Raw genomic sequence first — 115343 nt, 5'->3', positions numbered from 1 at the left:
AGGTCGCTTGCGGATGTTCGATACCTAGTTTTTGCATCGCTACCAAAATGGCATCCATGTGGCCTGGACTATTGACTGCTGGGATCAAACCAATGCCTTTAGAAGTCGCGTAAGCTAGCAATTCATCCATTTCTGCTTGGGTCAAGGCTTGACCATTTGGATCGTCATAATAGGCCTTGGTTCCTTCAAGGAGAGCAGCTTTCACATCGTCGCTAGTGTAGGTTTTGCCATTTGCCTCCAGGGTCATATCATCGAGGACAAAGCGCATACCATCATTTCCGACAAGGAGGTGCAAGTCAGAGTACCCTAGCTCACTGGCCTTGTCCACGATTCGTTTCAACTGATCCAGTGAGAAGTATTTGCGCCCTGCGTCAATGGAAATCACTTTGCTCTTAGCTAGTTTTTCAGCAGCTTCCTTGTCCGCCAACTCTTTGGCATAGCTTTCTGTATGGACCAAGGCCTCTTGAGCGGCTTTGAGAGAAGCAATCAGTTCTTTCGCTTCTGCTCGAGTCGTGTCTGCTCCTACCCCTTCCAAAGCTTTTTTAGCTTCTGTAAAGGCTACTAGAGACTCTGGTGTATAGTGATCCAAATCAGTTGGAGCTTCTGCAAGAGCTTTTTCAACCACTTCAGGATCCGCTACAAAGTAGTCCGCGTTCTTGTCCGCAAAAGCGTGCATGAGCTTAAAGAGAAGGTCTTTTTTGTAGGTTGCGGATGGCGTATCTGCCCAGGCAGCTACCATTCCACCGATGAAGGGAACCTTAGCCCCATCATTTTTCTGAACGGAATCGATCGCTGATTTAGAAATTCCTTCAAGACCTTGATCAAGATTGTACCAACCTGATCCAGCTTTGTCACGACCGAGGACATAGTACCAAGCATCATTGGTATTCAGAATTTGATGGCCTAGTTCAGACAAAAGCTTGGATGAAGCAACATCATAGCCATTCCAACCACCTGTCCAGTAGGATACGATGATATCCTTATCAAAAGTTCCATAGGAAGTATCACCATTGTAGTAGATACCATCGTTGAAGGCCATTGGTTTCATCTTGTGTTTTTTCACAATAGCCGCTAGATCATTGGCATATTGGATAAATTTTTCGTATCCTTTGTCTGGATAACCTTCATCTGGCCAATGCTTGCTGGCTTGAAGGACTTGCCAACCATGGGCATCTGTTGCATCATTGGCATATTCGTCCAAGCCAATGTTAAAGATTTCTGTCTTGCCACTGAAATAAGCTGCATACTTGTCCACCAAAGCTTTGGTGAAATCTAGGGCTTTTTGGTTGTCTAAATCAACGGTCCGTTCTGATTTTTTCGTACCAAAGTAATTGAAGTGAGGGTTTTCGATCCCCAATTGCTCCATAGCTGTCAGAATGGCATCCATGTGCCCTGGGCTGTTAATTGTTGGAATCACGCCTATATTCTTGGATTTGGCATAAGCCAAAATGTCATCCATTTGAGCCTGAGTCAAGGCTGTTCCATTTGGATCGTCATAATAAGCCTTAGTTCCTTTTTCGACTGCTTCCTTCACTGCCTGGCTAGAGTAGGACGTATCTCCTACTTGCAAGAACATATCATCAAGGACAAAGCGCAAACCATCATTTCCAACTAATAGGTGTAAATCGGTATAGCCTGTCTTACTAGCTTCATCAATGATTTCCTTGATTTGATCAGGTGAGAAGTATTTGCGACCGGCATCGATCGAGATGACCTTTTTCTTGGCCAATTTTTCTTCTTGCTCTGGATCTTTAGCTGGTGTTTCAGTCGCTGCTGTCACAGGTTGAGCTGCCACATCAGCTTCTGTGACAGAGACCGCATCTTCGCGAATCAAGCGATCAAGATCGGATGCACGTAGTTCTCGATCAGGTAGGGTCGGTTGACTTTGATCAACGATTGGAGCAGGAATGATTGGTTTTTCTACTGCCGGCTGACTAGCTTCCTCAATAGCAGAGGGAGGCAAGTCTCCTTCACTTGGTTGCGTCGGAAGAGCCGTTGCAGGACTTTCTGTAACGCTCGGCGTATCTGCTGCCACGACTTGACCGCTGGCAAAAAAGCCAACCAATACCGAAGCAACTCCTACAGCATACTTGCGAATAGCATAACGTGGTTGATGTGATTTCATCAGGACCTCCTAAAATTTGTTGTGTGTAAACGCTTACTTTCAGTCTATCTAGAAAGTAGGCCCTCGTCAAGCCTTCTTTGCAAGGTTCTTTAATTAAGAGAAGAAGCTATAAAATTTTATCCCTATATTTCATTAAAACTAGTGGACACAAGAAAAAGAGCTTGGCTGTTAAAACCAAACTCTTTATTTTTATTCTCAAAAAACAACCGCTCTGAGTGCCTGATTTTTATTTCTTGGCGCAGTGGTTGATTGCTCAAAACACTGTTTTGAGGTGGCAGATAGGGATTGCGAAGCAAGGCTCTTCCTAAGCAACTGGACGGGGGTACTAAAAAGGTCCGGTGGACCTTTTTTGCCCGAGCCTTAAATCCAAAAAAGCGAGGAAGAAATCAAACTCTTCGAGTTACTGATTTCTGTCTCTCGGCGCAGTGGTTGATTGGAACTACTCCTACCTGCGGTACTCGTACTTCCTAATCAACTGTGCGGGGGCAAAACTACGAAATCGAGACTGCGTCTACCGATTTCTGTCTCTCGGCGCAGTGGTTGATTGGAACTACTCCTACCTACGGTACTCGTACTTCCTAATCAACTGTGCGGGGGCAGGACTACGAAATCGAGACTGCGTCTACCGATTTCTGTCCTGCTCCCTATATTGCCCAATCTCCGTTGCGGAATACTGGGACGCGGGTGCCGTCTTCTCGGATGCCGTCGATATCCATTTGGCTTGAGCCGATCATAAAGTCGACGTGGACGTCTGAGCGGTTAAGTCCTGCTGCTTCGAGTTCTTCTTCTGTAAACTCTGCGCCACCTTCTACACTAGTTGCATAGGCTGCCCCGATGGCTAAGTGGTTAGAGGCATTTTCATCGAAAAGAGTGTTAAAGAAAGTAATGCCTGATTGAGAAATTGGGCTTGGGTCTGGTACGAGTGCACATTCACCCAAAGCACGCGCTCCCTTGTTTTTGAAGACCAAATCTTTCATGACTTGATCGCCTTTTTCAGCTGTAATATCTACAATTTCTCCATTTTCAAAGGTCACTTTGATCCCTTCGATGATATTCCCATTGTAGCTAAGCGGTTTTGTAGAAGTGACATAACCTTCTGCGCGACGGAAATCAGGAGCTGTGAAGACCTCTTCTGTCGGCATATTTGGCAAGAATCCTTCGCCTTGGGCATTAATAGCTCCGGCTGATTCCCAAACGTGGTTTTTCGGTAAACCAAGGGTCAAATCTATTCCAGGCGCTGTGTAATGAAGGGCTGAGAATTGCTCTTTGTTAAGTGTATCTGCCTTGCTCTTGAGAATAGCAGCATGCTCTTCCCAAGCCTTGACTGGATCTTCTTCGTAAACCCGGCAGGTCTTGAAGATTTGATCCCACAGGAGATCCACTGCTTCTTCATCGCTAGCCGCATTTGGGAAGACCTTCTTCGCCCATTCTAACCCTGCTGCAGCAGCAACTGTCCAGCTGACCTTATTAGACTGAGTGGCGATGCGCATGGGTTTCATGGCCATGCCCAAAGCCTTAGCAGAGGCAGAAAGCTTCTCTGCATCGACACCATTTAAAGCACCTGGGTCAGACGAGCGCACACCCAAGCGACTCGCCTTGTGTTCCAAGAGGTAGTTCATCTCTGCAATCTTGTAGTCAGGTACATTGTCCAAGCGATCCATCGGGGCATGGAGGAATTTTTCCCGGTTAGTGAAGTCGTCGGCCCATTGGACAATGACTTCGTGCGCCCCCAAGGCATAGGCTTCCTTCACAATCAAGTGGGCTAATTCTCTTTGCTCAACATCGATGTTCAAAGCCAAGGTATGGCCAGGCTGCACGTTAACTCCGTTCGCAACCAACAATTTAGCGTATTTTCTAAGTTTTCTTTAAAATTTGGTAAAACCATTTTCAATCCTTTTCTATATTAATCCTTTAAGAGTGACAAGAGGTTTGCTAACACGACAGTGGAGCAGACCAAGGCAGTGACTTTTAAAATTGTATCGGTATCTAGCTCTAATTGATAGCTAAATGTTTTTTGAGCAGGTTTGTCTTCTGCAAAAATTTTCACCCTCATCGTTCCATTCCTTTCTTAGTCATCCTCCTCACCTAGATAGAGGCGTCGTGCCTCTGGGCTGTTGGTAAGAATATCGATATAGGTTTCATAATCATCGGGCAGGGGCTTTCCCAAAGAGATATCTAGCTCTGGATTCACATTTTTCCCATGGAGAAAGCAGAGATAAAGACGTTCATTGAGCGTCGGAAAGACTTCAATCGACATGAGCTCAGCCTGACCTACCCGCTCCCATTCTTGCTCTTTGATATCTGGTAGGATATAGGCTTGGAAGAGTCCCATCAGAGGATTATCCTCTGGTAGGCCACTTTCCTTATCCGCCTGAACTAAGGAAAGCCGTTGGCCAAAACCAGCTACTTGGCGCTCCCGTCCCTTCACCGAAACCGTAATCGGATGCCCTCCCATATGGCTGTAAATCCATTCTTTAGGTAGCCGATAATCTAACAGAGGCTCAAGATCTTTGACAATCGTTACAGGACTATAGCGTAGAAACTGACGAGTGACTGCTTTACAAAAGAGAATATTCTCCTCTTTCAAGGTCACTCCCTTCCAACTATTTTCCTCCTTAAAATGGTTAAAAAATACCAGATAGGGCTCTCGGACCATTTGCGCTAAGACATAGACGCCATTCCGTAGGCGAATGGAAATGACTTTCCCTGACTTCCAGGGTGTTGCTCTTTTTTTCTTTTCTATCATTAGCCAACCTCAAAACGAGCGAGGATCCTTGAATCCATCAAAACAAATCACTATGACTTCCTGTCCTCAGCAAGTTTAAAATCAATTCATCCTTGTCCACTTTATACACCAAAAGCCAATCCGGCTGGATATGACACTCACGAACACCTTGAAAATGCTTGGAGTTGGTCAGTTGATGGTCACGATATCTGACAGGAAGTTCTTTTTCTTGAATCAGAAAATGCAAGACTTCTTCTAACAAATCTGCTTTCAATCCACGCCTCATTGCCAACTTAAAATCTTTTTTAAACTGTTTATGATAGCGAATCTTAAGCACGCAAGTCCTCCATCAAGTCTGAGACAGATTCAAAAGACCGACTCATATTCCGATTTTGATCTACATCCGTTACTACTTGAAGCAATTTCCGATTATCGTCTATTCTAACATCAAAAGGTAAGCCCTGATATTGAATAGCCTGACGGAGAAAAATGTTGATGGCTGTTGTCATATCCATCCCTAAATGATTAAAAACCTGTTGAGCCTGTTCCTTAACCTCACTATCCAAACGAATACTCATACTCGTCTTAGACATATTCTCACCTTCTTTCTATTGATTATTATAACAAAAAAATAAGGCTAATGTAAACTCATTGGATATACAATGGATAGCTGTTAGCTAAAATATAGTAAAGAAATAAAATTAATGTCCCAAATATGGGAGATCTCAGCCTGAGTTTTAGTTTTAGAATATAATGTTGCTATCATAGATTAAGAGGTGAAAAATATGAACCAGATTATGAAACAATATAAATTACTATATTTCTTGATTATTTTATTAAGTTTGACAAGTGCTCTTTTAATGACATTCTTCTCTCTTCAATTAGGAAGAATACTTGATAGTATAACTAATTCAAATAGTGGATTACTCTTTCATATCACTATTTGTGTAAGTTTAATTTTACTGTGGTTCTTTATCTCTTGTTCTTATTCCTATCTTAAAAATCAATATGTAAAAAAAGTTATTATAGATCTAAAAAAGGGTCTCTTATTACATTATTTATCGCGTGAATTTAACCAAATTGACAACCGTAACCATTCAGATTTCTTAAATAATATCACCAAAAATAGTGACCTTATTCAAGAAAATTTATTGATTCCTAGAATCTCTCTAATTGCAAATTTAGGGACCCTTATCATGAGTGTTGTTGCCATTATCTATATAGAATGGCGATTAGCATTAGTCTTTCTTTTATTGTCGAGTATAACGATTTTTCTATCTCAAATTCCTGGAAAGTTAATGACTAAAGCAACTAATAATTATTCCCTACAAAATAGTCACTATTTGTCAAAAATGACAAACTTTATTAATGGTTTTGAACAAATTAAGTTATTAAATATTCAAAGCTGGACCCAAGAAAAAATTCAGGGAATCAGTTTAGAATTTGAAGAGTCCAGAAAGACATATCAATTCTTAAAAGACTTAGCTTCAACTACTGGAATTTTACTAAGTTTTGGCTCTCAACTATCCTGTATGGTCGCTGGTATCTTTTTTGTAAGAAATAACTTACTGACTATTGGACTACTAGTAGCAAGTATTCAATTATTAAACGGTGTTTTTGCTCCATTACAATCTATTCTTTACAATAAAAATTTAATCAGCAGTAGCAAGTCCATTATTGATAATATCCAAGAAAATCTATATGAGACAAATCATGGAACTTTCCATAAAACAAGTACAATTGATTGTGATAACATTTCGACTATTTCTATTAGCCAATTATATTATGAAATTGAAAATAGAATATTATTTGATCATTTTTCCTATGAATTTAAAAAAGGCAAGCGCTATGCGATTATCGGTGCTTCAGGAACTGGGAAAACAACTTTAGTAAAATTAATACTAAATTATTATCCAAAAAATCTTTATGATGGAGAAATAAAAATCAACGGAAAACAGAATATTGATATGCCCTCAGAGGAGTTATATAAAGATATTGCGTTTGTGCAAAAAAATGACTTTCTAATTGAAGGCAATATTCTAGAGAATATCAAATTGGCTAGAAACCTTCATTTAACTGAAAAATTAAGAAAATCCTTAGGTTTTAATGAAGACTTCCTTCGTAAAAACCTAGCTCAATCAAACAAAATCATTTCAGAAGGAGAAAAGCAACGAATTGATTTAGCTAGGTTTTTAGTCAAAACATATTCAGTTTATATATTTGACGAACCTACAAGTAACCTTGATCCAATAAAAGCAAAAGAAATAATGGACTACATTCTATCCATTAAAGATGCAATTGTTATTGTCATTACTCATGATCAAAATCCAGAAATATTGGAAGAGTTTGATCACGTTATTACCTTATAGATAAATGGCCTAGTCTACTAAATGAATGATGTGTTTCTCAAAGTATTGTTTGTAATTTTTGTAGATTGTTTTATTGAAGAGTTCGAAAATTTTTAAAGCTTCTTTGATTTTTAAAAGTGATTTTTGATTATGATAGAATTTCAGTTCCAAATATCCATCTAAATATAGCAAAATAGTTTGTTCAAAAAAATCTGTGGAATCCGCTAATATATTCTTCGTAGCCTGTTTTAAAAATAAAGATTCCTCATATAAGTCGTTCTCAATCATTATAATCAAAGAATTGAGAAGTAGTTGAATGAGAGATTGTCTATTTCTAGGTATAGGACTATACAACTTCCCTTTTTTGAGCGCCTCTTTGGCATATCTAAATAATAAATCTGGAGATAGAACACGACAGCAATTTCCAAGGATGAGCGTTTCGTAATAACCCCAGTTTTCAACGGAAAATAAATAGTTTGTAAGATAAGAGGCATCTTGACGACTCAATTGATGATTCTTATCCATTCCCGAAACAATACTTTCGATGAAAATAGCATTTAATTTATGGTAATGAGAATTTGTCTCATGAAAAAGTTCTATTTCTTTCTCTACCATATCTAGTAATGCTTGAGCATCTTCATTATATGCGGCCTGTTTAACAGAAGCTATTAAGGTATTAAAATCCGAAGGTTGATAATGATTACAGATAAGCAGAAATTCTTCTAGTGTTACTCCTATTCTTTCAAGAAGATACAATAACTTAAAGACAGAAATCTCTGTTTCTCCTAATTCAAATCTAGATATTTGAGATTTTGAAATTTCAGCACCTGCTAATGAAGAAATAGAAATCCCCTTTTCTTCTCTTATTTTCCTATAAGTTTCACCTAAAATCATACTTATCTCCATTCCATATCGAAAAGTTATTAAGGTATAGCAAACACTACTTCCATTAAGCTTACTCTTGTTTGAGAGTATCATTATTAGTAATTTATAGCAATCATTTTTGATAATTTCAATATATAACTTCCTAAAGTTTTAGTCTTTGGATAAAAACTTACTTATATTCTATCATATCTAAAAACCAGTAGAAATGAAAATCATAAAAAATCATCTCTACTGGTTTTACTGTTAAGTCTTAATTAAATGAAACTTAGTCGGCTTATTTGAACAAGTTGACTTTAAATTAAAACAAATCATCAAACAAACTCAACTGATTGTCTTCTGGCATATTGCCGAGAATGCCCATCTCATCCATCTTTTCTACCAAGGTTGAGGAAACACCGCCACGTTTGCGGAGTTCTGTCTTGGATAGGAATTCTCCTTCTTTCCGAGCTCGCACAATCTGCTTGGCTACGTTTTCTCCCAATCCATCCATGGCGACAAATGGTGGGATAAGGGTGTCTCCATCGATCAAGAATTCCGTCGCATCACTGCGATAGAGGTCTAGCTTACCAAACTTGAAGCCTCGCTCCCACATCTCATTGACAATTTCAAGCGTCGTGTAAAGGTCAATTTCTACGTTGGAAGCTTCGTTGTTCTTGCGTTTTTCAGCAATCTCCTTCATCCGCGCTTTCACGGCTTCTAGTCCTGCGCCCATGGTCTTGATATCAAAGGCCTTGGCACGGATTGAGAAGTAAGCACAGTAATAGTAGAGAGGATGATGAACCTTAAAGTAAGCTACCCGCAAGGCCATCATAACGTAGGCTGCCGCATGGGCTTTGGGGAACATGTACTTGATTTTCCCACAAGATTCGATGTACCATTCAGGTACACTGTTAGCCTTCATGGCCTCGATATAGCCATTGCGCTCTTCTTCAGGAATCTTGAGCCACATGCCTTTCCGCACCCGCTCCATGATGGTAAAGGCCATTTTTGGATCTAGGCCAGCGTGCATGAGGTAAACCATGATGTCATCCCGACATCCGATAACGGTTGATAGGTCAGCAATACCCGCCTTGATCAAGTCTTGGGCATTTCCCAACCATACGTCGGTACCGTGAGACAGACCAGAAAGCTGAAGCAACTCGGCAAAGGTCGTCGGATGAGTCTCATCGACCATGCCCCGAACAAAGTTGGTCCCAAACTCTGGGATCCCCAGCATACCAGTCGAGGTACCGATTTGCTCCGGTGTGACTCCTAAGATATCGGTTCCTGAGAAGAGGGCCATGACACCAGGATCATCCATTGGGATATCGTTTGGATCAATGCCTGATAAGTCCTGGAGCTTGCGAATCATAGTCGGATCATCATGTCCCAGGACATCGAGTTTAAGGACGTTCTCATCGATATCGTGGAAGTTAAAGTGAGTGGTCTGCCATTCGGCTGTCACATCATCTGCTGGGTACTGCACAGGGGTGAAGTCATAGACATCCATATAGTTAGGGATAACAACGATTCCCCCTGGGTGCTGACCGGTCGTCCGTTTAACCCCAGCTGCTCCCTGGGCTAGCCGTTCCACCTCTGCATCCCGGTAATACTTGCCGTAGTCCCGCTCATAGCCTTTAACAAACCCATAGGCGGTCTTGGCTGCAACTGTACCTACTGTTCCTGCCCGGAAGGCATATTCTTCTCCAAAAATATCACGGACATCCAAGTGGGCACTCGGCTGATCTTCCCCTGAGAAGTTCAAATCGATATCGGGTACCTTGTCCCCATCAAAACCAAGGAAGGTCTCGAAAGGAATGTCTTGACCGTTTTTACTGAGTTGGTGACCACAGTTTGGACAGTCCTTATTGGGCATATCAAATCCTGAACCATAAGAACCATCCGTGATAAACTCACTGTATTTACACTCCCCGCAGACATAGTGAGGAGAGAGCGGATTAACCTCGGTAATCCCGATCATGGTCGCAACGAAACTGGATCCAACAGATCCCCGGGAACCAACCAAGTAGCCCCGTTCATTGGAACGGTGCACCAAGAGTTGGGAAGCCAGATAGATCACGGCGAAGCCATTCCCTAAAATAGAGGTCAATTCTTTTTCAATCCGTAAATCAACAATATCAGGTAGCGGATTCCCATAGATTTCAAAGGCCTTCTGATAGGTCAATTCGGCAACCGTTTCTTCGGCCTTGTCGATAAATGGGGTATAGAGGTCCCCCTTAACCACTTCGACAGGTTCAAAGATTTCTGCCAGAGCATTGGTGTTTTCAATGACCAGTTTTCGTGCTAAGTCTTCCCCTAGAAAGGCAAATTCATCCAGCATTTCATTGGTTGTACGGAAATGGGCTTTTGGTAGGGGTGCTGGTTGGGCGTTTTCTCCATGGCCGATGGTCCGGTTAATCATGGCCCCTTGCCCGAGACTGCGGACAATGATTTCCCGATAGATCTCTTCCTCAGGCTCAAGGTAGTGGACATTTCCTGTCGCGAGGACTGGCTTGCCAAGGCGATCTCCCACCTCAATCAAGCTCTTGATGATGGTCTGGAGCTCGTCCATATCTTTGACCTGCTCTTTGGCAATGAGGGGCGCATAGATGGCTGGAGGCATGACCTCAATAAAGTCATAATACTTGGCCACTTCCACTGCCGCATCAACTCCTTGAGAGACGACCGCGTCAAAGACTTCTCCTTCAGAACAAGCCGTTCCCAGGATTAAACCTTCCCGGTGGGCATCTAAAACTGTTCGCGGAATCCGAGGAACTCCCTCAAAATATTGGGTATTGGAAAGGGAGACCAATTTGAACATGTTTTTCAAGCCCGTCTGGTTCTTGACATAGATGGTTGCGTGTTTGACCCGAGCCTTTTTGTAGGAATCCGGACTAATCAAATCCAAATTCAGCTTAGCAAGATTAGTCACGCCATGCTTTTCTGCTACATCCTTGATAAAGATAAAGAGCAGGCGGCCCGTCGCTTCCGCATCATAGTTGGCCATATGGTGGTGTTCCAAGGCAACCCCAAACCGCTTGGTCAAGGGGCCCAAACCATGACGCTTGTACTCTGGATAAAGGTTCCGAGCAAACTCTAACGTATCAATTACTGGCTGGGTGATTTTGGGAAGGCCATGACGCTCATAGTTGGCATTCATGAAGCCCACGTCAAAAGTGGCATTGTGGGCAACCAAAACCGCATCCTTGCAGAATTCCTGGAACTCCTCCAAGACCTGTTTCAAAGGTTTGGCATTGCGAACATGGTCATCGGTAATGCCTGTCAGATCCGTTGTAAAGGCGGAAATGGGGTGCCCTGGATTGATAAACTCATCAAATTCAGCAATGATATTGCCCTTGTGCATTTTAGACGCGGCAACCTGAATCAGATCATTGTAAATTGCTGAGAGTCCTGTCGTTTCCACGTCAAAAACCACATAGGTCGCTTCATGAAGGTCTAGATCGACTTCATTGTAGGTAATCGGTACACGGTCTTCAACGATATTGGCTTCCATCCCATAGATGAGTTGGATACCAGCTTTTTTAGCTGCCTTGTAACCATGAGGGAAGGACTGCACATTGCCATGATCGGTAATGGCAAGAGCCTTGTGCCCCCATTTGGCTGCTTTTGCGACCAACTCCTCTACCTCAGGTAGGGCATCCATGGTCGACATATTGGTATGGGCATGGAACTCGACCCGACGCTCGCCTTCTGGCATCAGATCCTTACGCTCATAGTGGACCACTTCTTGAACATCTTGAACATTCATGGTCAAATCTCGTGTAAAGTTATTGACCTCGATGTTCCCACGAACCCGTAACCAAGAGTTTTTCTTGATCATATCAAACTTCTGAGCTTCTTCTTCATTTTTAGCCCATTTCTGGAGCGAAAAACTAGAGGTATAGTCGGTCATCTTGAAATTGATCAAAACCCGACCTGTCCGAGTCACCTTTTGCTCGACATCAAAGACTACCCCTTCAAAAACGATGCGGTTCTCTTCTGTCGTGATATCAATCATAGGAGTGATTTCTGCCTTATCCAGCTTGGGCTTGGCCGCAGCCTTTTTGGCTTTGAAATCAAAGGCTGGTTTTTCCTCCGCTGGTGGAGGAGCCATTTGAGACAAGGACTCCATAGCCCGCAAAGTTTCTTCGTTGGCTGCTTGGAAGATTTGATCCTTCTCAGCTTCGAAGGCCTGTTGGAGTTCTTCTGTCAACTGGTCATCAGCTTCTACCCGACACTGAAAATGAGGAAAACCAAACTTGGTCAATTGACTAGCAAGATTTGGCAGATGGTTTTTCCGGTGATGCTCCGTATCCACAGATGAAGGGCCACTAATGATCAGCTCTTCTCCCTGTGCACGAACCTGCAAGTGTTGATACATGCTCTTAAAGCCCTGGCTCGCACAGGGACCATCTTCAAAAGCTTCCTGGTAATAGGCTTGCAAGAGGTCCTCACTAAAAGTTGGATTCTTTACCTGAATCTCAAACACCGCTCGATTGCCTGTCTTTGAAAACTCCTCAGCCAAGCGGTTTTTGAGCTCCCGAAAAATCGTGATGGGAAGAATTTCGGCAAAAACAAAACGAAATTCCCAAACACGACTGAGCTTATGGACGATGACCTCTTGGATTTCAGCCCCTTCAAAAGCGCCTGATTCACGCATTTCCAAAGGCATCCCTAACTGATTCATTAAGATTTCAAAGCTAGTTGACATGATTTCTCCCTGACGAATTACTAGCCTTTATTTTATCATATTTCGCCTAACTTTTCGACTGTCAGAAGGTCCTTTCGTCTAGCTGGCTCAGCTTACAAAAAAGAAGGCTAGGGTGTTGAGCATCCTAGCCTTCTACTATTGCTTATTTATTTAAAATTGAAAGGGTTTCAAGCAGGTTGTCTGCATGCACTTCAATCGTGTCTCCTGAAGCTTTGATTTTCACTTCTACGATACCGTCAGCTGCTTTCTTCCCAACAGTGATGCGGATTGGCAAACCAATCAAGTCACTATCGCTAAATTTAACACCTGCACGTTCGTTACGGTCATCCACCAAGACTTCGTAGCCAGCCTTGACCAATTGGTCTTCGATCTTGCTAGTCAATTCAAGAGAGGCTTCGTCTTTGACATTTACTGGAATCAAATGCACATCAAACGGCGCCAATTCTTTAGGGAAGTTGATTCCCCAAGCGTAACGGTATTCACCTTTTGGTGTCTTATTAACGAAGAGGCGAGCGTGTTGTTCCATGACTGCTGAAAGGAGACGACTCACACCGATACCATAGCAGCCCATGATGATTGGCACAGCACGGCCATTTTCATCCAAGACATCTGCACCCATACTTGCTGAGTAGCGAGTACCAAGTTTGAAGATGTGACCAATCTCGATCCCACGCGCAAAGTTGAGAACACCTTGTCCATCTGGAGAGATTTCACCCTCACGCACTTCACGGATATCCACATATTCGGCAGTAAAGTCACGACCTGGGTTGACACCCGTCAAGTGGTAACCATCTTGGTTAGCACCCACAACAGCATTGCGGCTATCTTGCACTTTGCGATCTGCAATAATTTTGACAGTTTCTGGAAGATTGACTGGACCAAGAGAACCAAAGTCAGCTCCCAACAATTCTTTCACTTCTGCCTCAGTTGCAGGTTCCAAGAAGTCTGCTCCAAGGTGGTTTTTCAACTTGACTTCATTGAGTTGGTCGTTGCCAACCAATAGAGCTACAACTGGCTCTTGGTCTGCAATATAAACCAAGGTCTTGATTGTTTGGTCTTCATAGATATTCAAGAAGGCAGCTACTTCATCAATTGATTTGACACCTGGTGTTTCCACACGAGCCACTTCTTCTTCCGTCACAACACGGTTGCTTGGTTTGTAGGCGTTTGTCGCCATTTCCAAGTTAGCTGCATATCTTGACTCACTTGAGTAGGCAATCGTATCTTCACCAGAAACCATCCATTTGAGCAATTCTGCCTTGATTTCTTCTTGCACTTCTGCAGGAATCTCATCAAATGATGCGACTGACTTGTCTAAGACCACCCAACGGTCAAGGTCTGTACGTGAAGGAGTGATGGCCATAAATTCTTGGCTATCCTTACCGCCCATAGCTCCACCGTCACCGATGATAGCTTTGAAGTCCAAACCACTACGAGTGAAGATACGCTCATAGGCTGCCTTGTAGTCATCATAGGTCACATCCAAGCTATCGTAGTTAGCGTGGAAGCTATAACCATCTTTCATGATGAACTCACGGGTCCGAAGAAGTCCATTCCGTGGACGTTTTTCATCACGGTACTTGGGTTGGATTTGGTAGAGATTCAGTGGCAACTGCTTGTAAGACTTGACCGAATCACGGACAATAGCTGTGAAAGTTTCTTCGTGAGTTGGCCCCAAGATAAAGTCTGACTTCTCACGATTTTTCAATTTGTACAAGTCTTCCCCGTAAGTTTCATAACGGCCAGATTCGCGCCAAAGGTCAGCGCTGAGAAGGGCCGGAGCCAACATCTCAACGGCACCAATCTTATCAAATTCCTGACGCATGATCTTCTTAGCTTTTTCGATTACACGGTTGGCAAGTGGTAGGTAAGAGTAGACACCTGCTGATACTTGACGAACATAACCAGCACGTAGCATCAAAGCGTGGCTGATGACCTGCGCATCACTTGGCATTTCGCGAAGTGTTGGAATAAGCATTTTACTTTGTTTCATTCAGATTCATTCCTTTTCTATTTCAAAAATAATTTCATGATATCATTCCAAGTCACAGCAATCATCAAGATAACCATGACCGCCACTCCAGCAAGGGTCAAGTAGGTTTCTACCTCCTGTTTAAGAGGTTTTCTACGAACAAGCTCGATCAGATTGATCAAGATTTTCCCACCATCCAAAGCCGGAATAGGAATCAAGTTAAAGATTCCGATATTAATAGACAGCATGGCCATCAAAGATAAGATCGCTGGAAGTCCTAGCTCCGCAGCTTGCGAACTAGCTTTGTAGATTGCTACCGGACCACCCAACTTGTTCAAACTAAAGTGGAAGATGATATCCTTCAAGGCCGTCAAAATACGAGTTGCTGTGTACCAAGTATCTGTCACACCTGAGAAAAGCTTATCTAGGAAGCCTGTCTTGACAGCATTGGTCACACCGATATAATACCGTCCCCCATCTTCTTCTGGTTGAACCGTCACTTTTTGAGTTTTCCCGTCTCGTTCATAGGTAATCGTTACTTCTGGATTTTTTCCTTGGTTACGGGTCGCCTTCTGGACAGAATCTGTCAACTCATCCCAGTTGGAGACCTTGTATTCATTGATTTGAACGATCTGGTCATTGTCTTTCAAACCAGCCTTAGCCACCACTCCTTGGGGAACGACCTGAACATGGTTGCTATAGTAGTCCACTGCACCTCCCTGCATAAAGGCAAGGAGAGAGTACACGACAATACTTAAGATAAAGTTGTTCATTGGACCAGCAAAGTTGGTCATCAGGCGTCCCCAGATACTAGCGTTTTGATACTGCACATCCAGAGGAGCAATCCGTACTTCTGTCCCATCTTCCTCAACGATGGTTGCATCATGGTGGACAGGATAAGTTTTGGTCTCTTCGATAACGATTCCTGTAATTTGAAGTTTATCCTCAAAATCAAAATCTGTGACATTCATGGGAAGAGCTGTCTGATCGATATTTTTCCCAGAAAGGTTGATCCGAACAACTGTTCCCTCAGGGTTCAAAGTTAGACTGACAGGCGTTCCTGTCTTAATCTCTGTTGTATCTTCGCCCCAGCCTGCCATTCGGACATAGCCCCCCAATGGAAGGATTCGAATAGTATAGGCTGTTCCGTCTTTGCCTACATGGGCAAAAATCTTGGGCCCCATCCCAATCGCAAACTCGCGAACAAGGATGCCTGATTTCTTTGCAAAATAGAAATGGCCGAACTCATGTACCAGGACAATGACGCCAAAAATGATAATAAAGGCAATAAATTGCATACACGCTCCTTCGTTTTATCTGATGATAGGATGATTTCTGTTTAAAACAGACCAAAGAATAGCATCAGTGGGAAAACAAAAATCAAGCTATCAAATCGATCCAAGACACCACCGTGACCAGGAATAAAACGGCCAGAGTCTTTCACTCCAAAATGGCGCTTGATGGCACTTTCGACTAGGTCACCAAACTGAGCTGCTATACTGAAAAGAATGGTAAAGAGAATCATGGTCACCCAACCGTAAGAGCCTGCAACGGTACGATCTAGCATCATAAAGATCATCGTCACAACGACAGCACAAGCAATCCCGCCTAGACTTCCTTCAACAGTCTTGTTAGGTGATACTCTTGGCAAGAGTTTTTTCTTACCGAACTGGCTCCCAATAAAGTAGGCTCCTGAATCCGTAGCCCAAACAATAAAGAGGGCCAAGAGAATCTTATCTACACCTGCTAAGCGTGCTTGAATCAAAGCATGGAAACCAAAGCCAACATAAAAACTTGAAGCAATCGGATAGACAACCTCGTCATAGGTGTAGCCTTGCGCCAAGACAGTCGTTCCCATCAATAATAAGACCAAAAGGCCATAGGCGATGAAATTGCCACCCGCTGGTAAGAAGGGAAGGTAACTCTCTAAAGGCAACGCCAACACAAGAGCTGCTAGCATGGCCAAGGCTCCTTCGATGGTTTCAGTCTGCAGACCTTTCATCTTCAACAATTCATGAACACCCAACATAGCGATAAGTCCCACTACAATCTGGAACACAAGGCCTCCCATAAGAACAACTGGGATAAAGAATGCTAGGGCGATTCCTCCAAAAATCACTCGCTTCTGTAAATCTTTTCTCATCTATTTCTCTCCTATACACCACCAAAACGTCGATGACGATGGCTGTATTCTTCTATTGCTTCATGCAAGGCCTTTTCTCCAAAGTCAGGCCACATCACATCGGTAAAGTAAAGCTCACTATAGGCTGCTTGCCAAGGTAAAAAGTTGCTCAAGCGAAGCTCGCCACTGGTCCGAATAATCAGATCAGGATCTCGCAAGTCCTTGGGTAGACTACTGGTATACAAATAATTGGCAATGGTCTCTTCTGAAATGTCACCCGGATTTAAGTGCGCATCGAGAACTTCCTGGGCGATTTGTTTGACTGCTTGGGTCAGTTCCGCCCGTCCTCCATAGTTCAAGGCAAAATTCAAAATCAAGCCTGTATTGGAGTGGGTTAACGTCTCTGCCTTTTCCAGAGCCTCTAAGGTTTCCTTCGGAAGACGAGAAACCTCGCCAATCATCTGGATCTTCACATTATTTCTATGAAGTTCTGGAACAAAACGATCGTAAAATTCAACTGGAAGATTCATGATAAAGCTCACTTCCTGTTGAGGACGTGTCCAGTTTTCCGTTGAGAAAGCATAGACCGTTAGGGCTTGCACTCCCATCTCCTTGGCTGCGATGGTTACTTCTTGCAGAGCCTCCATGCCGGCTTTGTGGCCAAAGACACGAGGTTGCATCCGTTTTTTGGCCCAACGACCGTTCCCATCCATGATGATTCCAATGTGCTTGGGCACTTCTAAGGGAACACTTAATTTTTCTTTCTTTTTAAAACGAAACATGTTTTTCTACCTATTTCACTGCTTTTATCGCTTCATTATATCATAAATCCGCTTAAATTGGCAGTCTAGCCCCTTTTCTAGGGGGCATCAAGCTAAAAATGAAAAAAGCGACCCTTTGATCGCTCTTTCTTATTATTCACCGTCGATGATAGAATCTGAGTCACCAGCGCCTTCAACTGCACCAGCTGTCACTCCTTCTGAAACTGGCAAAACTGTTTTAATAGCTGTCAATTCAAATGTGAGGTATACGCCATCCACGTCCAAGACAACGGTTTTACGTTCAGTGTCTACTTCATCAACTGTTCCATACAAACCACCGATGGTAATCACTTCATACCCTTTTTGAAGCTTGTTCAAGCTTTCCATCCGTTTTTGGTATTGTTTCTTTTGGCTACGGCTCATGAAGAACATCATTCCGACCATTAGCGCAAGCATAAATAGCAAGGTTGTACCACTTTGCATACCATTTCTCCTTTTTAAATCATATATGCTCTACTATAGCAAATTTTATAGGGATTTTCAATATGAACCCCTGATTTTCAAAAAATAAGTCGGTAGATGGAGATGGTCTGCTCACTATTCGATCCAGACAGCTTTCCTAGTGATTCCTTTTTTTTAGAAAAAGAAAAAACCATAAAAAATAGGTTTTTGCTAATCGATTGTGATTCCATATTTTTCATGATTTTTATCATACCATTCAATCAACAACATGGCTGTTTGATAGGTAATGTTTTTAATTTTACTGGTTCCTTTTGTCAAGGTAGCTAGACTCATCTTACTAATATCTGTCTCAGTTGCTACTCTATAACTTGTCACCTTTCCATCCACCATCAATTGAACGACAGCTTCAACTTTCTTATAATCTTTTGTCGAATAAATATCAATTGGATTTTTCATAAAATCATCCTATCCCCTTAAATTTAGTCTTTTATATATTATATAATTTATTTGTTCATTTATATGAAATTCTTGCTTACAGAAGCTTTCTAAGGCATTTTCATGCTGTATTTAGCATCAATTCATGAAAAAACATACCTATTTTTTATCATTTTTCACTTTCTGGGAAAAAAAACGATAAAACTATACCTTATATATTTTTCTTTTGTTGACATAAAAAAGGCTAAGAATTTCTTCTTAGCCTTCTTTTTTAAACTGATTTTCTCTCGGTTATGGTGCTAGATGTCCTAGTTATTCTTCTGAGTTTGTATTCTCTTTAATAACCAATTCTCCATCTTCCATATCTGCTAGCAAGTGTTTAGCCTCAAGGTGATCCAAGTGGAAGTCGGTCACCTTGTCACGGATTTGTTGTTCAACCACCCGACGGAGTGGACGTACGCCCATGACTTCATCATAGCCTTCTTCGGTCATGTATTCTTTGGCCGCATCGCTCACTGTCAAGTCGATGTCTTTCTTAGCAATAGTTTTGTTCACTTCTACTAACATCAAGTCAACAATCTTAGAAAGGTCTTCCTTGCTCAAGTGTGAGAATTCGATCACTGCGTTAAAGCGATTCAAGAATTCTGGACGGAAGAATGGTTTCAAACGATCCATGAGTTCTGGTTTGTCCGCATCTTCTGTCAAGTTGGCTTCGTACCCAAAGCCAGCATTTGAAGTAGCGATGATTACGGTATTCTTGAAGTTGACAGTGTTTCCTTGACCGTCAGTCAAACGACCATCATCCAATACTTGAAGGAGAAGGGTGATCACTTGAGGATCCGCCTTTTCAATCTCGTCAAGAAGGACGATAGAGTATGGATTACGGCGAACACGTTCTGTCAAGGTATTGTTGTTGTCGTCGTAACCGACATAACCGGCAGTTGTACCGATCAATTTAGACACGGCTGTACGGTCGCTGTATTCTGACATGTCCAAACGGATGATGGCATCTTTAGTACCAAACATATCAAGGGCCAATTGTTTAGCCAACTCAGTCTTACCGACACCAGTAGGACCTACGAAGAGGAAGCTACCGATTGGGCGGTTTCCTTCGTCAAAGCCTGCACGGTTCCGACGGATCGCTTTGGCAACGGCTTCAACAGCCTTGTCTTGACCAATAACCTTGGTTTGCAAACGGTGACCCATATCTTTCAAGCGTTCGATATCAGTTGCACCCATTTGTGATACTGGAATACCAGTCATCCGTTCGACAGACTCTGCTACGTCATTGACAGTTGCCGTCACCTTGTGATCTTCTGTATGGTTTGCAATTTGTTTTTCAAGTTCTTCGATCCGAATTTTTGCATTAAGGGCTGCTTCGTAATCTTCTTTAGCAGCTGCAACTTCTTGTTTCGCTTTTTCTTCTTCAATTTCATGTTCCACAGCATGGACATCTGTCACTGGGTGTTGTGCTGCCAAGTGAGCAGCTGTCACATCGACCAAGTCGATGGCCTTATCAGGCAAGCTACGTTGTGGAATGTATTGAACAGAATAATCAACTGCCGCTTTCAAGACTTCATCAGGCAAGACCACATTGTGGTGTTGTTGATACAATTCACGGATTCCTTGGAGGATCTTGAAGGTATCTTCAGCAGATGGAGCATTAACCTTGACTTCGTTGAAACGACGTGCAAGAGCTGCGTTTTTCAAGATGGTGTTGCGGTATTCATCTTGAGTGGTTGCCCCAATCACGGTCAATTCCCCACGTGAAAGAGCTGGTTTCAAGATATCCGCAAGACCTTTAGATCCTTGACCATCCCCTGTGCTACCTGCACCAAGGATTTGGTGGATTTCGTCAAAGAAGAGGATAATGTTTCCAGCTTCTTTAACTTCGTTGACCAAGTTTTGAATATTTTCTTCAAAGCTACCACGGTATTGTGTACCAGCTTCTAGACCAGAAATATCAATGGAGATGATTTCTTTGTTCTTGATAGCAGCTGGGACATCCCCATTCACGATAGCTTGGGCCAATCCTTCTACAACGGCTGTTTTACCAACACCAGCATCACCAACAAGAACAGGATTGTTCTTAGTACGGCGAGAAAGAATTTCAGAAGTTTCTTGAATTTCTTTATTACGTCCAATAACTGGATCCAATTTTCCTTCACGAGCTTCTTCAGTCAAGTTACGACCAAGTTTTGCAAGGATCCCATCTTGTTTCATGCCTTTACCTTGATGGTGTTGCACTTGCTCGCTTCCTTCAGTTGGAAGTTGTCCAGTTTGACGGTAAATAGCGAATTCTTCCGGTGTCACTTCACGACCGTTGATCATATAGCGACGGCTTTCAGAACGAAAACCACCCATGTTTCCCATTAGTTGATTGAAAAGATCATCCATATTGTTAAAGTTGTTATTCATAGTTGTTACCTCTAGTTTACATAATTTTAATTTATTCTTGAAAATGAGTAGCCAATTTGGCTACTTTACGTTTTTTACATAATTTTATTTTACTTTTAAATGAATAGCCTCGAGGGCTAGGATCTTGTATTTCTTCTTTTATCAATTAGTTTTCTATATTTTGGAAATAGCATTTCACCATCTCCTTTCCACTATTGATCCTGTAAACTTTTGAGATTTTCTCAACCTCTTTTTGTTTACATAAATTATTATAAAGCAGACTGGGTTTTTTGTCAACACTTTTTTACATAATTTTTTACATTTTTTAAAAAAATTTTTCCGAAGCAAAAAAACACACCCTTACCAGGGTGTGCCTCTTATCAAATCATGTATTCGACGCTGTAGGTGGCGTCGGATAGAATCCGTGAAAGGAATTGTTTGGTTCGTTCTTCTTTTGGACTGTTGAAGAATTCATGCGGTTCATTTTCTTCGATGATGTGCCCGCCATCCATAAAGATGACGTGGTTGGCCACATCACGCGCGAAGCCCATCTCATGGGTTACGACAACCATGGTTACGCCTTCTTGAGCCAATTGCTTCATGACATCTAAGACGTCCCCGACCAATTCTGGGTCTAGCGCTGAAGTTGGCTCATCCAGCAAGATCACGTCGGGTTTCACTGCGATGGCACGCGCAATCCCGATCCGTTGCTGCTGACCACCTGACAATTGAGAAGGATAGTAATCCTTATAAGCGAGGAGGCCGACTTTTTCAAGGGCGGATTCTGCCCGTTGGATGGCTTCTTCTTTTGGAATCTTCCGAGCCACAATCAGGCCCTCTAAGATATTTTCAATCGCTGTTTTATTAGCAAAGAGATTGTAATGCTGGAAGACAAAGGCTGTCTTTTGGCGGATTTCTAGAATTTCTTTTTTGCTGAGCTTTGAGAGATCATACTCTTTTCCACCCAAAGTCAAACGGCCTGTGTCTGCCTTTTCCAAGTGATTGAGGCAGCGAAGGAAGGTTGTTTTTCCTGATCCAGATGGACCCAAAATAACGACGACATCCCCTTGGTTGACCTTGAGATTAACATCTACCAAGACTTGGTGGTCCTTAAATTTTTTCGATACGTGTTCTACTTCTAACATCTTCTCATTTCTCCTTCTTCTATGCGAGTGTCAGGCGTTTTTCTAAGAGGTTGAATCCCCACTGAATCACCCCACAAATGACAATATAAAGAATAAAAATCACTAAATAGGATTCAAAATATTGATAGCCATAAGAGGCTTCGACCTTGGCAATGGCGGTGATATCCTTGATGGTCATGACAAAGACAAGGGAGGTTCCTTTGACCAAGTTGATGACCAGGTTACACAGATTGGGCAGGGCTGCACGCAGGGCTTGTGGAAAAACAATTCGGATATAGGCTTGGCGATTGGTCAAACCGATGGCTTGCGCTGCTTCTAACTGACCCTTATCCACCGTCAGAATGGCTGACCGTAGAATTTCAGCTAGACTTCCTGTTGTCATCAAGCTAAAGATGATAAAGGCATAGTAAATGGGATTGATCTCAAAGACATTAAAGTGACTGCCCATGCTCTTAAAAAAGCTATTTAAGAGGCTGGGAAAGAGACTATAAAAGAAGAGAATCAAGAGAATCGGAGGCGTCGCGCGAATAAAAGCCAAGTAAACCACTGAGAAACTGCGAACCCCTTTGACCTTATAGATCTGACCCAGCGCCAAAAAGAGGGCTGGAAAAAAACTCAAGAGAATCGACACGACCATGATCAGAAGGGTCACTGGAACACCACCCAAGGTGGCTAGAAATGTTTTACTAATAAAATTGAAATCCATAAGCTACCTTTCTGTTACACTGAGTCGTTTTTCAAGCAATTGAGCGGAGAAGGAAATCACAAGGGCAATAGCCCAGTAGATCACTGCTACGGCTGTATAGGTCTCGAGGGAATAATTTCCAAGATTGCGACTGATCAAGTTGTTTCCTGCTCCCATGATATCGATAAAGCCAATGGTATAAGCCAATGCCGCATCGCGCATGAGGTTCAAGATGGCAGTCGTCATATTTGGAAGAGCCACGCGAAAGGCTTGTGGAAGGACAATCCGCCAAATAGTCTGAGCTGGTGTCAAACCAATACTCAAGCCCGCTTCCATCTGACCTTTTGGAATGGCCAAATAGGCTGCCTTAAAGACCTCAGAAATCATTGCCGCAAAGAGAAGAAACATGGCAATCAGGACAAAGACAAACTTGGACCAGTGGTCAATGTCAATGCCCAACCACCAGTTCAAAAATTGGGGCAGTCCATAAAAGACCAAAAAGAGCAAGACAATCGGAGGGGTACAACGCAAGGTAAAGACATAGCCTTTGGCCAGACCTGCTCCTACCTTATCTTCTGATACTTGTGCCCAGGTCAAAACCAAGCCAAATGCCGAACCTAGAAGCGTCGTTAACACCATCAAAGCTAGGGTCGCTGGTAGGGCTTGGACCAAGGTTGGGAGAAAAGTCCAGACCTTGGAAATGTCGTATGAGACCATGTTTCTTTTCCTTTCTGTATCCGTATAGAAATAAGGAAGCTGGGGCTATGCGCACCCAGTTTCTTCTTATTTTTCTTTATCTACATAACTGAAGACATCTTCACCGAAATATTTTTCGGATAGTTTAGCAAGCGTCCCATCTTCTTCCAATTCTTTGATGGCCTTGCTGTAGGCTTCCGCAAATTTTTCGTTTTTCTTATCCTTATGAATCAATGGGTAAGTTGGAATTCCTTTATAGGCAAACCAGCTCAGTTTGTCTGCATATTGGTGGTAAGAACCATCTTTATCTGTGACAGCTTTTTCAAAGGAAAGTTTGATGTCAAAGAAGCCGTCGTAACGTCCTTCCAGAACCCAAGCATAGGCATCTGCGACTTTGAAAGATTCTGCAGCTGTTAATTCGATTGGTTGGTCCTTATGCTTTTCATTGTATTCTTTGATGACATTCCATTGGGCATTTTGTGGTGAAATTGGAACCAATTTTCCTTTTTCTTTAGCAAAATCATCGATGTTCTTGTATTTATCCGCATCTTCTTTCCGTACGGTAAATCCGATGATACTGGCTCCGATTGGTTCTTTTGGAATGATAAATTTCTTGGCGCGTTCTTCGGTATACCAAGCTCCTTTGGTTCCAATATCGTATTTACCAGATTCTAGACCAATCAAGAGGTCGTCGTCACTCGTTCCAGTATACTCAAACTTGTAGTCTGGTAGCTTTTCGTCAATAGCTTTGAGCACAGCTACTTCATAGCCATCTGATTCCCCTTTTTCATCAACGAAATCATACGGCACGTAGTTTTGCGTGTGGGCCACTTTCAAGGTTGTTACTTTATTAGATCCTGTTAATTCTTTGCTGTCGTTTGCGTGGTTCAAGCTTCGACCAATAATCGTTGCACCTGCAAGGGCAAGAACAGCCACCCCACCGATAATCCATGTTTTTTTACTCATATTCTCTTTTCTCGCTTTCTATTTTCCTTATTCTGCTGCAGCTTCACGAACCCATTCGATTCGTTCTTCATCAATGTCACTTGGGATAGTACAATCCGCACCGATGACCAAGCCTGTGGTTCCTGTCTCTGCTATGATGCGTTTGGTTTCTGCTTGGATGGCAGCCTTGTCTCCTGTGTAGAGAAGACCAGTTTTGCCATTTTCAAAACCACCGAGAACCGTGCGTCCACCGAAGATTTCGCGTCCTTCTGCTAGGCTAATCCCTTCGGGTCCGACTGCCCAGTTAATGACTGGGGCTGGATAGTCTGTGAAGAGATGGATATCATTGCGAGCTCCTTCGTAGCCACAGATATGAAGAATATTTACGCCACCGGCTTCCTTAGCTGTCTCTAAGACATGGAGTTCACTAGGCGCGATGACTTGTTTGTAAACTTCCTGACTGACACGCGCATCTTGGATGCTTTGAACACTGAGGTAGATCCCGTCTGCTCCAGCTTCTTTAATGATTCGTTGGCTCAAACTTGCAATATCTTGGCCAATGGTATCCAATACTTTTTTAAGAGTGGCTGCATCTTGATCGATAAAGTTGGCGATCAAGTCATCTCCACCTGACACTTCTCCGACCAACCATTTGAAGTAGGTCACTGGAGCAAAGATGTTGTAGATTGCTACAATGTCCTCTTCAAAACCAGCGCGAATTTTTTTGACCAATTCTACCTGCTCTGTGATCCATGGATGATCTGCTCCAAGGGGTTCAATCCCTGCTAAATCCGAGATGTTTTCAAGGCCCTTGTAAATAGCTGGGTTTGGATAAGCAAAGTAGCCATCACTCATGAGTTTGACAAAGTCTGGTTTGACCTTGTGTAGGAAGTTTTTATGACCATTGAGGTTTTTTTCAATAATTTCAGGATTGGAAAAACCTTTCAACCATTCTTCTTCCCTTGTAAAGTGATGCCAAAAGCCAACTGGCACACGGTCAACCGCTTCCCCTCTGAAAGCTTTTAAAACTAATTCTCTTTTTGTGGACATGTTCTTACCTCGTTCTATTCTTTTCTTGCTAGTTATCTTAACACTTGGACTTTTATTTGACTAATATATATTTTTTATCAAGCCCTTCATCTTTTTTTATCACTGATCTTCTAGGAGCAGGACTCCTGCTAGATCAGACGGGCGAATGAGGGAGAGACTATGAGCTGGAATTTTCTCCAGTCTTTCCACATCCGGATCCGTTTTGCTTTCCTCTTGACTGCTAGCGGCAGCAACTTTTGCGAGTCCTAGGACTAGGAATAAAGCTACCAGCATCAGACACCAAATATTGATTTTTTTCATCTCCCTCTCCTTTCTCTTTTATAAGACAGCTGCTTGGCGCACCCAATCAAGACGTTCCAATTGGAAATCGTCTGGCACGGTGCAGTCTGCTCCAAGGATCAAACCGCGACTTCCAGCTTCTGCCACCAAGCGACGGGTTTCTTGCTCGATAGTTGCTCGTTCCCCTTGGTAGAGCAAGCCTTTCTTACCATTGACAAAGCCACCCAAGACGGCGCGATTGCCAAAGAGCTTGCGCCCCTCTGCTAAGCTGATCCCTTCATGATGGGTCGCCCAGTTGATAACCTGAGCTGGATAATCCTTGAAGAGTTCCACTTCATTGCTAGCTCCTTCAAAGCCACAGATATGAAGGATATTGATGCCACCCGCTTCATTGGCCGCTTCTAGGACAGCGATACTGCTCGGTTCAATAATCTTGCGGTATTCTTCATCTGTCACGCGCTCATCTTGGATCTGCTGAGTTGAGAAGTAAATCCCTTCCACTCCCGCTTCTTGGATCAAGCGGCGACTAAGAATAGCGATATCTTCAGCAATGACATCAAGTACATGGGCCAAGGTTTCTGGATCTTCCTTGATAAAGTCCGCAATCACTTGATCCCCGCGAGAATGATCTGTCCGGAACCAGCGTTTCAAATAAGAAATGGGCGAGAAGATGTTGTAGAAAGAAGCAATCTCCTCATGAAAATGAGAACGAATTTCCTTGACCACTTCAATTTGTTTTTCAATCCAAGGATGATGCTCTCCGATGGGCTGAATATCCTTTAATTCTTGGATTGATGTGATCTCTCTCGAATAAAGAGCACTCGGATAGCGGAAGAAGCCATCGCTCATAATCTTGACAAAATCAGGGGAAATTTCTTCAACATAGTGTTGGTGTCCTTTGATACTTTTTTCAAGTACGGCCGGATTGTCTAGACCCAATTCTTTTTCTTCTTGGGTCACATAATGGAGCCAAAATCCTACAGGAATTCGCTCTACTGCTTCGCCTCGAATGGCACGAAGAACCAATTCTTTTTTACTCATACCGTGAAACCTCCTCAATCTCTTCTCCAAAAGGAAGACTGATTGCTGCCCTTCTGAAATTTGTAACCATGATATCACCTCGAAAAGTAGCTGACTAATATATTTTCCCTATCAAGGCCTTAAAATTTCTTTATTGAGGTAGGTATCAAAAAAAGCGCAAGCCCTTGAAAATAAAGCCTTGCGCGCATTCTGATCTATTATTTTATTTTTGAAGAAAGGAACCTACTTTGAAAATTACTTGACCCCGTTATAAGAATCAACTATACCCCTCCTTTTCATTCTCCTAAAATATGGTATACTAAAGAAAAAGGAGGTGCCTATGTCTTCCATTCGTTTAATTGTCAGTGATATTGACGGAACCATTCTGGACCAGCAGCATCAGGTCGATCCCGACCTCATCGAACTCATCCCCAAGCTCCAAGAAAAAAAGATTCCTTTTATCTTGGCATCGGCTCGTTCTCCTATCGGGATTGCTCCTATCGCAAGAAGATTGGGCGTCCACCAGGAACCAATCGCTTGCTATAATGGAGCTCTCATCGTCAAGGGAGAAGAGATTCTATTTGAACACAGCCTGAACAAAGATGAGATCCGCACCTTCCTCCATCGTGTGGAAGAACTAGATTCCAGCATTTCGATTAATTGTTATAGTGGGTCAGTCTGGTTTAACTCCAGAGAGGACCAGTGGACCCAAGTTGAGGCTTCGATTACTGGTGAGACGCCACAGATACAGCCCCTTTCTCAGACCCTCTCTGACGATGCTCTCCATCTACATAAATTGCTCTTGATCGGCGATACTCAGAACATTCAAGAACTCTATCAGAAGCTGGATCCACAAGAATTTCCTCAGACTGCCTTTTACCTTTCAAAAGAAAACTACCTAGAAGTCACTGCCAAATCCGTCTCAAAAAGGGATGCTGTCCTTGAATTGGCTGCTTACTACCAAGTTCCCTTAGAAGAGGTCATGACCATCGGAGATCACTTCAATGACCTCCCCATGATTCGTCTGGCTGGACTTGGAGTTGCCATGGGAAATGCTCCTGAAGCTGTCCAGAAGGAAGCTCAAGTTGTCACCACCAGCAACCAAGAACACGGTGTAGCACAAGCTATCCAAGAGTATGTCTTATCCCCATCAAACAAATGAGAGTGGGGCAGAAATCGGTCATTCGTTAGAATTCGATTTCGTCGTCCCACCTCCGCACAGTTGAGTAGGACTGTAAAAGCTGATGAAAGTAGCGTAGTAGAGCCCACTCAACCACTGCGTCTTGCTCGACAATCCAAAGACAATTGAGAGGCTAGGACTTTTGTCCCAGCCTCTTTATAACTCTTCCTTCTCTTTTCAACTCACCGTTTGTAACCCAGCCTCTAATAAAAGAAAAAGAAGCTAGGACTGGATCCTAGCTTCTTTTTTTATTCTACTGTTACAGATTTAGCAAGGTTCCGTGGTTTGTCCACATCGAGTCCACGATGGAGGGTTGCAAAGTAAGCGACCAATTGAGTTGGTACGACCATTGAGATTGGTGAGAGGTAAGGGTGTACGGTCGTAAGAACGATATCGTCTGTATCTTTGGCAACATTTTCTTCTGCGATGGTGAGAACCTTAGCACCACGGGCAGCAACTTCTTGGATATTTCCACGAGTGTGGTTTGCAAGAACTGGGTCTGACAAGAGGGCCAAAACAGGTGTTCCATCCTCGATCAAAGCAATGGTTCCGTGTTTGAGTTCTCCGGCCGCAAAGCCTTCACATTGGATGTAAGAAATCTCTTTGAGTTTGAGACTGGCTTCCATGGCTACATAGTAATCTTGACCACGTCCGATGTAAAAGGCGTTACGTGTTGTTTCAAGAAGGTCACGAACCTTAGCATCAATCAATTCTTTTTCTGAAAGAGTTGACTCGATCGACTGAGCGACGATAGACAACTCATGAACAAGATCAAAGGCTTGCGCTTTTTCGTTGCCGTTTGCTTCACCAACTGCTTTTGCAAGGAAGGCAAGGGCTGCGATTTGTGCTGTATAGGCCTTGGTTGATGCTACGGCAATTTCAGGACCTGCATGAAGCAACATCGTATGGTTAGCTTCACGAGAAAGAGTTGAACCTGGTACGTTTGTCACTGTCAAGCTTGGAATACCCATTTCATTGGCTTTGACCAAAACCTGACGGCTATCAGCTGTTTCACCAGACTGACTGATAAAGATGAAAAGTGGTTTCTTGCTGAGAAGCGGCATTCCGTAGCCCCACTCAGATGAGATCCCAAGTTCAACTGGTGTATCTGTCAATTCTTCCAACATCTTCTTAGAAGCAAATCCTGCATGGTAAGATGTTCCAGCCGCAAGGATGTAGATGCGATCTGCCTCTTGAACAGCCTTGATGATAGCTGGATCTACGACTACTTGACCAGCCTCATCTGTATAGGCTTGGATCAACTTACGCATCACCGTTGGTTGCTCATCGATTTCCTTGAGCATGTAGTAAGGGTAGGTACCCTTACCGATATCTGACAAGTCAAGTTCAGCAGTGTAGCTAGCACGTTCACGACGATTTCCATCATAGTCTTGCACTTCAACACTATCAGCCTTGACGATGACCAATTCTTGGTCATGAATTTCCATGTATTGGTTGGTTTCACGAATCATAGCCATGGCATCAGAGCAGACCATATTGTAACCATCTCCAAGACCAATCAAGAGTGGTGATTTGTTTTTTGCCACATAGATGACATCTGGATTTTCAGAGTCAATCAAGGCAAAGGCATAAGAACCGCGGATGATGTGAAGAGCTTTTTTGAAGGCTTCAAGTACTGACAAGCCCTCTTCTTCGGCAAATTTCCCAATCAAGTGAACAGCGATTTCTGTATCTGTTTGCCCCTTAAAGTGGTGCCCTGCAAGGTATTCTTCCTTGATTTCAAGATAGTTCTCAATCACCCCATTGTGAACCAAGACAAAACGTTCTGTCTCAGAGCGATGTGGGTGAGCATTGTCTTCCGTTGGTTTCCCATGAGTAGCCCAACGAGTATGTCCAATACCAGTTGTTCCCTCAACACCAGCTGTCTTGGCAGACAATTCTGCAATACGACCTACAGCCTTGACCAGATGGTTTTCAGCACCACCTAGGACAAAAATCCCCGCAGAATCATAACCACGGTATTCGAGCTTTTCAAGCCCTTGAATCAAAATATCCGTTGCATTTGTATTTCCAACAACACCAACAATTCCACACATAGTATATACGACACAGACCAGCTGTGCTTTCTCCTTAAAATTGGTATAGTCTGATTTGATAGAAAAATCATCAGTGGAGTCAGTATACAATGCTTTTTCCTGTTTGTCAACCTAAAAAATACTAGAAATTGGTCTAGTTAAGAAAGAGTTAAGAAAAACCTATCAACACGTTGATTGATAGGGTAGGATGATTGGCTTCATTTAAGATAGTAATTGATTTCAACTGATCTAGATGCCTATCGAGTAATTGTATAAGTTTCACTTCATTTTTTGATCTTTTTAATCATCAAATCAACTCCCAGCAAAACAACTATAACAATCGAAAGATAAGCAAGCATGAAGTGATTCGATAGATGTTCCCCACTCGCATTTTGCAAGATAATCCCATAAGATTCTTTGTAGTTCGTAATTACTGTAGACGGTGCATGATCAAAGACTTTACTAATTGCATCTTTCATTAAAATCTGTTTTAGTAGTGCATTCACTTGTGTCAAAGGGAACCAGGACATGACCTGTTGCAAGCTTTCTCCTACGGATCCAATCGAAAGATAAACACCTGAAATGAATCCGATAAAAGTTCCAACTATTGTACTCAAAGTTGTAAATGCTGAACTGGTTCGAATAAAAGCTAGGATTGGCAGAATAATAGTTGCAGACAACATCGTTCCCAATGTGACAACTCCTAAAATAGATAAGTAGTCCATCATAGAATAGTCAAGAAGAGCACTAAAACCATTAAACATACCAATTGCAAAGATACAAGAGAACATGGTCATAATAATCCCAAATAAAATCGCAAAGACCGCATACGATAGTTCAATTTTAAAGTTAGAAACTGGACTGACTTTAAAGTCCTCACTCAACTTCTTTTCTCTATCCGAAACCATCACTCCAAATGCACCAAGAGTACTGGTCATTGAAATAATGGTCGTTAAACCTGAGATTAACCAATAATTGACCATCTGGATGGTGTCCGTAGAAGCGGTATCACTATTCAAAGCCTCCTTGATGGCATCAATCTGAATTTGTCCTAAAAAGACTTGATAAACCAAGATCAAGATGATGACCGATAAGAAGGACATAAAGAAAGCTAAGCGATCTCTTGTATAGACTTTCCGATTTCTAGAGATTAATTCAAGCATTCCCTTCCCCTCCTTTAGATCTTAGTAAGTTCAAATAAGCTGCTTCTAAATTTGAATATTCTACATTAAATGTTTCAATAATTGATTTTCCTTGATTTTCTGCAATAATTTCCATCATCTCTTCAACGGAAACATCCTTACATACGACTTCTGCCTCCGAAAGGATCTGACACTTATTAGCAAACTTAGAGACAGATAACGAATTGACTGGTTTACCAGGTTTTAACGTAAGATTCAGGTTAGTGGTTGAATGCTGTTTAATAAAATTGGCAATATCTCCTGAATAGTACAAGTTCCCTTCGATTAAGACATTTAAGACATCACAAGTAGCCATCTCTTCTAAATAGTGTGTAATTAGAACGACTGTCATATTTTCTTTTTTGTTCAGATGATGAATCGCTTCCCATAAATCATGACGAGATTGTGGATCTAAACCAGTTGTTGGCTCATCTAACAAGAGCAAAGACGGTTGTGGCAATAACGCTCGGGCAATATCTACTTTTCGTTTTTGTCCTCCTGATAAACTGCCATAGTTTTTCTTTTTAAGAGTGGCTACATCCAAATAGGATTGCAGATCTCTAATACGCGTTTGTACTTGTGATTTTGATAAGCCGTACAAGGCTCCACGCGAAATCAAATTTTCCTCTACCGTTAAGTTATCATCTAGACGATTGCTTTGAAATACAATACCGATATGTCGATAAAAATCTTTCGTTGACAATGATTTTCCATCTACTTCCCAAAAAATCTCTCCTGAACTTGGCTTGAAATTCTGAATCAACAAATTAAAAAGCGTTGTTTTTCCAGCCCCATTCGGTCCAAGAAGTCCATAAAATTTACCTTCCTCAAGAACTAAATCAATTCCTTTCAAAGCCTCAAAGGAACCATAGCTTTTCTTTACATTGTGTAATCTAATTTCCATTTTCTGACACCAAGATCCTTTTTTCTTTCCTTGTACTCTCAGTATATCCAATTTCTATCCTCTAACGTGAGGACATTCATGTCCAGTCTAACCATCATTTTCACCAAAAAAACCTGTGAAGATTCACAGGTTTTCAATATTCATTTTATATTTTTTTGAGAACAACAGACGAAAGGATAAATACTTCACTATACCTCAGTGTAGTTTAGACCTTTTTTGGCAAGGTCCTCTTTCCACTCTTCTTGCATGTTTCTCTTCACTAGATCCTCAGATAACAAATCAGCCATCAAGCATACTTTTTGATAATCATTTTTTGCTTTTTCTAAGTCATCTTCTATAAATAAAGCAACTTTCCAATTTAAAGCATAAACAAAAATATTATCCTGAAAATCATGTCTCTTTGTCATAATATCATTTAAGGCTTTAACAATGTCTGGCAATCTGTCGTATATCCCATAATGGGCTAACACACCTGCAGCTGAGATAAGAGTGTTTTGTAGTATTTCCAACTCTGATAAGGGGAAATAATCTATCGCAAGTAGGATTTTCTCTACTAAGTGTATAAATTCATCTTGATCAAAGGCTCCCAAAGCCAAAGAAAGCAAGCGCAATTTGATAATCTCCACATCGTTGAGACTTAACTCTTTTTTCTTCATGGCTTGCTCTAGATACTCATCTAATAAACCTTGATCAAAAGAAGGATTTTTGGATCCAATCATATCAACCGTGGCTTGGGCGACCTGGACAGACAGTTTTTCTTCCTCTGGCAGGTTATCAAAATAGTTTTCGTAAATATCCTCAATAATTTCTTCATGCCGATGAAGACGATCTTGATCTCCATAATGGTATAACGTTCGTAGTTGATATTTCAGGTTCAGATATTCTGCAGGCAATTCCAAACTAGTTTGATTCGTTAGCGTATCTAGGGAGACACCTAGTTGTTCAGCAATATACTTCGCTGTTGCAATCGTTGGCAAAGACTGACCCTTTTCAATTCGCTGGAGTTGGCGCGTCGTTAATAGGTCCTCAATACCACAGATTGCTTGTCTACTTAATCCCTTACTTTCACGTAGAGTTTGTACTTTTTGTCCTAGTTCTGTTTTAAAATCCATCATACAAGCTCCTTTTCTTCTGATTTCATTATAGCACATATTGAAGTTGAAGGGTTTTGAACCTTTTCCAGCACTAAATGAAAAATCGGAAATGAAGAATGCCGTCAGAAACATCTGCATCTGATGGAGTTCCACACTTCCGAAAATAAAACTAGTCAGTCATTTACTGAAATGAACGGGCCTATCGTACTTAGATAACAGAATCCTCAAAAACTTACTCTTCAAATCCATTCTGCTGGCTCAATTCACGGAACCAATGACCAGATTTTTTTAGGCGTCTTTCTTGAGTGGCTAGGTCTAATTCGACAAGGCCATAGCGGTTTTTATAGCCATTGAGCCAAGACCAGCAGTCGATAAAGGTCCACATAAGGTAGCCCTTACAGTTGGCCCCATCTTGGATAGCTCGGTGCAATTCACGCAGGTGGTCTTTGACGAAGTCAATCCGGTAGTCATCTTGGATTTCCCCGTTCTGGCGGAATTTTTCTTCCCCTTCAACTCCCATTCCATTCTCTGTTAGGAGCCACTCGATGTTACCGTAATTTTCCTTAATATTTTGAGCAATATCATACAAGCCCTGCTCATAGATTTCCCAGCCTCTATGTGGATTGATCTTTCTTCCTGGCATGACATAGGGTTCGTAGAATTGCTCAACCAGCATCGGAGACTCTGGGTTTGGCGCATAACGGGGAGCAGAGACCCGCATTGGCTGGTAATAGTTGACCCCTAAGAAGTCAACTGTATGTTCTTTTATCAGCTCTAAGTCACTTGGATCTACTTCTGGCAAGAGATCGTGCTCTCTCAGAATCTCTATCAACTCTGATGGGTAAGTCCCAAGCACAGACGGATCAAGAAAAGACTTGGCTTGGAAGAGTTCAGCGATTCGTGCCGCCTTGACATCTGCTGGATGTTGGCTCCGAGGGTAGGCTGGTGTCAAGTTCAATACCACTCCGATTCGATAGTTTGGATCCACCTCATGGCAGGCCTTGACAGCAAGGCTGCTTGCCAACTGGGTATGGTAGGCGACTTTGACTGCTGCAGCGGCGTCAACCTTATGTGGGTAATGGGCATCATAAAAATAACCAAACTCTACAGGAACAATGGGCTCATTAAAGGTAATCCACTGATCGACCAAGTCCCCATAGGTTTCAAAGCAGAAGCGAGCGTAGTCGCGATAGGCATAGACCGTCTCCTTGTTCTCCCAACCATCTCCTTGTTCTTGCAAGGCAAAAGGAAGGTCAAAGTGATAAAGATTGACCATCAAATGAATGCCTTTGGATTTGATGCGTTCAAATACTTGGCGGTAAAAAGCCACTCCTACTGGATTGACTTCTCCACGCCCCTCAGGGAAGATCCGAGACCATTGGATAGAAGTCCGAAAGGCGGTATGCCCAGTCTCGACTAGAAGCTCAATGTCTTCTTCCCAATTTTCATAAAAGGTCGAAGTTAAACCGGGCCCTTCTTGGAAACGAAAGCGATGAGGCTCTACTTGATACCAGTAGTCCCAGAGATTGTCCCCCTTACCATCTCCGGCAAAACGCCCTTCTGTCTGTGGACCAGATGTCGATGTCCCCCATAAAAAATCTTGTGGAAAGTTAATCATATCTTTATCCTCTCTCATTGTCTTCCTCTCTATTATACTCCCTTTCAGCACTCTTCCTAGAGACTATTTTCAGTCATTTTTACGCAGATTATAGAAAAAACACGCTAGCTATCAGAAGACCCGATTTTCTAACGTGTTTTGTTTCCATTATAATTGATTGACGACATAATCAAAGAGAGCCTTGTCTCCCTCACTTATCTGGTAACGCAGTTCTGGATGCCACTGAACCCCTAGAAAGGCTGTCCCGTAGGATGATTGAACCGCTTCGATAATCTGGTCATCCGGACTAACAGCAATCACTTCTAGATGAGGGGCTAAATCCTTGATCCCTTGATGGTGGTAGGAATTGATCTGACCAACTTCTCCGAACAAGTCTCGCAAAACGGTCCCCTCGACGGTTTCGATTGAATGACTGGCTTCGCTAGCAGGATTTTCCTGCCAGTGGTGGTCGATATCTTGGTAAAGCGTCCCGCCCATGGCGACATTGTAAAGCTGCATGCCTCGACAAACTGTAAAGATGGGCTTCTTAGCAGCTACCGCTTCCTTGATCAAAGCCAACTCGAAAAGGTCGCGCTCGATCAAGTAATCATCGCTGACAATCTCCTTCTCTGCTCCATAAAACTGAGGAGAGACATGCTGACCACCTGTGATAATCAACTTGTCAATCAAGGAAATATAGTGGCCAGCCGTTGTAGGATCTCCAATTGGAAGGATCAGAGGGATGCCCCCTGCTTCTTGAACTCCCTGGACAAAGCCTGTCGGTGTATAGCTGAGGTACATTCCTTCTTCTTCACGAAAAGGACGTTGATTACCCGTTATCCCAATCACTGGTTTCTTCATCGCTCATTCTCCAATCTCTTCGTAGCTAATATAGTTCCTTATTTTACCACACTCTGAAGGTGACTTTCAACTTTTTTCATGTATTTTCAAATAATGAGAGTTTTTCCAGAATTTTTACGAATAATATATGTGAAGAATCAATTTTCTTCAAAGAAAGGAGAAGATAGATGAACACAATTTCTATTCATTCTGATGACATACTATCAGATCATGAACTAGCCACTATTCAAGGGGGATTTATCCCAGCTGTAGTTGCAGGGGTAGCTACATGGAAAATTGCCACAGCTGCTGTCGGTAGTATCGGACTAGTTTTTGCTGCAGGAGCAGGACTAGGATATCTAGCTAATCGTCCATAGGTAAGAACGATGAAAAAAAGACGCATATTCCATATCATCACGATATCTACTTTACTTTTTTCTAGAATCTTTTTAGCAGTTCTACAAATCTTACACGACCTTCACTATCTCACACTCCCATTTGAAACTTATGGAGTGAGTGATTTACTTTCTGGGATTCTTGTTATTTGGATCCTCATCATTGCATATCGGGGAATCAGAAAGGAGAAAAGCAATGAACAATTTACAACTTTTAACAACTGAAGAATTAGAAAACACAAAGGGCGGTGTCGGCCTAGCTGAAATCGTTGCGATTTCAGGAGTTGCGAACTTTTTCGTATCCGTCTTTAATGCAGGGTATAAATTTGGGGCTGACTTGGCCCGACGTCATTAATATAGAAAAGAGAGTGGGACAGAAATCGGTCATTCGTTAGAATTCGATTTCGTCGTCCCACCTCCGCACAGTTGAGTAGGGCTGTAAAAGCTGATGAAAGCAGCGTAGTAGAGCCCACTCAACCACTGCGTCTTGCTCTACAATCCAAAGACAATTTAGAGGCTAGGACTTTTGTCCCAGCCTCTTTTTAACCTTATTTTACAACAATATTAACCAATTTATTTGGTACACTAATTACTTTCACAATTTCCTTGCCATCGATCTCGGCCTTGACTTTTTCGTCAGCCAGAGCAACTTCTTGCAATTCTTCGCGTGACAAGTCTTTAGCGACCATGAGTTTAGCACGGACTTTACCTTTGATTTGGACGACGATTTCAATTTCGTCTTCAACCAATTTGCTTTCGTCCCATGTTGGCCAAGCTACATAAGAGATAGACTCACCTGTTGCTGCCACTATTTGCCAGAGTTCTTCTGCCAAGTGAGGCGCAACTGGGGCAAGCAATTGGATAAATCCTTTGGCATAATCCACATAGAGTTTGTCTTCCTTATTAGCAGCATTGACAAAGACCATGAGTTGGGCAATGTCTGTATTAAACTTCATCGACTCGATTTGCTCTGTGACAGATTTAACAGTTTCGTTATAAACCTTGTCAAGAGCACCATTGTTTTCCGCAACGATTTCTTTGCTTGTAATCAAACGGTAAACACGGTCGAGGAATTTACGGCTTCCTTCCAAGCCTTCTTCTGACCAAGCGATCGAAGCGTCAAGTGGTCCCATGAACATTTCATAGACACGAAGGGTATCGGCACCGTATTGTTCCACCACATCGTCTGGGTTAACCACGTTCTTGAGGGATTTCGACATCTTAGCTGGTGCTTGCTCCAACTCTTCTCCTGTTTCCACATGGAAGAAGGAACCGTCGCGTTTTTCAACCTTGTCAGTCGCTACAAGAGCCCCACGGTGGTCACGGTAGCTAGTCCCCAAGATCATACCTTGGTTAAAGAGTTTTTGGAATGGCTCTTTCGTTGGAACGACACCGATATCATAGAGGAATTTATGCCAGAAACGAGCGTAAAGCAAGTGAAGAACGGCGTGTTCTGCACCACCCACGTAGATATCTACTGGCAACCATTGTTTAAGGAGATCTTCGTCAGCCAATTTTTCTGTGTTATGTGGGTCGATATAGCGGAGGTAGTACCAGCTTGAACCTGCCCATTGTGGCATGGTGTTGGTCTCGCGACGGCCTTTCACGCCATCTTCACGAGTCACTTCAAGCCAGTCAGTCAAGTTAGCTAGTGGACTCTCCCCAGTACCTGAAGGACGGATATCCTTGGTTACAGGCAAGACAAGTGGCAATTCATTTTCAGGAACAGCCGTTGAAGTCCCATCTTCCCAATGAATGATTGGGATTGGTTCACCCCAGTAACGTTGACGGCTAAAGAGCCAGTCACGAAGACGGTAAGTGATTTTTTCTTGACCACAGCCTTTTTCTTCCAACCAAGCCACAATCTTAGCAATCGCTTCTTCTTTGTTAAGCCCGTTCAAGAAGTCTGAGTTGACGTGAAGACCATCTTCTGTGTAAGCTGCTTCTTCAACGTTTCCACCTTCCAACACTTCTACGATTGGAAGACCAAACTGTTTAGCAAATTCCCAGTCACGCTCATCGTGGGCAGGTACGGCCATAACAGCACCTGTTCCGTAGCTAGCAAGAACATAGTCGGCAATCCAGATTGGGATTTCTTTGCCATTGACAGGGTTGATGGCATAAGCACCAGTCCAAACCCCTGTTTTTTCCTTGGCAAGGTCTGTACGAGCCAAGTCTGACTTGAGGCTTGCTTGGTGTTTGTAGTCAGCTACAGCCTCTGCTTGTTCCGGAATTGTGATGGCATCTACCAAGTCATGCTCAGGAGCCAAAACAGTGAAGGTCGCACCAAAAAGGGTATCTGGACGTGTTGTAAAGACGGTGAATTCCTTGTCTGTTCCTTTCACCTTGAAAGTGACATTGGCACCAGTTGATTTCCCAATCCAGTTGCGTTGCATGTCCTTGATAGATTCTGGCCAATCCAGGTCATCCAAGTCATTGAGCAAGCGCTCCGCATAGGCAGTGATCTTGAGCATCCATTGGCGCATTGGTTTGCGGACAACTGGATAGCCACCACGCTCAGATGTTCCATCTGGAAGGACTTCTTCGTTAGCGATGGCTGTTCCTAGTTCCTCAACCCAGTTTACTGGCACTTCAGCTTCATAAGCCAAACCTTTTTCGTAAAGTTTAGTGAAGATCCATTGCGTCCACTTGTAGTAGTTCGGATCTGTCGTATTGACTTCACGGTCCCAGTCGTAAGAGAAGCCAAGCGCATTGATTTGGCGTTTGAAGTTGGCAATATTTTCTGCTGTGAATTCTGCTGGGTCATTCCCTGTATCCATGGCATATTGCTCAGCAGGCAAACCAAAAGCATCCCATCCCATTGGGTGAAGGACATTGTAGCCTTGGGCACGTTTGAAACGGCTAAGGATATCTGTTGCCGTATAACCTTCTGGGTGTCCTACGTGAAGACCCGCTCCAGATGGGTAAGGGAACATGTCAAGCGCATAAAACTTAGGTTTTGAAGCGTCTGTTCCTGTCTTAAAGGTGTGATGGTCAGCCCAGTGTTTCTGCCACTTAGGCTCGATTTCTTTATGATTGTAAAAACTCATGCTGTCTCTCCAATTTTCGTGATGCTCCTATTATACCATTTTTAGGGGATTTTTAAAGGTTCTATCCACCAAAAAGAGGCTGGGACAAAGTCCTAGCCTCTCAATTGTCTGCGGAGGTGGGACGACGAAATCAAATTCTAACGAATTACCGATTTCTGTCCCACTCTCTTCCCTGTTCAATATACAATCGCTCTTAAACTCCTAGTCTTCTACGTGACTTTCTAGTTCTTTTTGAGCTTTCTTATTGGATTCTTCTTTTTCTTTCTTCCATTGTTCACGCGCTTCATCGTACTCCTTGGTTGTCAAAACTTTGTCTTGCAATTCCAAGTACTTGTAGTTGAAGGTTTGACCCTTGTGTCCTGTCCAAGCAAAGGCAGCTGTGTATGGAACTGTCTTACGAACACCTGGAGAGGCACCATCTGAATGAATCGGGATTAAGAGGGCACTATCAGTCAACCAAGCCTGAGCCTTAGCATATTTTTCATAGCGGTCATTGACATCTTTTGTTTCATTATGTGCATCTTCAATCAATTGATCGTATTCATCAAAACCAGCTTCTTTAGCTGCGGCATTATTGGTACCCGCATCAAATCCAAAGTAAGAATTTGCATTTTCACCATTCTTAGAGTTTGTGATATCTAGGTAAGAAGATGGATCCGTATAGTCTGGTCCCCAACCCAAGTTGTTGTTCAGATCCCAGTCTTGTTGAGAAGCATTTTCAGCAAAGTAGGTCACTCGTTGAAGATCATCCTCAGATATCATATTCAAGTCGATGACTACATTTTCTGCTCCCAGAGTCGATTCGATTGACTGTTTAAAGGATTGGGCTTGCTTGACTCCTTCTGTATAGGTTGATGAAACAGGGAGGTCCAAATGAATTGGGAACTCTACCCCTTGGGCCTGAAGGGCTTCTTTAGCCTTGGCAAATTCTTCCTTGGCCTTGGTTGGATTGTAAAGGGTATCTTTTCCATCTTCGACGGAGACACCTTTCCATTCATCACCGTATTCTTCTAGATTTTTTTCTACAGACTCACCAAAGTCTTTGCCATCAACTTGAACAAAGTTTGGAGGCGTGAAGGTGTTGCGGATGACCTTGTCTGCAGATGCTTCCCCATTGGCTTGCGCTACATAGGCCTTGCGGTTGAAGGCAAACATAATGGCTTGACGGAAGTCTTTATTCAAGATTGCTTTCTTGGTTGAGCTCTTTTGAGCATCTGTCGTCTTCGTCGTAATCTCATAAGCTTGACGGTCAATATTGAAGGACAAGTTATAAGTAGAAGATCCTTGGTCACTAAAGACGATGTCATCTTTGTGTTTCTTCTCTACACTCTTATAGTTGGAACCGTTCGGGAAGACACGGGCAACGGTAAAGTCTCCGTTATCAAATCCACGGATGAGAGATTCTGAATCTTGTCCATCATAATAGGTTAGCTTCACCTTGGTGATCTTGACATTATCCGCATCCCAATAGGTTGGGTTCTTTTCAAGCGTCACAACAGATTTCGAAGTAATCGCTTTGATCAAATAAGGACCACAATAAAGAATACTAGAAGGGTTCGTACCTTGACCGTAGCCATCTCCCTTAGAATCTAAGAATTCTTTATTGACTGGCATCAAAATACCCATGGTCGTTTTTGAATTCCAGAAACTTTCTGGTTGGTTCAAGGTGTATTGAACTGTATAGTCATCAATGGCTTTGATACCAACCGTTGAGAAGTCTTTGGTTTTCCCTGAGACATAGTCGTCCAATCCTTTAACGGATTGTTGGACGAGATAGAGGGCCGAAGACTTCTTATCCGCCGCATGCTGAAGCCCCGTCACAAAGTCTTGAGCCTTGACTTCTCCGAATTCTTCCCCCTCAGCGGTTACCCATTTAACCCCTTTACGAAGTTTGTAAGTATAAGTCAGACCATCTTTTGAAACAGTCCAATCCTTAGCAAGAGATGGGATTAAGTTGCCGTATTTGTCAACTTCTAATAAGCCATCCACAGCATTTCCTGTAAATTCTGAGGTTGACTTCTTGTTAGAGAGTGAATAATCCAAAGTATCCGGATCTTGCGTATAGACATAACTAAAGACCTGGTTGTCCGGACTTGAAGATTTCCCTCCTTGTGAGCAGGCTACCAGTGCGCTTACAGACAAAAGCAGAGCGCCGGTGGCTAAGAGTAGCTTCCCTTTTTTCATATGGATCACCTCTGTATAAAATGTTATTCTTCATATTAAATTATAGCACTTTACGGAAAAATGTAAACGCTTAACTGTATAATATTTCAAAAGTTAAGAAAAAATAATGATTTTGCCTCCATACAAAAAAGCAGTAGAGACTGCTTCTTTGATGATGAATAAAGCTCTCTGACACTAGCTCCCCTTGCTTAAATCCCACTGACCATGAGGGATACGAGGGTAAGGAAGCTATTCCAAGAGGCATGCTGAAGGATGGTCCAGTAGATCGATTTGGTATAGCGTAGGACCGCACAAAATAGCAAGCCTGGTACCAAGTAGACGATAAAGCTTGGCAAATCCCAACCATGCTGCCAGACATGCGAGAGGCTGAACAAGGAAGCAGACACCAGCATATCCAGCTTATACTTCTGATAAGAGGCCAACGCCGTCATGACCAAATCACGAAAGACTAGTTCTTCCATAATGGGAGCCAGCAAGCAGGCATAGACATAACGTATCAATACCAAGGCCCAGCCTGACAAACCACTAGATACTTCTGCAAGGGCTATGGAATTCTTAGTCGGTGGAAATACCTCTGCAGAAAACATATCCCATAAAAAGTGAGCAAGAAAAACAAGCACAAAAACCGCAAAATAAGAAGCTTTAAAAGTAAATTTCCCGTACAAGTCCCAACGACGACTCTTTACCAAGAGTGTAACGGCTAACCCCCCAATCAATCCAATCAACAAGAGGAGCAAGCCATAATAAGAGTCATCCGATAGGTGGCCCACTAAATCCGTTAGGAGCCCCACGTTAAAAAGCGCAAAATTGATGCAGAGAATCCCTAGTGTCGCGAGTTGAAACGGTCTGTCTGTCTTTCTCATTGCATTCACCTTTTTATTTACTTCTTTCCACTGAGTTCAAATCTTCCTTGAGATCTAACTCTCAAATGACTTCATCCTAGTACTCTATCATGTCTTAAATACGAGCGAGCGGTGGTCGCTTCACAAATCCAGGACGTCCAATCTCAATCTTATCTGACTGACCTGAGCTAAGACTTGGGCGAGAATCCCCACCTCCTACAATTTCTTCCAATTCTTTTTGACTACATTCTGTCATTTCATTTCCTCCAATTTGTATTTGTAACGCTACCTCCTGAGTCTATCAAAGATTGGAACATTTTCCTTCTCATTCTTCTATACGGTTGCATTTTTCAGCTATGTGGGAGAGAAAGCTATTCATTCAGAAGGATACACCTCCAAATTAAACGAAAACGAACAACCATCAAAAAAACCATCGCCAACAGGCGATGGTTTCTGTATTTCTTTGATTAGCCTAAGGACTTGACATAAGCATCTACTGCTACAATCGCTTGAGCAATATCAGATGCTTGTACCTTGAATGGCATTTGGTGAATGGTTTCTCCTTCAATGGTTGCTTGTTGGCCAACCTTGAGAAGATCTTCGTAGCTTGCATTTTCAAGATGCATTTCTTTCAGAGTCGTTGGCATGCCAATTTGTTGATAGAAATGAATGTATTTGTTCAATTCTTCTTTTGGACGGTTTTCCAAGAACAATTGAACCAAGGTTCCATAGGCTACTTTTTCACCGTGAGTCAAATGGTGGATATCCCCAGTAAGGGCCGTAAAGCCATTATGGATGGCATGAGCTGCTGCCAAGCCACCACTTTCAAACCCAATCCCACTGAGAAGGGTATTGGCTTCGATGATGTTTTCTAATGCAGGCGTCACCACTTTAGCTTCACAAGCAGCCACGGCTTGGAGACCATCAGCAAATAAGATTTCTTCACAACGTTGCGCAATCGCCACACCAGCTAGAGTTTGGTGTTTGCCTAGCATGGTTTTTCCGTTGGCTTGCATTACCGCACGCGCTTCGACCCAAGTAGCTAGTCCATCTGCGATACCAGAAGCAAGCAAACGTTTTGGTGCTTGAGAGATGACTTTACTATCTACCAAGACCAATTCTGGGTTTTTAGAATAGAAGATATAGCGAGCAAAGGCACCTTCATCCGTATAAATAACAGACAAGGCTGAAACCGGAGCATCTGTAGATGCAATAGTCGGAGCAATGACAACTGGTGATTTTAAAAGATCAGCAATGGCTTTTGCACTGTCGATGGTCTTTCCTCCACCAAGTCCGATGACTAAGTCACAGCCATTTTCTTCTGCCAGACTGACCACACGATTGATTTCATTATCAGAAGCTTCACCGTTGAAGAACACTGGCAAGACTGTAAAGCCATACCGAAGGAGATACTTTTCAAAACGTTCCCCTACGATATCATAGACTACTGAATCACAGAGTAAAACGGGATGACTCCCCAGTTCTAAAATAGGTTTTGCATTTTCAAATAAAGCATTTTCACCTTGAATGTAACGGGATGGGCTGGCAAAATTTCTCATACACTCCTCCTTTATCAAATTGTATTCTTATGATGAACAGCTGACCAATCTGCCTCGAAGTCATCTACTGCTTTTGGAATAGAAGGCATTCCAAAAGCTGCTTCAAAGACATCTGCCCCTGCCGTAATTGCTTGTGTTCCTTCTTTAAATGCTCGATTAACTTGAGCCACATTTTTAAAGGAAGCTGCTAGAATTTTGCTTGATGAATGATTACGCTCTATGGCACTCGCTAACTGAGAAATAACCTGAGCTGAATCAATGTTTAAGTTTTCCATACGATTGTAATAAGGTGCTAAATAGTCGGCTCCTGCTTCAATAGCTAACAGTCCTTGAAAAACAGTATAGATTGCTGTTGCAGTAATTTTGTAACCCTCTGCTTTTAACACTTTAATTGCAGCAAGTCCTTCAGGTGTTACTGGAACTTTAATATAGGTATTTTCATCGCATTGTTCTCGAATTTCGGCCGCATCTTTTAAAATTCCTTCATAATCTTTTGCGACAACTTGAACATGGATGGAAGGAGATCCTCCGATGATTTCCCGCACCTTATGGATACGATCAAAAAAATCAATGTTCCCTTCTTTTTTAGCAATTGTTGGGTTCGAAGTTACCCCAGCAAGGGGTAACACTCGTGCCCATTTTTTTATCTCATCTAAATTTAAAGTATCAAGCATAAATTCCATATACATACCTCTTTACTATAGAGTATGCTCTGTCCGTCCAATAATATCATCTTGTGTTGCTCTTGATAGTACATTGAAGAAGGCTGAGTAGCCAGCAACACGTACAATTAAGTCACGGTGTTTTTCCGGATGTTTTTGAGCATCTAACAACGTTTCTCTAGAAACCACATTGTATTGAATATGGTATCCATGTAGACGATTAAAGAACGTACGGAGTAAAGCAATAAGTTTTAATTTATCTTCTTCTTTGGATAAAGTTTGTGGGTTTACTTTTTGGTTCAGTAAAACACCACCAACAATTTCATCTGTTGGCAATTTAGAGACAGATTTTAGAACAGATGTTGGGCCATGTTGGTCCATATTGTGGGATGGAGAGCATCCTTCTGCAAGTGGAGTCCCGGCATTACGACCGTCCGGAGTGGCTAATGTTCCACGACCTTGTCCTACATTGGCTGAAATAGAAGATGTACCTGAGTAACGAATTCCTCCGATTGGCCCACGTCCATATCGAGTATTTGGATATTTAGCAATTTCATCCACATAAATATCGTATGCTTCTCGAACTAAGCTGTCCGCATAGTCATCATCGTTTCCATACTTCGGTGCATCATGGATAAGCATCTCTTGGATTTCTTTTCCACGTTCGCCCTCGTAATCGGTTTCCAGAGCATGCCATAGCTCTTGTGGCGTTAAGCGTCCTTCTTCGAATACCAGTTTCTTGATTGCTGCAAGTGAATCGGATAAGTTTGCAATACCCACTTGTAAACCAGAAATATAATCGTAGACAGCTCCACCTTCTTTTAGGTGTTTTCCACGTCCAATACAGTCATCTGTCAAAGCTGAACAGAGGATATCTGGCACTTCTCTTTCAAGAGATAGGTCGATAGAGTTTTCTACGATCACACTCATGCGGGTTAAGTGGCGCAAAGTCTTGTCCCAAGCAGTTTGCAATTCATCGAAGCTCTTCATGTCTTTAAAATGACCAAAGCTTGGTGCAAAGCGCTTGCCAGAAGCAGGATCGATTCCGTCATTCATCGTAATGAGCAAAACTTTAGGGAAGTTCATATAACTCATACCTGTACAGCGATATCCCCATTTACCTGGAACAGCTGTTTCTACACAACCAATTGCACTGTAATCATAAGCATCTTCTTCAAGAACACCTTTTGAAATAAAGGATGGAATAATAATCTCATCATTATTGAAAGCAGGCATACCAAATCCGAGCTTCATAACTTCAATACATTCGTTCATGAAGCGGGCATCCAGACCAGCATGATAACGAACAGTTAAGTTTGGTTGAGGAAGGTGAGTTTGAGCAACTGACTTCAACACCAAATAAGACAATGGATTGACGGCATCTTTCTTATCACGTGTTTGACCACCAATCGTAACGTTTTGATAAAGCGGACTACCTGCAGATGAGAAGGTATGTGCTTGACTACGTACTTTGTTAATTGTAATAGTCTTAATCCAAAGGTTAGTCAAGCGTTCAACAATACTCTCTTCAGTTTCCCGTCCACTTTCCAAATCAGCTTTAACGTATGGATACATATATTGGTCAAAACGGCCATATGAAAGTGAGTGTCCATTTGATTCAATCTGAAGAATACATTGGATAAACCAAACAGACTGAACAGCCTCTGCAAATGTACTTGCAGGCTCGTATGGAACTTTTGAGCAAATCTCTGCAATTTCAAGCAATTCCTTCTTACGTTCAGGAGTTGCTGTTTCAGCAAGTTGTTTAGCAAGTTCCACAAATCGTTGAGCATAGGTCTTAACAGCATCAACTACGATAAAGATAGAATCGTAAAAATGGTACTTATCAATGCTAGCTGGATCCGTTAGATCTAGGGCTGCTTTAGCTTGGCGAGCTCTTTCTTCAAAACCTTTCAAGCCATATTGCAATAATTTTTGATAATTGACTGCTAAGTGGGCATCTCCTGAATTCATCTTCCCTTCCATACCGAAGAATCCTGTTTCCATATAGACAGATACTTCTTCAGGTAGAAGAGCGCCAGCTCTTGCACGTAAGTTATTATTTTCCCAGAACGGTGCGATACTACGGAGCTGTTCTTTCGTTTCTTCCGTAATATAGAAGACATCACCATCCCGCTTTTCAAAAAGATCCAATTCCTTCAGAACGAACTCTAAAGTATATTCTGGGAAAATCGGAGCATCTTTATTAGAGGATGCTTGGTTTCCAGCAATCATGGATTCATCCTCAATGTAGATTGTCATATTTTCAAGAATCTCTTTCAACATATAGGCACGTTTAAGAACATTTGGTTGTTCCTTATAACGATCATATGCCTTAGTTGCAAGAACAGCACGTTCAGCATCGATGTAAGGCTTCTTATTTAAGACATCTTCACGATACTTATTCATGCGTTCAGTGAGGCTTCCAAAATATTCTGTTTTAATGCTTGTACTTGCTACTTCTACTTGTTTCATTTTTTCAAAACCTTTCTTTTGAAATTATTTTGTTTTCTTTCGTAACTATAGTAGCATTAAATTTTACGAATTTCAATGAATTATGAATTATACATATAAATTCTATTCTAGTCGCACATCTGTGCATACATGATAAACGCACTATTTTTCAGCTTGTAATTCATTGTTATAGGCAAGATTATCTTGGAATTTGAAGAATGGGAAATATACGACAGTCGAGGTCGCAAGAACTAGCACTTGAACGAAAGCACCTTGCCAACCTCCAACCATAAATCCAGAAATAATGGCTGGTGTACTCCAAGGAAGAGTCACACCTGAGAATGGATGCATAAATCCAATAGCAATTGATGCATAAACAATTATTGCAGCCAAAATTGGAACCAAAATAAATGGAAGGAACATAACTGGGTTCATTACGATCGGAAATCCAAATACGACGGGTTCATTGACATTAAAGATTGCAGGAAATGCTGCAACTTTCCCCAAAGCTTTATACTGTTTTGACTTAGCAGCAAATAGCATGGCAACAACCAACCCAAAGGTTATACCTGATCCAGACAAAATAAGGAAGCTATCTAAGAATTGTTGAGTTACAATGTGGGCACCATTTTCAACGGATAGCTTCCCAGCTGCCAACATTGATTTATTGGCATCTAGGTTAGAAAGTAGCAAGGCTGTTACTACACCGTTGACAACTGATTGGCCATGAACACCAAACCACCACAAGAATGAAATAAAGAAAGCAATCCCAATCGCTCCGTAAAGTGATCCTGTTAGACCTTGAAGAGGAACCTGAATGACATCATAAATCATTTCAATGAAGGTACCGCCGTTTGTCACTACTTTTGATACGATATAGACAATCATTGATAGTAAGAAAATCACGAAAGCAGGAATCATCGCTTCAAATTGTTTGGCAATGGCTTGAGGTACTTGTTCTGGCATTTTTATAACAATGTGTCTTTGGATAAACACAGTATAAATTGCACCAACTACCAGACCAATAATAATGGCCCCGATAATCCCTTGACCACCAAACCATACTTTTGAAATGGCATCGCCAATCGGTTCTCCCTTAGCTGGTACATAAGAAGATTTTAACAAGATAAAGAATGAAGACAGGGACAAAACTCCCGCTGGCAAGGGTTCTACTCCACTGTTTTTAGCATAAGAATACCCAATGGAGAAGCAAGAAATTAAGCCCATGATGGCGAATGTTCCTGAATAAACTTGCATAAATGGCTCTGTCCATGTATCGCCAAATACACTAGCAATAGCCTGATTAAGGCCTTCAAATGGTAATTGTCCAATAATCAGAAACAAACTACCAACTACCGTTAATGGAAGGATCGCTAACATCCCATCTTTAAGAGCAATAATTCCTTTCATGTTTACAAAACGCATGATTGGAGCGATAATTTTCTGAGAATTAAAATTAGACATGGGAAGCCTCCTTATTTTTCTCCTAGCAATTCTAGAGCTAGATTTAGTACCTTCTTACCATCTAACATCCCATAATCCGCCATAGGAATGACAGCAATAGGGATATGGTTTGCCTCACAAATCGCTTTTGATTTATCCAAAGTATAAGCTACTTGAGGCCCTAACAAAGCGACATCTATTTCTGGGGCAAAATCTGCTAATTTCGCTTGAGAATATGCCTCAATTTCAGCATCAATACCTAATTCCTGAGCCGCTACCTTCATATTATTTACCAACATTCCTGTTGAAAATCCTGCCGCACAAAACAATCCAATTTTCATCATCTTTTCCTCCTTATTGTTTCGCTGAAAGTTCTTTTCGTAAGTCAATCATTTCTTTAATCAAGTTAATCTCTGTGATTGAAGTCATTAAGTGATCTTGTGAGTGCACAAACAAAGCTGTAATCTCTGTCTTTGTCCCACTTGCTTCCTGGGCTAAAAATTGGGTTTGCAAGTTATGCGCTTCTAGCAATGCTGCATCTGCTTTTGCAATTTCGCCTTCAGAAGATGTAAAATCACCTTCCTTAGCATATGATAAAGCTTGGTAAACATGCTGTTTAGCATCACCCGCATTTAAAATTAAGCCCATAATAATTTGGTCTGCAACAATTATTTCCATGTGCACTACACTCCTTTGTCAATCTAATGAAAGCGCTTTTTCTATTGTCAATATACCATTTATATTTTTGCCGGTCAATAAAAAACTACAACATTTGATTATTGTTTTTAGTTTTTGCACATTTGTGCTATTTAACTCAAAAAAATAAGGACTGCATCCTCGCTGTCCTATTTTTTAGTAAATTGCTGATCACCATCTAATTCTAAAACTTTTAAGATCGTCGCTTCATCTGTGACTAAATGATTGATATAGTTGGCTTTCAAAACCGATAAAATTGCTTTTGCTTTTTGATCACCGTAGGCTAACGAGATGGTATTCGGAACCTTTCTCAATTCCTCCAATGTGATAGATATTGTTCTTTCCTGTAATTCAGGATAAACGGGGATACCTTCTTGATCAAAGAAACGACAGCAGACTTCTCCTACAGCATGTTCCGACTCCAATTTCTTAAAATCATTTGTTGTTAGCATATCAAACCACTGAGGATTCTTGCTATCTGCATGGCCACCAATCCCTACAGCAGCAACATCCAAACAACGCCAACTAGCTTTCAAGTCCTCGAAATACTTAGAAGATAAGATGCCTTCCGTTACCTCAGAATTTTCTTGAATGACACTCGCGTTTATAAAATGACATTCTCCATGAAATTTACTCGCCATACTGTAGATTAGAGTATTGACATGGTAGCGAGCATGGATATGACTGGGACCTCCAGCTAGGGGATAAAATTGAACACCATCCAAACGCTTAGTTCCAACTTGTTCCACCATTAATCTGAGAGACTTGCCCCATGAAAAACCAACTGTCATTCCATCTTCAATCAAATTTCGAAGCATGACAGCACTAGCTTGCGCTAGCCGCTTTTCAAGGCTTTCTCGTGGCTCATCAACTAGATTTGGTATAATCTCGATAGCTTTCAAGCCATATTTTTGTTTGATATAATTTTCTAAATGGAAGAGGCGAGTATCAAAATTTTCAATTTCAATTTTTACAACTCCCTCTTTTTTAGCCTCCGCTAACATTCTGCTGACAGTTGTACGGTAGATTCCAGTTTCTGCTGCGATTTGCGATTGACTTTTGTCTTCAACATAGTATAGATAGGCTAATTTAGCAAGTAACTTTTTCCGTTCATCTTTCAATTGGCTTCTCCTTCTTATACTAAGGTTAAAATCGTTTGCGAATCCTCAAGTTTTTCTTTCGCTTCTTGAGATATATTCTTATCTGTTATGACTCTCGAAACTTGTGAAAGTGCAAATCGTCTGACAGTTCCACATTTCCCAAATTTACTTGAATCTGTTAAGACAATCACTTCTTTAGAAACATCAGACATAGCTTGAACAACTTCACTTCTCATCATATCTTTCCCAGTAAAGCCAAGTTCGTCATCATATCCGTCTACCCCTACAAAAGCAAAGGGAACTCTAAACGAGCGGATTAATTCTTTCAAAAGCGGACCTACAGTCACTCTCGATTCTTTTTGAAATTCACCACCAAGTAGGATGATTTTACAAGAATCATATTCCTGAATATAATCTGCAATAAAGTAAGAATTTGTCACAATCTTGACATTCTTTTTTGTTTGGCAAATTTCTTCTGCTAGCAAGGCACATGTAGAGCCCGATTCAATCAAAACCGTGTCGTTATCCTTAATTAATTTAGCAGCTTCCCTGGCTATTCTTTTCTTGGTATCATATTGAAAGGACAATCGAACATTGATATCATCTCCACTATTTAAAACAGCATAGCCGTGTTCTCTATGCAATAATCCTTTGGATTCTAGCTTGTCCAAATCCTTTCGAATGGTCACTTTAGAGACTTGTAATTTCTCAGACAAGCTATTAACATCAATCTTTTCAAATTCCGATACTAATTTCAATATTTCATCTAAACGTTGCATTGTTTTTACCTCTTCTCTATTTTAGCAAATTTTCGAGTGAATTCAAAACAAAATAAACTTTCGTTCGTAATTGAATTAGTTTCTTAAATAATGTATAATGGACTTACTAGATTGATAGGAGAGCAAAAATATGGAACAAAATCGTGGCATAATCTTTAATATCCAACACTTTAGTATCCATGATGGCCCTGGCATCCGAACTACTGTATTTCTAAAAGGATGTCCCCTGCGTTGTCCATGGTGCTCCAATCCTGAATCCCAGCGTGCAAATCCTGAAAAAATGTTAGATGCTGTTACTAAAAAGGAAACTATCACGGGAGAAGAAAAAACAGTCACAGAAATCATAGATGATGTCTTAAAAGACGTTGACTTCTATGAAGAATCTGGTGGTGGCCTTACCCTGTCTGGTGGAGAAATCTTTGCTCAATTTGAATTTGCCAAATCTATCTTAAAAGCTGCGAAAGAAGTTGGACTTCATACTGCAATCGAAACGACAGCTTTTGTTGAACATGAAAAATTTGTCGATCTCATTCAGTATGTCGATTTTATTTATACAGACCTTAAACATTACAATACACTTAAACATAAGAGGGTTGTCGGAGTCAACAATCATCTGATTATTAAAAATATTCATTATGCCTTTGCTCAAAACAAAACAATCGTTTTACGTATTCCAGTCATTCCTAATTTCAATGACTCTTTAAACGATGCTGAAGAATTTGCTTCTCTTTTTAATTCTCTCAACATCGATGAAGTACAGCTTCTCCCATTTCACCAGTTTGGAGAAAACAAATACAAGCTTTTAGGACGTCGCTATGAAATGGAAGGAATAAAGGCTCTGCATCCAGAAGATTTATATGACTACCAGCAAGTTTTTTTAGATCATGACATTCACTGTTATTTCTAATACACTCAAAAATCCCCAAAGCTAGTTTCAGTCAGCTGAAACTTGGCTTCGGGGATTTCTTATTCTTTCACGAGCATCGAGAAAATCAAATTGCTTAATTGAAGTCGAGACTACTTCCTTTGGAAAAAAGATAAATCAATTGGCATTCATGGAATGCGGCATTGATTTCCTATTTTTCTGCAGGAAGTTTCGGTAAACCGAATCGTCTCTCCTATCTTAATTTACCAAATAATCACACGGTCTTCTGGTGCACGCCACATGCCGTCACCTTCTTTGACATCAAAGGTTTCAAAGAATTCGTCAAAGTTTGGTAATTGAACATTGGTACGGAGTTTTCCTGGTGCGTGGACATCAACACTGGCGAGAAGTTGCATGTACTCTGTCCGAGCTTTCATGCGCCAGATGCGAGCAAAGTTGGTGAAGAATTCTTCTGCTGAGAAGTCTACTTCTTTCTTCGCCGCTTCAAGGGCTGCAGCAATACCTCCAAGGTCTGCCACGTTTTCAGAAACGGTCAATTTCCCGTTGATCTTGGCACCGTATGAGTCTTGACCTTCGAACTGATCGATGACTTTTTGAGTACGAGCGGTAAAGGCTTCGTAATCTTCTGGCTTCCACCAGTCTTTCAAGCTACCGTGCTCGTCAAAGGAAGCACCATTGGTGTCAAAGGCGTGGGAGATTTCATGGGCAATGACTGCACCGATTCCGCCATAGTTAGCTGATGATGATTGGTGAAGGTCATAGAAAGGTGCTTGGAGAATCGCTGCTGGGAAGACGATTTGGTTCTGTTGCGGATCATAGTAGGCATTGACCATATTAGCTGGCATGTGCCACTCGCTCCGATCGACTGGTTGGTTCCACTTGCTCCAGACATGCTCGATGGAAATTTGAGCCAATTTTTGAGCATTTTCCACCAAGGTCTTGCTCTCGTCGATGATCTTTTTGGCATACGTTTCTGGTAATTTTTCAGGGTAGCCGATATGTGGTGTGATGACATTGAGCTTGACAATGGCTTTTTCACGAGTTTCAGGAGCGAGCCAATCCGCTTTTTCTAAGCGATCCTTGTAAACCTCAATCATGGTCGCTACTTTATGCTCTACGTCTGCTTTCGCTTCTGGTGAGAATTTTTCGCCCGCATACCAGAGTCCAAGCGCTTGGCTATAAGGCCCTTCCGCCAAGGCCAGAGCGGCTTTTTCTTTCGGACGTGCTTCTGGTGTCCCTGTAATCGTACGGCTATACTCACCAGATAAGACACGGATTTCTTCAGTCAAGAAAGACGTCCAAGAAAGAGCTGCACTGAGTTTCAACTTGGCATGAAGGGTTTCCCAGTTGGCTGCTGAGTAGAATTTTGGCGCAAATTCCTTCCAGAAGCGCTCTTCTGGAACAATGATAGTATCTGGCGTTTGCCCGATCACTTCTGTAAAGAAGGTATCGAGTGGCAATTCTGGAACCAAGGCCTTGAAATCTGCCCACTCATAAGGATGGTAGAGTTTGTTGTACTCGGATTTTTCTTCGTTTGACAAGACATATTTGGCCAATTCTGCATCGGCCGCAATCACCTTATCCAGGATATCTTTGATTTCTTCCTCTGAGAAATCAAATTTTGCTAAAAGCTTTTCAACCATCTGACGCCAGATAGCCAGTAACTCTGGGCCTTTTTCGTTGCCTTCTTCATAGTAGGTCGTATCCGGCAAGATAAGAGCAAGAGATTCTCCCCACAAGACGTTCATTTGGGCATTCATAAAGTCTGGTGACACGCTAAATGGCATGAGATTTGGTTTGCCAGCTAGCTCATAGGTACCCAACTTGCTTGTATAGTCTTCAAAGGAAGATAAGGCCTTGATTTCGTTGATCAAGGGCATTACTGGGGCAACACCAGCTACTTCCCGTGCATCAAAATCTGCCACCATTTTGTGGTATTTGACAAAATTTTGCAGAATACTGTCTTCTGGCAATTCTTCTCCTCTTTGCCATTTTCCGGTAATATCCAACATCAAGTTTTCGATATCTTGGATCAAGTCCATAAAACCACCGGTTGACGGTTTGTCATCAGGAATCACTGCTGTCTCAGCCCATTTCCCATTGACGTAATCATAAAAATCATCTTGTAAACGTACCATGATCTTCTCACTTTCATTCTTTTCTATTAACCTTATCAAAAATAGGTCTATTTTTCAATGATTACAAGCGAGTTAATCTAAATTATTTCAAAAATTAACTTGACTTAATTTTTTCATTCATGTATATTAATGGTAAAGGAGCAAAATCATGATTCAAATTGAACATCTAAGTGTTGCTTACCAGCAAACACTGGCCTTGGAGGATCTTTCCCTCACCATCCAGGGTCCAACCATCCTAGGCATTCTTGGACCCAACGGTGCTGGAAAATCAACCCTGATCAAGGCCATGCTAGGACTTCTCCCTCATTCGGGAAAGGTCCAGCTCGATCAAAAAGACCTCGGCCAAGTTCTTCAACGAGTGGCCTACGTCGAACAGAAATCCGCTATTGATTTCCACTTCCCCATCACGGTGCGGGAGTGTGTCTCGCTGGGGCTCTATCCCCATCTTTCTATCTTCAAGAGAAAAAGCAAAGAGGATCTCCAAAAAGTAGAAAATGCCTTGAAACTTGTCAATCTTCTTGATCTAGCAGATCGCCAGATTGGCCAGCTTTCAGGAGGGCAATTCCAAAGGGTTCTGATCGCCCGCTGCTTGGTTCAAGAAGCAGAGGTCATCTTCTTGGATGAGCCCTTTGCTGGGATTGACTCTGTTAGCGAAGACATCATCATGCAGACACTCCAAACCTTGAAAAAGGAAGGCAAGACCATCCTGATTGTCCATCACGATCTGAGCAAGGTCCCAGCTTATTTTGACCAGGTCCTCCTCCTTCACCGCAAGCTGATCGCTTTTGGGAAAACAGAGGAAACTTTTACCAAGGAAAATCTGCATGCAGCCTATGGGCATGAACTCTTTATAGGAGGTGGCGTCGGATGATTGCAGAATTTATCGATGGATTACAACAATTTCATTTCCTCCAAAACGCTCTCATTACAGCTATTGCCATAGGGATCGTCGCTGGTGCAGTCGGATGTTTCATCATTTTGCGAGGCATGTCTCTCATGGGAGATGCCATCTCACACGCGGTCCTTCCAGGTGTGGCCCTTTCCTTTATCCTGGGCATCAATTTCTTTATTGGCGCCATTACCTTTGGACTTTTAGCTTCCATCCTCATCACCTATATCAAGAGCAACTCCATCATCAAGAGCGACACTGCAATTGGGATTACCTTTTCTTCTTTCCTCGCCTTAGGAGTCATTCTGATTGGAATCGCTAAAAGTTCCACCGACCTTTTCCACATCCTCTTTGGGAATATCTTGGCCGTGCAAGACCAGGATATGTGGATGACCATCGGTATTGGGGTGGCGGTCTTGCTGGTGATTTGCCTGCTCTTTCGACCCTTACTGCTCACATCTTTTGACCCCGTTCTGGCTCAGTCCATGGGCGTCCGGGTCAAGGTCTATCACTACCTTCTCATGGTGCTCTTGACCTTGGTTTCTGTCACTGCTATGCAGAGTGTCGGGACCATTCTCATCGTTGCCATGCTCATCACACCCGCTGCGACAGCCTATCTCTATGCCAATAGCCTCTGGTCCATGATGCTCCTTTCATCCGGATTAGGTGCTCTTGCATCCATCCTGGGACTCTTTATTGGCTACAGCTTTAACATCGCCGTTGGGTCTTGTATCGTCCTCACTTCTGCCATCTTCTTTCTCATCAGCTTCTTTATCGCTCCTAAGCAGAGAAAGAATAAGCACGCTCTTTCACCTCATTAAAGGAGAAACACATGAAAAAAATCGCTTCTGTCCTTGCCCTCTTTGTGGCGCTCTTATTCGGCCTTATGGCCTGTAGCAAAGGCTCTTCTTCCAAGTCCTCATCTGATAAATTGAAGGTGGTCACCACCAACTCCATCCTCGCAGATATCACCAAAAATATCGCGGGGGATAAAATCGAGCTACACAGTATTGTCCCTGTCGGCCAAGATCCCCATGAATACGAACCACTCCCAGAAGATGTCAAAAAAACTTCACAAGCAGACCTCATCTTCTACAACGGCATCAACCTCGAAACGGGTGGCAATGCTTGGTTTACCAAGTTGGTCAAAAATGCTAATAAAGTAGAAAACAAGGACTATTTCGCTGCCAGCGATGGCGTAGAGGTCATCTACCTAGAAGGCCAAAACCAAGCTGGAAAAGAAGACCCTCACGCTTGGCTCAATCTCGAAAACGGGATCATCTATGCTAAAAACATTGCTAAACAATTGATCGCCAAAGATCCAAAAAATAAGGACTTCTACGAAAAAAATCTAGCAGCCTATACTGAAAAACTGAGCAAGCTGGATCAAGAAGCCAAGCAAGCATTCAATAACATCCCAGCAGAGAAGAAGATGATCGTAACCAGTGAGGGTTGCTTCAAGTACTTCTCCAAAGCCTACGGCGTCCCATCTGCCTATATCTGGGAAATCAACACTGAAGAAGAAGGGACACCTGAACAAATCAAAACGCTGCTAGAGAAATTGCGTCAAACCAAAGTACCGTCCCTCTTTGTCGAATCCAGTGTCGATGAGCGTCCTATGAAAACTGTGTCTAAGGATAGCAATATCCCTATCTTTGCAAAGATCTTTACTGACTCGATCGCCAAAGAAGGCGAAGAAGGCGACAGCTACTACAGCATGATGAAATGGAATTTGGAGAAAATCGCAGAAGGTTTGAACAAATAAGATTCCAAACTGATTAGATTCTCAAACAAATCAGTGGCTCTTCCCCCTTCATTAATGTACAATGAAAAGAAAAAAGGAGTCTTTGCTATGACAACATTTTTAGGAAACCCTGTTACCTTTACCGGATCTCAACTTCAAGTTGGCGATACTGCTCATGACTTTTCACTGACCACTCCTAACTTGGAGAAAAAATCTTTGGCTGATTTTGCTGGCAAGAAAAAAGTCCTCAGTGTGATCCCATCCATTGACACAGGTATCTGTTCTACTCAAACACGTCACTTCAACCAGGCCCTCTCTGACATGGAGGACACTGTGGTCTTGACAGTTTCTGTCGACCTTCCTTTCGCCCAAGGCAAATGGTGTGCTGCAGAAGGGATCGAAAATGCCATCATGCTTTCAGACTACTTCGACCATTCCTTCGGAAAAGCCTACGGTCTCTTGATCAATGAATGGCACTTGCTCGCACGCGCTGTATTGGTCTTAGATGCGGATAACAAGGTCACTTATGTTGAATACCTAGACAATATCAACAGTGAACCAAATTACGACGCTGCAATCGAAGCCGTCAAAGCACTTGGATAAAGTAAAAAGAGGTCTAGGACCTCTTTTTACTTTATCTACAAAATCTGTTCAGAGACTTTCCTTAGGTGAGTTTCTAAGAGGCCTTTGGCTTCAATCCGAAAGAGGACTACTATAAAATCCGATGGAGTCCATTCTGGAGGAGGACTCGCCAGCGTAAGCGTGGGATGCCTCTGAGGAACTTCCTCACACGCCGTGCTACCTGTTGCTTGTAGCTCTTGCCTCCTTGTGCAAAGGTTCCCTTCCGACTCCAATAGCCCTGCTCTCCGCGGTCATTCTTCGGAGCTAGATAGCGAACACCTTGCTGATAGAGAACCTTCTTGCGAAAAGCTGGATCCCACGGCTTAACGGGATCGATATCCAAGTCCTTATGGGTATGGCCTTTGGCTAAGCCATAGTTGAAACTGGCTCCATTGACAATGCCATTTTCAGAAATCTGATTCGGATCCACTTCGTTGAGAAACTGGCCACCCTGATCCAGGATATACTCTGTATGAAAGTTGAGCAAGACCTTAAAATTCAACTGGGCCTGAGCGCGAGATGGGAAAGCAAGTTGGCCATCTTGATCCACATAGACCTTATTATGGAGACGAGCTGCTGCATAAGCATCGATTTTGATCCCTTTTGTCTCCTGCAAGTAAGCTTGTAGCGCCTCTTCATCAGTCTGCCCCGATCTGGCAAAGTGCTCCCTAATCCACTGGGCCTGGTAGGCAGAGAGCAGATAGCGAAACTGGTGAACCTGTCGTTTTAAGAGCTGATCTCCTGCTTTGCTGGCTAATGGATCCTGAGCAAATGCTACTTGAACCACTCTTGAAAAAGAGGACCAAAAATGCGAATGAGGCGGGCAATCTGGCCAGAACCGCTTCAGTAAGAAGGCGGTCTCCTCACAGGTTCCCGATAAATCCCGTGGCATGAGACAGAGGTGCATGACCCCTTTTAAGAGGGCTTGGGAACGGTCTTCCGTCAACCCTTGCAGTTCTCTCTGCCACATCTCTTGGAAAAGAGGGCTGGCAAAGACGAAGACAGAGCGGTAACAGTCTTGCCTTCTTGCTTCATCTTCGCAAGACTGCAGTTGTTTTTCTAAGTAGCTGAGACCTCTGGTCGTCCAGCCCAGTTTTTCCAATTCCTGTCGCTGCATTTGCACCCTCCTTTCCATATTGTTCTCGGTTTATGCTTCTATACTATCATCTTTCGCCCTCCCAGACAATTCCTATCCACTGGCCAAGCCATTTCGCGCTTTTTTTGATATACTAGAAGAAGCGAAGAAAAGAGGACCCTATGACACCAAATAAAGAAGATTACCTCAAGTGCATCTATGAAATCGGCACGCAACATGAAAAAATTAGTAACAAAGAGATTGCGGCCCGGATGCAGGTTTCGCCTCCAGCCGTGACTGAGATGGTCAAACGCATGATCTCGGAGAATCTCCTCATCAAGGACAAGACCCACGGCTATCTGCTAACCAAGCTCGGCCTCCAAACGGTTTCCGATCTCTTTCGCAAGCACCGCTTGATTGAAGTGTTCTTGCTCAAAAAACTGGGCTATACGACTGAAGAAGTCCATGAAGAGGCTGAAGTGCTCGAACATACTGTCTCCGACCGCTTTATCGATAAACTTGACCAGATGTTAGACACTCCCAAAACCTGCCCCCATGGAGGAACCATTCCACCCAAAGGAAAACTTCTCATCGAGGCTTACCAGGACCGTTTGAGTGATGTCAGCGAACCGGGAACCTATCGTTTGCGAAGAGTCCAGGATAGCTTTGAATTGCTGAATTTTTTAGACCAGATCCAGCTGACCATTGGAGATGTCATTCTCTTCAAAGGCTACGACGATTACACTGGCCTCTATCAGCTCCAGATCAAAGACCAAGACATCCAGATCAATCATCTGATTGCCCAACAACTTTACATAGAAAAACATGCCCTTTAATCAAGGGCATGTTTGAATGTAGCCAAACTACTTTTTACTTAAGATAGCTGGATAATTTTTAAAATAAGTTCTTCTGTTACTTTGAATTATTAAAGTAAATCCGAAACTTTCCGCCGTGAGAAAAATGCTTGAAACAATAATGTTTCAAGCATTCGGGAGTTTTGAAACCTTAGGTTCAAAACTAAGTCATGGAACTTCGTAGAAGTTCGCTGACGTCCGTACTCACCTAAGGAAAGTTTCTAGGAATACTATTTCTTCAATCCCACATGCTCTTAATCAAGGGCATGTTTTTTTCTTTCTATGGATTTTTCGTATCGAGGATGATAGTCACTGGGCCATCATTGATGAGTTCGATTGCCATATCTGCAGCGAAGACCCCTCGTTTGACAGGGACTTCCTTTTCTAACAAATCATTGAAGTCATCGTAGAGCTGGCTGGCCATCTCTGGATTGGCTGCCCCGATAAAGGCTGGACGATTGCCTTTTTTTGTCTGGGCAAAGAGGGTAAATTGAGAAATCGAGAGGATTTCTCCTTGAATATCCTTGACAGATAAGTTCATCTTCCCTTCTTCATCCGAGAAAATCCGCATTTGGGTGACCTTGCGCACCGCATACTCCAAATCCTTCTGGTCATCCTCAGGCCCCACTCCCACCAAGAGAAGAAGTCCTTCTTGAATCTGACTATAAACTTGACCGTCAATAGAAACCGAGGCCCTTTTGACCCGTTGAATCACTAATTTCATCTTATTATCCTATTTAAACAATCTATTGGGCATTCACCGCTAACCTTGAAAGAACATCGACATCAGGCAAGGCAGTGAGACGAAGACAGTACTGTAGTACGGCAAGGCGAGCTAACGAAGCAATAAAAGATAACTGAGCAGCCGACTAGCCGTTGGTACGCTTAACAGAGTACACCTCCGGCACACTCTTAATCTTATCCACAACCGTTGTCAACATAGACAGGTTTGGAATCCCGAAGGAAATGTGGATATTGGCAAATTTCATATCCTTGGTTGGTTGGGCATTGACAGTTGAGATCATCTTAGCCGTGTTGGAGAGGACTTGAAGGACATCGTTGAGGAGGCCTGCACGGTTGAGGCCGTAAATATCGATATGGGCGATGTAATCCTTGGTCGTGTTATTGTCTTCCCACTCGACGTCGATCAAACGTTGCTCGTAGTTGTCTTGAGCCCGCAGGTTCATACAGTCTTGACGGTGGATGGCAACCCCACGTCCTTTGGTAATGTAGCCGACAATTGTATCTCCTGGCACAGGATTGCAACACTTGGCAATCCGGATCAAGAGACCAGAAGCGCCTTGGATGACGACGCCACCTTCATGGCGGACCTTGAGGGTGTCTTTTTTATTTTCAACCTTGACTTCGCCACCTTTGACCAGCTCTTCGGCTTCCGCACGCGCCTTGGCTTTTTCCTCTTCGCGGCGCTCTTCTTCCGTCAAACGGTTAAAGATAGAGATCGCTCCCACTTCTCCAAAACCGATGGCCGCAAACAGGGCCTCTTCGGTCTTGTAGCTAGTCTTTTGCAAGACCTTGTCCATGTGCTTCTTGTCCATGAACTTGTTGGCAATCATATCATGCTCATGGAATTGAGCCATGAGCAACTCTCGTCCACGGTTGATCGAGAGTTCCTTGTCTTGGTTCTTAAAGAATTGGCGGATCTTATTACGCGCCTTGCTAGTCTTAACGATATTGAGCCAGTCACGACTTGGACCAAAGGAGTTAGCATTGGTGATAATCTCCACCTGATCCCCTGTCCGTAGCTTGGTATTGAGAGGCACCATCCGGCCATTGACCTTGGCTCCGACAGCCTTTTCCCCTACCTTGGTATGGATCTCATAGGCAAAGTCGATTGGTCCAGAATCTTTTGGAAGGGAGCGGACAGTTCCATCTGGTGTAAAGACATAAATCTCTTCAGCTAGATAGTTTTCTTTGACCGTATCTACAAATTCTTTGGCATCATCCGCTTGGTCTTGGAGTTCCATCATCTCCTTGATCCAGTTCATCCCAATAGCCGATTCTTTGCTATTGACTTGGCCCTTGATCCCTTTCTTATAGGCCCAGTGTGCCGCAACCCCGTACTCAGCAACCTCGTGCATTTCCTTGGTACGGATCTGGAACTCGATGGGACCTTTTGGACCGTAAACAGTGGTATGGATGGACTGGTAACCATTGGCCTTCCGATTGGCGATGTAGTCCTTGAAACGGCCTGGCATAGGCTTCCACAACTCGTGGATATAGCCCAGCATGGCATAGACATCGCTCGGTGATTCCAGGATACAGCGAATGGCAATCAAATCATAGATTTCATCAAAGCGTTTCTTCTTATCCTGCATCTTGCGGTAGATGGAGTAGATATGCTTAGGACGACCATAGATTTTCCCATAGAGGTGGCGTTCTGCCGCATAGGACTCTATCTTTTGGACGACTTCCTCTACCAAGGCTTCCCGCTCGCGACGCTTCTCCTTCATCATATGGGAAATTTTATAGAACTCGACTTCGTTCAGATAACGGAAGGATAGATCTTCCAATTCCCACTTGACGCTGGAAATCCCGAGACGGTGGGCTAGCGGTGCATAGATTTCCATGGTTTCTTGAGAAATCCGCTCTTGCTTGTCCTTGCGTAAATGCTTCAAAGTCCGCATGTTGTGCAAACGGTCTGCTAGCTTGACCAAGATGACACGGATATCCTGAGACATGGCCATGAGCATCTTGCGGTGGTTCTCTGCCAACTGCTCTTCATGGGACTTGTATTTGACCTTCCCGAGCTTGGTCACTCCATCAACAATCACTCGGACATCGTGCCCAAATTCACGTTCTAAATCATCCAGGGTCGCGTTTGTATCCTCGACAACGTCGTGCAAAAAACCACAGGCAACCGTCACAGCATCCAACTTCAATTTTGCCAAAATGCCGGCAACTTGAATAGGGTGGATGATATAGGGTTCACCTGATTTACGGAATTGCCCACTATGGCAGTCGACTGCATAAAGGAGAGCTTTTTCTACAAATGCAACATCCTCTCCCGACAAGTATTTTTTGGTAAGGGCAATAACCTGGCCCCCTGTTAAAGGTTCTTCTTTCGGCATCTAGTTTTCTCCACTTTCTTGCCTTCTATTCTATCACTTTTAGCTCTATATGAAAACTAGTCCGATTGACTTTCATGCTATTTGAGGAGCTTTCCAGCACTATCAGCCAGAAATCCCAAACGTAGGCTCCCTTTTTATACAAATACTCCATTTTTTATAAAAAATCCATTAATTTGTAATATATAAAAAATAAGAAAACGAATAAATTATGAATAAAATAAGATATAAAAGAAACGCGTGAAGATCTACCTTCACGCGTTTTTCATTAATTCTGTGACAACACTCACTGCGCTGAGGGCATAGAGTGGGGCGGTTTCTGCTCGTAGGATACGAGGCCCAAGGCCTGCAAGGACTGCTCCTTTAGCTTCAAAACTTTCAATTTCAGCAGGTGAAAGACCACCTTCCGGTCCAAAGATAAAGAGAACCTTGCTCCCTTTTTCAAGACCACTTACAGCTTGTACAAGAGCAGCGCTTTCGCCTTCTTTGGCCGACTCTTCATAGGCCACCACGATGCGATCAAACTGGTCGAGTTGGGCTAGAAAGTCTGCCTTTTTCTCAAAAAGGGTAATGCCTGGGACAAGATTCCGCTTGCTTTGCTCTGCTGCTCCAAGGGCAATTTTTTCTAGCTTTTCAACCTTTTTGACCAATTTCTTGCCGTCCCACTTGGCAACTGACCAATCGGCAGGAAAGGCCCAAATCTGGCTAGCACCCAGCTCTGTTACTTTTTGAGTGATAAACTCCAGCTTGTCTCCCTTGGGAAAGCCTGATGCGATGGTCACTTGGACTGGCAGTTCCACATTGTCATCAAGTTCTTCAACCAATTCAAACTGACGAGCCTCTACATTTACCACGCGCGCCAAGCGCTTAATCCCATCATCAAAAACTAAGGTAACCTCGTCCTCTTCTTTCAAACGCATGACCTGAAACATGTGCTTGCTGGTCTCCTTGTCCTCGATAGTGACAGGTGAGCTAGCCAAACCTTTTACAAAATACTGTTGCATGCTAGCCTCCAATCACACCAGAGATATCCTTAGTTTTTTTGAAGACACAGGATTCCACTCACCTTGGATCATGTGGGTTTCAAGGAAAAATCCAGCTGCTTCTGCTGACTCACGGACCATGTCCCACTTGTCCTTAATAATGCCACTCATGATGAGGTAGCCTTCATCCTTGACCAAGCGATAAGCATCATCCGTCAGATGAATGAGGATGTCCGCCAAGATATTGGCCACGATAACATCTGCCTCAATCTCCACACCTTTGAGCAAATCACCTGGGGCTACATGGATATTTTCCATGCTAGGATTGAGCTCAATATTTTCTTGAGCGACTCGAACTGCCACATCATCCAAGTCATAGGCGAAGATTTCCTTGGCACCTAGAAGTGAGCTAGCAATAGAAAGGACGCCTGAACCTGTCCCCACATCCAGCACTGTTTCGCCACCACGAAGAACCTGCTCCAAGGCAAAAAGGCTCATCTTGGTCGTCGGATGCGTTCCTGTCCCAAAGGCCATACCAGGATCCAGCTTGATAATCTTCTCGCCAGCCGTCGCTTCATAGTCTGTCCATGACGGCACGATAGTCAAGTCATGGGTAATGCGAGCTGGTTCATAGTACTTCTTCCAGTTGTCGGCCCAGTCTTCCTCCGCCAAGGCAGTCCTTCCCATCTTGACTTCGCCCAGATCCATAAAGTCTGTCAATTCTGTCAGACGAGCCTTCAAGTCCGCTTCAACCGCTACCACATCAACCGTTTCAGGATAGTAGGCTGTCACCACAATTTCTTCTTGCTGCTCGACATCAGGAAAAATCTCACCGAAACGATCGACATTTCCCACATAGTCCATGCTGTCCTCGATTGCGACCCCTTGGGCTCCTAACTCGATCAAGAGATTGGAGACCAACTCCTCTCCCTCACGCTTTACTGTAACTTTTAGCTCTTGCCATGTTTCCATTTTGTATTTAAAATTACCTCTCTATTAGATCAAAAATAGTTTTACCAATAACGACAATAAGGTTGTCTCTTAATTTTTTCTCTGACTCTAAGTCTATACCACTATTCTGTATAAATTTGTCTTCTACCATTTTATATAAACGCTTCACTCTAGTGGGATTCCCTGGATCAAAATGAGGTACATAATGATAAATTATGACAGGAACAGAACCGCTAATTGATCGTTCAGCGATCTGACTCCAGATATACCTATCAGTCTCTCCCAAAGAAACCCCATAGAGAATAATGATGTCAGAGTTTTTTATAATATCACTATTCTTTACATCCATATTTTCTCTATAGTTCTTCAAAACTAAATTTTTTATTAAGAATTCTTTTTGTTCTTCATCAAAACTATTTGAAATTTGTGTATCATCGCTAACTCCTAAAACCGTGCAAATATCTACTGTCCCATGTACATGAATTGGAGATTTAATATAAAAATTAAAACTATTGTTTCTTAATTTGTTTTCAAATGATTTTCCCGATCTATCATATAATCTATCGAACACATTTGTATAATTAAGGGTTAATATATTCACGATGTCGTGTTGATATAAATTTTCTTTATATTTTTTTTCGATAGCAGATTGATTGATTAAAGGGAGAGAATTTTTCATATCATTTAGAGTGCTTACAAAGTCAATTACAATACCTTCCTCGAGATTTTGTTCTTGTTGTAATCGTAGATATTCTCTTAAATCGTCAACTACTTCACTAAAATCGTCTATAAAATCCTCCTTCATTTCTATATTTGAAGAGATGAGGTCGCTATCTTTTGTCAATTTACCAATTGACAATTCAAAATCTGACCAATTTTCATAATCATTTACTTTATCAGAAAATAGCGAATCATAAATAAAATTTGAATATTCCTCCTCATTCTCTTTCCTACTTATGTAAACCTTATTTTGAAATTCATAGAAATCCTTATATCTTGTTTTCAAACCATATTGTAAATCCAAACCATTTCCGACGATATAGGTGATATTCATATCTTTGCCCTCTTGTATTCCTAATATCTAAAATAAGGATAAAATATCCACTATTCAAATTCAATTTCTTCATTTAAACTATTAAAGAGATCTACTTGAGCTTCAACTTGTAATCTATTAACTAGCCAACCTCTTAATTCAGCTTGCTGAATAAAATCTTCAATACGATTAACGCCATTTAATTCTTTTAATGTAACTACTACACCAAAACGTACTCCTTGTCCATCACCACTTTTCAAACGTTCGATTGTTTTAATGCTCATCCCCCACTGAGGATTTGATGGATTTAAAATTGCTTTAGCTCTCTTTCTAGAAGTAAACGACTCTCCAATATGCTTGACATTATCCCATTTCCTAAATATATTTCTAGCAGCGTTTTCTCTCACATATCCTGGGGTATCTTCGGCATGCTGATTGTCTTTATTTATCGATTCGATACCGTCTGACTTTAACCTACCAAAAGTAAGCTGCATCTCAGTATTTGTATAATCAACCCCTTGATTTCTTGAGCAGTTAGGGAAATAACACATTGTTGCCTTAGCTACATATGGATAACTCTCACTAGAAATAGGTACTGGAAAATCATAATTATAGGTATCATAAGCCCTAGAGATATCTGACACAATAAATTTAATTTCATCATCAGGTGTAGATAAAATATCATCCATTTTTATTGGAACAATACCATTTCCTATCAAAGATAAATCAGTGAATGTTTTCTTATCATTCCAGGGTATTGCTGCATCAATTAGCAAAGCCTTTGCTTCTTCTCGGCTAAGTCCCATAATATGAATGAGATAGGCCATTTTCCTTGCAATAAAAGGTGCCGCAAAACTTGTTCCAGCTACACGACCTAATCCTAGAGGTTCACAAACATTTATAAAGTCACCATTTCCTCCTCCATAATATGACACATCTGGTTTAACAAAGAATGATAAAACAATACCCTCTCGTGAATATGACACTGATTGATTATTAAAATCAACAGAATTTACTATTATAGAATTAAGTGAATCAGCAGGAGCACCTATTCTTTTACGTTTCCCATTTATTACTGAAGCATTTGTCCCAGCTATGATAAAAATTACATCACTCTCAAATTGAATTTCGTCTAATAAAGCTCCCTCTGCAGAGATAAAATTTTCTCTTATTTCATCATTGGACCCTAAAGAAAGATTCCAAACCTTAATATCAGAATTCTGAGAAACAATCTCTTTTATCTGTTTTATGATTGTAAATGAATTAAATCCACTTTGCAGTGACACACCAAAATGCCTCACTCTAAAATTTCCACAACCATCATCCAGATTAGGGTTCAAATTGGCTCCATCAACGATTAAAGAAGTCACAGCTGTCCCATGCTTGTAATCTTGGCTATCTTTGCTAATATCAGGTGAGATTAAATCATGATATTCCACCCACTCATTAAAGTAAACTCTTTTGTCAAATAAGGTATCAATAACGCCAACAACTGGTTCGTTCATTGGAGATGTAAGATTTATTTTAAAACCGTTATTATCTAAAGAAAAATCATCTACAGATAATTTAGAAAAATCTTCCACAATCATGGAGACAAGATAGGGAGCTTTTGATAATAACAATTCAATATTTTTTTCATCAAGCAAGACCGTGGTCTGATTCATGATATTAGCTTCTGAAATATCAATATTTAATTTATTCAGTAATCTAATAATATCTGTATGGACATCATAAAATGTCACGATAGAATTTTGAATATCAGAAACTGTAGTATACTCAACCCCAAATTTCTCAATAAAGCAAGAATCTCTCAAATACTGTTGAAATTTGCTTTTTGAAATACCATACTCCGAAAAATTTATAGAAGCAAACGTTGATGAATCAGAGAACATCTCACATGTTATCTCTCTATCAAAATGTTCCTCAAAAACTTCAATTATCTTACTTAAAATGGTGATTGTTTTATTAAGAGCATCTCTAGAAATATAATGAGTAACAATATGTTTTGTCTTCTCATCATTGAATTTTGCCCCCACAATGGTATCATTTGGGAATGGATTCCCTCCTCCTACATTGAAATAGCCATTAATACGGTTACTTTTGGCAACAATTCGATTATAGTAAATACTGATCAAAATACCATCGATAATGTTATTTTTCTCCCAATATGTTTTCGTTTCTTCTAATGAAGAATGAAGATACTTCAAATGTTCCAATGTAATTATTGCTTTTTTGGGTATCGTTATTGGTCCCATACCATTATTTCTTGATTTTTGTGTGAAACTTTTTCCACGTAATGTCAATAATGTATTCATGTCAACCCTCGCTCAATTCTCGTGATACACTACTTTTAGAAACACCTGTTAAAATTTCAATTTCTCGAACTGTAAAACCTAATTTTGATAATTTAGAAATAGATAAATTTTTTCCATTATGCAAACTTCTTAAGAGACGTTTTTGGTAATCGTGCGGATCTTTTGGATCACTGAATGCCAATGACGTTCTTATTGAGTTTCTCAAATCACCAGGATTCGGTATTACATTGGCACTATTGATAATTTTTTTAAATAATTTTAAATCTCTAGCTACATTCTTAAATTGCTTTAATAACTCATTTAAAATAATAGTAGCTACTTCTACTTTATCTTCATCAGTATAACGGTCAAAGTCAATTACGGCATCGAATCTTCTCGTTACTGCCTTATCAAGATTTTCAAAAAGATTTGTTGTTGCAATTAATACAATTTCTGGCGACAGCCTATCCAACTCCTTTAAAAAGGCAGAAGTCACTCGTCCCATTTCTCTTAAATCATTCTGATTAACCCTATCCAACACTATGGAATCAATTTCATCAAATAGGATGATATAATTTTGCTTGAAAGGAAGATTATTGATTTCATTAAAAAGAGTTGCTAAGTTTTTGACTGTTTGCCCTAGCTTACTATCTACTAAATGACTGAAATCTACTACAAGTAATTCCTTGCCAATAAGTCTAGCCACCTGCTTTACACTTTCAGTTTTTCCAGTACCTGGAGATCCCACAAATAAAAATTTATTTATTCCAATATGATGATTGACAGCGTTTATTATTCCTTTTAAATCATTCATAATTGAAAGAGGCAATGGGAGAGGACCAATATCTAGTTTAGCAGGAGTCAAATACTCACTAGAATTTTCTATTTGTGGCATGAATCTATCACTTTGAGACATTAACCCCATAATATATTGTGCTAATTGTGTATCACCATGTTTATTGAAGTTCCGAGCAATTGCTATGGATTGATTTCTAAATTCTGTCTCTCTGCCCTCATAATGATACTTTATTAAATCAAGAACATCTGATTTTTTCATGATTCATTCCTCCTTACACAAATAATACTATATTTTTGGGACAAAATCAATTCTTTTGGGACAAAATAAAAAAGAATAACCTTAAAAGGATATTCTTGTAATGCAAAACTATATCAGATTTTCCCTGACACTCTTTCCACCACCTGGCAACTCCCACAGATTAGGCCAAGGAATAGTTGGTTTATCATCGCGTAAGATGGTCAAAATTTGCCTCTCACAAATCAAGGCAATCTTACAACCCGTAAAATCTATTCTGCTATCCAATAATTCCATGATGATGACCTTTTCTTATCATAACTACTACTCTATAGAAAACCCCTAGCTAGCTTTCTTCAATTTCCTTTTGGCACTCTGCATCCCAGTACGCCTGCCATCTGCCATGTTTTTTAGCAAAATAGACCGTAAACTCATCATTTACATAATCGGCAACATAGCGAAGATTAGGAGGATTTTCATCAAAACTAAATATCCAAGGATGAAAGTAAAAGGTTTTCTCCCACCTTTTCTGAGTATAGCCGAGATTCTTGGCAAACTGAGGGATAGGTTGTTGCAACTCGCTTTCCAAATGGGACTGAATGGCATTGTCAAAACTATTCAAACGAGCTAATAGTTGCTTAAACTGATCTTCCTCCTCAATTTTGAAATCACCTATGAACTCAAATTCTGCAAAGTCTATAGAAAATTCAAATAATGTGATTTTACCATCCTCAACATAGTGCCCATCTTCATCAACACAACAACGAGTTCCTGACTTCAATACTCGCTCAAAATCTAAGTCCGCAAAGCGATTGCGGGGAAGGATTGACTCACGTTCTTGAGATTTTTGGGATTTTTTACTAAATAACCGCTTAAATTTCTGAAGCATCGGACAGCTCCCTTTCCTATTTCTCAGCTCACCTGAGTCTCTTCTTCCTGTATGGCTTGTTCCAACTCATCTAACCACTGCTGGTAATAAGCTTTCTCATCCCGTAGCATGCGACTTACATCCATCTTCTGTCTAGCAAGCTTGATCGCCTTGTGTGTCTGGGCCAAATCCTTCTTGACCTTAAATTGATACCAGGCTTGGACCGCCTGTATATTGGTCAATTTCATCGACAAAAAAGACTTGACTCGTCGAATGGTCGCGTACTCCTCTGCTTTCTCATCATCTCCTTCCAGCAAGGCGATATGCAGTAGGGATAACTGAGTAGCCGTTTGAATCATCGGGTTGGCTGCCCTCTCCAGTAAAGCCTGAAAGTGCTCCTTAGCCGCCTCTCGATCGCCCTCTAGGATCAAGACTTCTCCCTGAAGGGCTAAGACCCCCTCCACAAAGCCTCCTTGCGCCTCCTCAGGAACAGGTCTAACAAAGTCTTTTAGATCGTAGTCTTCTGGCGCTAGCAGGGTCTGAGCAGAATGGCGCAATCCTAGATAAGCATAGGGTACATTTTCAGGATGGCGCATCAATTCTAAAATCTTGGCTCCATCTGTAATCCCAAGGGGGAGAACATTGGCCAAAATGAAGGAGAGATTTAGACAAATCCATGTGCCTGCAAAATACCAACTCTGTGTCAGAACTCCAAAGAGGATGGATAAGATGAGCAAGGTCAAATGAACCAATATCCCACCTGAAAGCATCAAGATCATTCGTTGGTCACTTTCATCCTCTTTTAGTCCAATATACTGGGCACCGACATTTTTCAGAATTGCCGTGCGACTAAGACGAAACTTTCCTGCTTTTTTAGTCAGGAGGAAACTTCCCAAGCCTAAAGCGACGAGGCGATAGCCCGTCAGATAGCCACAAAAAGCATGCCCCAGTTCATGAAGGATGAAAATGAGATACATGCTACCAAAAGTGAAGAGATAGCCCGGTACAAAAACCAGTTGAAAGCCTAGGTCCGTAAAGGCGATCGTCCCCAAGGCAAAAGCACCCATCAAGAGAAGAAAGGACAGGCCGTAAACCAGGTAGGTCCCAATTTTTTTCATTAACTCTCCCACTTGTTTCTAATATCTCGGATAAGGGTAAAAGGTGCTTTCTTCTAGACCAACCTTTCCTTCTTCAAAAACTTCTTGGTTCCAGACGATCTCAAAGCTCTCTGCTTCTTCGTCTGCTAAGAAATCCATGAGGTCATCCAAGGCCAGCTCGGCTGTATCCTTTAGGAAGGTCGCAAAATAAGCTAGAAACTCCCGAGACAAGCCTTTTTTCGGCTCATACGGAATCGCCGTTAAATAGGCATCTTCTTCCACATGCGACTTGGCTGGATTGTAGAAGATGACGGCTTCTTCAAAGAAGATATCCTCGTCAGACTCTTCCCCCGACCCATCGACTAGGGCTACTCCTCCTGTGTTTTGCACTTCTAAGAGAAAAGCCACTTCGACCGCATGGTTTTTCTTATCCCAATTGATCTCAAAGTCAAAGGGAAAGACCTTTTCCATTTCCTCTTCTAAAACATCCAAAAATCCATATTTAGACATTGTGTCCTCTTTCTAATTTCCCACTCTTAGAGCGGAATATGATACAATAGTTACTACAATCTTACCATAAAAACTGCCTCTTTTAAAGGAGACAAAGCTAGAAAGGAGACCCTCATGCCGGACAATCTCGCCCTACGCATGCGCCCTAAAACCATCGATCAGGTCATCGGACAAGAGCATCTCATCGGGGAGGGGAAAATCATCCGCCGCATGGTGGAGGCCAATCGTCTTTCGTCCATGATTCTCTTTGGCCCACCAGGGATTGGCAAGACCAGTATTGCTTCTGCCATCGCGGGCACAACCAAGTATGCCTTTCGGACCTTCAATGCAACCGTCGATAGCAAAAAACTCCTACAAGAGATCGCAGAGGAAGCAAAGTTTTCGGGCGGCTTAGTCCTGCTTTTGGATGAGATCCATCGCTTGGACAAGACCAAACAAGATTTTCTCCTGCCTTTATTGGAGAGCGGTCTGGTCATCATGATCGGCGCTACAACCGAAAATCCTTTCTTTTCCGTGACGCCTGCCATTCGCAGTCGGGTGCAGATCTTTGAGCTGGAACCCTTGACCAATGAACAGGTCAAAGAGGCGATCCAGTTGGCACTGAGCGACCCTGAGCGGGGCTTTGACTTCCCTGTTACCCTCGATGAGGAAGCCTTGGATTTCATCGCCACTTCGACCAATGGAGACCTGCGTTCTGCCTATAATTCTCTCGATTTAGCCGTCCTCTCTACCAAGGAAGGGGAGGATGGCGTTCGCCACATCAGTCTCGACATCATGGAAAATAGCCTCCAGCGGAGCTATATCACCATGGACAAAGATGGAGACGGCCACTACGATGTCCTCTCCGCCCTTCAAAAATCTATCCGCGGATCCGATGTCGATGCTAGTCTCCACTATGCCGCACGTTTGATTGAAGCCGGTGATCTACCCAGCTTAGCTCGTCGCTTGACGGTCATTGCCTACGAAGATATCGGCCTGGCCAATCCAGATGCGCAGATCCATACGGTGACAGCTCTCCAAGCAGCGGAGCGGATCGGCTTCCCCGAAGCCCGCATCCTCATCGCCAACATCGTCATTGATCTGGCCCTTTCACCCAAGTCCAACTCGGCTTACGTCGCCATGGACAAGGCCTTGGCTGACCTCCGGAAGTCGGGCAACCTTCCCATCCCTCGCCATTTACGGGATGGCCACTATGCCGGAAGCAAGACCTTGGGGAATGCCCAAGATTACAAATACCCCCCCAATTATCCTGGTAATTGGGTCCAACAGGACTACCTACCAGACAAGCTTAAGGGTGTCTCCTATTTCACTCCTAATGAAAATGGCAAATACGAGAGAGCTCTAGGGACGACAAAAGAGAAGATTGATCAACTCAAGAAAAGGTGATATCGGTTCCAAAAAATTGAGATTTTCTCTTGAAATTTTTTTGAAATATGGTATCATATACATATAGAAACGCTGTGGTGTACGACTTCACACTTAAGTGTTGACCGACTATTTTTTGTATTATTAGGGAAACAAAGGACTTCTAACAGCATGCAGGCCGTATCACGCGGAAGCAGCTTCAGTTAGAGCAAGTTGCCCACCTGCTTAATTGCGCGGGTTCAATACAAACCGTGAAGTTTCGGCACCAATACAGCTTTTTTTTGCCTCCTTAGCTCAGTTGGTAGAGCAGTAGACTCTTAATCTATGGGTCGCAGGTTCGAGCCCTGCAGGGGGCATCCAATAATTCAACAGGAAGCCTGATATATCAGGCTTTTTTGTCTGTCATTTTGTTTTTTGTACCAAAATTTGTACCAAATAATTATAAAAGTTTTCTAACGTTATCAAATTCTTCATTGATTTTCTCTTGTAGTGTATGACCATATACTTCTACTAACATAGAAATATCTTTATGCCCTAGGATTTTAGCTATTACTCCCAAATCAATTTGATTATGCCACAAATAGCTACCATAAGTATGCCTTGTGCCTTTTGTAGTAATAATTGGTGCAATCTCTAATTCAGTCAAAGTCTTCTTTAATGCTTTATTAACAGTAGCAATATTAGGAATTTCTTGAACATAGCCATAATGTTGAAAAACAAAGTTTTCATTATTGATAATTCCAAGATCTGTATTCACTACTTCTTGTTCCTTCTGCAACAATTTCAACACTTCAAGCTCTTCTTCACCTATCGGAATACTCCGAATAGATGTTTTATTTTTGGGTGGAACGAATTGACAAATCGTCGTATTGTATCGTCTGTATGTTTTAATTACTTTTTCATTAAACTCCACATCTTCCCAGGTTAAAGCGATTAATTCCCCAAACCTCATACCTGTTTTAAAAAGCATATAAATTACAAAAGGAACAACTGATCTTCTATAATCCATTTTTTGCTTAAAATAGTTAATGATAGTGTTAAAATCTTTCTCGCTATGAATATACTTATCTTCTGTAGCCTGTGACTCTTTTGATGAAAATAATTCCGCAAAAAAAGTAAAATCTTCTAAGAAAACCTTATCTGCTTGTGCTGTTTTAATACACTCCTGGATACTTGTATGAAGTCTACTCAATGTATTTCGTGTTACAGTTTTACCATAATCATTCATGATACGTTGATATTTACTGGGCTTTATTTGCGAAACAGGAGTCTCTCCAAATAATTTCCTAATAACTTCTTTCCTTAGAATGTACTTCTTTTTTGTGGTTTGACTGCGTTTACTAGGTAGTATTTTTAAATTGAGCCACTCTTGATATAGCTGATAGAGTGTCATTTTACTATCAAGGGTATATCCACGATTTAACTTTCTTAACAATTTTTCTGCTTCTATTTGAGCTTTTTTCTTTGTTTCAAAACCACTTTTATAAGCAATTGTCTTACTTGTTTCATCCCTTATAGTATAGGTCCAAAGATTCTTTTTACCTCGTTTTAAATATCTAATACTTGCCATACTACAACTCCACTCCCAATACTTCTGAGACTGCACTTTTAGGCACAACCATCAAACGTTTTCGATCGTAAAAACTATAACCTTTGTTAACCATCAATTTTCTTGCTTGGTGTATAATCTGCATAGCTGTATATTGCTTATACCCCATTTCGATCAAATCTTTTTGTGATATCGTATTATTTATCATTATTAATTCTCCTTTCTAGTGTCCTAATACATAGGTAAATTGTTTTGCTGTCTGAGCGTCAAATGTACGGTAACTAATCACTCCAAGCCCTTTGACATTACATTCTGACACAAGAATTGAGCCATCTGATTTGACTTGTTCCACAAAGGCAATATGCCCGTATATTGGATTAGCTCCAGCTTCTCCAGGGCTAAATGATAGAGCAGAGTGCTCGGTTGGTGCATGGGTTGTTTTGAAGCCTGGCTTATTCATCCATTGGCCACCATTTCCCATAAATGGATCAAAGTTAACTCCAACTTGTTTTCCACGGTTAAAGACATACCAAGTACATTCTCCCCAAGGATAGGTGCTAGTGATATATCCATTTGTGTCGATAGCTTTTGTAAGACTATATCCTACTGGTATATCACTTGCAGTAACTCCACCTCCATCTCGAGTTTTTCCAGTTAATTGGATCGGTGCTTTCGGTGTTCCACCATGTTCATCGATATACTGATCTAGCTTTCTCATCGTTTCAGCTCGACGTTTGCCAGAGCCTGTAGTATCTGTAAAATAGACCCCTCCATCAATGTTCTGATTCAAAGAACCATTCGCAAATTTTTGAGCCTTATCATCTTGAATTTTGAAAGTTTCATTCTTATTCCCAATAATTGTCTGTTGGGTTAGGGCAACCACGGCAACCTCGTCATTGAAATTGTTGGCATTCTCAGGATTTGAATCAAATGCTCCATAACCAAACATGTTGGCACCAGGGTTTCTTGCGACTCCAGCAGTTCCGAGTGAGCTTTCATTTAAGGCAATTGCCACGATACCTCGGACATCTAGATTGGATTTAGCCTCCCATTCTAGGAGTTTTTTACCGTTAATCCGGTTCTTATCATAGGAGATCCCTAAAGTGTCTAAAAAGCCGTCTAGTTGAGCTGCTGTAATGCCATATCGATGAACTAATAGATTGTGCGTATAAGGATCTCCAGAGGACCAGTGTTCCGCATAAGTGGCTCCATCTATCCCAGATCCTCCTGTCGGACTTCCTGCTGTGGCAACCGCAAGAATGATAATGAGAAGAAAGGGGAGAATGATGGGGATTAGTCCAACTAGTAAAAACCATTTTAATTTCTTCATAGGACCTCCTTTCTAGTTAATGTTTGATATAAGCTGTGAATAGCACTGTCCCAAAGCGCCACTTGGCATCTAGTACGACAGAATGTGCTTTGACTTGATCCAGTATAGAGTCTTTTTCACGTTCTTTAACAGGAAACAAAAGAAGGAAATCGACTGAGCGTTTCCCTTCTTGGTAAGTTTGAAAAAGAGTTTCTTCAAGAATCCTTGGGAAAGCTGTTCTTGAATGAATTCTAATATTCATTGTATTCTCCTCTCAATTGATTGAGTCGTTCTGTTAGTTTGTTTCTTCGTTCAATATTGGTGCGTAATTTCTCATCTCGAGTCATAGTCTTTCGATAGGCACGAGTAAAGGCATTGGATCCTTGAGCCTTATACATGGCTTTCGGATCTTTGTATTTATCTAGTTCACGTTCCAGTGAATTGATTTGGTGTTGTTTAAATGGGGAAATCCATTCTTCTTTCAGTGTCTGAAATTCATCTTTTGTATTCGAAGGAAGCTCTGGTTGAATAGGTGCACTCGTGTTCTCACTAGACAGTTCTTTATTCCTTTCTGGCATACTTGGTCTTTTTGTAGACTTAACTTTTGGAGTAGTCATGTTCTCTAAGTTTTTTGTTGTTTCAATCTCAGGAGCTACTGTGCTCTCTTGTTCAACAAGTGTTTCAGTTGGAATCTCTGGCTCGAATTCATCTTCTGGCATCGTGTCTTTCTGAGTAAAGAAAGAGCCGACTTGTTGGAAGTGATCTTTAGAATGCATGAGCGTTCCTGCTCCAATTCCTGCTCCAGCTAAGGCGAAATTTCCTAAGTGTTGAGCGGTTGAAAGACTACGACTTGGAACTTGAGAAGCAACCTCTTTTGTTCGAGTCATCCCGTGCTCCATACGATTTCCAAAATCATTTGCCATCATACGGGCTTTGGATCCTAAAATGAATTGAATCAATTCAGCCTTGTACTTCCACATGAGAATGTAAATGGTACCTTTTGAAACAACTGATACTAAAAGTTTAAAGACAAGTCCGAATAGGATAAGAGAAGGCAGAGTTTTTAAAACTTTATCAAAGCCACTGGTAACTAAATTTTCTAAGAGCTTTTCGATGTAAAAGATGAGAAGGGTTAAAAGACTTGTAATTGCTGGAAATGCTAGACCTACAAACATGACTTTTAAAACTCCGAAAATCAGATCTTGCATTCGAGGAATGAAGGATACTAGAAGGACAATAGGAAAGAGCAGAATCATCATGAGGACTAAGAGTTGAGCCAGGACATTTAAGAGCTGAATTAAGATAACGGGGATAGCTAAGACAAAGGCCTCTACAATTTTAAAGATGACATAGAACATGCGAATAAAGATAAAGTCTGGCATAGCCGATACCCAACGGTTTTCTTCTGAATCTTCGTTAGCACCATCCCCCATTCTGTCTAAATAGTCTATACGAGTTTTAGCTTTTACAGGTTTAAAGTTTCCATTCTTGTCACCCGTTCCTAGAACTTGACTATCGTCAAAAGTTTCTTCTTTTCCATCTTGACTATTCTTGTATTTCCCATTTTCCTGACCCGTATTGACAAAGACATAGGCCTTATAAGACGTTTCTGCTATATAGTTATCTGCCATTGTCTCCCCAACTTTTAGGGATTTCTCTTTTCCATAGTTAATCTCGATGTTTGAAATCTTGGAAGATACATCTTTGGAAACGGAGTTGATGGTATCTAGTAAATAGAGGCCTCCAGATGTTCCAGCAATGGTCCCAAAGTAACTAAAGCCAAGAAGTATCACCATACAGACATGAATCATAGTTCTTGTGAAACTTCCTTTTGAGAAGAAATACTGGTAGAAAAGATAAAAGGCAAGTCCTAATAACAAAATAGAAATTAAGGAACCACTTGTGACTCCTCCATGGGAAGAGCCAGTGAAACCACTCCAGATTTTACTAGCTCCCTTATAGACGTAGTTCTTATAGGCAGAGTATAAATCAACACTTTCTAATACACGAATTAAGAGCGAGAAGAAACCAACTACCGCATTGAGAATGAAAAAGAAGAAGTTGACGAAGAGTTCGTTAATTAAGACCCAAGCCCCATTGAAAGACCCAAAGCTAGTCGGCTCCATATAGGACTTGAGAGAGAAGATATCGACTCCTCTTAATTTCTCAAAAGCTTCTTGCATGGATTCACCTCCTTAACTAGCATATTTATTTTCAAGACTTGACGATACCGTAGCTTTCATTGGTTTTAGAAGCATATCAATATCTTCAAAGATGTTGTGAACAGAAATCATGTTGAGATTGCCGTAGACATCAGAATAAAGGCACTGACCAGAGATCATATTATCAATCCATTCTAGGTTGTTTTCAGTCACTTCAAGGTTGACGTGTTTCAATATATCTTCTCGTTCAGACTTTTCATAAAAGGCAAAGATTGTCCCAAAACCTGTTGTATCATCGTCATTTTCTGCATCATGCACAGACTGAGTAATGAGAGCAAGCGTATTATTTTTAGAGCGTCCAATCCGGCGCATATTTTTGATAACTGCTTTTCCTTCTGCGGATTTCATGAGGATCCATGCCTCATCGAAGAACTCAATCGTATCTTCATGTTCATTTCGTTCTCCAAAGTGAGTACAAAAGGCTCCCAACGCAAACATGAGGGCGATAGAATTTCGTTCATGATCTGAAATCTTAGTGGAATCATCCTTTGGGAGTTTGAGATTATTAACCTCTAAAACAGTCACACGAGACTCATAATTGAGACCTTTTGTAGTTCCGTCTGAGAAAGCTAACTCTAAAATTGAATTATTGACAATGGATGTTAAGTAACGTCCGACTGAGGCTATGTCTGATGAAGCAGCCTCTCTTAAAATTTTTAGGACATGTTTAAAGCCGACCAACTCACCAGCTACTCGACGTTCGACAATGGTATTTATAGCTTCTGTAATAGCTGTCTTTTGGTCCATTGATACATCATCTACAGCTTGAAGAAGAAATTCGAGCATATTCTTTGCGACCTCTACAGCTTGTTCCTTATCCAAAACCACAATAGGATCTAAGACACCGTGGTTTGATGGTAGTGAGCTATCCAGCGTCACAAAATTAAAGTTCTCAATTTGTTTCTTGCGTTTAGGATAAAGACGAGCGAATTCCGGAGAGTTAATTACTTTTTGGTAGTGATTTCTAAGTTCCCTTTTAGGGTCAATGTAGAGAGTTTTGACATTTTGAAGAGCGACACTTAAAAAGATAATCTGAGCGAGGAAGGATTTTCCTTGGCCAGTTGCCCCAGTGATAATGATGTGAGGGTTCTTGGTGATCTTTCCTGCAATATCTTCTTTGTTTCCCACTGTCGCATTATAGAGAACAATGTTTTTGGATGATTCGATAGCTTTTGAGATGGAGTCCCAGCGTCCTGTCCAGTTATCAACCCGGCCGATATACCAACCAATTCTATTTCCAGAAGTGGTATTGGTAAAGGGCATGAGTTCCGCAAAGCCTCGAGGTGTTACCATGTGAGTCCAGATACGAGTTTTCTTTTGAAGAGGTTCCCCGTATAGGAGAGCTTGAAAGAGATAGGGGCCGTCTTGTGAGGCTTCACTAATCTCAACTCCCATATCATCAAAATAGTTAAGGACCACTTGTCGTCTTTGGCGGAGCTGGTGAACACTTGAAGCTGAGACAATCAAGTAGGCTCCATATTCAATAATATCTTCTTTGTTTCCGACTTTACGCATCAGATCTTTTAGAGAGATGGATCCCATAATGATCTCATCTTGTTGGACGGTGTCGGTATTCTCAGCTTCTTCCATAATGTTTCGATAACGAGTGTTGGAACGTCCCATCTTGCCTTTAATCTTATTGGTATCAATGAACTCAGATTTGATTCGTAACTCAACTGGAAAATTCAAGCGCTGGATGAATTCTCCTAAGTGAAAACCATTGAATTGAACGGGAAACTTTCCAACAGGAAGAATCGTCACAAAGGAGGACCCATAAGGGCTTTCTAGTTTCAGAAAGCCTCCTTTAAGGACCTTAATCAAGGTATCTGTGATATTGAAAGACGCACGATTGGCAATCACTTCTTTCTTGTAGTGAGGGATATAGCGGAGGTATTGCATCCGTTGGTAGTAGAAAAGTTCTTCATTGGTGAGGCGCTGTGCTCGAAGAACAGAAAGGGCTTGAAAGATAGTTAATTCGTCACTTTGATATTCTTGATACCAAGTTGGACTCAGTTCCAACTCATAGCCAAGCCCTTTTGCGATTTTTTCTGAAAAGTCTGTAAAGCTTTCATAGGCCAAGTCTTTAATGGTTGCCCCGTGATTTTGTTTGCGAAGGGTGACTCCAATCACCCAGTCAAACTGATAAGGAATCTCCATCTCGTCTGTTAGACGATCCACCGTGTAAAGAAGCAATTCTTCTCCCAGTTCACGGCTGTCCTCTGCTAGAGCATCGGAAAAGTCCCGCATTTTTTCTTCTAGGAGATAGTCTTTTGGAATTAATGAAATCTCAAAGTGTTGATTCTTTTGGAGCTTTTTCATCATTTGCGCAACAGTAATTTTGTGTTTCCATTTTTTCTCATCATCCGTAATGGTGATGGGAGTATTGGGGATTCGATAGAAAGCGACAACGGAATGATCCTTTTTCAGAGCTAGGTTGTCATGTGTTTCTAGAATCGGGTAGGTTAAGGTAATACTCATAGGACCTCCTTTTCTATAGGTTTGTTTTTTCAAAGACAATTTCATCAATTGGTTCTATCCGTTCTTCCTGGTAGATGGCTTTTTGATTGAGTTTGAAGTCCCAGAGATACATCAGGTAGTCAGAGAGAAAGAGATGCATCTTCTTTCCATGAGGTTCATACTCAGTGTAGAACTTGGCCAGCTTATAAGGAAGGTACCAATAGAGCAAGAGAGAAATGGAGTGAGTCATTTTAGCTAATGGAACAAGAAGGACTCCTCCAAACAGTAACATCCCCACAAAGACGAGGATGAAGACAATAAAAAAGGACAACTGCATCGGTGTCGCAAAGTACCAAATCCGTGTGCCCTTTTTCGTCTTAATTTCTTGAATCCAATAAGGAGCATTTAGCCCCTTACTGTAATCATAGAGTTTTTCTTCTTTCATGATTAAAGTCCTGTTTCAATTCCAAAGAGGCGCAGGAACCATCCAAATGCTTTGAGGATATCCTGTCCTTTTGCGATGGAGACAATCACGGCATAAAAGCCAACGACTGAAAAGAGTTGGAGCCAGGAGCTGTTTCGCCAAGCCTTGATGGCTAAAAGGACCGCAATAGCTGTTAGGATCCAAATTCCGTCTCCTTGAAGGAAACTTCGTAAGTTGTCTGTATTCATATAAATTCTCCTATTCTTGATTATTTGCGTAGTTTAAGGGGATTGTGTGCTCTAGTTTAGAGACATAGTAGGTTTTTTCTTTTTCGATAAGGGTAAAGGTAAAGTTCTCAGAGTGAGTGGTTCCTCCCACTTCAAAGGTTGCTTGAACATAGGCTGTTAGCCCCTTTTTATTCTTTTTGAGATAGGTGTAGTCGATACTTTTAAAGGTGGTGTTTGCGACAACATCTACATCTTTTGAAATCAAGTTGAGATTATCCTGATTGGTGGTGTAGTTGGTAAAAAAGACAGTCAGAAACTTATCTACTTTCTTGTGTACTGAATCAGAAAGACGATCTGTAGTAGTAAGAGTGAGTTTGTCTTCTTCCTTGAAGGATCCAGCTTGTGAGCTTTCTAGGGTAGTGAACCAAGGAAGGCCTGAGATATAGTAGCTGTTTCCTTTTTGAGCATAAGGGATATTGAAACCTGTCACAATTTCTGTTTCTTGTGTTTCCTTGTCATGGCGTATCCATTCCTTGTACTTGATCCGGTAGGTTGCCACATTGTTTTCTACAGTGATTAGTTGAGCGGATAGTAACTCACTTGGATTTCTGACTTGGCCTTGAGATTTCACATCCGGTATAAAGTTATAAAAGCTATTGAGGTAGTCGATCTGTCCTTCTTGTTTTTCAACTTCTTGAGGGAGAGTGAAGTAGGCATAGACAAAATCATTGAGATAGTACTGGAGCTTATAGTCGTACTGTTTTTCTTCTACAGGTGCCTGAGCTTTTTTGGCATGGAGGATCTCCACATTCTTTTCTAGTTTAGAGACTTGATTCGAGAGTGTGATAGCACGAACAGCCCCCGATAGACCAACAAAAAGGAGGAAAGAAATTCCTCCAATAACAGCCAGATTGATTGTTTTCTTGTTGGTGATTTTCAGTTTAGGTGGACCTCCTTTCTTTTCCATCTTTTTGAATTTCGAGAGGTAGCCTCTTGCTTTTAGTAAGTAGTGTTTAGCTTTATCCATAGATCCTCCTTTTAGAGAGCAGCTAGTTCAATGAGCTTTGAGCCTTTTGCATAGAGGCGCTTATTAGCTTTTTCAATTTCTCCGTTAATGTAATAGTAGCCTCGTAGCTCAGTTTGGAGTTGTTCGATCAAGTCAGGTTTTAGATCCTTGGCTTCTTCTTTTTTAAGGAGACTATTTAATTCGCCAGCCTTGGTCCAAGCTTCTCTATGATCTTTCTTTTTAAGCAATTCTCCCAGTTCATTGGTGATTTGAGAGACTTTCTTTTCAAATGTTGTTTTAGTTGCCATTTCAATTTCCTTTCTAAATGTTTCTTGATTGCTTTTAATGGTTTGTTGGATAAAAGCGATGAGTGAGGGACGCATTCTTTTGTTTAGACTAAGAATTTCCCCGTCTAGCGTAAAACAGGCATGTTCATAGTCATAAAAACCTTTCGCATCCGGTAGCTTCTCGGTAGATCTTCCAGCACATTCATAGTAGAAATCCTTTCCTTTTCGTAAGAGAATGTACATATGCCAGAATTCTTGTTCGGGCAAAAGGAAGAAGTCCGTCTGATAGATCTTCTTAAGCATCTTAAGAAGCCTCTAGAAGATCATCATAGCCCAGAGCTTGGTAGATAAAATCTGAATCAAACCAGAGCCAATCGTTAATCTTAGTTTCTGTCGGTATATCACCAGAGAAGATATCTTCACAGATAACGGTTAAAGTATCAACTCCACCACGTTCACGGACAGTGTTTAGAGTTTCTAATCCACCTGACCAGGCTTTAAAGTTTTCTAGTGAATTGATTTGAACTTTGTATTCCATATAGTTTTTCCTTTCTAGTGTTCATAGTGTTTACTAACTTTGAGGAGCTTTAACATGGCTTTTCCTCGATCAGTGATCTCTCCGCTATTCTGAATCATTTTCATGTATTCTGTTTGGAGAATCTTGTCTGCTTCAGTGACTAGTGCAAGAGAGTTAGCAACTTGATAGGTCAGCCAGCGAATCGTTCGTTCAATACTGTAAGGCTGTGGGTTAGTTGAGAGTTTTAAGGGTTCGACTCCTCCGAAGAGTCGTTGCCATTTTTCATCGGGTTTGTAGGCTCCAAACTGATTGATGCCGTCATAGACTTGGATCTCTTTATTTATGATGCCTCTAGCGATTTCGCCCAGATCGACACCAGCGATATATTCTTCTACAACTCCTTGAGCCTTCTGGTCTGAGAACCGCAATTCGTAGCGATTCCAGATACCAAAAATCTCCAAGGATTCGTCCAAGGAGATGTTTTCCATTCGAGCTATTTCATAGCGCTTTTCATAAAAGTTGAAGTAAAGCTGACTTTGACGACTTCCAAAGTAAATGGACAAGCCGTGATTGGCTTCCATGTCTTCGTTATCGGTGAAGGATCCACCTCCCGTGATATTCCATTTTTTGAGAGTATCAAGAACAATCTCATTGGCATGGAGTTTCTTTATCAAATCTGGTATTAGAATTTGTTGGTCTTCGTGTCCATAACCCTTATAGAGTTCATCAAGGGCGATATCAAGCCGTTTAACCCGTACATCCTGATAGGAGTAGAGGATATGTTGGAGAAAGACTTGCCAAGTGATTCCCTTGTGCTCTAGAATAACCTCCATCTCACGGCATCCTTGGCCGGATAGTTGAAGACAGACTTGGTAGTCATTAGTGATCGCCTTATCAAAGAAATCAAAGATCCAGATGTTTCCTCTTTGCCAGAGATGTGTATAGTTCATGAGACGTGTTTCTTGTTCGGTAAACTCACTCAAGGGGCAGTGAAGGAAGTTCACACAAAAGTCATCTAAATCTTTGAGTCTTGGGAAAGACAAGCGGAGGTAGTCAATCTGAGCTCGAAGGCTATCTCGTTCACAGTCTTTGTGGTAACCCAGTTTTTCTTTTAGTTCTCTAAACTTCTCAATAGTTAGCCCTCTTTCGCCAGCTTCGTAAGACCGATAGGTTCTAGTTGGAAGATCCACAGCTTGTGCAAAGTCCTTTTGGCTAAGTCCTGTCTGTTTTCGGAATTTCTTGATATGAAAAGGACTAATTTTGTCCATTCATTTGACCACCTCTTTCTAACTAAGTGACACACTTTTTTGACGAAAGTGACACACTTTTTAAAATTCGAAAACCTAACTCCCACAAGGAATGAGGAGGGGTTGATATGGCGTTTTTGCCAATTGTAACCCCCCTATTAGAAACGGGGGTTACTTGTCATCATGAGCCAGGAACGGCGGGCTTCGGTCTTCGCCTGACCTGTGGTCAGGCTTGCCCTTGCCCTTGTCCTAGCCCATGATGACTGACAATCGCTTCAATAGCTTTTGGATAAGACTTGCGTCCATCTTCCTCAAATTGAGTGATTGTTTCAAGAAGTAACTTTTCTTGGAAAGGTTTAATGAGAATAGCGGAATCAGTACGTTTAAATGAGATCCCGTGCTCTTCCATATAAGGGATGATTTTTCGAAGAGTTTGCATCTTTAAATCGTGCTCATCCGCAAATTCTTTGAGTGGACGATGAAGAAATTCTGGTTCTTGTAATTGTTCATCTACCTTATTTTCCTCTTTCGATTTCTTCTCCTCCAGGTATTCCTCAAATACTGAGAACTCTTCTCCTTCAAACTCCATGATCGGGATTTTAGCGTATTCATCATAGAAGGAAAAGCCCTGGTCAAGTGGAATATAAGGTGAATAAAATTCACCAGCTAGATTCCCACTTGAAGCAATATAGCCACGACCAACTACTTTTACTCCATTAATTTCATCTAACTTTTTAAACTCTTTGGTTTTATTGGCATCCCCAAACATCATGTCATAGCCTGTTGATTCTAAATGACCGACGGAAAGTCGCATCATAAAGTTGTCCCGAAGAGAAGTCTTGATATATTCTCCATCTGGCCGTTGCATGGCAAAGATTACGTAGACTCCCGCTTGACGGCCCTCTAGAACGATTTGAGTGAGGTATTCCATGAGCTCCGACTGTTGGCTATAGTCTCGATCAATTTTGGCCATGAGAGCAGCCCATTCATCTACTAGAAGAAATTTAGGTTTTAAGTTGTAATGGGTGTAATAAGTACCTGGTCTATAGTCTGGAAAAGACGTTAAGACTTCATAGCGCTTCTTCATAAACTCGACATTCTCTTTAAAGCAATTAATGATATCCTCTTTACTCGAATATACTCGACCGTGAAAAACAGGTAATTTTTTCAAAGAGGCCAAGTCAGAGTTTTTAGGATCACAAATATCGATATAGCCGACTTTTAATAAAGCATAGATAATGGACATGAGAGTGACAGTTTTTCCACCTCCAGTTCCTCCACCAACTAGTAGGTGAGAGTCTTTTACATAGTCCCAGTAGACATCTTTCATAAGACGGATTTTTGAGCCTTTGACTTCAACTTGATCAATTGAAATGCGACTCTCAATCCGATTGATGGCGATTTTGTATTTCACAAAACGCTTGTCAAAACTCTTGTCACGAAAGTCTCCATTAAACATAACTTCAAGCGTAGAGCCAAGGTTTAAAAATCGATCTTGGAACTTGTTTCCTTCTAGAATAAAACTGACCTGAATCTCGTAATGACTTTGTTTGAGGTAGACTTTTGGAAGTGTGATTTTTTCAACTATGCCTTTCTCTCGTTTGACTTTCTTGACCAGATATAAGTTGTTCTCTAATAAGAAACGAGAGAGGATGCGAAGACTATTGAGCTTTTGAAAAAAGAAGATTTTCTCGTAACAAAGCCAATTAATCCCTAAAGAAAGTAACGCAGACAGTAGGATTCCTGCTCCAATGAAATAACTCTGAGGCAAAGGGTGAACCTTTAGTTGTTCAAAATGAAGATAGACATAATAAGCGAGAACCAATAAAAAAGGAAACCACCAGATAAACCATGTGATTCCCTTAATGTTTCGATGAAAGATTTGAACTCTTTTTCCTCGATAGGTAAAGAGTTTCATGAGTGATCACCTCCTAATTATCTTTCTTATTTTCTGTTTGTTTCACTTCCTTAGTTTCCTTGACTGGAGCTCCTCCTGCTTTCTTTTTGATTTTTGAGGCAAAGAGTTTAAAAATATCGCGATTGTTCACGTGAACATGGGCGACAACAATATCTTCTAATTCTACTTCTTCACGATATTTTAATCCTAGTTCTTCAATTTCAAATTGAGTCATATCTGCGATTTGAAAGAATAAGGTCTCTCGTTGAATAGATGAATGAATCCCTACAACGATGCCACGAATCTCTCCGGTATTGACCTTTTTATAGGATCCATCTTCATTGCGCTCAGAACGGTCTGTATCATAGATAAATTCTGGACCTTCAATCCCACGGAAGGTTAGTTTTCCAAAAACTTGAGGGATATCTAATCCTTCTGTAATAACGTGATAGGTTTTATCTGAAATTTGTAGTTTTTCTCCATAGTTTAATCCGACTTTAGGCATATGTATTTTCTCCTTTAATTAAATTCTTTATTTTTTGAGTACCAGTTTTTCCGCAAAAACATTGCGATCAGGGTTGACATTACGGGTGTTTAAAGAGCTATCTGCTAGAAAGATTGGATTGATAACTTCCACCAGAGAATCTTCTGGAAAAACTGTTGGGCTAGCTGGTGTGATAACATGAAAGGCCCCATGTTTTTCACTGTTTAGAATATGACGTTGGTATTTTCCTTTTTTACCAAATACAGTCTGAGGAGCTTTCCCCAATTTTTCATAATAAGCTGGGCCGATAAATTCTGGTTTCATTTTTAGTGTTTCTGGAATCATAGGATTCTCCTTTCAAATTTTGAGTAAAAGAAAAAGAGTTAAGCTAGTTGCTTTACTCTTGAGTAATAGTGATTAAAAATTTTGCGTTTATACATGCGACTATAGAGATCAATATCTCCATAGGCAAATCCTGTTTCTTTTGCCTTAGAGACGAGATGATCTATATCTACCAGGGCTTGACTATATAGTTTAGCTAGTAGACTTTCTGAGCTATCAAACATAGCATAGGTAAATAAATAGTTTTCATAGAGTCGCTTACATTGTAATGCGAAAAAAGTTTGTCATAGAGTTCTCCTTTATTGTAATAAGTAAAAAAGCTACTAAGTGAAAAAAGGAAAGAACTTAGTAGCTTGAGAGTAGGTCTATCAATAGTGATAGACAGCAGTAAAGAAAAGTTATTTGGTTGAAGGATCCCTCCTTCACGGTGGCAACGTTTAGCAAGGTGCTTTGCGTCAATTACCATCGCTTTCCCAGCCAATCTCATTGGGGAGTCATTATCATGCCCAAAAGATTCTCTTACGCCCTTTGGCGAAGCCAGTTCACTTTACTATTCGGAAAAGTGCGAAAGTCCGAAATGCGTGGAAGCCCACAAATACTTGTTTTATATCTTCACTTCAACCACAAAATGGACTTGACTTTTAATATCAAAACATTTACAATAAAGGTACGAAGTTTATGTGTTGTTCTGATGATCAGCCCTCTGGTTGTCAGACGCACTTTTTATTTAATTTTCAATGATCATAATGCCGATTGTTAGGTGTTATTATTTTTAAGTCCAATATAACCATCAGCTATATTCTTAGTATATAACTATCAGTTATATTTGTCAAGAGATTTTTGAAAATAAGACAAAAATTTTAGAGGTTTAAAATGGAATTTTCGGAACGATTAAAAAACCTTAGAAAACAAGCTCATCTTACCCAAGTCGATGTAGCTGAAAAACTAGGAATTTCGCAACCAGCTTATGCTTCATGGGAGCGTGGAGTAAAAAAACCAACTCAAGATAATTTAGTTAAGATCGCTCAAGTTTTGAATGTTTCAGTAGACTATTTAGTTGGGAACTCAGAAGAAAAATCAGATGATTTAGACAATATTGAATTGCTTTTCCGTATGAATTCAAGAGGTTTGACCGATGAAGAAAAAGAAATCTTCAAAAAAGAATTGATTGAATTTATGGAAGAACGAAAAAGAACTTTTGAGGAGGGAAATTAGTTTTGGTAGGTGATGAAAAAGTAGGAAAAATTACGATAACTGAACTAACGAATAATATAGATAGCGCTCTTCAAGTAAAATATAAAGAGAATTTTTTAATCGATGTTGACGAACTACTTAATCAAGAATTCTTAAATAAAGATCAATTTTATTCAACTTGTTCATGGTTGATTCAGGATATAAACAGTACTATCCAAGAAAATCTCTCATTGCCTGAGAGAAAGAGGGAAAAATATCCTGTCTATAAAAAATATAATAATAAAAAAGAAGTTAAGTTAGACAATCATACATTCATGTTTGAATTCTATTTTAATAATGACGATAAAATACTAACATTTACTAGTTTTGATAAAATTATTCCTAGAGAAGAAAATTTAAATATTTTTGATTTAGTTTTCCCTATTCTTATGATGTTACTAATAGATGTATCTATTTACCAGAATTTATTAAATTTTAATATTTTTTCTTTTACCATTCTTTCATTTTTTTGCCTAAGTCATTTTCTTCTCTTTACCATCCTTCAAACTAATGAGTTTATAAGTAAAAATAGAACTATATGGGTTAATGAATCTTCTTTCCATATATTTAGAAAATGGTTTAAAAGAAACAGTATCCCTGATATTAATAGGATTTATTATTTTATTACTTGGTTAGAGATTTGGTTGCTATGCTTTCTTTTAATTGGATTTTCTTCTTCCCTAGAAGGGGATAAATCTCTAATTTTATTGTTTCTCAAATTTTTTATACTACTTATAATTGTATTATGTTTGGTACCATATTCTATAAACTATCTGTTAAAATTTTTTAGTTTAAATTATCGGAGTACTATTATACTTACTATTCTAGTATATTTAGTTGGATTTATAAATAAAGACTACTGGGCATTAGTATTATTAATTTTTGTTGTAATTAATCAAATTTTATCGAAAGATATACTATTTCTTTCCAGAATAGTTCCTATTAGCGAATTAGAAAAATTAGAAAAAAACACAGAAATATATATGGGAAAATCAAATGAAATTAAATTAAAATTTCAAGTAAACATATTTATGATTTTTCTGTATCTATTTATTGTTTTTATTAACGAGTCCAAGTTACTAAAACCTTTATTCTTGTTTTCTATCCCAAAAACGGAACTTGGCCCATTAGGAAATATACTATTTACAGGTATAGAACGTATTTCTATATTGGCAATTATTTTCGCTATTTTAAAAGGAGATTCTGAGTGGCTCTCAAAACGTAGGCGAAAAGTTATAGATAAATTACAAATATTACTTGATTATATTTCTAGCAAGCTATATACGAGTAATTCATCTGTCATCCCAATTTTCATAGATGAGTTAATTCTTTATCCGAATGAAGAAATAGAACCAAAAGAATTGATAAGTAACTTATCATCTCTTCCATCTGATATAAAGATAATTTGGGGTGCTAGCCCCGACTGGATATCTAATCCCCAAAAATGTGAAGCTGAAGTTTTAGTAATCTATTCTGATAGGAAATGTTTTAAACACAAAGTACTTTTGAAAAAGAAAGAATCATGTGAGATCTAGTGGACAAGTGTCCACTTTTTCTACAAGGTCAACTCAATCAATTTGGTTTAGTTTGGTTTTGCAGATCATATATAAAGGAGGTATCATTATTTGGATGAATTGTATACAAGAATAAGTAAGTATACAAAACACGTGTTATATCAGTACATGAAGGATCATGATGTTTCGTTACTAAATTATAATTTTAACTACTTCTTTCAACATTGTATTCAGAAATACCATATTCAAGTGATTAGTCACCACTTTTCAAATTGTAAGATTGAAGGATTAACTATTATTGATAAATTAGGTGTTAGTTTTTCTTATGAGAAAGAAAATCCTGTAGTGAAGCAAAATTTCACTCTGTGTCATGAGCTAGGTCATTTTATACTAGAGCATGAAGGTAATTATTTTGCAGAATCTATTGATAATCAAGAAAATTTGCTAGAACGAGAGGCAAATATTTTCTCCGCTATTGTATTAATGCCTGACATTGTTTTATTGTCTAAGATATATTATAGTTGCGACACCTTTCAACACATTCAAAATAGTCTGGATGTTTCAAAGCAAGCTCTATTTTTTCGCCTGTTAGATCTCTTACGAGAATATTATCCTAGAAAAGAAGGTTGCATTAAGCATGCTATCGAGACATATATTGATGGACAAAATGCATCTCTACTCCTTTTGTTTCACAATATAAAGGAACAAATTATTAAGGAGTTCAACGATTATCAACCTTTGCTTACCAATAAAATAAAGCGGTCTGTAAACCAACGAGGCTTCGTTACTAGTCAAGAATATCCGGAACTTCTTAATCAGGAGAATTGGAAATTAATAAAGACTTGTAGTGACAATCTAAGAGTATGGCTGATTTATAACAAAGGAAAATCTATAGCTTATGTTTGGGATAAGAATAAGCTAACAGACAAAGAGGCAAAACAAAAAGCTCAATTGAAATTACTATTAATGTGAGGTGAACGATGTATCAACCAGAAAAACTAAAAGCTCGTAGAAAAGATCTAAAAATGACTCAAAAAGATATTTCGAATCAATTAGGTATTAGTTATCAAGCCTATTCCGCATGGGAACGTGGAATAAAAAAACCTTCTAGAGAAAAAGTGCGTCGACTGGAGCAGATTCTAAATGTTCCAAAAGGTTATTTCACAGAGATTGAAATCGTCCGACTATATAATACTCTATCAGATGAAGGTAAGAATAATGCACTTAGTTATGTCAGAAAACTAGTTCAAAAAGAAACATGTAAGAGAGTTGATTCAATATCAGAACAACTATACGAATATCATGTTTACGAAAAAATGTCTGCTGGTATTGGCTCATCGGTTTATAATGATTGGAACTATGATACTGTCTATTTTGACGAAGAATTGGCTCACGACTTTGCTTCCTGGGTATCAGGGGATTCCATGGAGCCCAAGTATGAAAATGGTTCTGTAGCCTTGATTCTAGAAACGGGTTTTGATTATGATGGAGCAGTTTATGCAGTTATCTGCAACAGTCAGACCTTTATTAAACGAGTTTATCGTGAAGAGAATGGATTACGGTTAGTTTCTATAAATCCAAAATATCAAGATATTTTTCTTTCATATGATGAAGAGCCTCGAGTTGTGGGAATTGTTGTTGGAAACTTTATCCCAATAAAGTATAACTAATAATCCTTTTTATTATTTAATAACTAAAGAATTAAATAATAAAAAAATGATATAATACTAAGAGGTATAAAACTAAAGAGTAATGGCTGAGGTACTAGATTATGGGAAAAAATGAGATTGTTTCACAACAAGATATTATGAATTTTTTAGATGCTTCATATAAAAAAATACTAGACGGCATCCCTCTAGTTAGTCCACCTATTGAAAGTTTTGCGAATGATTATTTAAGTAAGTACAAAACAAAAGAACGAGCTTGTAAAGAAATGCTAAATAATCAAATATTAAAGTGTACAACCTCGGGAGTTATTAGTGGTCTTGGGGGGATTATAACATTACCAGTTGCAATTCCCGCTAATATAGCCAATGTATTATATGTACAGATGAGAATGATCGCATGTACTGCCTATATGGCAGGTTATGATTTAAAAAGCGATCAGACTCAGACGCTAGTATATGCATGTCTAGCTGGTGTAGCAATTAATCAAATATTAAAAAGGACTGGGATAAAACTTTGTGAAAAAATGGCTCTAAAGATGATAGAAAAAATTCCTGGTAAGGTCCTCACCCAAATAAACCAAAAGGTAGGATTTAGATTATTAACTAAGTTTGGAACTAAGGGAATATTTAATTTTGGGAAAATGGTTCCAATTGTTGGAGGATTAGTCGGTGGTGGGTTAGACTTCGCAGAGACTAAAATAATTGCTTCAAGATCCTACGAGTGGTTTTTTAATAATAATTACAATAATTAAGAATTTTTCGAAGAAATATAATGTCTCTTTTAATAAAATTAATAAACGAGTCTTTAAAATAATGAAAAAAATAAGAGAGCTCTTAGCACTCTTATTTTTCTATTTTTCGGATGAAGTTTGCAATCTCTTTTACAATTTCTGTTACTAGGGCATTCCCCATAAAGAACATACGCATTTTATCTGAAACTTCAACAATAGATCCATCTGCTAGTTTCTTTTTAGAGGTCCAATTATCTGGAAAATCTTGAAGACGTTCTGCTTCTATTGGAGTAATGAGACGATACTTGTCATTTACTTTAAGAAAATGAGTAGAACGATTTACAGTTCCTTCAGAAGTGAGCATAGTTCGTCCAGGCAAATCTAAATCATCATACGGAGCCATTCCGCCTTCAGAATAGATATAAGTATGTCCGTCAGCAGACGTCCGTTCAATTCGTTTTGGTCCTCTTAAAAACTGGAATTTTTCCAACTTATCAGGATCTGTTAAGAAATATTTTTCTGGTACTTCAGATTCGTCTTGAAGTATTTCTCTTAGAGTAATAGGTTTTCCATCAAAATCAGGTTCAGTGTCGATAGAGTAATATTTTCCATACCTCATAACACCTGTATTCCAAACTGTTCCAGTAAAATTATCAGAGACATCAACAATATCTTCTCCTAATTCATAGAAGACCTGACGATTTTTAACTGGAAATTTTTTAATTGGGAATTGAGTAGCAAACAAACCTGTTTCAAAAATATACTCATCATATTTGTTTTCTTCAAATACGACACTATTTTGCTCATATTTTTCATCAATAGTTTTTGCAAAATTTGTGTCGTTGCGATACACGAAAAAGAAAACTCGACGTCGACGTTGGCTTCTTCCGTATTCAGCAGCGTTAATCACTCGCCATTCTACTGAATATCCTAAATTATTGAATGCCGTAAGCATGATTGCAAAATCTCTTCCACGTTGTTTAGAAGGAGCTTTAAGAAGTCGATCCACGTTCTCGAGAATGAGGTATTTAGGTTTGATATTTTCAGTTGCCCGAATGATTTCCCAAAAGAGAACACCTTTTTTCCCTTCAATACCCTTTTCATTCTTTTTACTTCTTGCAACGGAATAATCTTGGCAAGGAAAACCTCCAACAATCATATCGGCATCCATAGATGCAAATTTTTCATCAGAGATATCTGAAATGCTGATATTTAAGTTCTCACTATCTGGGAAATGATAGTCATAAACTTCAAAAGCATCTTGTGATTTACGTGAAGGCTCCCATTGATTAGCCCATTTAGTTTTAAAAAAATCTTTATCAGAGTTTTCAAGGCCGATTCGGAATCCACCAACACCGGCAAATAATTCTAATACTTTCATGTTTTCTCCTTTTAGAGATATAGTAAACAGTCTATTTAACTATTATACTAAAAAAATAAAAATCGATCAACTTTCTGAATTAATTATGTTAAAATAGATATAAAATTTAGGGAGTGCTATTAAATGAAGTTTAACAATAGAGAAGATGTACATAACTGGGCACTTAAAGCTCTTGGAAAAACAGTTGGGGAACTACAAGCTTTAATGCCAAATAAAAAAACGGCCAACAAATCAATCTATGGTGATGCCTGGGAGTCTTGGTTTGGAGTTGAAAAGAATAGTCTTGCCGAAGCAGATTTAAGTGCTGTTGGCATAGAGTTGAAAGCAACTCCTCTAAAAAGAGTTAGAGATGGTATCACTGCAAAAGAACGTCTAGTTCTAAACAAAATTAATTATATTACCGAGTTTGAACTAAACAATATTAATGAGAGTAATTTTTATAAGAAAAACCAAGTCCTTGAGATCGGTTTTTATCTTTATGAAAAGGGACTAAAAAATACTGAATTTAAATTCATCAAGGCTATGCAGTTTAAAGTTCCTGAAAAAGATTGGCTAATTATAAAAAAGGACTGGGAGTTAATTCACAAATATATAAAGGAAGGAAAAGCGAATGATCTTTCCGGAAGCTTAACAAACATACTTGAAGCTTGTACAAAAGCTCAAAAAGCAACAGATATAACCCCTCAACATCCATCTTTAAATGTCAGTGGAGCAAAACCAAGAGCATTTGCTCTGAAAAATTCATATTTAAAAACTCTGGTTAAAGATTATATTTACGGGGATATGGTAGATCCAAATATTCAAGTAGATTATTTCAACAATAGTTCAGAAGTAAAAAATAATCGTGAGTCTATCATTACTGACTACAAAAAACTAGAAAAACAATCACTAGAGGAAATCATTCTTGCAAAAATAGATAAATATAAAGGAAAGTCAACAGCAGAGTTAGCAAATCTATTTTCAATTAATACTAATCCGAAACATTTACAATCAATAATCATAAATTCAATCTTGGGAATCAGAAACAACCCAGAAGATTCTGAAGAATTTTCTAAAGCTGGAATCCAAGTAAAAACTATTCGATTAGAAGGCAATAATGTACCCGAACAACACATGAGCCTCCCTAGTTTTGAATTTGAGGAATTAGTAAATACACCTTGGAATGAATCAGAACTATATAATCAACTAGAACAAACAAAGTTCTTATTTGTAGTTTTTAAAAATATTAATGGACAATATATTTTGAAAGGTGCTAAGTTTTGGTATATGCCAATGCAATTGATTGAAAGCCAAGCAAAATCAGTCTGGAGTCGCACTAAAAAAATTATTGAAGAAGGCGTCGAATTAGAAAAAGTTTCATGGGGCAATAATTGGAGAATTGAAAATAATCTACCAAAAGCAGCTGATACAGGGAGTATAATGCACGTCAGACCTCATACAAATAAGAGTAGCTATGTAAATGGCCCTAATTCTAGTCATCTGCCAGTTAAAGCTAGATGGAAAAATAAACCAGAAGATTTTTCCGACGATTATATGACAAAACAGAGTTTTTGGATTAATCGTGACTTTATTAGTAAGCAAGTTGAAGAATTCTGGGTTTAAAACTGTTATCATAAATTATAAGAATAGAAATAACTTTATAATTCTTTGACTATCTGAACTGAAAGTAATAAAATTCCTCGAATTATTTAAAACACTTCATCCCTGTCCAACCACGGATAGGGTTTTTCATTGTTGATAACACGTCTCAAACAATCTACACTAGATTGGAGATGAAATAGATCGTGATTACTTATTTTGTCTTCTGGGGTATTCTGAATTTTATCACAATGGCGTTTAATATGCCAAATGGCTTTTTTGATATTTTCTTTTTTTAAATTGTTCATACATTCATTGTATAACAAAGTACAATCTAATTTTCTTGATTAATTTATTTGGTAAGAAATATAAATTATTTAGTCAAAAAAATCAATAATTAATTTTGATGGAAATCTATTTTGTACTAAAAAACACCTATTTAGTAAATAGATGTTTAGCAATTATTGAATGATTGTTTATTGTCTAATATAGCTCATCCTTTGTTGGCTCTATGACTTCTCTATAAAATCTCTCTACTTGTGAAGCTAGATAACCTTTTGAAGACTCATTTGCTTTCATAAACAATTCAATAAAAGAATTGAGGGACAAGAGATCATTCGAGTTAATATTGAATTCTCTTGATTTACAAAGATTCAAAACATCCTTTCCAAATACACTAATTTCCTCAAGCTTTTGGTTATCGAAAACATTTTTTTGAAGTAGGATTTCAAGATTTTTGATAAAGTCATACAGATTTTCGTATTGTTCATCTAAGTTATTCATAGCCAATCCTTTCTAATCGTATCCATATTTTTTAAGTGCATTTTTGTAAGCCTCACTACCTTTTAAATAGTAATCATGTTTTGTTCCACTAATATCAACAGTAAATACTCCATCTTTAAATGTATAGCTTTCACTTCGACTTATGATTTGTGAGCCCATCAATTCAATTGTTTCATTCTCTTTATTAATTACAAAGGTATCAGCTTCACCACTATCAATTGTACCCTTATTTCCAGAAATCGTAAATATTCGTTCATTTCGATTTTCGTTTATCCAATAATATTCTCCATCTAAAGTTTGGTTGTTTTTATTGGAGCATGAAATAAGGGTAAAAGCTAGGAGCGACACAAACAGCACACTAATAAGTTTTCTCATAGATATACCTCCTTTTTCAATATAGTATACCAAAATACCATTACAGAATTGATACAACCAATGTCGGTTATAATAGAAAATGTTAAAAATGTCTGTTATAACAGCAATCTTTTTTTCAAAAAAATTAAAATAGATGATAAAAAGCTATAACATGAGAAAAGAAGAAGTCATGCTATTCTCAGCCCTTAAAGTTAATTTCCTTTTGTGAAAAAAGAAACTAATTTCTAAACTAGAGTGTTACTGATTCAAATGTTTTTTTGTTATTTGACGAAGAAGTTGTTGAACTTCGTTTTCTATAATTTCTGCATCGTTAATCCATTGCTTGACGAGAGCACTATAATAATCTTTTGGCGCATCCTCCTTCAGCAAATCCATTTTTTCAAAATATTCATGTAATAAGTCTGCATCAATGTAGTTTCTGCTATTAAATGATACTATGCCTAAGCAATCATCTGGATAGTTTAAATCAAAATAGATTGGACTCTTATTACTCTTCAATTGTCCATAAGGAAGGAAGCTTGATAACTCATCCTTAATTTTATCAACTAGTCTATTGTTTTCTAGACTTGGTTTTAAATTTATACTATCTAAAGTTACATCAAATTTTCTGAAATCTAAAGCTTCGTTTAAAGCTTCAGTAAATTCTACTAGCCAAGCTACAGGTAAGCCGTATTCAAAATCGTTCATTTGTTCCTCCTTTAATAAATAAAGTCACACTACAAGTGTTTATAAAGTAAAATACGCTATATACTAAAATGAGCAATCAACTTCTTTCAGGAAAAGGCCTCTTTTTCGGAAAGTTTATAAATTGACTAAAATACATTGAATTGTTTTTTAAGAATTGGGTTAAAAAGAAATTGATGTTACATAATTATTTAGAGAAATACATAATTCTTTGAATAATTCTCTCGTGTTTCTCACGTATTTCTTGAAGTTGCTTTCCGTGTAGCTTTTTATGCGATTCTTCATTTATATAATTTAGGATTTTATTGCATTGATTTTCATCTAGCACTCTCTTAGGGTAACCTCTGGGTCCACCTTTGATAATTGAAAGGTCTAATCCTAGTTCATCCTGACAGAACTCATCCATACAAATCAAGTTATTCTCACTATTTAGTGGTTGAAAACTTTCTTTTGAATTTGCAAAAAGAGTAATTCTTTTGTGAGAATTTTCCCCCTTTGGATGATCTATACCTGCCCAACGGAAATGGTCTCTTTCCTCTCTTTCATGAGTAACATATTGCCGGATATCTGATTTTGTATAATCATTCTTATAATTAGCATTAAAAGAATCTGGTATAGGATTCCAAATTCTTTTTTTATCTAAAATGAATACTAGATCACAAAACCATTCTCCTTCTTGTGATTTGTCTTTAGTAAACCATAAAATTGTATCTCCTTTTTCCATTTTACTAATGGGTAATTGATTAATTTTACAATAAGAATATAAGAATCTTGGTGCAAAAATATAAGGATCCTGATTCCCCTTGAAACTGTCACAATAACAGATATTCTGTTCATCTAAGATTAATTTACGACGCTCTGAGTGAAACATAATAAACGAATTCATTGAATCACCTTTCAAATAAGTAGATTAGTAGTTTGCTTTATTGATTGAGAAAGTTATTGATTTCTTAGTCTATTTTGTAAAAAACTTCATCTGGATTTGTCGGTGGCACATGACCTGCAATGAGTCTATCCTTGCTTAAATCAGAATCAACCCATGTCATAGCAATGCCAGACGGATAGATGCTCATACTATATCCTGTATTACCTGCACTGATATTAAAGCCAATAATTCCACCATTTTTTACTTCCACTTTTGAAATCGTTCCACTATGTACTAGACCATTTTTATCGAATACAAACTCCATTCCTTGCCTATTTTTCCATGTACCAGCTATACTAGAATAGTCTCCATTTATGATAGCTTGAGTATCAATTACTTGCGATTCAGAATATGCTTCTTTCTTTTCCGTCAAATTTTGTGTTGACAGAACAGCATCTGTAACAACCCAATATTGAAACTTCTCCGAGTCTTCTATAATTTTTACAATAAAGGTAACAATTTGCCCCTCTTTCCATCCATAAGTTAGATTTTTATTAATTTGGATTTCTATTCCAGCAATTGTAGCATTGCTAGCTTTAATTATTACATTATAGTAGTTATTTAAGGCACTAAAATGACCGTAATAATCTCCCCAATATTCCTGACGAAACAGTTCTGCTGTAAATCGATAGAGTTGACCAGTTTTTAATGTTCCATTATTCTCCATGTCTCTAAGTTCTTCAGCTGTAGTATCAATAATATTAATCTCAGAAGATTTTGATGATGAACTAGTTGTTGAAGAATAGCTAGTCTTTGAAATACTGCTAGTTTTTGAAGTACTGCTAGTCAAAGAAACTTGCTCTGAAATATCAGTGTTTGCTGCTTTTATATCTTGTTTTTTATGATTAAATAGGAAAAGAGTAGCAAATACAACCAAGGCAGGTATAATACTCACTAACATAAATAAAATCCAGTTCGGGACCTCCACTCCTGAACGTCTAACTATTACACTTTCATTATGATTATAAACCTCTACAGAGTCATTTAATTTAGGTTTAAAAGTCAATTCATGAATAGGCACAGTCATAGTTTGTCCTTCTTCAGAACTTCCAGTTTTAAAACCTATATAGACGTCTTCTTCACTTATTTTTATTATTTTTCCTAATTTCATTTTTAACTCCCTGATACTTTTTTCCCAACATTCTTTCCTCTAATTATATCATACGGATTTCGATAATCTGTTCCCTTTCCCAAAACTATTTATGAATTTAATAAGTCAAATAGATCACGCTCAACTAAACAAAAATAATGTTTTTACACATTCATTGAATTTTCATAGTATTCCTAAAAATATCATTTGCCAAATACTATATTGAAAAGTTTAGATAACCTTAATCAGTCCAAAATACATCGATATTTATAATTCTTATGATAAATCTCCTCAAAACGTAGAAATAGTTATTGGTAATTCTATGCATATATGTTATAATGTTTTAAATTACTTAGACAAATAAAAGTATTAGAGGAATAGTTAATGTTTAAAAATAAGGAATTAGATCGAGATAGAAGGATTAAACATAATATTGTGCTACTAGTATTATCTTTTATATCATTATTCATTCCATTATCTATTGCTATCTATGGGGCTTTAAATACTCCTGAAAATAGAAATAACAAGTCTGACGTAAAATCTACTGTAGAATTTGATGAGCATACCAACCCATCATCTTCAACTTCCTCAGAAGAAAAATGGAATCCAACTGGTATAAAAGAACTTGATGAGAAATTAAATTCAGGAGGGGCAAAAATTAAATTACGTGGGAAAATCATCCAGCGATTTCCGTACAAACTACCAGGTGATGAAAAAATTTATGAGATTGAAGTCAATTCTATTGTTATAAAACAATATGACGACGTTTTCACTTATACTTTAGAAGGAAAAAGGTTACTTTTCCGAACAGGATACAATTTTGACGAATTGATAGGCGGGGAAAAGGAATATGAATTTGAAGGAGACTTAAATAAACCCCAAAAATATGGAACATATGGAAAAACAGGTACGGTAATTATATCTATGAGAGATCCAGTGTCTCAAAAAGATGGCGGTTATTATTATTATGAAGAATCCTATTCACCTGAAATACAATCAGGAAATGATTCGACAACTTCAAGCTCTCAAGAAAGGAAAGTTGATTTAGAAGCTTATTACGGTTCAGTTCAATCTGCTATTGATACAATGAACATGAAGTCAGGAAATGAAATGTTAACAATGGAGAGAACCTCTGTTACTCCTGGTATTAGAATAAATCTTTCAGAAATAATAGCATCTTATACAGATTCAGAAATTAGAAAGATTATTTCTGCATTGAATGAGACTTTTTATAAGATTGCTCATTCATATGGAATTGAAAGTCCAAGATTCTATTATTACATAAGCGATGAAGAAGTAGCTGTGAATCAATATGTTATGGAACCGAATAGAGTTAAATTTAAAGGATCTCTAAAATAAAAAATACTCTTGCAATTATGCAAGAGCTTTTTTTAAAAGCTTTGGATAAAAAAGTATATAAAATTTTGATATTAAGCAGTTTTTATCCTAAGGGAAAACACAACTTTTCAAAACAGACCTTATTAAGAAAATTATATTTGTACCAAATTTGTACCAAATTGTATTTCAAATCACTTTTATTCGAAAAATATTTTTAATAAGAATCCCTTTATTTCAAGTATCTACTACTATTTTCTTCTATACAAAAATGAAGATTTTCTTGCAGGGGGCATCTAAATCAACAGGAAAAAGCCTTGATTTAAAAGGCTTTTTTGCTTGTCTATAACTGATTTGCCCCATCATTTGCCCCACATTTTTTTATGAGCAATCTTTCCATACATCTCTGATTTGATTAAATTCCTCAAAAATTTTCTCTTCTAAAGTGTGTCCATATACTTCTACCAACATTGAAATATCTCTATGCCCTAGAATTTTTGCAATAACTCCAAGGTCAAACCCTTTGTGCCAGAGGTAGCTTCCATAGGTGTGACGTGCTCCTTTTGTCGTGATAATTGGATAAATGTCCAACTCATTTAAGAGAACACTCAAAGCTTTATTGACGCTTGCAATATCTGGAACTGAATGAATATATCCAAAATGTTGAAAGATCATTCGATATCGATTTTTGATTCCTAACTCCATGTTTGCTCTTTCTTGCTCCGTTTGTAAAAGGCGCAAAATTTTGATACACTCTTCGTCTATTGGAACCATCCGAATAGACGTTTTATTTTTTGGTGGAACAAACTTATGAGAGAGAGTATTATACCTCCTGTATGTTTTTAACAATCCTCTGTCAAAATCAACCTCATTCCAAGTTAACGCTACTAACTCTCCAAACCTCATGCCTGTTTTTAATAGAAAATAGACGATATAAGGAACAATTGAACGTTGGTAATCGAATTTTCTCTTTACTGCTAAAAGTAAATCCAGATAGTCCTTTTCTGTATGTAAATATTTCTCTTCTGTCATCTGTTGTTCTTTGGATGAAAACAACTCGACATGTTGTGTAAAATCATCTATTAGAACTTTGTCAGCAATTGCCATTTGGATGCTCTGATGAATCCCAGTGTTCAATCTACCAAGAAAATTTCTACCAACTGTTTGCCCATACTTATTCATAATTCTTTGGTATTCACTCGCACGAATTTGAGTGACTTTTTTATTTCCAAATAATCTTTCAATTGTGTTTTTACGGAGAAGATATTTTTTCTTTGTTTCTTCCGACCTACTACTTGGTAAAATTTTTAGTTCAAGCCATTCTTGATATAGATCGGCAAGAGAAATATCTCTAGAAATTCTTTTTCCTAAACGAAGTTCTTGCAGAATCGGTTCAGCTTCTGACTCTGCAAGTTTTTTTGTTTTAAAACCGCTATTATGAGCAACAGTTTTTCCTTCGTTACGAATTTCATAGGTCCATAAATTACTATCTCCTCGCTTTCGGTAACGAACACTTGCCATATTACGCCACCTCTGTTCCTAGAATCTCATTTACAACACTTTTTGGAACAACCATCAAACGTTTGCGATTATAAAATGTATAGCCTCGTGATACAAGTAATTCTCTTGCCTGATGGATGATATCATTTGCAGTGTGAGGGCGATAGCCCATTTCAATTAATTCTTTGTTACTAATTAAATTATGATCCATAGTTATCCTCCTTATTTATTTTCTAAATTCAGAAACTCGCCTACAAGTAGTTGTAATTCTGTATTTAATTTAGGGAGATTCTGTATTAATACTTCTTTTAATTCTTCCGCAAATTGGTTCGTTTCTTCTCTCAATAGTTTGCGGACTCTTGTTTTTTTCTTTTTGATGCTATCTGATTTTAAATTTGGAAAAGCCAATGACAACAGTTCAGGATTGTTGAGAAAGATAATTGTAAATGCTCTTTGCTCCACTCGAATATGATCTAGCTTATAAAATCCGAAATTATCAAGTCGATTCATAATATCTTGGACCATCTCCTCACCAATCGCTTTGGTTCTGAGTTGGAACTCCAATCTCCACCAAAACGGATTTACACCCAAATCTAGCTTCTCTTCGCGCTTGTGAGCAATGATTTCTTTGTTCTTATCATATAACCTAACTTGTACATTACTACCGCTAGAACCCCAATATTTCGTCTCTAATTCGCCCCCTCGACCATAGAAGACCTTATGTGTAACACCACCTTTAATATGTTGCAAATTAACGATTTCAGGCCTGTTGAAAATGTCAAATGCCAAATCAAAACGAGACAAACGTACCGTCAATGAATTCAATCTGGCAAAGTACATTAATTGCCTCCAAACTTTCATTCCATCAAATTCTTTTAAAGTATTAGGATTGAAATCAATTCGAATCAATTGTTCTCCTCCATAAGTGGATAATTGGAAAAATATAATATTGATTGAATCATACTCATTAAAATCCTTAGCTAAAGTAAAGACATCATCTCGCACGTTATCATGTATTTCAAATGAGTCAACTCTTGTACTTATTGCCTGTTTCAGATTTTTGAAAATTCGTCTTAGGGAACCAGTGTCTGTATCCCAGATAACCGTTAATCTATCAATACTGACATCTAACCTCTGTACTAATTCTCCTATTTCACATCGTTCTTGAATGCTTCTTAAATCTTGTATAGAAACCAACAAAATTGTCCCCCCTTCTTTTAGATTTTTTAGGCCTCAGAAACACCGTCAAATCAACGTTTGCTCGTTCCGTCGTTCTTTGGACGTTGTCCTAAGTGTACCTTTTTGCTGGCTGTTAGAATAGCCAGCTTTTGCTTGGCTAGAAATTGTCTGGACGGCAGCCTGCAGGACTTCGCCTGACTTCCCGTCAGGCTCGTCCCTTGCCCTTGCCCACACAATTTCTAGCTCCAAGGCTTCGAATAGTCATCAGTCATAGTCATAGTCTCGTCCTCAAATTCCTCCTCACTCACTATTCCTAAACACATGAATTATTTGTATCATTTATAACTTATTTGTAAGTTATAAATATATTTTATAAAAAATATTTGGAGCAGTCAACTAAAAACTTGATTTGTAAGTTTATAGATGATAGAATAAGTTTAAAATACAACATAGGAGTTTATCATGACCTTTATTATTCAAAATTTTGGACCCAATTTGGCACGACTACGCATAGAAAAAGGAGTGAGTCAAACTCAACTTGCGGAAGATTTAGGAATCGGTAAACAATCCATCTCTGATTACGAAAAACAAAAAAGCTATCCTACCTTTGCAAATTTAGATAAGATAGCAGAATATTTTAATGCAACTCCAACTCAACTTTTTGGAACTAGTAAAGAGATTGAATTAGAAAAGAGTGTTCTTGAATCGAATGAATACTCTGATAAAGTAAGTGAGATCTTAAAGGCTGTCAAATACATCGAACATTTTCTAGAAACTGATGGACAGTACTTAGAGGATTTACTTTACTTAACAAGAGGCAACCAACTATACACAGAAGATGGAGATGAGTTGTATATTGATCCAACTTCTCAGAAAAGAACACTTCATAACCAATATGAACCTGGTTTTATTGAAGCAAGGGATAAATCTCCACTAGAACTCTTAATTGAAAATAAGGAATTGTTTGATAAATAGAAAAAGCGAGGATAACCTCGCTTCAGATTGAAGTTAAAATCTTTAGAAGACACTTTTATAAGGACTTTGTCTTCAATCTGTGAAAAGGAGTGAAAACTCCTTTTCTTTTTGTAAGTCAGACTGAAACTTCCAAATTGTTTATTTATTTTATTGACATTTTCTATAAAAATAAGTACAATAGTTTTATTAGCAAACTATACTATATAGGGGGTATTGAAATGAAATTTTCTAATCGTTTACTGCTATTCCTTGCAGGAGTTGTTTTTGTCCTTTTAGGACTTTTCCTATTTACAAACCCAGTAGCTAATCTTGTTGCTTACAGCTGGTGGATTTCATTTGGTTTACTGGTTTCTTCTATAGCAGCTATTTTAGGCTATTTCTCTGCACCAAAAGAGCTTCGCTCACCTGTTTATCTTTTCCAAGGATTTGTTAGTCTTCTCTTAGCTCTTTACCTCGTTGCTTATGGCTTTGTGACCCTGCCGGTCGTCATTCCGACCATTGTAGGAATTTGGTTAATTGTAGAAGCCATTATTGCTTTCTTTAAAGGCAATCGTCTAAGATTGATTTTCCCTATTATTGGTAGCAATATCATGTGGGTAGCCTTGCTTGAATTTTTACTAGGTCTAGTGATTCTGTTCAATCCAGTGGCTACAGGTGTCTTTGTCGTTTATGTCATTGCCTTTTCATTTTTAGTTACTGGCTTCACCTACATTATTGAGGCCTTTCGTAAATAGTCTAGTTGCTATTTCTATCGCATTCAAAAAAGCTGGGAAATCATATTCTCAGCTTTTTCGTCTCTTTAATTATCACTTTTTCGCATTCCATTCTACGTAGAAATTTGTTTTTCCATTTTATTCTCCAATTTGATCTCGCACTGACATTTATTTATAACAAAACTATATATCTAGAATAGCATAATCATTAGGTATTATAGGTTTTCAAACAAAATACGAGTCATTCGTTTTTGCCCCGCTTTTGCCCCATTTTTAAATCCTGACATTGAAAATACCTAAAAGTATTTCCCTAAAATCAGCTATATTTCAACATTTTTGTTTATTTTCAATATGAAAAGTTCTTACAAATCCATGCAGGGGGCATCTAAATTAACAGGAAAAAGCCTTGATTTACAAGGCTTTTTTGCTTGTCTATAACTGATTTGCCCCATTTTTAAATCATTTCATTGAAATTACCTAAAAGCACCTCCCGAAAATCAGCTATATTTCAATATTTTTGATTACTTTCAATATGAAAAATTCTTACAAATTCATGCAATAGGCAGAACAAAACCAGCAACTTTTTTATGAAGTTGCTGGTTTTGTTTATATAATTTTTATAAAGAAGTAATAAAAGTTAAACCACCTAATATCACTCCCGCTGCATTGGGAATGATGAGAATCCAATCTTTTTTAGGTTCTTTTGTCCAACCATAGATTACCCAAATTAAACAAGAAACTGATGCGAATAGTGGTTGGAATGGTTGAGCTTTTTCTCCTTGTAAGTTAGCGATAATTTGTGGAATATATGCAATAAAGACAAGAATCCCAATAAAAGCTCCAATAGATCCGACAAAGCGATTAATTTTTTGTTTAGACATATAATACCTCCTGACGTTTTATTATCTCAGAAAGGAAAAATACTGTCAATAATTATGTGTAAAAACTCTAGTAGAGTTATGAAGTTTTAATCAAATAAGCTTTCAAGTGTGTCAGAACATTGGCCAAACCCTTTACGGATTCGCTGACTTTGCTTGAAATTATAATACTAGGTAACGGTCCAGAGCCTCCTCGTTAGGAAAAAAAACCTTCTTTTTCGTTTGACGTTTGATTTCTTTGTTAAGAGACTCAATGAGGTTTGTCGAATAAAGGCTGTGCCAAATCTGGTAGGGAAACTGATAAAAAGTTAAAAGATTATCCGGATTCTCCAGACTTTCCATGACTTTCCTATATTTGGTTTCAAATTTCCATGAATACGTTCCATTACGACTATTCCCAGAATTATAGCCTACTTTTTCATAGGGCTCATACCCTAAAAAGGCTGATAGCTCTGCTTGAAGCAGGCATTCATAGCTGTTTCAAGAGAAGAACGAAAAATATCATCAATATCTTGCTTTTGAGCTAGGAAATTAAGCAATTCTGTGGTAAATCGAGTCATAGGAATAAATCTCTTTCTAGTAATGTGTTGCAACTCTACTATAACGGATTTATTCCTTTTTGTGTTTACACAACTTATTTTACACTACCCTTTCTCTACTATCCATTCAAACAAAAAAATCTCTTTCCACATTCATAGAAAGAGAACTTTTTCTTTAGGAGAAATAACTTAATTTTTAATCGATTCGGGTTAGCTCAGCTGGCACTGTTAAGTAATAGGTTGCTGTCAAGCTGGCTTCACCTTGATTGACAAAAATCTCGATGGAATTTTTATCAATAAATACTTCCAATTCTTTAGCCTCTACATCTACATAGCGGCGGCTCGTATCTTCTTCCTCTTCACCGAGGATTTTCTGAGCCAGATGACTACGGTCGATATAGACTTGCTTGGCAGTGCTATCATAACCAAACTCTACATAATCTGTATCGCTTCCCAAACGATAACGCTGATCACCATCAATTTGAATCTGATGGTCCCCATGCTTGATAGGAGTTTGAAATAACTTCCCATCCTTCAATCGAAGTACACGCGGTAAGGTCATGGCACATGCCCACTTGTGGCCTTGGTCATGGGTTGGAAGGGTACGACCCCATGTCTGCATCCATGCAATCATAATACGACGACCTTGATCATCCTCTAATGATTGTGGTGCATAGAAATCTTGACCATGGTCGATTTCTTCTACTTTTTCTGGAATGAACTGTTTAGCTTCCCAGTCTACTTTACCTGTTACCAAAACAGAAGAATTGATATTGTGGTAAGAATCACCCTCACGTTGATAACGCATTGGTGACATGATAATGCAGTCTTTTCCATCTAACTCGAAGTAGTCTGGACATTCCCACATAAAGCCTTGATGTTCTACTCCTTTTAAAAAGATGGATTCGAACTGCCACTCTACTAGGTTATCGGACCCTAGTAGAACGACACAGCCCACACTATCTTTATGTTTGGCAGCAACTACTGAATAATAGCGTCCCTCTTTTTCAAAGAGTTTTGGATCACGGAAATCAGAGGCAATTAATTCATCTGGCAAGTCTGCTCCTGTCGCAACTGGATTTTGGTCAATCTTTTCAAAGTGAATCCCATCGTCTGAAAATGCCATATTTTGCACTTGACGGACACCAGTTTCTTCCTCAATATGACCAGTATACATGAGCCAGAGACGACCGTCTTTGACAATAGCTGAGCCTGAGAAGCAACCGTTGCGGTCGTAGTCTTGGTCAGGTGCAAGTGCAACCGGCAAGTGATCCCAAGTCACCAAGTCCTTACTTTTAGCATGTCCCCAATGCATTGGCCCCCAAGCACTATCATAAGGATAAAATTGATAGAAGAGATGGTATTCTCCACGAAAATAGACAAATCCATTCGGATCATTGATCCAACCAATCTCAGCTGAAAAGTGGTCCTCAGGTTTATATTGTGTATTGACCAGATGTTTATTTTCTGCTATAAAACGATTGGCTTTTTCTACTGTAAATTTTTTATTTATCATAAGTATATCCTATTTTATTCCCGTTCCGGAACCACCCAGACCTTGAACAATATATTTCTGAGCGATAACATAGACCAAAATTAACGGAATCGTTGAAATAGTTAATACAACCATTACCTGATTGATATAAACTGGTTGAGTTGTATTAATAGTTGTAGTTGTAATTGCAACCTGCATTGAAAATTTAGAAGAATCTGTCAAAACCATCAATGGTCAAATATAATCATTCCAACTTGACATAAATGACAAAACACCAACTGTGGCAACTGCAGATTTAGACATTGGAAGCATAATTCTAAAGAAAATTCTAACGATACTTGCTCCATCCATCTTTGCAGACTCGAGAATTCCTTCCGGAATTGCAATAAAGAAATTCCTAAATAAGTAAATATTGAATACACTCGCCAATCCTGGAATAATAACCGCAAGACGATTATTGACCAAACCTAAGGAATTGATAATGGTAAATTGTGGAATTAACACAGTTTCTACTGGAATAATAAATAAAGCAAGTAACCACTTTAAAAGGTTCTTAGTACCTTTGCATTCTACAAGTTTTAACAAGAATTGTCAAGGTGATACAGGCTGAAAATTTTGAACTCGCACTTTTTACATCCGTTTCCCCTTCCCCAAACACCACCCCCATATTATCTCCCCACTTGTGGTATGATGATAGAGTATGTTTAAGTGCCAAAAGGAGAACGAATATGAAAATCGCATGGAATGAAATTAAATACCAACCCAAGAAGTTTATCCTGATTGAACTTCTCATTACCATTCTCATGTTTATGGTGGTGTTTTTATCTGGGCTGACAAATGGACTGGGGCGTTCGGTATCGGCCCAAATCGATAACTATGGATCGTTGCACTACATCCTTTCGACGGATTCAGAAGGGATTATCCCCTTTTCAACCATTACAGCGAAAGATTTAAATGAAGTCCAAAAGATAGAGGGGATGGACTATTCTGGCTTGTCAATCCAGCGGGCAACCGTCTCAAAATCAGAGGATTCCAACACCCTGGATATCACCTACTTCGCAACCGACCACAATGAAAAAGAGATCCTCAATCCAATCATGGAAGATACCGACCTCAAGATCTCCGACTTAAAGAAAAACGAGGTCATTCTGGATAGTTCTTTCAAAGAGGATGAGGGGATCCAAGTCGGCGATCAAGTGATCGACAAAACTTCTAAGCAAAAACTCAAGGTCGTGGCCTTCGCGAAAAATGCCAAATACGGCTATAGCAAGATTGGTTTCATCAGCTCGGATACCTACACAGGTATGCGACAAAAGACAGATCCAAGCTATCAATGGCAAGCCCAAACCCTTGTGACCAAGAAAAACATCCCTTCTAGCGATCTAGCCAGCAACTTGATGGTGGCGGATAAGAAGCAAGTAATCGATAAAATCCCTGGCTACAAGGCTCAAAACCTGACGCTACAGATGATCACGTGGGTGCTCTTACTCGCTTCGTCTGCTATCCTTGGGGTCTTCTTCTATATCCTCACCCTGCAGAAGTTGAAACAGTTCGGCGTCTTGAAGGCTATTGGCATGTCCATGAGCCAGATTACCTATGTCCAACTATCCCAACTCACCATTATCTCCCTCATCGGAGTGCTGCTGGGACTTGGCTTGGCAACCATAATGGCGCCATTTTTACCCAATAGCGTCCCTTCCTTTATGACTCTGAAGGACAATCTCACCATCTCGGTTAGCTTTATCCTGACCTCTATTTTGTGTGGTGCCTTGTCCCTTGTCAAAATCAAAAAAGTAGATCCAATCGAAGTCATTGGTGGAAATGGAGAATAAGATGGCCATTATCGCATTAGAAAATATCAGAAAATCCTACGCCGATGGCAACCAGATGCACCATGTCCTCAACCAGCTAGAGTTAAGCGTCGAACCCAACGAATTCGTCGCCATCTTGGGCCCTTCAGGATCTGGCAAGTCCACGCTTTTAGCCATCGCTGGTTTGCTTTTATCAGCGGATGAGGGGAGGATTCGCATCGCAGGCCAAGACTTGACCAGTCTCAACCAAAGTCAGTGGACGCAAAAACGGCTGGAATTGCTCGGCTTTATCTTCCAAGACCACCAGCTCCTCTCCTATATGAAAATTGGTGATCAGTTAGAACTGGTGGCCAAATTAAAAGGGGAAAAGGACAAGAAAAAACGCCAAGAGGAAGTCAAATCCTTGTTGACAGATCTTGGCATCGAAGCTTGTTACCACCAATACCCGAATCAGATGTCCGGTGGACAAAAGCAACGGGCAGCCATCGCTCGGGCCTTTATCGGAAATCCGCAGGTCATCTTAGCCGATGAACCAACGGCTAGCCTAGACCCAGATCGAGGGCAAGAAATCGCCCAATTGATCCGAAAAGAAGTCAAATCTAAAAACAAGAGCGCCATCATGGTCACCCATGACCGCTCCATCCTGACCTATGTAGATACCATTTATGAATTAAAACATGGCCAATTGCTAAAGGTAGAAAAGGTTGATTAAATACAAGAGAGTGGGACAGAAATCGGTAATTCGTTAGAATTCGATTTCGTCGTCCCACCTCCGCACGGTTGAGTAGGGCTGTAAAAGCTGATGAAATCAGCGTAGTAGAGCCCACTCAACCACTGCGTCTTGCTCAACAATCCAAAAATAATTGAGAGGCTAGGACTTTTGTCCCAGCCTCTTTTTATTCTTGAGGATCTTTGGGCAGTTCCATACGGAAGCGTAAGCCCATAGCCGTTTTATCAAATTGGTAGGCCAGTTCTTCATGGTCTAGCAAGTGTTGGACCACAAAGAGTCCCAAGCCACCTTCCTTCTTCTGGCGGCTAGCGGTCATTGGCATCTCAGCGGTCTCTACCATTTCTTGGCTGGTATTTTCAACCGCCAAGTGCGTCCCTTCTTCTTCGAGACGGAGCTGAATCTCTCCACCGGCATCCGAATGTTTGACGGCATTACTAATGACATTTGAGAGGACCAATTTCAGAATGGCTGGGTCCATATAAACTGCTTTGTCAGGGATTTGATTGTCAATCGTGAGCGCGCGAGATTGAGCCAAGACCTTGTACTGGTCGAGGATCTGCTCTAAGACCTGATTCAGCTGGATCCACTCCTTGTCTCCAGCCAATTCTTGGACAGAAGAGAGAGACAGGATTTCTAGGACGATCTGGTTCATCTCATCGACGATATCAAGGGAGACCGACAGATAACGGTCCCGATCCTTGTAGCGGCCGATCTTATCCCGCATATTTTCTAGGATAATCTTCAAGCTGGCTAGAGGCGTCTTGAGCTCATGTGAGGCTCCACGTAGGAATTCCACCTTCATCTGCTCCAACTTCAGATTTTCCTGTTTCTGCTGCTCTAAATTGTCGATCACTTCTAGGAGATGGTGATAAAGGTCGTTGATCTGTTGCTTGAGGACGCCGATCTCATCCTGCGAATGAATGGGGAGACTGGCTGTCCGATCCAAGCGCTTCATCCGCTTGGTCATCTGCTTGATCTCTAGGATCGGAGCAGAAATCAGGCGGGCATAGAGATAGGAGGCAATCAATGACAGAACAAAGGAAGCCAGAAGACTATAGGGAAGAAAGCCCAGACTGATGTCCCGCGCTTCCTTTTGGGAATCGACAGTTGCTAAGAATTGCAAGGTCAAGTCCTTCCCCTCTTTTGTCTGGATTTTTCGCTCTTCAATGACCAGGGAATTGTTCTGGCTGTTAGGGTTCACGAGCAAGTCATCCTTGACCTCTAGGGCATTTTGTTTTTCCTTGCTCTTGATTGAGACCTTGATATCATTGGTCTTGGAATATAGGTCGATGACGGATTCAATAGTCCCTTCTTCCTGGCCTTGGAAACTCTTGGCCAGGGCCTGGGATTTCTTCAAAATCGTCTGGCGCTGGGACTCGATATAGGTCGATGGGAAAATAAAGTAAACCGAAGCGTGTAGAAGGATGACTAAGCCACTAAAAAGGGCAAAGGTGATCAGAAAAATCTTTGCAAAGATACTCCGTTTGGTCATGGTCTCTCCAATTTATAGCCGACATTGCGCACCGTAACGATACAGTCCAGCTCTAGTTTTTTTCGTAGTTCCTTGATATAGACATCAATCACCCGGTCAAAAGGAATCTCCTCTGTCTCCTTCCAGACGGCATCGAGGATCTGAGAGCGGGTCCGGGCCTTGCCTTCATGCTGGAGCAAGTATTCCAAGATTTCCAACTCCTTGGCATTCATGGAGATGGCTTGCCCAGCTAGGCTGGCTGTATAGCTCTCAAAATCCACCCGTGCCTCTCCATAGGTGAAGACCCGGGAAGGCTGGAGCTTTTTAAAAATAGCTTCGATGCGGACCTTCAAGAGGGACAAGGAAAAGGGTTTTTCCAGATAGCCATCCGCCAACTCTCCAAAGGCCGTCAACTTATAGTCCTCGTCATGGAAGGCCGTCAGCATGAGGACAGGGACTGAGCTGGTCTTCCGGATGGTCTTGAGGACTTCCAAACCATTGAGGATAGGGAGCTGGATATCCAGCAAGACCAGATCTGGCGCTTCTCTGTGAAAGAGGTCCAGGGCCTCCTGCCCATCGCCTGCTTCAAAGACCTCATAGCCACATTCCATGAGATAGTCGCTCATCCCTTCGCGAATCAGGACTTCATCTTCTACGATTAGTATCTTCATACACTTTCCTTTATCTAAGAACTTCTTCTACCTCCTATTATACCCTATTTCTATTTTAGGAAACAATCTCTTATTCGACATCCACCAAGAGTTCCTTTGGTTTCTTATGCAAGAGCCATTGTGAAGAAAGGATGGATACCAGGATCAAGAGCAACCCACCGACCAAGACAATCACCAACAATTGGCTCGGTTGGATATCCATATGGATATCAGTCAGGGTCTTACTGAAGCTTTCTGCCTCAGCTCCTCCACCAAGGTTGGCTGCAGAGGATTCTTGAGCCATTTGTTTAGCAATGCCACTGGTTACGTTCTTAAGCACCGTATCTCCGACTCCTTTGGCAAGAAGACCTGCGACTCCATAGGAGAGGAGGAAGGCTGGGATGGAAATCATGATTAATTCTGCCACGAATTGCCCCGCAATCTGCACCTTGGAGAGTCCTAGAGCCAGCAAGATACCAACTTCTCTGCGACGGGCATTGAGCCACAAGACGAGGAGAAGGGTGAGAAGCAAGCTAGCAAAGATGAGGCTACCGATAAACAAGTAGTTCGCCACTTGGAACATACTGCTGATCGATTTTTGCAAGGCTGGGTAGTTAGAAGAGCTCTTGACTAGGTCATAGTAATTCCATGGGATATCCAAGGCTTTGATTTTTTCGATTAATTTATCGAGGTCTTGATCCCCTTTGGCAAAGAAGGTCGCATCCTCATAAGTAGCTGTTTGAACAGTATTGCCATAGAGCTTGGCAGCTGTATCTAGGTCAGAAATGAGGGTATCTTCATACAATTCTTGGGCGTAAGTTAGAGGAGCTTGGTTCTTCCCTGAGAACAGACCTTTAATGGTTACTTCGACAGTTTCATTAGCCCCTTTTTCATTGTCAGCATCATAGAGATTGGACTTGAGGCGCACCTTATCGCCCACCTTGAGACCATTCTTTTTCGCCAAATCTTCGTGCATGAGGATTTGGTTTTTGTCCTTGTCTGTCAGGTGCTCTCCTTGGACCAGCTTGTAGGCTCCAGAGACAAACTTATCTTCTTTAGAAGAGTCATTGACCCCTGTCACCATCAAGGTATTCTTAAAGTGCTTGGCCCGCTCTGGAGATTGATTTTGCAGGGTTTCTTCAGTCTCAATAATCTCGTGGTCTAGGATATCTGCGATGGCATTGATCCGCTTGATGGAGGAGGTGATCCCCTCTACCTGGCTGATTTTTTCGATATCTTCTCCTCTGATATTCCCAGCTCCCCGAGGGGTTCCTGGATTGGTCCTGCGGTTGATCTGCATGGAGAAGCTATTGGTGATGGATCCCAGGCTTTCCGATGAAGCTTGTTGGGTCGCTCCCTTCATGGAGAGTCCAATCAAGCTCAAGGTCCCCATGAGGAGAATGATGGCAAAGAGCAAGAGAGACTTGGGCCATTTACGTGTGATATAAGCAAAAGCATTTCGCAACATAGCATTCCCTCCTTACTTGCTCTTCTCAACGAGGCTACGGCGACTCAATTCCAAGACCACATCGGAGGCCTCTGCCACTTCCTTACTGTGGGTGACGACAATGACACATTTTTGGCGTTCCTTGGCCAACTTCTTCAAAATGGCAATAATGTCACCGGCTGTCTGTTCATCTAAGTTTCCTGTCGGCTCATCTGCCAAGATGACAGGTGCTTCTGAAACGAGCGCACGCGCAATGGCCACCCGCTGTTGTTGTCCTCCAGATAATTGCAGGACATTGCGTTTGATTTGCGTTTCGTCCAATCCCAATTCCAAGAGAATCTCTTTCCCAGCCTGTTTGTTAACCAGACGGACATTTTCCAGTGGCGTCAAATAATCGATTAGATTGTAATTCTGGAAGACCAGGGAGACATGGTGCTTGCGGTGGTAGCTAGACCCTTTGGTCTGGATGTCCTCCCCATCAAAGAGAACCTGACCCTTCTTGGGATTGTCCAGACCAGCCAAGAGGGAGAGGAGGGTTGATTTCCCAGTTCCTGACTGACCAATAATACTGTAAAATGTCCCATTTTCGAACTGATAGTTCACATTTGAGAGGATATCTTCACTATAGCTTTGGTAACTATAGGCTACATTCTTGAGTTCTAACATATGTGTCATTTCTCCTTAACTCATTTTTGTTAATATTTCTTTTGGGGTCTTGCGCCAGATCATGCTGGTCGTTACACCGAGCGACAGAAGGATCAAGCACAAGAGGCTAGCATAGGCGATTCCTAAGGAAAGGCCTTGAGGGACTTGGTTGAGCAAGTCTAGGGTCTGCTGTTGACCCATCTGTCCGACAAACTGCTCTAAGAAACGATGGCTGACCATCCGCCCGATGAGAAAGGCTGGGATCACTGCTAATAAGGATACCAGCACCACTTCCAAGAGGAACTGTCTAAAGATCCGGCCCTTGCTCTTCCCAATGGATAAGAGCACCCCGATTTCGTGGATCCGCTCCCGTGTCCAGAGACTGAGTAAGAGCGATAGGGCACCGGCTCCCGTCACCAGGAGGACGATCATCATGATCCGTACCAGGCCTTCTAGGGTCTGAGAGGATTCCTTCATCTGGTCAAAGGCCTTGCGATCTTCGACCACGCGTAGAGACTGCCAATCCAGATCCAAGCTTTTGACTTGCTTCAAGAGGGCATCGATTTTCTCAGGATCTTTGACGCCAAAGGTGACCTGGGTCACTTCTTGCTGACTGAGACCTAGGAGCTTGGTCGCATCCTCATAAGGGAGGTAGACTTGGTTTTCACTCAGATCAGAGGTCATCCCTGTGAATTTTTCCTGTTTCTTACCCGAAAAGATACCTATGATTTTAAAGGTTTGCTCTTTGGCGGGAGTCTCCCCCATCTGAAAGCTGGATAAGGTCAAGGAATCTCCGACCTTTAGCTTGTTCTTCTTAGCCAACTCTTCGTGGATCAAGATCTGGCCGCGAGCCTGATCGGATAAGTGCTTGCCTTGCACCAGTTGGAAACTGCTACTGCGGAAATCCAGGTGCTGGTCTGTCTTCTGGGTAAAGACAGCGCCTAGCGCTTGCTTGGCTTCCTGCCCCAAATCGTCTCGCTCCACCGACTGCTGTCCCGTCACCGCTTCTTTACCAAGAATGCGAACGGGACTTTCATATTGAGGAACCATGGCTCCCACCCCAGCTAGTCGCTGCACCTTTTCAGCCTCCTTCAGCGCAAAGGGAGTATTCCCCTGCTTACTGGTCAGGGCAAAACTGGTCCCAGCCGACTGTTTGATATGTTCCTCCAGCCTTCCTCCTACTTGCATCAGTGAAAAACAGAAATATAAGCAAGAGAGGATCAAGAGGAGAATCAGAAAGAGAACCAGATTCCTCGTTCTTTTTCGAGTAATATAGGCAATTGCCTGTTGTAAGAGCATGAACTCACCCTCCATTTCAAAGCCCACAGCAATGCAAAATGGGCGCTTTCATCATTTGTTATAGTTATTATAGAAAAGAAATGTGAAATGTTTATGAAATAGAAAAAAAACTCCCCCAGAAAAATCTGGAAGAGCCTTAGCAAGGGGTGGATGAAAAAGTTTAATATGAAAAAGGTCGATAAAAATTAAGAATCAAAAAGTTTTAATTTATTCGATCAAGTTTTTGTCTTTAGACATGTATGTGGGAAGTATTCCCCCCTTGCTCTAGTGTAGAACATTTATCTACTTCCTATATTTTAACGCATCTTTGTTACAAAATAAAGGAATTTGTATTGCATTTTTGTTCCAAATATCGAACAGGCAGGTTACTTCAAAACACCAACTATCTATCCATCTGCTTCAAAGGTTTTTCTTCCCGTGATTTCACTATATGTAAACAAAAACCCGCACCTCAAATGGCACTGCACCCATAAAATGAGACACAAGAAAACACTCCTGTTGAAATCTGGTAAACTAGAAACAGGAGTGTTTTATTATGGTCAAAAAAGCATATTCAGTAGAAACTAAGCTAGCCTGTATCGA

General features: G+C 40.3%; 105 protein-coding genes, 1 tRNA gene, 1 other RNA gene and 4 pseudogenes (1 of these 111 running past the window's edge). 24 read left to right on the top strand and 87 right to left on the bottom strand.

What is annotated here, in order from left to right; all coding sequences use genetic code 11:
• From QM873_RS05310 to QM873_RS05285, 6 genes and pseudogenes are all read right to left on the bottom strand, one after another.
• Positions 1–2125, bottom strand: the 5' portion of a protein-coding gene (locus QM873_RS05310; protein ID WP_414278951.1) for a family 20 glycosylhydrolase. It extends 1439 nt beyond the left edge of the window; 2125 of the gene's 3564 nt are visible here — the first part of the coding sequence; it begins with the start codon at positions 2123–2125; the stop codon falls past the left edge of the window.
• 644 nt (positions 2126–2769) lie between these two features.
• A pseudogene (locus QM873_RS05305) lies at positions 2770–4010 on the bottom strand (aminopeptidase).
• A gap of 18 nt (positions 4011–4028) precedes the next feature.
• Positions 4029–4178 carry a hypothetical protein gene (locus QM873_RS05300; protein WP_414278950.1) on the bottom strand — a complete coding sequence of 50 codons (150 nt, stop codon included), beginning with the start codon at positions 4176–4178 and terminating at the stop codon, positions 4029–4031.
• 15 nt (positions 4179–4193) lie between these two features.
• The gene (locus QM873_RS05295; RefSeq protein WP_414278949.1) at positions 4194–4871 is read right to left on the bottom strand and encodes a hypothetical protein; all 678 of its coding nucleotides are present in this window, start codon (positions 4869–4871) and stop codon (positions 4194–4196) included.
• Between the two features lie 37 nt (positions 4872–4908).
• Positions 4909–5187, bottom strand: coding sequence for a type II toxin-antitoxin system RelE/ParE family toxin (locus QM873_RS05290; RefSeq protein WP_023022161.1), 279 nt, complete (start codon positions 5185–5187; stop codon positions 4909–4911).
• Positions 5180–5443, bottom strand: a complete 264-nt coding sequence (locus QM873_RS05285) for a type II toxin-antitoxin system RelB/DinJ family antitoxin (RefSeq protein ID WP_023022160.1) — start codon at positions 5441–5443, stop codon at positions 5180–5182. Before QM873_RS05285 ends, QM873_RS05290 begins: the two co-directional genes overlap by 8 nt.
• Before the next feature lie 192 nt (positions 5444–5635).
• Here QM873_RS05285 and QM873_RS05280 point away from each other — a divergent pair, with 192 nt between their 5' ends.
• Positions 5636–7219 carry an ATP-binding cassette domain-containing protein gene (locus QM873_RS05280; protein WP_023022159.1) on the top strand — a complete coding sequence of 528 codons (1584 nt, stop codon included), beginning with the start codon at positions 5636–5638 and terminating at the stop codon, positions 7217–7219.
• Between the two features lie 9 nt (positions 7220–7228).
• Here the strand turns inward: QM873_RS05280 and QM873_RS05275 are convergent, their stop codons facing one another.
• The 16 genes from QM873_RS05275 to QM873_RS05200 all read right to left on the bottom strand — a co-directional run bounded on the left by QM873_RS05275 (position 7229) and on the right by QM873_RS05200 (position 26763).
• Entirely contained in the window at positions 7229–8092 is an 864-nt protein-coding gene (locus QM873_RS05275) for a helix-turn-helix domain-containing protein (RefSeq protein WP_123159777.1), read from the bottom strand.
• 289 nt (positions 8093–8381) lie between these two features.
• Positions 8382–12773, bottom strand: coding sequence for a PolC-type DNA polymerase III (locus QM873_RS05270; protein WP_414278948.1), 4392 nt, complete (start codon positions 12771–12773; stop codon positions 8382–8384).
• A 142-nt stretch (positions 12774–12915) separates the two neighbouring features.
• Positions 12916–14766 carry a proline--tRNA ligase gene (locus QM873_RS05265; protein ID WP_414278947.1) on the bottom strand — a complete coding sequence of 617 codons (1851 nt, stop codon included), beginning with the start codon at positions 14764–14766 and terminating at the stop codon, positions 12916–12918.
• A gap of 17 nt (positions 14767–14783) precedes the next feature.
• On the bottom strand, positions 14784–16043 hold the full coding sequence (gene rseP / locus QM873_RS05260) for an RIP metalloprotease RseP (RefSeq protein WP_023022155.1): 1260 nt from the start codon (positions 16041–16043) through the stop codon (positions 14784–14786).
• 41 nt (positions 16044–16084) lie between these two features.
• Positions 16085–16888 carry a phosphatidate cytidylyltransferase gene (locus tag QM873_RS05255; protein ID WP_023027645.1) on the bottom strand — a complete coding sequence of 268 codons (804 nt, stop codon included), beginning with the start codon at positions 16886–16888 and terminating at the stop codon, positions 16085–16087.
• Positions 16889–16899: 11 nt separating this feature from the next.
• The gene (locus QM873_RS05250) at positions 16900–17649 is read right to left on the bottom strand and encodes an isoprenyl transferase (RefSeq protein ID WP_120701294.1); all 750 of its coding nucleotides are present in this window, start codon (positions 17647–17649) and stop codon (positions 16900–16902) included.
• Positions 17650–17781: 132 nt separating this feature from the next.
• On the bottom strand, positions 17782–18111 hold the full coding sequence (yajC, locus tag QM873_RS05245) for a preprotein translocase subunit YajC (RefSeq protein ID WP_006595033.1): 330 nt from the start codon (positions 18109–18111) through the stop codon (positions 17782–17784).
• A gap of 189 nt (positions 18112–18300) precedes the next feature.
• Positions 18301–18546: a hypothetical protein gene (locus tag QM873_RS05240; protein WP_023022151.1), complete on the bottom strand. Its 246-nt coding sequence runs from the start codon at positions 18544–18546 to the stop codon at positions 18301–18303.
• A 291-nt stretch (positions 18547–18837) separates the two neighbouring features.
• A complete protein-coding gene (locus QM873_RS05235; RefSeq protein WP_342992155.1) occupies positions 18838–20943 on the bottom strand; it encodes an ATP-dependent Clp protease ATP-binding subunit in 2106 nt (701 codons plus the stop codon).
• 359 nt (positions 20944–21302) lie between these two features.
• Positions 21303–22067, bottom strand: coding sequence for an amino acid ABC transporter ATP-binding protein (locus tag QM873_RS05230; protein WP_006595036.1), 765 nt, complete (start codon positions 22065–22067; stop codon positions 21303–21305).
• Positions 22068–22086: 19 nt separating this feature from the next.
• The gene (locus tag QM873_RS05225) at positions 22087–22773 is read right to left on the bottom strand and encodes an amino acid ABC transporter permease (protein WP_414278946.1); all 687 of its coding nucleotides are present in this window, start codon (positions 22771–22773) and stop codon (positions 22087–22089) included.
• Positions 22774–22776: 3 nt separating this feature from the next.
• A complete protein-coding gene (locus tag QM873_RS05220; protein WP_006595038.1) occupies positions 22777–23469 on the bottom strand; it encodes an amino acid ABC transporter permease in 693 nt (230 codons plus the stop codon).
• A gap of 66 nt (positions 23470–23535) precedes the next feature.
• Positions 23536–24414, bottom strand: a complete 879-nt coding sequence (locus tag QM873_RS05215; protein WP_414278945.1) for a transporter substrate-binding domain-containing protein — start codon at positions 24412–24414, stop codon at positions 23536–23538.
• Between the two features lie 27 nt (positions 24415–24441).
• Complete coding sequence (locus QM873_RS05210; protein WP_006595040.1) at positions 24442–25443, bottom strand: uroporphyrinogen decarboxylase family protein; 1002 nt, start codon at positions 25441–25443, stop codon at positions 24442–24444.
• A gap of 99 nt (positions 25444–25542) precedes the next feature.
• A complete protein-coding gene (locus QM873_RS05205) occupies positions 25543–25743 on the bottom strand; it encodes a hypothetical protein (RefSeq protein WP_006595041.1) in 201 nt (66 codons plus the stop codon).
• Between the two features lie 18 nt (positions 25744–25761).
• Positions 25762–26763 (bottom strand): uroporphyrinogen decarboxylase family protein, encoded by a 1002-nt coding sequence (locus tag QM873_RS05200; protein WP_006596959.1) that lies wholly within the window; start codon positions 26761–26763, stop codon positions 25762–25764.
• 319 nt (positions 26764–27082) lie between these two features.
• Between QM873_RS05200 and QM873_RS05195 the strand changes: the two genes are divergently transcribed.
• A complete protein-coding gene (locus QM873_RS05195) occupies positions 27083–27904 on the top strand; it encodes a Cof-type HAD-IIB family hydrolase (protein ID WP_414278944.1) in 822 nt (273 codons plus the stop codon).
• Positions 27905–28170: 266 nt separating this feature from the next.
• On the opposite strand, the gene glmS is transcribed toward QM873_RS05195, so the two are convergent.
• From glmS to QM873_RS05165, 6 genes are all read right to left on the bottom strand, one after another.
• Positions 28171–29979 (bottom strand): glutamine--fructose-6-phosphate transaminase (isomerizing), encoded by a 1809-nt coding sequence (gene glmS, locus QM873_RS05190; protein WP_414278965.1) that lies wholly within the window; start codon positions 29977–29979, stop codon positions 28171–28173.
• 263 nt (positions 29980–30242) lie between these two features.
• Positions 30243–31121 carry an ABC transporter permease gene (locus QM873_RS05185; protein ID WP_023022139.1) on the bottom strand — a complete coding sequence of 293 codons (879 nt, stop codon included), beginning with the start codon at positions 31119–31121 and terminating at the stop codon, positions 30243–30245.
• The gene (locus tag QM873_RS05180) at positions 31114–32043 is read right to left on the bottom strand and encodes an ABC transporter ATP-binding protein (protein ID WP_023022138.1); all 930 of its coding nucleotides are present in this window, start codon (positions 32041–32043) and stop codon (positions 31114–31116) included. Before QM873_RS05180 ends, QM873_RS05185 begins: the two co-directional genes overlap by 8 nt.
• Positions 32044–32231: 188 nt before the next feature.
• A complete protein-coding gene (locus QM873_RS05175; RefSeq protein WP_238662906.1) occupies positions 32232–33158 on the bottom strand; it encodes a helix-turn-helix domain-containing protein in 927 nt (308 codons plus the stop codon).
• Between the two features lie 211 nt (positions 33159–33369).
• Entirely contained in the window at positions 33370–34755 is a 1386-nt protein-coding gene (locus tag QM873_RS05170; protein WP_342992153.1) for a glycoside hydrolase family 1 protein, read from the bottom strand.
• Between the two features lie 147 nt (positions 34756–34902).
• Complete coding sequence (locus QM873_RS05165) at positions 34903–35595, bottom strand: gamma-glutamyl-gamma-aminobutyrate hydrolase family protein (protein ID WP_123160820.1); 693 nt, start codon at positions 35593–35595, stop codon at positions 34903–34905.
• 167 nt (positions 35596–35762) lie between these two features.
• Here QM873_RS05165 and QM873_RS05160 point away from each other — a divergent pair, with 167 nt between their 5' ends.
• Entirely contained in the window at positions 35763–35951 is a 189-nt protein-coding gene (locus QM873_RS05160; protein WP_117744932.1) for a Blp family class II bacteriocin, read from the top strand.
• Positions 35952–36165: 214 nt separating this feature from the next.
• The gene (locus QM873_RS05155) at positions 36166–36324 is read left to right on the top strand and encodes a class IIb bacteriocin, lactobin A/cerein 7B family (RefSeq protein WP_048717604.1); all 159 of its coding nucleotides are present in this window, start codon (positions 36166–36168) and stop codon (positions 36322–36324) included.
• 193 nt (positions 36325–36517) lie between these two features.
• Here the strand turns inward: QM873_RS05155 and leuS are convergent, their stop codons facing one another.
• The 12 genes from leuS to QM873_RS05095 form a co-directional block, all read right to left on the bottom strand.
• Positions 36518–39019 (bottom strand): leucine--tRNA ligase, encoded by a 2502-nt coding sequence (leuS, locus tag QM873_RS05150; RefSeq protein ID WP_219074943.1) that lies wholly within the window; start codon positions 39017–39019, stop codon positions 36518–36520.
• A 201-nt stretch (positions 39020–39220) separates the two neighbouring features.
• Positions 39221–41203: a peptide ABC transporter substrate-binding protein gene (locus QM873_RS05145; RefSeq protein ID WP_414278943.1), complete on the bottom strand. Its 1983-nt coding sequence runs from the start codon at positions 41201–41203 to the stop codon at positions 39221–39223.
• Between the two features lie 188 nt (positions 41204–41391).
• Complete coding sequence (locus QM873_RS05140) at positions 41392–42066, bottom strand: CPBP family intramembrane glutamic endopeptidase (protein ID WP_414278942.1); 675 nt, start codon at positions 42064–42066, stop codon at positions 41392–41394.
• 94 nt (positions 42067–42160) lie between these two features.
• Positions 42161–42301, bottom strand: a complete 141-nt coding sequence (locus QM873_RS05135) for a hypothetical protein (protein ID WP_414278941.1) — start codon at positions 42299–42301, stop codon at positions 42161–42163.
• Between the two features lie 211 nt (positions 42302–42512).
• The gene (locus QM873_RS05130; RefSeq protein WP_006596970.1) at positions 42513–43604 is read right to left on the bottom strand and encodes a glycerol dehydrogenase; all 1092 of its coding nucleotides are present in this window, start codon (positions 43602–43604) and stop codon (positions 42513–42515) included.
• Positions 43605–43618: 14 nt separating this feature from the next.
• The gene (locus QM873_RS05125) at positions 43619–44287 is read right to left on the bottom strand and encodes a fructose-6-phosphate aldolase (protein ID WP_006595058.1); all 669 of its coding nucleotides are present in this window, start codon (positions 44285–44287) and stop codon (positions 43619–43621) included.
• A 15-nt stretch (positions 44288–44302) separates the two neighbouring features.
• A complete protein-coding gene (locus QM873_RS05120) occupies positions 44303–46741 on the bottom strand; it encodes a glycyl radical protein (protein ID WP_006596971.1) in 2439 nt (812 codons plus the stop codon).
• Positions 46742–46882: 141 nt separating this feature from the next.
• Entirely contained in the window at positions 46883–48184 is a 1302-nt protein-coding gene (locus tag QM873_RS05115) for a PTS sugar transporter subunit IIC (RefSeq protein WP_006595060.1), read from the bottom strand.
• 11 nt (positions 48185–48195) lie between these two features.
• A complete protein-coding gene (locus QM873_RS05110; protein ID WP_006595061.1) occupies positions 48196–48507 on the bottom strand; it encodes a PTS sugar transporter subunit IIB in 312 nt (103 codons plus the stop codon).
• Between the two features lie 10 nt (positions 48508–48517).
• Entirely contained in the window at positions 48518–48841 is a 324-nt protein-coding gene (locus QM873_RS05105; RefSeq protein WP_006595062.1) for a PTS lactose/cellobiose transporter subunit IIA, read from the bottom strand.
• A gap of 167 nt (positions 48842–49008) precedes the next feature.
• Entirely contained in the window at positions 49009–49980 is a 972-nt protein-coding gene (locus QM873_RS05100; protein WP_023022130.1) for a sugar-binding transcriptional regulator, read from the bottom strand.
• A gap of 14 nt (positions 49981–49994) precedes the next feature.
• On the bottom strand, positions 49995–50738 hold the full coding sequence (locus tag QM873_RS05095; RefSeq protein ID WP_048717589.1) for a DeoR/GlpR family DNA-binding transcription regulator: 744 nt from the start codon (positions 50736–50738) through the stop codon (positions 49995–49997).
• Positions 50739–50868: 130 nt separating this feature from the next.
• On the opposite strand from QM873_RS05095, the gene QM873_RS05090 reads away from it, so the two are divergent.
• The gene (locus QM873_RS05090) at positions 50869–51645 is read left to right on the top strand and encodes a glycyl-radical enzyme activating protein (protein WP_135783210.1); all 777 of its coding nucleotides are present in this window, start codon (positions 50869–50871) and stop codon (positions 51643–51645) included.
• A 221-nt stretch (positions 51646–51866) separates the two neighbouring features.
• Here the strand turns inward: QM873_RS05090 and QM873_RS05085 are convergent, their stop codons facing one another.
• Positions 51867–53762: a M13 family metallopeptidase gene (locus QM873_RS05085; protein ID WP_414278940.1), complete on the bottom strand. Its 1896-nt coding sequence runs from the start codon at positions 53760–53762 to the stop codon at positions 51867–51869.
• 148 nt (positions 53763–53910) lie between these two features.
• On the opposite strand from QM873_RS05085, the gene QM873_RS05080 reads away from it, so the two are divergent.
• The 4 genes from QM873_RS05080 to tpx all read left to right on the top strand — a co-directional run bounded on the left by QM873_RS05080 (position 53911) and on the right by tpx (position 56998).
• Positions 53911–54633 (top strand): metal ABC transporter ATP-binding protein, encoded by a 723-nt coding sequence (locus QM873_RS05080; protein WP_414278939.1) that lies wholly within the window; start codon positions 53911–53913, stop codon positions 54631–54633.
• On the top strand, positions 54630–55472 hold the full coding sequence (locus tag QM873_RS05075; protein ID WP_120701320.1) for a metal ABC transporter permease: 843 nt from the start codon (positions 54630–54632) through the stop codon (positions 55470–55472). Before QM873_RS05080 ends, QM873_RS05075 begins: the two co-directional genes overlap by 4 nt.
• 11 nt (positions 55473–55483) lie before the next feature.
• A complete protein-coding gene (locus QM873_RS05070; RefSeq protein ID WP_048691608.1) occupies positions 55484–56416 on the top strand; it encodes a metal ABC transporter substrate-binding protein in 933 nt (310 codons plus the stop codon).
• Positions 56417–56503: 87 nt separating this feature from the next.
• Positions 56504–56998: a thiol peroxidase gene (tpx, locus tag QM873_RS05065; protein WP_023027611.1), complete on the top strand. Its 495-nt coding sequence runs from the start codon at positions 56504–56506 to the stop codon at positions 56996–56998.
• A gap of 109 nt (positions 56999–57107) precedes the next feature.
• Here the strand turns inward: tpx and QM873_RS05060 are convergent, their stop codons facing one another.
• Complete coding sequence (locus QM873_RS05060) at positions 57108–58133, bottom strand: DUF3114 domain-containing protein (RefSeq protein WP_414278938.1); 1026 nt, start codon at positions 58131–58133, stop codon at positions 57108–57110.
• A gap of 140 nt (positions 58134–58273) precedes the next feature.
• Here QM873_RS05060 and QM873_RS05055 point away from each other — a divergent pair, with 140 nt between their 5' ends.
• Entirely contained in the window at positions 58274–58927 is a 654-nt protein-coding gene (locus QM873_RS05055; RefSeq protein ID WP_414278937.1) for a metal-dependent transcriptional regulator, read from the top strand.
• A gap of 298 nt (positions 58928–59225) precedes the next feature.
• Here the strand turns inward: QM873_RS05055 and dtd are convergent, their stop codons facing one another.
• The 10 genes and pseudogenes from dtd to QM873_RS05005 all read right to left on the bottom strand — a co-directional run bounded on the left by dtd (position 59226) and on the right by QM873_RS05005 (position 70800).
• The gene (dtd, locus tag QM873_RS05050) at positions 59226–59669 is read right to left on the bottom strand and encodes a D-aminoacyl-tRNA deacylase (protein WP_048691599.1); all 444 of its coding nucleotides are present in this window, start codon (positions 59667–59669) and stop codon (positions 59226–59228) included.
• Between the two features lie 145 nt (positions 59670–59814).
• Positions 59815–62034, bottom strand: a complete 2220-nt coding sequence (locus QM873_RS05045) for a RelA/SpoT family protein (RefSeq protein WP_414278936.1) — start codon at positions 62032–62034, stop codon at positions 59815–59817.
• Positions 62035–62285: 251 nt separating this feature from the next.
• A complete protein-coding gene (locus QM873_RS05040) occupies positions 62286–63035 on the bottom strand; it encodes a 16S rRNA (uracil(1498)-N(3))-methyltransferase (protein WP_414278935.1) in 750 nt (249 codons plus the stop codon).
• Position 63036: 1 nt separating this feature from the next.
• Positions 63037–63986, bottom strand: a pseudogene (gene prmA, locus QM873_RS05035) (50S ribosomal protein L11 methyltransferase).
• Positions 63987–63999: 13 nt separating this feature from the next.
• Positions 64000–65019, bottom strand: a complete 1020-nt coding sequence (locus tag QM873_RS05030) for an AbiH family protein (protein ID WP_219074926.1) — start codon at positions 65017–65019, stop codon at positions 64000–64002.
• A gap of 50 nt (positions 65020–65069) precedes the next feature.
• Positions 65070–67253, bottom strand: a complete 2184-nt coding sequence (locus tag QM873_RS05025) for a S8 family peptidase (RefSeq protein WP_414278964.1) — start codon at positions 67251–67253, stop codon at positions 65070–65072.
• Positions 67254–67314: 61 nt separating this feature from the next.
• Positions 67315–68349: an ATP-binding protein gene (locus tag QM873_RS05020; protein ID WP_219074925.1), complete on the bottom strand. Its 1035-nt coding sequence runs from the start codon at positions 68347–68349 to the stop codon at positions 67315–67317.
• 322 nt (positions 68350–68671) lie between these two features.
• Positions 68672–69214, bottom strand: a complete 543-nt coding sequence (locus tag QM873_RS05015) for a hypothetical protein (protein ID WP_125329760.1) — start codon at positions 69212–69214, stop codon at positions 68672–68674.
• A 23-nt stretch (positions 69215–69237) separates the two neighbouring features.
• Positions 69238–70311: a site-2 protease family protein gene (locus QM873_RS05010; protein ID WP_125329759.1), complete on the bottom strand. Its 1074-nt coding sequence runs from the start codon at positions 70309–70311 to the stop codon at positions 69238–69240.
• 18 nt (positions 70312–70329) lie between these two features.
• Positions 70330–70800, bottom strand: coding sequence for a DUF3013 family protein (locus QM873_RS05005; RefSeq protein ID WP_125329758.1), 471 nt, complete (start codon positions 70798–70800; stop codon positions 70330–70332).
• Between the two features lie 114 nt (positions 70801–70914).
• Between QM873_RS05005 and QM873_RS05000 the strand changes: the two genes are divergently transcribed.
• From QM873_RS05000 to QM873_RS04995, 3 genes are all read left to right on the top strand, one after another.
• Positions 70915–72186 (top strand): replication-associated recombination protein A, encoded by a 1272-nt coding sequence (locus QM873_RS05000; RefSeq protein WP_125329757.1) that lies wholly within the window; start codon positions 70915–70917, stop codon positions 72184–72186.
• Between the two features lie 66 nt (positions 72187–72252).
• Positions 72253–72446: non-coding RNA, 6S RNA (gene ssrS / locus QM873_RS09955), on the top strand.
• A 2-nt stretch (positions 72447–72448) separates the two neighbouring features.
• Positions 72449–72521, top strand: a tRNA-Lys gene (locus QM873_RS04995).
• Between the two features lie 83 nt (positions 72522–72604).
• Here QM873_RS04995 and QM873_RS04990 read toward each other — a convergent pair.
• From QM873_RS04990 to QM873_RS04920, 15 genes are all read right to left on the bottom strand, one after another.
• Positions 72605–73735, bottom strand: coding sequence for a site-specific integrase (locus QM873_RS04990; protein WP_414278934.1), 1131 nt, complete (start codon positions 73733–73735; stop codon positions 72605–72607).
• Between the two features lies 1 nt (position 73736).
• On the bottom strand, positions 73737–73922 hold the full coding sequence (locus QM873_RS04985) for a DUF3173 domain-containing protein (RefSeq protein ID WP_002908784.1): 186 nt from the start codon (positions 73920–73922) through the stop codon (positions 73737–73739).
• Positions 73923–73937: 15 nt separating this feature from the next.
• Entirely contained in the window at positions 73938–75044 is a 1107-nt protein-coding gene (locus QM873_RS04980; RefSeq protein WP_414278933.1) for a CHAP domain-containing protein, read from the bottom strand.
• Positions 75045–75060: 16 nt separating this feature from the next.
• Entirely contained in the window at positions 75061–75285 is a 225-nt protein-coding gene (locus QM873_RS04975; protein ID WP_129822688.1) for a hypothetical protein, read from the bottom strand.
• The gene (locus QM873_RS04970) at positions 75275–77206 is read right to left on the bottom strand and encodes a conjugal transfer protein (RefSeq protein ID WP_414278932.1); all 1932 of its coding nucleotides are present in this window, start codon (positions 77204–77206) and stop codon (positions 75275–75277) included. Before QM873_RS04970 ends, QM873_RS04975 begins: the two co-directional genes overlap by 11 nt.
• A gap of 12 nt (positions 77207–77218) precedes the next feature.
• Positions 77219–79723 (bottom strand): ATP-binding protein, encoded by a 2505-nt coding sequence (locus QM873_RS04965; RefSeq protein ID WP_414278931.1) that lies wholly within the window; start codon positions 79721–79723, stop codon positions 77219–77221.
• Between the two features lie 13 nt (positions 79724–79736).
• Positions 79737–80147, bottom strand: a complete 411-nt coding sequence (locus QM873_RS04960) for a conjugal transfer protein (RefSeq protein ID WP_414278930.1) — start codon at positions 80145–80147, stop codon at positions 79737–79739.
• A 2-nt stretch (positions 80148–80149) separates the two neighbouring features.
• Positions 80150–80374, bottom strand: a complete 225-nt coding sequence (locus tag QM873_RS04955; protein WP_048789269.1) for a TcpD family membrane protein — start codon at positions 80372–80374, stop codon at positions 80150–80152.
• 10 nt (positions 80375–80384) lie between these two features.
• Entirely contained in the window at positions 80385–81380 is a 996-nt protein-coding gene (locus tag QM873_RS04950; protein ID WP_414278929.1) for a conjugal transfer protein, read from the bottom strand.
• Between the two features lie 11 nt (positions 81381–81391).
• Positions 81392–81949 carry a conjugal transfer protein gene (locus QM873_RS04945; RefSeq protein ID WP_257738861.1) on the bottom strand — a complete coding sequence of 186 codons (558 nt, stop codon included), beginning with the start codon at positions 81947–81949 and terminating at the stop codon, positions 81392–81394.
• Position 81950: 1 nt separating this feature from the next.
• Positions 81951–82184 carry a hypothetical protein gene (locus tag QM873_RS04940; RefSeq protein WP_414278928.1) on the bottom strand — a complete coding sequence of 78 codons (234 nt, stop codon included), beginning with the start codon at positions 82182–82184 and terminating at the stop codon, positions 81951–81953.
• A 14-nt stretch (positions 82185–82198) separates the two neighbouring features.
• Complete coding sequence (locus QM873_RS04935; RefSeq protein WP_414278927.1) at positions 82199–83431, bottom strand: replication initiation factor domain-containing protein; 1233 nt, start codon at positions 83429–83431, stop codon at positions 82199–82201.
• Positions 83432–83636: 205 nt separating this feature from the next.
• Positions 83637–85328, bottom strand: coding sequence for an FtsK/SpoIIIE domain-containing protein (locus tag QM873_RS04930; RefSeq protein ID WP_414278926.1), 1692 nt, complete (start codon positions 85326–85328; stop codon positions 83637–83639).
• A 13-nt stretch (positions 85329–85341) separates the two neighbouring features.
• Positions 85342–85812, bottom strand: a complete 471-nt coding sequence (locus tag QM873_RS04925; RefSeq protein WP_414278925.1) for a conjugal transfer protein — start codon at positions 85810–85812, stop codon at positions 85342–85344.
• A gap of 27 nt (positions 85813–85839) precedes the next feature.
• Positions 85840–86136, bottom strand: a complete 297-nt coding sequence (locus QM873_RS04920; RefSeq protein ID WP_414278924.1) for a cytoplasmic protein — start codon at positions 86134–86136, stop codon at positions 85840–85842.
• An 870-nt stretch (positions 86137–87006) separates the two neighbouring features.
• Here QM873_RS04920 and QM873_RS04915 point away from each other — a divergent pair.
• From QM873_RS04915 to QM873_RS04895, 5 genes are all read left to right on the top strand, one after another.
• On the top strand, positions 87007–87348 hold the full coding sequence (locus QM873_RS04915; protein WP_414278923.1) for a helix-turn-helix domain-containing protein: 342 nt from the start codon (positions 87007–87009) through the stop codon (positions 87346–87348).
• Between the two features lie 2 nt (positions 87349–87350).
• The gene (locus QM873_RS04910; protein ID WP_414278922.1) at positions 87351–88901 is read left to right on the top strand and encodes a hypothetical protein; all 1551 of its coding nucleotides are present in this window, start codon (positions 87351–87353) and stop codon (positions 88899–88901) included.
• 90 nt (positions 88902–88991) lie between these two features.
• The gene (locus QM873_RS04905; RefSeq protein WP_414278921.1) at positions 88992–89852 is read left to right on the top strand and encodes an ImmA/IrrE family metallo-endopeptidase; all 861 of its coding nucleotides are present in this window, start codon (positions 88992–88994) and stop codon (positions 89850–89852) included.
• A gap of 8 nt (positions 89853–89860) precedes the next feature.
• Positions 89861–90550, top strand: a complete 690-nt coding sequence (locus QM873_RS04900) for a helix-turn-helix domain-containing protein (protein WP_414278920.1) — start codon at positions 89861–89863, stop codon at positions 90548–90550.
• Positions 90551–90651: 101 nt separating this feature from the next.
• A complete protein-coding gene (locus tag QM873_RS04895; RefSeq protein ID WP_414278919.1) occupies positions 90652–91299 on the top strand; it encodes an EcsC family protein in 648 nt (215 codons plus the stop codon).
• Positions 91300–91390: 91 nt separating this feature from the next.
• On the opposite strand, the gene QM873_RS04890 is transcribed toward QM873_RS04895, so the two are convergent.
• Positions 91391–92659, bottom strand: coding sequence for a DNA cytosine methyltransferase (locus QM873_RS04890; RefSeq protein WP_414278918.1), 1269 nt, complete (start codon positions 92657–92659; stop codon positions 91391–91393).
• Between the two features lie 123 nt (positions 92660–92782).
• Here QM873_RS04890 and QM873_RS04885 point away from each other — a divergent pair, with 123 nt between their 5' ends.
• Positions 92783–94261, top strand: coding sequence for a Sau3AI family type II restriction endonuclease (locus tag QM873_RS04885; protein WP_414278917.1), 1479 nt, complete (start codon positions 92783–92785; stop codon positions 94259–94261).
• 459 nt (positions 94262–94720) lie between these two features.
• Here the strand turns inward: QM873_RS04885 and QM873_RS04880 are convergent, their stop codons facing one another.
• The 5 genes from QM873_RS04880 to QM873_RS04860 all read right to left on the bottom strand — a co-directional run bounded on the left by QM873_RS04880 (position 94721) and on the right by QM873_RS04860 (position 98115).
• Positions 94721–95020, bottom strand: a complete 300-nt coding sequence (locus QM873_RS04880; protein WP_129822671.1) for a hypothetical protein — start codon at positions 95018–95020, stop codon at positions 94721–94723.
• Between the two features lie 12 nt (positions 95021–95032).
• Positions 95033–95395 (bottom strand): hypothetical protein, encoded by a 363-nt coding sequence (locus QM873_RS04875; protein ID WP_129822670.1) that lies wholly within the window; start codon positions 95393–95395, stop codon positions 95033–95035.
• Between the two features lie 237 nt (positions 95396–95632).
• Entirely contained in the window at positions 95633–96082 is a 450-nt protein-coding gene (locus QM873_RS04870; protein ID WP_414278916.1) for a hypothetical protein, read from the bottom strand.
• A gap of 184 nt (positions 96083–96266) precedes the next feature.
• Complete coding sequence (locus tag QM873_RS04865) at positions 96267–96965, bottom strand: hypothetical protein (RefSeq protein WP_414278915.1); 699 nt, start codon at positions 96963–96965, stop codon at positions 96267–96269.
• A 64-nt stretch (positions 96966–97029) separates the two neighbouring features.
• A complete protein-coding gene (locus tag QM873_RS04860) occupies positions 97030–98115 on the bottom strand; it encodes a DUF6287 domain-containing protein (RefSeq protein ID WP_414278914.1) in 1086 nt (361 codons plus the stop codon).
• A 363-nt stretch (positions 98116–98478) separates the two neighbouring features.
• Here QM873_RS04860 and QM873_RS04855 point away from each other — a divergent pair, with 363 nt between their 5' ends.
• Complete coding sequence (locus QM873_RS04855) at positions 98479–99453, top strand: hypothetical protein (protein WP_414278913.1); 975 nt, start codon at positions 98479–98481, stop codon at positions 99451–99453.
• A gap of 357 nt (positions 99454–99810) precedes the next feature.
• Here the strand turns inward: QM873_RS04855 and QM873_RS04850 are convergent, their stop codons facing one another.
• From QM873_RS04850 to QM873_RS04835, 4 genes are read right to left on the bottom strand one after another with little or no spacing between them, the layout of a single operon-like run.
• Positions 99811–100950 (bottom strand): site-specific integrase, encoded by a 1140-nt coding sequence (locus QM873_RS04850; protein WP_048770538.1) that lies wholly within the window; start codon positions 100948–100950, stop codon positions 99811–99813.
• 1 nt (position 100951) lies between these two features.
• Positions 100952–101140: a DUF3173 domain-containing protein gene (locus QM873_RS04845; RefSeq protein WP_002903611.1), complete on the bottom strand. Its 189-nt coding sequence runs from the start codon at positions 101138–101140 to the stop codon at positions 100952–100954.
• Between the two features lie 11 nt (positions 101141–101151).
• Complete coding sequence (locus QM873_RS04840; protein ID WP_048770534.1) at positions 101152–102129, bottom strand: replication initiation protein; 978 nt, start codon at positions 102127–102129, stop codon at positions 101152–101154.
• Positions 102130–102174: 45 nt separating this feature from the next.
• Entirely contained in the window at positions 102175–102357 is a 183-nt protein-coding gene (locus QM873_RS04835) for a hypothetical protein (RefSeq protein WP_046164674.1), read from the bottom strand.
• A 213-nt stretch (positions 102358–102570) separates the two neighbouring features.
• On the opposite strand from QM873_RS04835, the gene QM873_RS04830 reads away from it, so the two are divergent.
• Both QM873_RS04830 and QM873_RS04825 read left to right on the top strand, forming a co-directional pair.
• Positions 102571–103083, top strand: coding sequence for a helix-turn-helix domain-containing protein (locus tag QM873_RS04830; RefSeq protein WP_003004059.1), 513 nt, complete (start codon positions 102571–102573; stop codon positions 103081–103083).
• Between the two features lie 218 nt (positions 103084–103301).
• A complete protein-coding gene (locus QM873_RS04825; protein ID WP_003004261.1) occupies positions 103302–103817 on the top strand; it encodes an HdeD family acid-resistance protein in 516 nt (171 codons plus the stop codon).
• 596 nt (positions 103818–104413) lie between these two features.
• On the opposite strand, the gene QM873_RS04820 is transcribed toward QM873_RS04825, so the two are convergent.
• The 5 genes and pseudogenes from QM873_RS04820 to QM873_RS04805 all read right to left on the bottom strand — a co-directional run.
• The gene (locus tag QM873_RS04820) at positions 104414–104677 is read right to left on the bottom strand and encodes a SemiSWEET family transporter (protein ID WP_048717558.1); all 264 of its coding nucleotides are present in this window, start codon (positions 104675–104677) and stop codon (positions 104414–104416) included.
• An 86-nt stretch (positions 104678–104763) separates the two neighbouring features.
• A pseudogene (locus QM873_RS09950) lies at positions 104764–105028 on the bottom strand (transposase); the annotation flags it as partial.
• An 80-nt stretch (positions 105029–105108) separates the two neighbouring features.
• On the bottom strand, positions 105109–105234 hold the full coding sequence (locus QM873_RS09945; protein WP_431978933.1) for a hypothetical protein: 126 nt from the start codon (positions 105232–105234) through the stop codon (positions 105109–105111).
• 175 nt (positions 105235–105409) lie between these two features.
• Positions 105410–106729, bottom strand: a complete 1320-nt coding sequence (locus QM873_RS04810) for a glycoside hydrolase family 32 protein (RefSeq protein WP_048717552.1) — start codon at positions 106727–106729, stop codon at positions 105410–105412.
• 9 nt (positions 106730–106738) lie between these two features.
• Positions 106739–107257 (bottom strand): annotated as a pseudogene (locus QM873_RS04805) (carbohydrate ABC transporter permease); the annotation flags it as partial.
• A gap of 179 nt (positions 107258–107436) precedes the next feature.
• On the opposite strand from QM873_RS04805, the gene QM873_RS04800 reads away from it, so the two are divergent.
• A complete protein-coding gene (locus QM873_RS04800; protein WP_414278912.1) occupies positions 107437–108540 on the top strand; it encodes an ABC transporter permease in 1104 nt (367 codons plus the stop codon).
• Position 108541: 1 nt separating this feature from the next.
• Positions 108542–109231 carry an ABC transporter ATP-binding protein gene (locus QM873_RS04795; protein ID WP_414278911.1) on the top strand — a complete coding sequence of 230 codons (690 nt, stop codon included), beginning with the start codon at positions 108542–108544 and terminating at the stop codon, positions 109229–109231.
• Positions 109232–109415: 184 nt separating this feature from the next.
• On the opposite strand, the gene QM873_RS04790 is transcribed toward QM873_RS04795, so the two are convergent.
• The 5 genes from QM873_RS04790 to QM873_RS04770 all read right to left on the bottom strand — a co-directional run bounded on the left by QM873_RS04790 (position 109416) and on the right by QM873_RS04770 (position 114761).
• The gene (locus QM873_RS04790; protein ID WP_414278910.1) at positions 109416–110741 is read right to left on the bottom strand and encodes a sensor histidine kinase; all 1326 of its coding nucleotides are present in this window, start codon (positions 110739–110741) and stop codon (positions 109416–109418) included.
• Positions 110738–111391: a response regulator transcription factor gene (locus QM873_RS04785; protein ID WP_009731294.1), complete on the bottom strand. Its 654-nt coding sequence runs from the start codon at positions 111389–111391 to the stop codon at positions 110738–110740. The genes QM873_RS04790 and QM873_RS04785 overlap by 4 nt, the downstream gene beginning before the upstream one ends.
• 70 nt (positions 111392–111461) lie before the next feature.
• Positions 111462–112838 (bottom strand): ABC transporter permease, encoded by a 1377-nt coding sequence (locus QM873_RS04780; protein WP_048690534.1) that lies wholly within the window; start codon positions 112836–112838, stop codon positions 111462–111464.
• A gap of 12 nt (positions 112839–112850) precedes the next feature.
• On the bottom strand, positions 112851–113483 hold the full coding sequence (locus tag QM873_RS04775; RefSeq protein ID WP_009731296.1) for an ABC transporter ATP-binding protein: 633 nt from the start codon (positions 113481–113483) through the stop codon (positions 112851–112853).
• A 15-nt stretch (positions 113484–113498) separates the two neighbouring features.
• Positions 113499–114761, bottom strand: coding sequence for an ABC transporter permease (locus tag QM873_RS04770; protein ID WP_414278909.1), 1263 nt, complete (start codon positions 114759–114761; stop codon positions 113499–113501).
• Positions 114762–115343 lie beyond the last annotated feature (582 nt).

This window comes from Streptococcus australis, from assembly GCF_047463015.1.
Classification (GTDB): domain Bacteria; phylum Bacillota; class Bacilli; order Lactobacillales; family Streptococcaceae; genus Streptococcus; species Streptococcus australis_F.
The sequence above is the reverse complement of the archived record's forward strand: the minus strand, read 5'-3'. Positions and strand labels throughout refer to the sequence as shown.

Coding starts and splice junctions, on each gene's coding strand:
- QM873_RS04875 (WP_129822670.1), bottom strand. CDS start 95,395: ATGAGAAAACTTATTAGTGTGCTGTTTGTGTCGCTCCTAGCTTTTACC.
- QM873_RS05060 (WP_414278938.1), bottom strand. CDS start 58,133: ATGCAGCGACAGGAATTGGAAAAACTGGGCTGGACGACCAGAGGTCTC.
- rseP (WP_023022155.1), bottom strand. CDS start 16,043: ATGCAATTTATTGCCTTTATTATCATTTTTGGCGTCATTGTCCTGGTA.
- QM873_RS04860 (WP_414278914.1), bottom strand. CDS start 98,115: ATGAAATTAGGAAAAATAATAAAAATAAGTGAAGAAGACGTCTATATA.
- QM873_RS04960 (WP_414278930.1), bottom strand. CDS start 80,147: ATGAAAGAAGAAAAACTCTATGATTACAGTAAGGGGCTAAATGCTCCT.
- QM873_RS05125 (WP_006595058.1), bottom strand. CDS start 44,287: ATGGAATTTATGCTTGATACTTTAAATTTAGATGAGATAAAAAAATGG.
- QM873_RS05225 (WP_414278946.1), bottom strand. CDS start 22,773: ATGGATTTCAATTTTATTAGTAAAACATTTCTAGCCACCTTGGGTGGT.
- QM873_RS05120 (WP_006596971.1), bottom strand. CDS start 46,741: ATGAAACAAGTAGAAGTAGCAAGTACAAGCATTAAAACAGAATATTTT.
- QM873_RS04890 (WP_414278918.1), bottom strand. CDS start 92,659: ATGAAAGTATTAGAATTATTTGCCGGTGTTGGTGGATTCCGAATCGGC.
- QM873_RS04930 (WP_414278926.1), bottom strand. CDS start 85,328: ATGAAACTCTTTACCTATCGAGGAAAAAGAGTTCAAATCTTTCATCGA.
- yajC (WP_006595033.1), bottom strand. CDS start 18,111: ATGCAAAGTGGTACAACCTTGCTATTTATGCTTGCGCTAATGGTCGGA.
- QM873_RS05210 (WP_006595040.1), bottom strand. CDS start 25,443: ATGTCCACAAAAAGAGAATTAGTTTTAAAAGCTTTCAGAGGGGAAGCG.
- QM873_RS04830 (WP_003004059.1), top strand. CDS start 102,571: ATGACCTTTATTATTCAAAATTTTGGACCCAATTTGGCACGACTACGC.
- QM873_RS05205 (WP_006595041.1), bottom strand. CDS start 25,743: ATGAAAAAAATCAATATTTGGTGTCTGATGCTGGTAGCTTTATTCCTA.
- QM873_RS05145 (WP_414278943.1), bottom strand. CDS start 41,203: ATGAAAAAAGGGAAGCTACTCTTAGCCACCGGCGCTCTGCTTTTGTCT.
- QM873_RS05000 (WP_125329757.1), top strand. CDS start 70,915: ATGCCGGACAATCTCGCCCTACGCATGCGCCCTAAAACCATCGATCAG.
- QM873_RS05295 (WP_414278949.1), bottom strand. CDS start 4,871: ATGATAGAAAAGAAAAAAAGAGCAACACCCTGGAAGTCAGGGAAAGTC.
- QM873_RS04785 (WP_009731294.1), bottom strand. CDS start 111,391: ATGAAGATACTAATCGTAGAAGATGAAGTCCTGATTCGCGAAGGGATG.
- QM873_RS05240 (WP_023022151.1), bottom strand. CDS start 18,546: ATGAAAAATCCAATTGATATTTATTCGACAAAAGATTATAAGAAAGTT.
- QM873_RS05075 (WP_120701320.1), top strand. CDS start 54,630: ATGATTGCAGAATTTATCGATGGATTACAACAATTTCATTTCCTCCAA.
- QM873_RS05180 (WP_023022138.1), bottom strand. CDS start 32,043: ATGGAAATTAGATTACACAATGTAAAGAAAAGCTATGGTTCCTTTGAG.
- QM873_RS05135 (WP_414278941.1), bottom strand. CDS start 42,301: ATGACAGAATGTAGTCAAAAAGAATTGGAAGAAATTGTAGGAGGTGGG.
- QM873_RS05090 (WP_135783210.1), top strand. CDS start 50,869: ATGGAACAAAATCGTGGCATAATCTTTAATATCCAACACTTTAGTATC.
- QM873_RS04820 (WP_048717558.1), bottom strand. CDS start 104,677: ATGTCTAAACAAAAAATTAATCGCTTTGTCGGATCTATTGGAGCTTTT.
- QM873_RS05275 (WP_123159777.1), bottom strand. CDS start 8,092: ATGATTTTAGGTGAAACTTATAGGAAAATAAGAGAAGAAAAGGGGATT.
- QM873_RS09945 (WP_431978933.1), bottom strand. CDS start 105,234: ATGACTCGATTTACCACAGAATTGCTTAATTTCCTAGCTCAAAAGCAA.
- QM873_RS05140 (WP_414278942.1), bottom strand. CDS start 42,066: ATGAGAAAGACAGACAGACCGTTTCAACTCGCGACACTAGGGATTCTC.
- QM873_RS04985 (WP_002908784.1), bottom strand. CDS start 73,922: ATGATAAATAATACGATATCACAAAAAGATTTGATCGAAATGGGGTAT.
- QM873_RS04885 (WP_414278917.1), top strand. CDS start 92,783: ATGAAGTTTAACAATAGAGAAGATGTACATAACTGGGCACTTAAAGCT.
- QM873_RS05030 (WP_219074926.1), bottom strand. CDS start 65,019: ATGAATATCACCTATATCGTCGGAAATGGTTTGGATTTACAATATGGT.
- QM873_RS05005 (WP_125329758.1), bottom strand. CDS start 70,800: ATGTCTAAATATGGATTTTTGGATGTTTTAGAAGAGGAAATGGAAAAG.
- QM873_RS04865 (WP_414278915.1), bottom strand. CDS start 96,965: ATGAATTCGTTTATTATGTTTCACTCAGAGCGTCGTAAATTAATCTTA.
- QM873_RS05080 (WP_414278939.1), top strand. CDS start 53,911: ATGATTCAAATTGAACATCTAAGTGTTGCTTACCAGCAAACACTGGCC.
- QM873_RS05040 (WP_414278935.1), bottom strand. CDS start 63,035: ATGCAACAGTATTTTGTAAAAGGTTTGGCTAGCTCACCTGTCACTATC.
- QM873_RS05085 (WP_414278940.1), bottom strand. CDS start 53,762: ATGGTACGTTTACAAGATGATTTTTATGATTACGTCAATGGGAAATGG.
- QM873_RS04780 (WP_048690534.1), bottom strand. CDS start 112,838: ATGTTGCGAAATGCTTTTGCTTATATCACACGTAAATGGCCCAAGTCT.
- QM873_RS04900 (WP_414278920.1), top strand. CDS start 89,861: ATGTATCAACCAGAAAAACTAAAAGCTCGTAGAAAAGATCTAAAAATG.
- QM873_RS04795 (WP_414278911.1), top strand. CDS start 108,542: ATGGCCATTATCGCATTAGAAAATATCAGAAAATCCTACGCCGATGGC.
- QM873_RS04915 (WP_414278923.1), top strand. CDS start 87,007: ATGGAATTTTCGGAACGATTAAAAAACCTTAGAAAACAAGCTCATCTT.
- QM873_RS05175 (WP_238662906.1), bottom strand. CDS start 33,158: ATGATGGATTTTAAAACAGAACTAGGACAAAAAGTACAAACTCTACGT.
- QM873_RS05250 (WP_120701294.1), bottom strand. CDS start 17,649: ATGTTTCGTTTTAAAAAGAAAGAAAAATTAAGTGTTCCCTTAGAAGTG.
- QM873_RS04940 (WP_414278928.1), bottom strand. CDS start 82,184: ATGGAATACAAAGTTCAAATCAATTCACTAGAAAACTTTAAAGCCTGG.
- QM873_RS05270 (WP_414278948.1), bottom strand. CDS start 12,773: ATGTCAACTAGCTTTGAAATCTTAATGAATCAGTTAGGGATGCCTTTG.
- QM873_RS04855 (WP_414278913.1), top strand. CDS start 98,479: ATGTTTAAAAATAAGGAATTAGATCGAGATAGAAGGATTAAACATAAT.
- QM873_RS04895 (WP_414278919.1), top strand. CDS start 90,652: ATGGGAAAAAATGAGATTGTTTCACAACAAGATATTATGAATTTTTTA.
- QM873_RS04920 (WP_414278924.1), bottom strand. CDS start 86,136: ATGATTCCAGAAACACTAAAAATGAAACCAGAATTTATCGGCCCAGCT.
- QM873_RS04980 (WP_414278933.1), bottom strand. CDS start 75,044: ATGAAGAAATTAAAATGGTTTTTACTAGTTGGACTAATCCCCATCATT.
- QM873_RS05045 (WP_414278936.1), bottom strand. CDS start 62,034: ATGCCGAAAGAAGAACCTTTAACAGGGGGCCAGGTTATTGCCCTTACC.
- QM873_RS05130 (WP_006596970.1), bottom strand. CDS start 43,604: ATGAGAAATTTTGCCAGCCCATCCCGTTACATTCAAGGTGAAAATGCT.
- QM873_RS05010 (WP_125329759.1), bottom strand. CDS start 70,311: ATGAAAAAAATTGGGACCTACCTGGTTTACGGCCTGTCCTTTCTTCTC.
- QM873_RS04965 (WP_414278931.1), bottom strand. CDS start 79,723: ATGAGTATTACCTTAACCTACCCGATTCTAGAAACACATGACAACCTA.
- QM873_RS04800 (WP_414278912.1), top strand. CDS start 107,437: ATGAAAATCGCATGGAATGAAATTAAATACCAACCCAAGAAGTTTATC.
- leuS (WP_219074943.1), bottom strand. CDS start 39,019: ATGAGTTTTTACAATCATAAAGAAATCGAGCCTAAGTGGCAGAAACAC.
- QM873_RS05110 (WP_006595061.1), bottom strand. CDS start 48,507: ATGATGAAAATTGGATTGTTTTGTGCGGCAGGATTTTCAACAGGAATG.
- QM873_RS05235 (WP_342992155.1), bottom strand. CDS start 20,943: ATGAATAACAACTTTAACAATATGGATGATCTTTTCAATCAACTAATG.
- QM873_RS05195 (WP_414278944.1), top strand. CDS start 27,083: ATGTCTTCCATTCGTTTAATTGTCAGTGATATTGACGGAACCATTCTG.
- QM873_RS05015 (WP_125329760.1), bottom strand. CDS start 69,214: ATGCTTCAGAAATTTAAGCGGTTATTTAGTAAAAAATCCCAAAAATCT.
- QM873_RS04925 (WP_414278925.1), bottom strand. CDS start 85,812: ATGCCTAAAGTCGGATTAAACTATGGAGAAAAACTACAAATTTCAGAT.
- QM873_RS05155 (WP_048717604.1), top strand. CDS start 36,166: ATGAACAATTTACAACTTTTAACAACTGAAGAATTAGAAAACACAAAG.
- QM873_RS04955 (WP_048789269.1), bottom strand. CDS start 80,374: ATGAATACAGACAACTTACGAAGTTTCCTTCAAGGAGACGGAATTTGG.
- QM873_RS04970 (WP_414278932.1), bottom strand. CDS start 77,206: ATGCAAGAAGCTTTTGAGAAATTAAGAGGAGTCGATATCTTCTCTCTC.
- QM873_RS05055 (WP_414278937.1), top strand. CDS start 58,274: ATGACACCAAATAAAGAAGATTACCTCAAGTGCATCTATGAAATCGGC.
- tpx (WP_023027611.1), top strand. CDS start 56,504: ATGACAACATTTTTAGGAAACCCTGTTACCTTTACCGGATCTCAACTT.
- QM873_RS05170 (WP_342992153.1), bottom strand. CDS start 34,755: ATGATTAACTTTCCACAAGATTTTTTATGGGGGACATCGACATCTGGT.
- QM873_RS04945 (WP_257738861.1), bottom strand. CDS start 81,949: ATGCTTAAGAAGATCTATCAGACGGACTTCTTCCTTTTGCCCGAACAA.
- QM873_RS04990 (WP_414278934.1), bottom strand. CDS start 73,735: ATGGCAAGTATTAGATATTTAAAACGAGGTAAAAAGAATCTTTGGACC.
- QM873_RS05230 (WP_006595036.1), bottom strand. CDS start 22,067: ATGTTAGAAGTAGAACACGTATCGAAAAAATTTAAGGACCACCAAGTC.
- QM873_RS04880 (WP_129822671.1), bottom strand. CDS start 95,020: ATGAATAACTTAGATGAACAATACGAAAATCTGTATGACTTTATCAAA.
- QM873_RS05070 (WP_048691608.1), top strand. CDS start 55,484: ATGAAAAAAATCGCTTCTGTCCTTGCCCTCTTTGTGGCGCTCTTATTC.
- QM873_RS05215 (WP_414278945.1), bottom strand. CDS start 24,414: ATGAGTAAAAAAACATGGATTATCGGTGGGGTGGCTGTTCTTGCCCTT.
- QM873_RS05020 (WP_219074925.1), bottom strand. CDS start 68,349: ATGAAAAAATCAGATGTTCTTGATTTAATAAAGTATCATTATGAGGGC.
- QM873_RS05280 (WP_023022159.1), top strand. CDS start 5,636: ATGAACCAGATTATGAAACAATATAAATTACTATATTTCTTGATTATT.
- dtd (WP_048691599.1), bottom strand. CDS start 59,669: ATGAAATTAGTGATTCAACGGGTCAAAAGGGCCTCGGTTTCTATTGAC.
- QM873_RS05105 (WP_006595062.1), bottom strand. CDS start 48,841: ATGGAAATAATTGTTGCAGACCAAATTATTATGGGCTTAATTTTAAAT.
- QM873_RS05300 (WP_414278950.1), bottom strand. CDS start 4,178: ATGAGGGTGAAAATTTTTGCAGAAGACAAACCTGCTCAAAAAACATTT.
- QM873_RS05265 (WP_414278947.1), bottom strand. CDS start 14,766: ATGAAACAAAGTAAAATGCTTATTCCAACACTTCGCGAAATGCCAAGT.
- QM873_RS04950 (WP_414278929.1), bottom strand. CDS start 81,380: ATGGATAAAGCTAAACACTACTTACTAAAAGCAAGAGGCTACCTCTCG.
- QM873_RS05200 (WP_006596959.1), bottom strand. CDS start 26,763: ATGAGTAAAAAAGAATTGGTTCTTCGTGCCATTCGAGGCGAAGCAGTA.
- QM873_RS05115 (WP_006595060.1), bottom strand. CDS start 48,184: ATGTCTAATTTTAATTCTCAGAAAATTATCGCTCCAATCATGCGTTTT.
- QM873_RS05185 (WP_023022139.1), bottom strand. CDS start 31,121: ATGCTTGAATTAATCTCTAGAAATCGGAAAGTCTATACAAGAGATCGC.
- QM873_RS04775 (WP_009731296.1), bottom strand. CDS start 113,483: ATGTTAGAACTCAAGAATGTAGCCTATAGTTACCAAAGCTATAGTGAA.
- QM873_RS05220 (WP_006595038.1), bottom strand. CDS start 23,469: ATGGTCTCATACGACATTTCCAAGGTCTGGACTTTTCTCCCAACCTTG.
- QM873_RS04810 (WP_048717552.1), bottom strand. CDS start 106,729: ATGATAAATAAAAAATTTACAGTAGAAAAAGCCAATCGTTTTATAGCA.
- QM873_RS04845 (WP_002903611.1), bottom strand. CDS start 101,140: ATGGATCATAATTTAATTAGTAACAAAGAATTAATTGAAATGGGCTAT.
- QM873_RS04770 (WP_414278909.1), bottom strand. CDS start 114,761: ATGCTCTTACAACAGGCAATTGCCTATATTACTCGAAAAAGAACGAGG.
- QM873_RS05255 (WP_023027645.1), bottom strand. CDS start 16,888: ATGAGAAAAGATTTACAGAAGCGAGTGATTTTTGGAGGAATCGCCCTA.
- QM873_RS04790 (WP_414278910.1), bottom strand. CDS start 110,741: ATGACCAAACGGAGTATCTTTGCAAAGATTTTTCTGATCACCTTTGCC.
- QM873_RS04975 (WP_129822688.1), bottom strand. CDS start 75,285: ATGAATATTAGAATTCATTCAAGAACAGCTTTCCCAAGGATTCTTGAA.
- glmS (WP_414278965.1), bottom strand. CDS start 29,979: ATGTGTGGAATTGTTGGTGTTGTTGGAAATACAAATGCAACGGATATT.
- QM873_RS04825 (WP_003004261.1), top strand. CDS start 103,302: ATGAAATTTTCTAATCGTTTACTGCTATTCCTTGCAGGAGTTGTTTTT.
- QM873_RS05095 (WP_048717589.1), bottom strand. CDS start 50,738: ATGCAACGTTTAGATGAAATATTGAAATTAGTATCGGAATTTGAAAAG.
- QM873_RS04870 (WP_414278916.1), bottom strand. CDS start 96,082: ATGAACGATTTTGAATACGGCTTACCTGTAGCTTGGCTAGTAGAATTT.
- QM873_RS05165 (WP_123160820.1), bottom strand. CDS start 35,595: ATGAAGAAACCAGTGATTGGGATAACGGGTAATCAACGTCCTTTTCGT.
- QM873_RS05160 (WP_117744932.1), top strand. CDS start 35,763: ATGAACACAATTTCTATTCATTCTGATGACATACTATCAGATCATGAA.
- QM873_RS05025 (WP_414278964.1), bottom strand. CDS start 67,253: ATGGGACCAATAACGATACCCAAAAAAGCAATAATTACATTGGAACAT.
- QM873_RS04935 (WP_414278927.1), bottom strand. CDS start 83,431: ATGGACAAAATTAGTCCTTTTCATATCAAGAAATTCCGAAAACAGACA.
- QM873_RS04850 (WP_048770538.1), bottom strand. CDS start 100,950: ATGGCAAGTGTTCGTTACCGAAAGCGAGGAGATAGTAATTTATGGACC.
- QM873_RS05285 (WP_023022160.1), bottom strand. CDS start 5,443: ATGTCTAAGACGAGTATGAGTATTCGTTTGGATAGTGAGGTTAAGGAA.